Source organism: Curtobacterium sp. MCLR17_043, assembly GCF_003224215.1.
GTDB lineage: Bacteria > Actinomycetota > Actinomycetes > Actinomycetales > Microbacteriaceae > Curtobacterium > Curtobacterium flaccumfaciens.
Genome location: NZ_QKLH01000003.1, coordinates 109,806 through 221,493, shown reverse-complemented (window position 1 = coordinate 221,493; position 111,688 = coordinate 109,806). Strand labels below are relative to the sequence as shown.

Genomic DNA, 111,688 nt, shown 5'->3' with positions numbered 1-111,688 from the left:
AGCGCGTCCGCGACGCGCTGCACGCACCCGAGGCGCGGGAGCGCGGGCTCTTCGACCCCGCCACCGTCGAGCGGATGCTGCAGGACCCGAACAGCACCAGGACCGCGATCGGCGCGAACGCGCTCTGGCAGCTCGGCCTGATCGAGATGTGGCTGCAGCAGCAGGGGGTGCGGTGATCGTGGGTTCCGTCCGGCCTGGAGGCGCGCAGGGCGTCGCGTCGTCGGCCATCGTCGAGCCGTCGGTCACCACCAGGGCCGCGGCCGACCTGGGTGCGCGGCTCACCGCCGCCTGGGGATCGTGGGGACCGACCATGACCCGGAACGCCCGGCGCGTGGCGTTCGTGAGCGACCGGCACGACACCCCCGAGGTCTTCGTGCAGGACGTCGTCGTCGGCGACGAGCTGCCTGAGCCGGTGCGGATCGCACTGTCCGACGACCCGGTGATCCGGGTGTCGTGGTCGTCCGACGGGGAGTGGCTCGCCGTCGCCATCGCGACCGACGGCGGCGTGAAGCAGCAGGTCTGGGTGGTGCGGCCGGACGGCTCCGACGCCGCGCAGATCGCCGGCTCGCGGTACCAGCACGCCGAACTCGGACCGTGGAGCCGCAGCGGCCACCGGGTCGTCATCACCCTGCCCTCGACCGAGCCCGAGCAGCCCGCCCGTGCGTACCTGGTCGACCCGGTCACCGGGGACCGCGACGACCTGGCCGTGGGGGAACTCATCCACATCCTCGACCTGTCGGTGGAGGAACGGCTCGTCGTGCTGAGCGACGGCCAGCGCGGCCAGGAGTTCGTGGTCGTCGTCGACCGGCTGACCGACGAGAGCCACGCCCTGTTCGCCGACGACCCCGACGGGTCCGCCGAGATCGCGTTCCTGCGGCCCTCGCCCGCGAGCGAGACCAGTCCGCTCGTCGCCTACGTCGCCACCGAGGCCGGACTGCCCCGCCGCGGACTCGTCGCGCAGCCGGTCGGCCCGCACGGCTGGCGCGGCACACCCCGGCGGATCGTCGAGCGCGACGACGCCGAGCTCGAGTACCTGGACGCCGACGACGCCGGCCGCACGCTGCTGCTCGTCTGGAACGTCGACGGCCGGAGCGAACTCGACCTCATCAACACGCACGACGCCTCGCGTACCCCGGTGCCGGACCTGCCCGGGTACGTCGTCACCGACCCCGTGCTCAGCCGTGACGGCCGGAGCGTGCTGCTCGCCGTCGAGGGGCCGACCCGTCCGCGCGAACTGTGGCGGCTCGACACGAACGCGCTGACCTGGAGCCGGGTCACCGACGTCCCGGTGCTGCCGGACGTGCAGTTGGTCGAGCCGACGCTCGAGCGGTTCGCCGCCCGCGACGGACTGGAGCTGACCGGGTGGCTGTACCGGGCCGTGGAGCCGACCACGTCGGCAGCGGGCGCCGACCCTGGTGCTGGTGCCGTGCCTCCCGGCCGCGCAGCGCTCGTCCACCTGCACGGCGGACCGGAGTCGCAGGAGCGACCCACGTTCTCGCCGCAGCACCAGGCGCTCGCCGCCGCCGGGGTGACCGTGTTCGCGCCGAACATCCGCGGGTCCTCCGGGTACGGCCACGAGTTCGTGCACGCCGACGACCTGGCGCTGCGGTGGAACGCGCTCGCCGACGTCGTCGACTGCGCGCGGTTCCTGGTGACCAACGGGTACGCCGAACGGTCCCGCGTCGCCGTCGAGGGGCGCTCCTACGGCGGGTACGCGACATTGGCGTCGTTGGCGTTCACGCCCGAGGTGTTCGCGGCCGGGGTCGCGGTGTGCGGGATGAGCGACTTCGCGACCTTCTACCGGGACACCGAACCGTGGATCGCGGCCGCTGCCGCCACGAAGTACGGGCACCCCGTCGAGGACGAGGCCCTGCTCGCGGCACTGTCACCGATGCGCGCGATCGACGACGTCACGGCGCCGCTGCTCGTCGTGCACGGGGAGCTCGACACGAACGTGCCGATCGGTGAGGCGCACCAGGTGGTCGCGGCGCTGCGGGAGCGGGCGCACGACGTGGAGTACCTGGAGCTCGAGGGCGAGGGGCACGAGTACCGGCGGGCGTCGTCGCAGGCGCTGCTCGTGCGGCGGATGGTCGAGTTCGTGGCGGCGCGGCTGGGGTAGGTGGGGGCGGGTCTGGTTTTCCGTGGTGCGAGGTTGCACGCCCGGTGCGAGGTTGTTTCCTCGCACCGGGTGGTCAACTTCGCACCGTGCCGTCACCGGGTGCAACGATGCGCCGACGGCGCTCGCCGCGGGCGGAGAATGGTGGGATGACGACGACTGCGCCGACCTCGACCGCGCTTCCCCGACCGGGAGAGGTCCTCGTGGCCTCGGCAGCGGACGTCGAGCAGGTCGTCCACCGTGCCACGAACCACTACGCCTCCGGTGTCGTCGCGGACACCGCCGGGTGGGCGGACGGCGATCGACGGCAGATCGAGGACCTCGGGTTCCGCGGCGGAGACTCCCGCGGCGAAGCGCTCCGGACCCTCGACCTGACCATCGCCGACGACGGCACCCCGACGCGCATGCTCGACGCGCCCGCGATGGCCGCGCTGAACAGCCAACACGCGCGGTTCGCCGAGCGGCGCGGCGACGTCGTCCGCTACCAGACCGACGTGTCGGTGTGGACGGGGATCCCCGCACAGCCGACCGCGCAGGACTGGGCGGACGTCCGGGCGCTGCTCGGGTCGGGCGGGATGCTCGGCGTCGGTGCGGCTGCCGTCCTGCCCGAGGGGTGGGAGCTCGTCGAGGGTGCCGGCGGCGTGCAGCTGACCGGCGAGGCGATCGAGGGTGCGCCGGACGACGAAGCCGTTGTGCTGACGCCCGACGACGTGCCGGAGATGACCGCCCTGGTGGAGCGGACGAAGCCGGGGCCGTTCCTGCCGCGCACGATCGAGCTCGGCACGTACCTGGGCATCCGGCGGGACGGACGGCTCGTGGCGATGGCGGGGGAGCGCCTGCACCCGCCGGGGTGGACCGAGATCAGCGCGGTGTGCACGGACGAGGCGTACCGGGGGCAGGGGTTCGGTCGGCGGCTCGTGCTCGCCGTCGCGCACGGGATCCGCGAGCGGGGCGAGACCCCGCTGATGCACGCGGCCGCCGGGAACACCGGGGCGATCGGGCTGTACCAGCACCTCGGCTTCCGGTTGCGGGACCGTGGGGCGCCGCGGTTCGTGCGGGTGCCGTGAGCTGCGTCCTGGTCTGACGGGTCAGAACGCGGCGAGGGCGCGGCGGAGCATGTCGTGGCCCTGGGCCTCGAAGCCCTCGTCGCCGACCGCGTAGGCCCAGGTCGCGGTGCCCACTGCTTCGCGGAGTTGCAGCCAGCGCCACGCGTCCGCAGTGCGCGGGTCGTCCCCGTACCCGTCGAAGAACGCCGCTTCGAGGGCGGGATCGTGCTGCCAGTGCAGCACCGCGAGGCGGGTGAGGTCGAAGGACGCCGGGCGCCAGCCGAAGCGGCCGAAGTCGATGACGCGCAGCCTGCGGTGGTGGTCGTTGCGGTCGTCGCGGGCGTCGTCGTCCACGATCCAGTTGCGCGGGTGGAAGTCGCCGTGGGTCGGGACGAGGGACTGCGTCGTGTGGTCGGTCGGGAGTGCGCGCAGTGCTGCTCGCGCGCGGGCGACCACGTCGTCGGGGATCCGGTGCGGGGCGTCGAGCGCGGCCAGTGCCTTCGCCTGCTCGTGCTGCAGGAACGTCGGGTCGTGGCGGGTGTCCTGGTCGTGCAGCCGTCGGAGCAGTGCTCCGGCCTGTCGGTGGACATAGGGATCGTGCTCGTCCGGGGTCCCGAGGGCGAGGTGCCCGGGGACGCGTTCCAGCACGAGGACGCGGTGCTCCTCGTTCGCGGCGACGAGGGCACCGGCGTCCCCGCTGGCTCGGAGTGCAGCGGTGGCGGTGCGGTGAGCGTCGAGCTCGCGGGGGAAGTGCGTGTTGGTCGGGCCGGAGGCCTTCACGGTGAAGCCGTCGTCGCCAGCGCGGACGTGCAGGACCCTCGTGTCGAGGAGCCCCCACGACTCATCGGCCACGACGACGGCATCGGGGAGCGTCTGCTGCACGAACGCGATCTGGTCGTCGTCGAGTCCGGTGTCCCCCCAGTGCATGGCGGCACGTTACCGTCCTGCTCCGACCACTGGAACCCCTCGACAACGTCGCGGTCGCCGATCCGCTGCCACCGCATGTCGACGTTCCGCGTGCCGGTTCGTCCTACGCTGGCGGTGTGGACGAGTGGTGGGATCTTGTTGACGCGGCCGGGGCGCCGATGGGTGGGACGTTCCGGCGCGGTGACGCGGGTTGGCCGGGCGGGGCGTTCCATCTGGTGGTAACGGTGTGCGTCTACCGAGCCGACGGAACCGTCCTGCTCACGCAGCGGGCTCCGACGAAGGAGTTCGCCTTCGGGTGGGAGTTCCCCGGTGGGAGCGCGTTCGCAGGCGAGACTGGTCCTGCAGCTGCCTGCCGAGAGCTGCTCGAGGAGACCAACGTCACAGTCGAGCCCGAGGCTCTGCGCCGCGTCGGCCGCTTCACCGAGGAGACGGCGCTCGTGGACCTCTTCGTCGTGCAGGAGCCGAGTGGTTCAGCGGTGCGAGCGGATCCTGCCGAGGTGATGGATTGGCGCTGGGTCTCCCTGTCGGAGGTCACCGCGCTTCGCCAGAGTGGGGTGATGGCAGAACCATGGGGGCCGCGGCTGGATGCGCTGTGGCCAGCGGCGATGGCATCGATCCTCGCTGCCCGCATGGCACTCTGATGACATCCGAGAGACGGACCAGAACAGGAGCCCGATGGCGTCCCGCATCCAACGCGCACCGCTCGGCGACCGCGGCGCGCTGTGGAACCTCGTCCTCATCTGGGTCGTCATCGTCGTCGGGCTGCTCGCCGCGATCGGCTGCGTCGGCTACATCCTGGACGAGAGCCTCATCTCGTACAGCACCTGCGGCGCCCGCACCGTTTCCTGCGGGGATGCCGGCTGGTACAGCAGCATGGGGCTCACCTTCTTCGGCGGCTTCGCGGCAGTCGTCACCGGTGGTGCGTTCGGCATCCGCCGCCACCACCGCGCCAGCGGCGTCTGGTACCCGCTCGCCGGCCTCGGCGGCGCGCTCCTGCTGACCGCGGTCGCCGTCGTCATCCTCAAGGCGGCGACGAACACGTAGATCGCCGCACCTTGCCGTCGCGGCAGTCGGGATCGAACGGCCGCAGTCCCCGTTTCAGTGAGCCATCGGCACTGCTATCCGATGGTGACCTGCCTGCTGTACGACGGCATGCCCTTGCCTGCTGCGTTCACCGGGGTGACTGAGACCATGTTGCTCCCGGCGGACAACCCTGTGAGCGTCAGAGGGCTCGACGTTCCAGTCACACTGTCTCGGTAATCGGAGAGGATGTAGCTCGTGATGGGCAGGCCCCCATCACTTGCTGGAGCGTCGAACGACACGGTGACGGAACCGGGCCCGGTCGTCGTCCCGGTGATGGTGGGACGCCCTGGAGCCATCACGGTCATCGGCGCGGTCCCGAAGGACGTCGTTCCCGCCTTGCTGACGTTTCCCGTTGCGTCTACGGCGAACACCGCGATGGTGTACCGCTGGCCGGTCGGGAGCCGCGGCACCGCCGCGGAAGCGCCGGTGACCACCAGCGGCACACCGCTCTGGACGGTCGCGCCAGCACCGTCGCCCTGCACGAGACGAGCGACGACCGACGTTGCGTCCTTCGATGTGGACGACGTCCACTTCACCTTCGTCGGTGTTGCTGAACCGACCCGGATCCCGGTCGGGGCTGCCGGTGCCGTGACGTCGGACCGTGCTTGCCACTGCAGCGTGCCGTGCTGTGCGATCTTGTCGACGCAGTACTGCGTGAACGACATGTCGACCGTGTCCGGCAACCCGCTGACGGGGTCGAGCTTGAACTGCTTCACCGTCATCGTGCCGTTGGTGTCGCATCCGTACCCATCGACGGTTGTGACGATCGAGTACTTCCCACTGATCGTCGTCTTCGTCGTACCGAGGGGAAACACCTTGCCGTACGGGCCTTCGAGGCGGACACTGACAATGCCGCCGCTGCCGTCGAGATCATCCGCCTTGAACCACCAAGCGAGTGCGCTGTACGAGATCGACATCGCCGTTGAGCCGGAGGTTGCCTTCGTCGTCTTGCCCTTGTTGACCATGTCCTTCCCGGAGGAGGTGATCATCGTCTTCCCGAGGAACGCCGAACCGGTCAACGCCACCGTCTGCGTTGCTCCGCCGACCGGCACGTTCACCACAGCGGTGGCGGGACCAGCGGTCCTCGGTCGGAAGTTGATGTTGAACGTGCAGGTCGCGTCGGCTGCGAGGGTGGCTTCGCAGGTGCTGTTGCTGACCGAGAACGACCTCGCGTTCACCCCCGTGACAGCCGGCTTTCCCATAGTGACCGGTGCTGCGCCGGTGTTGTGCACAGTCTCGACCTGGGTTGTCTTCGGCAACCCGATGAACGTCTTCGTGAACACGACGTTCCGTGCGCCCAGGATCACAGAGCCGGCAGCGTCCTCGCCGAACCGGAATTCGCCGACGCCCGGGACGACCGCGTCGAACCTGGTGATCTGACCGTTCGTCGGGTCGGACGCGAGGTCGAGGATCGAGAACTCGCCGTAGATGTACGTTCCGTCGATCTCGAGCGTCGGCTGCTTCTCGCTGTGCGGGTGGTTGCCGTCGAGCCAGTAAACCCCCGTCGTCAGTGGCTTCCCTTCTGGAGGGCTCAGCGTGAACGAACCGCGACCCGTGCCGGTCGTGCGAGCGTTGATCCCTCGAGTGGTGTCGGCGTCGGTCAGGACGACGCTGTCCCCGTCAGCGAACTCGGGTTCGCCCTTCGTCTGGTACCACGGGGACAAGATCTGCAAGACGCCCCCGCTCGCCGTGGCAGCGTTCGCCTCCGACGTGCCGACGGTGGTGAAGAGTCCTGCGGTGAGAAGTGCAACAGCACCGATGGCTGCTGAGCGGGCGATGCGCCGCATTGCGTAGTCCGTTCTGTCCCGGAGCACGCTCCCGGGTAGAGCGGCAAATGAACATTACTCCGCACTCAGGCAGGTACGCGCCGTGAGGTGATGGCATACCGCCTCCTACCGCCAGCTTCCCGCCGCGCTGCTCGACCTGCACTTGTGCGCGCTGCTTCGACGTTCAACCGGGCGGTTCGGCATCGAGTTGAGCGCGGGGCTGAGTCGGCGCCGCCGGACCTTTTGCCACAGTTCGACGCTGGCACGTCCTCGTCCGGAACGGTCGTCCCTCGCGGACAGGGCACCTCGCGCCCCTGCTCCACACAGCCGAGCGTCCGGTAGCCGAGATCCGCATTCGACACGTCATCGGAAGCCGACGAAGGTATCCACCTTGCTGGTGCTGCGCATCCACGACCGATAGACAGTGAGCCACGTCCAACGAAGGAGTTGTCGATGCTGGTTCAGGTCTGTGGTCTTCCCGGTGCAGGGAAGTCGACGCTGTCTGCTGCGATCGCGGAGCTGACACCTTCGCTGACCCTTCGCGTTGATGCGATCGAGGGCGCGATGTGGAAGTACCAGATTCCGCCCGAGCAGTCCGGGATCGCCGCCTACTCGGTCATGCATGCCATCGCGGTGCCGAATCTGCGGCGAGGACAGGTGGTCATCGCCGACGCGGTGAGTGGTGTGGAACCCGCTCGCGCTGGATGGGCGTCGACAGCGGAAGCCGCTGGGGTTCCGCTGCGCGTGATCGAGGTCGTGTGTGCGGACGTCAACGAGCACCGTCGCCGGGTGGAGCAGCGTGCGAATGACCTGCCTGGGTTCACCTTGCCGACGTGGGACGAGGTGCAGCGCGTCGCCGACGAGTACGAGCCCCGCGCGGACGATCGACTCGTCATCGACAGCACCCGCCCGCTGGAAGACACGGTGCGCCAGGCCCTTGACTACCTCGAACTCAACGCGCGGTAACGGATCGGCTACCGGACCCCGTTCGCTCCGCTGACGGCGAGCAAGTTCTCGAGGTCGTCGTGGAGCCGCGCGGAACTACCCGATCCGCGTCGGGGCACGGACGGAAGCTCCGTGCCCCGACCGACCGCGTCAGCCGACTCGGGTCCAGGTCCCGCAACCACTGGACGAGAAGGCGACCACGTCGTTGGTGATCGTCACGACGGCGCTGCCTCGGCGGTCGAGGTAGTCGTTCGCGATGATCGCGTCCAGACTGCCTGATGCGGAGGACAGGGTCGCCCAGTAGCACCCGCTCGGAGCAGTCGTCTTCCAGGTGCCCTTCGACACCTGCTGGCCCACCTTGTAGACGCCGTCTCCGGCGATCTTCGAGAGCTTCGGGCCGGCGGTGGTCGCGGCGTACCAGGTGCCGCAATCGTCCAGCTCGACGTACTTGTCCGTGCTCGAGACCCGGATCATGCGCTGACCCGAACCGATGTCGTTCGCGCGGATGTCGTCCAGCGTGCCCCGTGCGCTGCTGAGTCGTGCCCAGTAGCAGAACTGGTCCTGTCGGGTCGTCGAGTAGTACGTGCCCGGCTTGATCGTCGAGCCGACCTTGAAGATGCCGTTACCCGAGAACGATGCGGTGGCTCTCGCGATCTTCGCGGTGGCGACGCTTCGGACTGAACCATTGGCGTAGCCGGCCTTCGACACGGTGACCCGGGACGCGATGGTAGCCCCCACGTCGTAGTACCCGAGACGGTAGGTCCGCGACGTCATGCCTGCGACGACCTTGCCGTTGCGGAGCCACTCGTACCGTGCTGTCAGGCCGGAAGTGTTCCAGGAGCCCTTCGTCGTCGTCAGTACGCCACCGTTCCTCGTCGTTCCGCTGACCGACGGGCGAGCTGTGAACTTCGGAGCGTCGCCGCGGACGACGACACCGATCAACTGCGTCCGCGTCGCGGTCGTGTACCCGGTGCGGGAACCGGTGATGGAGACCGAGAGCTTGTGGCCGTGGTCCGAGGCCGTCGCCGTGTACCGCGAACCGGTGGCGTTGCGGATCGAGTCGCCGTCCCGCAGCCAGCGGTACTTCTTGGTCGTCGGGGCCGGCGACCAGCTCGGGAAGGTCGCGGTGAGGGTCTTGCCGACCTTGGCCGTTCCAGAGACCGTTGCGGGCTTCGTCGTGAACTTCCTCGGCTGGGGAACCGGTGTCGGTGTCGGGACCGTCGTCGGGGTGGGGCTCGGAGTGAGGGTCGGTTCCGGCGTCACCTCGTCCAGCGGCGTGGTCGGCTCTGCCTGGACGGAGCGACGGGGTCTACGGGTGACATCGGGACTGGCCTTGGAGTAGACGGGACTTGCGCATCCGGGCTGTCTTCAGTTTCCGTTGGAACTGGCGGTTTCGGCGTCGGAGCCTCTAGTTCCTTCTCGACACCGCGGTGCGACCTTTCGGCCACCGGATCCCTCCAGCTCACATAAGAGGATGCAAACTGAATCGGGAATGAACGACATGAATCTTCTCGCGATTAACCCTCCTGGTCCCGACGGGGGTATCCCCTTCGGGGTTTGGATAGCCGTCGTGGCGGTCATCATCGTGATTGGTACCGTGACGGCGATAAAGCGCAGGCGAAAATGAAAACCGCGGAGGGTTGATCTGCACCTGATGATTTTGCTTGTTCTGACGCTGGGCATCGGGGCGGCCTTCGTGCCACCTGCCATCGGAGTATCCGCCTCCAGCGCCAGTAGGCGGCAAGGGCGTTCCTCGAACAATCCGCGGGTCCCGTGGCCTGAATGATCGTTCGAGGTGCCGGTCGCGACATCGTGGATTCTCTAGGATCGACCCATGTCCACGACCATGCCCGGCTTCGGGACGGAGCGCATCACGCAGCTCGGCCTGCGCGACCGCGTCTACGACCGGGTGCTCGAGGTCCTGATGGGCCACGACGTCGAACCGGGCATGCGACTGTCGATCGACGGACTGGCCCGCTCCCTCGGAGTCTCGCCGACCCCGGTGCGCGAAGCCCTCGTGCAACTCGAACGCACCGGCCTCGTCACCCGTGAAGCGAACAAGGGCTACCGGGTCTCGCCGCCCCTGGCCGGCGACCAGCTCGAGGCCCTGTTCGACGCCCGGCTCATCGTCGAGAGCGGCGCCGTCGAGCTCGCAGCCCGCGGCGACGTCGACGGCCTGCGCGAGCGACTGGCGGCAGCGCTCGACGAGCAGGCTGCGGTGGCCGCCGAGGTCGCGTCCGTCGGGGCAGCGCAGGCGCCGGAGGAGCTGATGGCCCGCTTCTTCCGCAGCGACTGGCAGTTCCACCAGCTGATCTTCGACGCGACACGGAACCCGTTCCTCGAGGAGATGTCCGAGATCATCACGACACGCGTGCACCGCATGCGGCAGATCGTCGAGGGTGGCGGGGACGACACGGATCGTGCGGTCCAGGAACACCGGGCCATCCTGGAGGCGCTGGCTGCGGACCCGACGTCGGCCGTCGCCGCGATGCGGCTCCACATCGACGCCGTCCGGTTGCGTTCGCGCGCGGACGCGTCCCACACCAGCTGAGGCAGAGGGGTTGCGTTCCGGCGTCGTGCGAGTATCTTTCCTATAGGAAAGAGGTTCGTCGCTGAACCACCACGACATGCAAGGGAGCATTCCGTGACCACTCCACAGGACTGGGTCGACCAGGATTGGGACCCCACCACCTGGACGTCGGAGACCTGGCCGATCGCCGCGTGCCTGCACGGGTTCGCGCAGGTCACCCGCGACGGGACGGCCTTCCACGACGCCCCCGCCGAGGTGTGGGACGAGGTGTTCGGGCAGATCGAGGCCGTCGGCTTCTCACTCGCCGAACTCGCCGACAGCCACATCCGCCCCGCTGACCTCGAAGCCTCGCGCCGCGACGAGCTGTTCGCCGTCGCGAAGTCGCACGGCATCGGGATTCCCTCGGTGCACCTGCAGCGCAAGAGCGTCATCCAGCCCGGGCACGAGGAGGAGAACCTCGCCTACGCCCACCGCACCATCGACGCGGCGGCCGAGTGGGGCATGCAGGTCTTCTCGACCGGGCTGCACCAGCCGTTCACCGACGCTCAGAAGCGGGCGCTGTGGTTCTGGACGGCGCCGGGCCCGAAGGACCCGGACGACCCGGAGGTCTGGGCCGCTGCGGTCAAGCGACTGCGGGAGCTCGGCGAGCACGCTGCGAGCGTCGGGCTGCCGATGGCGCTCGAGCTGTACGAGGACACGTACCTCGGCACCGCCGACAGCGCAGTCCGCCTGGTCGAGGAGATCGGGCTCGACAACGTCGGCCTGAACGCGGACGTCGCGAACCTCATCCGCCTGCACCGTCCGGTCGAGGACTGGCGGGAGCTGTTCGCGAAGACCATGCCGTACACGAACTACCTGCACGTGAAGAACTACACGCGTGACGAGGCCGGCGACGGCAGTTGGGCGACGAGCGCGCCGAGCACGATGGAGACAGGCCTCATCAACTACCGCCAGGTCCTGCGCGACGCCGTCGCCGACGGGTTCCGCGGGATCGTCATGACCGAGCAGTACGGCGGGGACAGCCTCGGCGTCTGCGCCACCAACCAGCAGTACATCCGATCCGTCCTCGCGACGACGAAGCTCGACGCGACGGCGACCCCGACTGCAGCAACCAGCACCGAAGGAGCAATCCGATGAGCACCCTCGACATCGCCGTCGTCGGGTCCGGCTACATGGGCGGCGGGATCGCCCAGGTCCTCGCCCTCGCCGGCCACACCGTCCGGATCGCCGACGTCTCGGCCGAGATCGCCCAGCAGAACCTGGAGCGACTGCTCACCGAGACCGCACAGTTCGTCGCCGACGGGCTGTTCCCCGAGGACGCCGTCGAACGGGTCCGCGCACACCTGAGCGCGGCCGAGTCGATCGAGGCCGCCGTTGCCGACGCCGACTTCATCGAAGAGGCCGTGCCCGAGAAGCTCGAGATCAAGCACGCGACGCTGCGCCGCATCAGCGAGGCCGCCCGCCCCGACGCCGTGATCGGCTCGAACACCTCGACGATCCTGATCGAGTCGCTGGCCGAGGCGGTCGTGGGCCCGGAGCGGTTCCTCGGCGTGCACTTCTCGAACCCGGCACCGTTCATCCCCGGCGTCGAGCTCATCCCGCACCCGACCACGAACGAGCACGCGGTCGAGGTCGGCGAGACCGTCGTCGCCGCGACCGGCAAGCAGTCGGCGCGGGTGAAGGACTCCACGGGGTTCGTCCTGAACCGCCTGCAGTACGCGCTGTTCGAGGAGGCCACGAAGATCGCCGACGAGGGCATCGCGAGCCCCGACGACATCGACACCATCGTGCGCACCACGTTCGGGTTCCGCCTGCCGTTCTTCGGCCCGTTCGCGATCGCCGACATGGCCGGGCTCGACGTCTACGCGTTCTGCTTCGAGTCGCTGCAGACCCGCTGGCCCGAGCGCTTCGCCACCCCGCCGTCGCTGCAGCAGCACGTCGACGCCGGTGAACTCGGCACGAAGTCCGGCGCCGGGTACCTCGAGGTGCCGGCCGACCGCACGCCCGAGCTCGTGGCATACCGGAACAAGGCGTACGTCGCGATGCAGAAGCTCCTCGACGAGCTCGGCCCGGCACCGATCCACTGAGCCCGGAACACGAACCATGAGCACGCAGAACCAGTCAGCCGGCCAGCACCAGGACCGCACCGTCGTCCTCACCGGGGCCGCCTCGCCGCGGGGCATCGGCCGCGCCACCGCCCACCACCTGGCCGAGGCCGGGTGGGACGTCGGGATCATCGACCTCGACCAGACGGCGAGCGAGCAGGTCGCCGCCGAGATCCGCGAACAGCACGGCGTGCGGGCCGTCGGCGTCGGTGCGAACGTCGCCGACGAGTCCGCCGTCCGTGCGGCCTTCGACACGATCGAGGCCGAACTCCGGCCGATCACCGCACTGGTGAACCTGGCCGGGGTCTCGTCCGCGCACGCCTACCTCGACCTGCCCGAGGGGGAATGGCACCGGGTGCTGTCGATCAACCTCGACGGTGTGCACTTCGCCAGCCTGCGGGCGGCGGAGTCGATGGTGCGGTCCGGCCACGGGCGCATCGTGAACCTGTCGTCGGTCTCCGCCCAGCGTGGCGGCGGCACCTTCAGCAAGACCCCGTACACGGTGGCGAAGGCCGGCGTGATCGGCCTGACCCGTGGCCTGGCGCGCGAGCTCGGCCCGCGCGGCGTCACCGTCAACGCGATCGCCCCCGGTCCGATCGACACCGACATCATGGGAGGCACCCTGTCCGAGGAGCGGAAGGCCGAAATGGCCGCCGACGGCGTACTGCCGCGCATCGGCACCCCGCGGGACATCGCCGCCGCGATCGCCTACTTGATCAGCGAGGACGCCGGGTTCGTCACGGGCCAGACGCTCAACGTCGACGGCGGCCTGTACATGCACTAGGGCCAGCCGCCCACGGAACGCGCGCCGACCGGGCGACGCGATCCGTGCCTCCCGTCCGGACGACCGAACCGACCGCCGGACGCCAGAACGACCGCACCGTGCTCGCAAAGGAGCGAACCCGTGTCACTACCCCCTGCCCCCGCGCTCGGGTCGACGAACGACCCCGGCCTGAAGTCCGCCATCGGCAAGGCGACGAAACACCTCATGCCGATGCTCGTCATCCTGTACTTCGTCGCGTTCCTCGACCGCACGAACGTCGGCTTCGCCGAAGAGGCCCTGCGCGTCGACCGCGGCATCTCCGACGCCGCCTTCGCCCTGGGCGCCGGCATCTTCTTCATCGGCTACGCGATCTTCGAGATCCCGTCGAACCTGCTGCTCAAGCGGTTCGGTGCGCGCTTCTGGCTCGCCCGGATCGCCGTCACGTGGGGCATCGTCGCCGCACTGTTCGCCTTCACGACGAACGACACGATGTTCATCATCCTGCGCTTCATCCTGGGTGTGACCGAGGCCGGGCTGTTCCCGGGCGTGATCATGTACCTGTCCGAGTGGTTCCCGAACAAGGTGCGCGTGCGCATGTTCGCGATCTTCTACCTGGCGCAGCCGTTCTCGCAGATGATCGGCGCCCCGCTGTCCGGCGGCCTCATCAGCGTCGGTGACCAGGTCACCCCGTTCCACGGCTGGCAGGTCATGTTCGCCGGCGAGGGGATCCTCGCGGTGCTGGCGGGCATCGCGGCCCTGGTGTTCCTGACGAACAGTCCGCAGCAGGCGAAGTGGCTCGAACCGGGCGAGAAGGCGTCGCTCACCGCGGCCATGGAGCGCGAGGACACCGCCCGCAGCGAGGACGGCCCGAAGGGCATCTGGCGCGCCATGGCGAGCGGGCGCGTCTGGTACTTCACGATCATCTACTTCTGCCTGCAGGTCGCCGTCTACGGCACGACGTTCTACCTGCCGCAGCAGGTGTCCTCGCTGCTCGGGCAGGACGTCGGCTGGCAGGTCGGGCTCGTGACCGCGATCCCGTGGCTCGTCGGGCTCGTCGCCTGCTACCTGATCGGGTCGCGTGCGGACTCCGTCGGACGCCGTCGTCGCTGGGGCACGTTCTTCTACGTCACGACCGGCCTGTCGATCCTCGGCTCGGCATGGGCGGGTGCGAACGGGCAGCCCGTGCTCGGCATCCTGTTCATCACCCTGGCCGTCGCGAGCTTCCTGGCCGTCGGCCCGATCACCTGGGCGTACCCGACGGCGTTCCTGACCGGTGCCGCAGCCGCAGCGGGCATCGGCCTGATCAACTCGCTCGGCAACCTCGGCGGGTTCGTCGCCCCGATCATGCGCACCGCGATCAACGAGGTGGTGCCCACCGACAGCGGTGCGTTCGGCATCGTCTCGCTCGGCGTCCTGGCGTTCGTCGCCGCGGTGATGATCTTCTGCACCAAGTTCTTCCGCGGGGCCAAGGCCGACGAACTGCTCGACACCTCGCACGTCCGCACCACCGACCCGAAGGGCAGCAAGCGATGACCAGACTGTTCAACGACCCGGCGGACTTCGCCGACGAGGCGACCGACGGCTTCGTCGCCGCGAACGCGCGGTGGGTGCGCGGGGTGCACGGCGGGGTCGCCCGCTCCACCACGAGTCCCGACGGCACGGTCGCGGTCGTGATCGGCGGGGGCTCGGGCCACTACCCCGCGTTCGGCGGACTGGTCGGACACGGACTGGCCGCGGGTGCCGCGATGGGCAACCTGTTCGCCAGCCCCAGCGCCCAGCAGGTCACCGGGGTCGCGAAGGCCGCGGAGCACGGTGGCGGGGTGCTGCTCAGCTACGGCAACTACGCCGGTGACGTCCTGAACTTCGACGCCGCGGCGCGCACGCTCGAGGCCGACGGCATCCCGGTCCGGACGGTCCGCGTCACCGACGACGTGACGAGCGCCCCGGCCGACGAGCGCGCGAAGCGCCGCGGCATCGCGGGTGACCTCTGCGTCTTCAAGGTCGCCGGCGCCGCCGCCGAGCGCGGGGACGACCTCGACACGGTCACCGCCGTCGCCGAACGGGCGAACGACCGGACGCGCAGCTTCGGCGTCGCGTTCTCCGGGTGCTCGCTGCCGGGCGCCGAGGAACCCCTGTTCACGGTGCCCGAGGGCCGGATGGCGGTCGGCATGGGCATCCACGGCGAGCGTGGCATCGACGAGACGGACGTGCCGTCGGCCGACGGTCTGGCCGAGCTGCTGGTGTCCCGGCTGCTCGACGAACTGCCCGACGGCGTGACGCTCGAGGGCCAGCGGGTGGTCCCGATCCTGAACGGCCTGGGCTCGGTCAAGTACGAGGAGCTCTTCGTCGTCTACCGCTCGGTGCAGCGGCGCCTGGCGGACGCCGGGGTCGTCATCGTGGAGCCCGAGGTCGGCGAACTCGTCACGAGCTTCGACATGGCCGGGGTCTCCCTGACGCTGTTCTGGCTCGACGACGAGCTCGAGGAACTCTGGGCAGCACCCGCGGACACGCCCGCCTACCGCAAGGGCGGTGCGGTCGCCGAACAGCGGGTCGACCCGTCCACCGTGGCGGCGGACGCCGAGGGCGTCGGCATCGGCCCGGCGACCGACGAGTCCCGTGCGGTCGCCGAGCAGGTCGCCGCCGGGTTCGCCGCGGTCCGCGCCGTCCTCGACGAGCACGCCGACGAACTCGGACGCATCGACGCCGTGGCCGGTGACGGCGACCACGGCATCGGGATGCAGCGCGGATCGCACGCCGCCGACGTCGCAGCCGCCGACGCGGTCAGCCGCGGTGCCGGTGCCGGCACCGTCCTGCTGATCGCCGCGGATGCGTGGTCCGACAAGGCCGGCGGCACGTCCGGTGCGATCTGGGGTGCCGCCCTGGAGGCACTGGGTCGCGTGGTCGGGGACGACTCGCGTCCGTCGGGTGCCACCGTCGCGCAGGGGGTCCGCGCGGCCACCGAGGCCGTGCTCGCGTTCGGCGCCACCGTCGGCGACAAGACGATGGTGGACGCCCTGGTGCCGTTCGACGAGGTGCTCCGCACCCGGCTCGACGCCGGTGCGGCGCTCGCCGAGGCCTGGGGCGACGCCGTCCGTGCCGCCCGCGGAGCCGCGGACGCCACGGAGTCCCTCGTGCCGAAGATGGGCCGGGCGCGCACGCACGCCGACCAGGCCGTCGGCACCGCGGACCCCGGCGCGCTGTCCTTCGCCCTCGTCGTGGAGACGGTCGCCCCGTGATCACCGTCGGGGTGTCGCTGAAGACGTACTTCTCGCACGCCCGGACGCTGTCGTGGGCGGCCGAGGTCGCCGACATCGCCCGGCGACACCCCGCGGTCCGCTCGGGTGCGGCGTCGCTCTTCGTGGCGCCGACGTTCCCGGCGCTCGTCCCGGTGCGTGACCTGCTCGCCGGCACCGGTGTGCAGCTCGCTGCGCAGGACCTGTCGTGGGCCGACGCGGGCGCGTTCACCGGCGAGGTCTCCGGCGGCGAACTGCGGGAGATCGGCGTCGACCTGGTCGAGATCGGGCACGCCGAACGGCGCTCCCTGTTCCACGAGGACGACGCGACGATCGCGGGGAAGGTGCACGCGGCCTTCCGCAACCACCTGCGTCCGCTGGTCTGCGTCGGGGAGCCGGACCGGGCCTCCGATCCGACCGAGGCCATGGCGGCGGTGACCGCGCAGCTCGACCGGGCCGTCTCGGCCGCCGTCGCGGACGGTCTCGCCGGACCCCTGACCGTCGCCTACGAACCGATGTGGGCGATCGGCGCACCGGCACCCGCACCGGACGACCACATCGTGGCGGTGCTCGCCGGGATCGAGCAGCACCTCGACACTCGGCCCGAGCTGCACGGCAGCACCGTCCTCTACGGCGGCAGTGCCGGACCCGGCCTGCTCACCCGGGGGCAGGGCCGGATCGGCGGGCTGTTCCTCGGACGGTTCGCCCACGAGCCCGCAGCGGTCGAGGCGATCCTCGACGAGGTCGCGGCGCTCAGCTGAGCTGGTCGCGCACCGGCCGTGGGGCGCGACCGAGCAGTTCGCCGAGCAGCGGATCGGTGCCGGCGAACAGGCCCCGCTCGGCGGCCTGGTACATGCCGAGCAGGAACCCGACCATGTGCGGGTCCTGCCCCGCGGCCAGCGCACGGGCACGCCACTCGTCCTCGCCCAGGGCCTCGAACCCGATCGTCCGACCGGACACCTCGGACGCCTGCCGAGCCAGGTCGGCGAAGGTCGGCGCGTCCGGAGCGGTGAGCGTCACCGGCCCGTCGAACGGCTGATCGGCGAGCAGGATCGCGGCGGCTGCCTCGGCGGCGTCCTCGCGGGCGGTCCACGACACCGGGCCGTCGACGGGGACGGACACCGTGCCGGTCTCCTGCCACGGGCCCGTCATCCAGGTGGCGCTGTGCGCGTAGAAGCCGTTCCGCAGGCTCGTCCACGGCAGCCCGGAGTCGCGCAGCAGGTCCTCGGTGGCGGCGTGGTGCGCTGCGGGCACGAAGGGCGAACCGTGCGCGGCGCCCTGGTGGCTCGTGTACAGGACCCGGCCGACGCCGGCGTCCACGGCTGCGTCGACCGCGGCACGGTGCAGCGCGACGGCGTCGGCGGCCGGGTCGCTCGACGAGACGAGCAGGAGCTGATCGGCGCCCGCGAAGGCTGCCGGCAGGGTCTCCGGTTCGGCGTAGTCGCCGCGGCGGACCTCGACGCCGCGGTCGGCGAACCGCTGTGCTCGGGCCGGCTCACGGGTCACCACCGCCAGGTCGGACGGCGCGAGGTGCTCGAGCAGGTGGTCGGCGGTCGCGCCGTTGAGGGCTCCGGTGGCCCCGGTGATGACGATCATGACTTCTCCGTATCGGTGGAAACAGCGCATCGGTATCGCTGGTAACACAGTGATAGCACAGATCCGTTATCGTTGTTCCGTGATCGAGCAGGGAAGCCAGCGCGACGAGACGCGTGCGCGCATCGTCGAGGTCGCCGGCACCATGCTGCGCGAACGCGGTGCCGCGGCGGTGACCACGCGGGCGGTCGCGGACGGCGCAGGCGTCCAGGCACCGACCATCTACCGGTTGTTCGGCGACAAGGACGGTCTGCTCGAAGCGGTCGCCGAGCACGCGATGGCGACGTTCTCGGCGATGAAGGCCGATGCCGTCCGGGCTGCTCGTGACGAGGCGACCGACCCCGTCGAGGACCTGCGCACCGGGTGGTCGATGACGATCGGCTTCGGGCTGGCGAACCCCGACCTGTTCGTGCTGTTGAGCGACCCGGAGCGCGGCCGTCGGTCGGCAGCCGCCCGCGCCGGTACCGCGCTGCTCGCAGAACGCATCCGGCGGGTGGCCGAGGCCGGACGACTGGCCGTGCCGGAACACCGCGCGGTCGAGCTCGTGCACGCGGCCGGCACCGGTGCGGTGCTCGCGATCCTGGCCGCTCCGGCGGACGAGCGGGACCCGTCACTCGCCGATGACGTCCTCGACGCGGTGCTCGGGCGGATCCTCGTACCGAGCGGGCCGACCAGGGACGACGGCGGCGCGGCCCCGGGTGGTCGCGGTCGGGGGACTGACGCCGTGACGAGCGCCGCGATCACGCTCCGTGCCGCAGCGCCCCGGCTCGATCGACTGTCGGCAGCCGAGCGGACGATGCTCGCGGAGTGGCTCGACCGGATCGCCGCGGACTAGCCCTCGCGGGTGCCCGCCAGCCCGTGGTCGTGGGCGTAGACGACGAGCTGCACCCGGTCGCGCAGCGACAACTTGCCGAGGATGCTCGAGATCTGGGTCTTCACCGTCGACTCGGTGACGTACTCCTTCGTGGCGATCTCGGCGTTCGACAGGCCGCGGGACGCCCACCCGAACACGACGCGCTCCCGCTCGGTCAGGGTGGCGAACTCCGGCGGCTGGGGTGCGGGGGCCCGAGCGACGTCGGTGCCGAACAGCTGCGCGAGGTCGTTCGGGGCGATGACCGAGCTGCCCTCGTGCACGGCCCGCACCGCGGCGAACAGGAACGGCGGCGTGGTGTCCTTGAGCAGGAACCCGCTGGCGCCGAGCCGGATCGCGGTCGCCGCCGCAGGGTCGAGCCCGAAGGTGGTGAGCACGACGACGCGGGGCAGCGGGCCCGGGACGACGCCGGAGTAGAGCTGGCGGACGGTCTCCACGCCGTCCACGCCGGCCATCCGCATGTCGAGCAGCACCACGTCGGGGCGCACCTCGGGGATGAGCGCGAGCGCTTCGGCGCCGTCGGAGGCCTCACCGACCACGCGCATGTCGTCCTGGGCGTCGAGCACCACCCGGAGCCCGGCGCGGAACAGCGCCTGGTCGTCGGTGAGCAGGATCCTGATCGGTTCGGTCATCGGACGGGTCCCCCTTGGACGTCGAACGGGATGCGGGCGCGTGCCGTGAACACGTCGTCCAGCACGGCGGCGTCGAACGACCCACCGAGGGCGCCGAGGCGCGAGTCCATGCCGTCGATCCCGCGGCCCGAGCCAGCGGTGGTGCCGTCTCCGGCGGCGTTCTCGACCTCGAGCACCAGGTCGGCGTTCCGCCAGGTCTCCCGCACGACGACCGGGTTGCCGGGGGCACCGTGGCGCAGGGCGTTCGTGAGCATCTCCTGCAACACGCGACGGGCGGCCGTGCCGGTGTCCGGGCGCAGGGCCAGCGGGACCCCGCGCACCGTGCGGTCGACGTCGACCCCGGCGTCGCGGATGCCCTGCACGATCTCCTCGAGCGAGCCCGGGCCGGTCGCCTCGGCGGAGCCGTCGATGTGCCCGAGGACCTGCCGGACCTCGACCAGGGAGCTCCGGGCGGTGCTCGCGATGGTGGCGCTGACCGCCCGGATGCGCGCCTCGTCGTCGAGGAACGGCACCGAGTCGGCCTGCGCGATGATGACCGCGAGCGAGTGGCCGACGACGTCGTGCACGTCACGGGCGATGTCCGCGCGGATGCGTTCGGACTCGGCGACGTCGATGGCGCGGGTGGCGGTGGCTTCGGCCTCGGTGGCGACGGCCTCGGCACGCGATGCCGCGGCCTCGGCGTCGGCACGGCGCTCCGACTCGCGGTCGCGGGAGCGGAAGGCCCGGACGGCGACGCCGCCCGCCCAGACGCCGAGCAGCGCGGTCACCGGGGCGGCCATCGCCAGGAAGGCCTGGTCGCGCGGGCCGTTGATGAGCACGAGGAACCGGAAGCCGGTCGACGCCAGGTAGACCGTCGCACCCGCTCCGGCGACGACCGCGAGCACGCCCGAGACGACGACCTCGGTGCGGGTGCCCACGACGGCGGCGGTGCCGATCACGACGAAGAGCGCGAGGTCCACCAGTGACGGACGCTCGCCGCCGCCGACCTGGATCACCCCGAGGACGACGACCATCGCCATCGCGGCGGACGGGGAGATGCGACGGAGGGCGATCGCCACCGAGGCCGACAGGACCGCGGCGAGGCTCGCGTGCTCGAGCTCGAGGTCGATGGGCAGCAGGAAGACGAACGCCGACAGGACCGCCCAGGCCACGTCGATGACGATCGACCGGGTGGCGAGCGGCCGGAGGAACCTGCCCCGTTCGGTCACGAGAGCGATCCTCCCATGCCGTACCGGCGTCACGCGGGCGGGGCCATGGCCATCAGTGCGATGACGGTGGCGACCACGATCGCCGCGCAGAGCAGCAGGGTGGCGATCGTGTGCTTGGTCGAGGTCTGCATGCTCCCAGCCTGCGCAACCGGACGGCCGAGGGCATCGGGCGGCCGACCGAAGGGCCTCGTCCTGCCGGGTGAAGCCGACGGTGGACCCGGAACCGTGGAACGGCGCATCCGGGACACCCTCTGCGTGATCCGGCCACCTTGGACGGCCGCTCAGTGCCCCCGGCGAACCATCGGCCGTGCAATCGCTCGATCGAGACGAAGGAGCACGATTTGTACTTCCACAAGCAGGAACTCCAGTTCAAGGCAACGCCCGACAAGCCCGACGCGATCTACGCCCGCAAGCTGCAGGAGGTGCTCGGTGGCCAGTACGGAGAGATCTCCGTCGCGCTGCAGTACCAGTTCCAGGCGTGGAACATGCACATCCCCGGCAAGTACCGCGACATGGTGTTCGGCATCGGCGCCGAGGAGATGGGCCACGTCGAGATGCTCGCGACGATGATCGCGCAGCTGCTCGAGAAGTCCCCGCTCGGCATCACCGAGGACGCGCTGCAGGACGACCCCACGGTCGCCGCGATCGTCGGCGGCACCGACGTCCAGCACGCGATCGTCGCCGGTGCGGGTGCCCGCCCGGTGGACAGCAACGGCAACCCCTGGCAGGGCTCGTACATCACCGCCAGCGGCAACCTGCTCGCCGACTTCACGGCGAACGAGAACGCCGAGATGCAGGGTCGTGTGCAGGCCGCCCGGCTGTACCACATGACCGACGACCACGGCGTGCGGGACCTGCTGTCCTTCCTCATCGCCCGCGACACCATGCACCAGAACATGTGGGCGACCGCTGCCGCCGAGCTGCGCGAGAAGGGCGTCGAGGGCTTCCCCGTGCCGAGCAACTTCCCGCAGTCGAAGGAGAACCAGGAGGTCAACTACCAGTACCTCAACTTCTCCGACGGTGCCGAGGCGAAGAACGGCCCGTGGGCGAGCGGCCCCTCGTTCGACGGCAAGGGCGAGTACTCGTACCACGACGGCCCGACCACCTCGGTCCCGATGCCCCCGCCCACGCACCCCGACGTCCGGCTCTACGGCACCACCGAGCTGCCGAACGTCGTCGAGAAGACGGCCGGCCTGGTGCAGGACAAACTGAACAAGGAGTAGTCCCGACGGTCGCCCACGCGACCGACGGATGACAGGAGGCCCGGCGCGCGACGTGCACCGGGCCTCCTGTCCGTCAGGTGGTCACCGCACCGACGGGGCGGACCCGCCCACGGTCATCAGTGCCCCCGTCTCGGGTTCTTCGTCGCGCGGTGCCTCGAAGATGCCGGAGTAGGCGCGCACCGCGCTCCACCCCGCGATCAGCAGGGCCGTGCCGAGGACCGCCGCGACCCAGGGCGCCAGGAGCGACTGCTCGAACAGCCGGGGCGCGGCGACCCAGGTCAGGAACGTGCCGGTCAGGCTGCCGGTCGCCCCGAGGAGCACGGCGGTGCGCCGGTCCAGGCTCGTCAGCGCGAGCGCCGCGGTGACGACGAGGACCGCGACCACCGCGTTCAGCAGGACGGACGTCATCGCTCAGCTCCTCACTCTGCGGCGGCGCCGGAACCGGCGGCGCCGGAGCCGACCGCGAGCTGCTCGGACGCGCCACCGACGGTGACGGCGATCTTGCGCGGCTTCGCGGACTCCTTGACGGGGATCGTGACGCTCAGCACACCGTTGTCGTACCCGGCGGTGATGCGCTCGGCGTCCAGGCCGTCGCCGAGCGTCAGCTGCCGGACGAACGTGCCGGGCTGGCGCTCACGGGTGAGCCACTGCGAGCCCTCGGGTGCGCCCAGGGTGCGCTCGGCGCGGATGGTCAGGACGGAACCGTCCACGTCGATGTCGACGGAGCCCGGGTCGATGCCGGGCAGGTCGACGTCGAGGACGTAGTGGTCCCCGGTGCGGTACAGGTCCATCGGCATCGAGCGCGGGCCGGCGGCGGTGCCGAGGAGTGAACCCGCGAGTCGGTCGAGCTCGCGGAACGGGTCGAAGTTCATCGTCATCGGAATCAACTCCTTCGTGGTTCTCGTTGAGTCCCCTCGACTCAACTGCCACCGTTTTAGCACTCGACCCTGGTGAGTGCCAAAAGATCGCTCGGAAGACGCCGAGAACCGTCGACCGCCGATCAGCCGCCGAGGAACGGGTCGATGACCGCCCACGTGGCCGCGGGGGCCTCGAGGTGGGGGAGGTGTCCCGCCGCCGGGACCTCGGCGAACACCGCATCGGGGACGGCGGCCGCCACCGCGCGACCGTACGCCGGCGTCACGACCCCGTCGCTCGCGCCGAACACCACGAGCGTCGGCACCCGCACGGCCCCGTGTCGATCGAGCAACGTCGGGTCGCTCATCGACCGCCCGGCGACGACCGCCATGGTCTGCCCGTTCGACCGCTGCACCGCCCGTTGTTCCTCGGTGACGGACGCCGGGTCCTGGTACCCCCGCGCGGGATCGTGCCAGGCGACCTCGGCCAGCCCGCGGGCATCGAGGGCGAAGAAGTCGGCGATCGGTTCGCCCTCGACCACCGCACCCACGCCGTCGATGTCGACGACGCTGCCGACGACCCCGGCGAACCGGTCGTCGGCAGCAGCCTGCACGGCCATCTCGAGGGCGATCCAGCCGCCGATGGAGGAGCCGACCACCACGACGTCCCGCTCCCCGGCGGCGAGGAGCTGTTCGAGGTACGCGGTCGCCAGGGCCGGGACGGAGTCGATCCCGTCCGGGCGCGGGGTGCCGTCCCACCCGGGGTGCGTGGGGGCGACGACGTGGAAGGCGGGTGCGAGGTGCGCGACGATCGGCGCGACGGTCCGGGGGCCGCCGCCGCCGTGCAGGACGAGCGCGGTGCGGGTTCGGGAGTCGGTCATGGTTGCTCCGTATCAACATGTTTATGTACGAGTGTTGATACCGTACCACCATGCCGACCGACCTCGAAGCCCTGGGCCACGCCGTCAAGCGGGCGCAGTACCGCAACCACCGCACGATGGACGCCGCACTGCGCGACCTCGGCGTGACCCTCGTGCAGTGGGACGCCCTGCGCGCGATCGACCGGATGCCCCGCGCATCGGGGCACGACCTCGCCGGCGCGACGTTCCAGAGCGACCAGGCCTTCGGCACCCTCGCGAACCGGATGCTCGACCGCGGGCTCATCACCCGGACCGCCGGGCGGGGGCGGCGGATCGAGCACGCGATCACCGAGGACGGCCGGCGGGTGCTCGACGAGGGGCACCGCATCGCCGAGGGGGTGCTCGACTCCCTGTTCGCACCGCTCGACGAGCCGCGACGGGCGGCGCTCCTGCAGCTCCTCACGACCCTGACGGATGCCGCCGAACCCTTCGGCGCGCAAAACGTACACAGCGCGAATGGTTCGTTGAACTGACCGTTCACTTCGTGAAAGAGTTCAGCCGTCCGCAGGGGACACACGGCAAGCAAGAAGGGCGGGACACGACATGCACAGCACGTACTCCGGGATGCCTCGGACGGCACGGATCGGTGGCAGCCACACCCGCGTCGGTCTCACCGACCCGGCGATCATCGACGCGTACGTCGAGCGTCGCATCCAGGACCCCTCGCTGCTCGCCGGTCGTTCCGAGCCGTCCTACGCGGACTTCTTCAGCACGCCTGCCGTTTAGCAAGGAGCGCATGACCCCATGCCGTTGACCGTCGTCCGTCGAGAGCACGTCCACCTCTACGCCCGCGAACCCGAGTCCGGGGTCGCGAAGACCGCCGTCGACGCGCTGCTCCGCCTGCAGCACGCCGAGGATCAGCAGATCGAGTCCGCCCGCATCGAGAGCGGCCTGTCGAAGAACGAGTTCCTCGCCGTCCGGTACATGCTCCAGGCACACCGGGACGGCCGCGCGATGGGCCCGAAGGACCTCGCCGTGATGCTCGCCGTCTCGAACGCTTCGGTCACCAAGATCGTCGACGGGCTCGTGCAGAAGGGGCTGCTGTCGCGCACGGCGCACCCCACCGACCGTCGTGCGCAGGTGCTCGCCCCGACCGACCAGGCCGCCGAGAAGATCGACGCCTCGTACGCGCGCTTCCACGCGGCCGTCGTCGAGGTGCTCGAGCAACTGCCGGACGCGGACAACGCCGTCCTCGCCGACTCGCTCACGAAGATCGTCGACGCGCTCGCCGCGGGCACGCCCGCGCCGGTCGACGAGTACACGGTCGACGACCAGGACTGACGCGAGCGCGCCCGGCTGACGCGACCCGGCGGGTGCGACGCGACCCCGATACGGACTGGAGGCCCGTGGTGCGCCCGCCACGGGCCTCCAGTCCGGACGGTGGCGAGAAAACCTTCCAGCGGTAAGTTGGGTGCATGACGCACCCTGCGGACGACGCCGACGCGGCCCAGCCGCGCCGCGGCGGGTACCGCAAGGGCGCCGAGCGGCGCACGCAGATCCTCGACGAGATGATCCGCATGGTCGCGGAGCAGGGGGTCGACGCATCGTCGCTCCGCTCGGTGGCCGAGACCCTCGGGATCACGCACGCGGCACTGCGCCACTACTTCCCGAGCCGTGACGAACTGCTGCTCGCCGTCTACCGGGAGCACGAGGTCCGCGAGCAGGGCGCGCCCGACCGGATGAAGTCGGCGATCGGCGACATGCGCGAGAGCGCATCGCGCAACCGGGCCGTGCCGGGGCTGGTGCAGCTGTACACGACCCTCGCGGCCGACGCCGTGCAGGAGGGCCACCCGGCCACACGCGACTTCATGCGCGAACGCTTCGCCCGCCTGCGTGCCGAACTCGCCGAACTGATCGAGGCGGACCAGGCGAGTGGCCGGATCCGCGCCGACCTGGACCCGGTCGACCTGGCGAGCCTGAGCATCGCGGCATCCGACGGGCTGCAGGTCCAGTGGCTGCTGGACCCCGACGCGGTCGACGGCGAGCGGGTGCTGCGGCTGCTCGAGCAGCTCGTCCCGCCGGTGCGCTGAGCGGCCAGGGGTACGCCCAGACCGCCGGTGGCACAGCGACCGGCCGGTAGAAGGGCAGCATGACCACTTCCACGCGCACCCCGCTCGGCGTCACGCTCGTCGACGGGGGCGCCAACGTCGCCCTGTTCTCGAGCACCGCCGAGCGGGTCGAGTTCTGCACCTTCGACGACGACGGCACCGAGCACCGCACCGAGCTCCGCAACCGCACCGGCTACACCTTCCACGACGTCGTCCCCGGCGTGACCGTCGGCACCCGCTACGGCTTCCGCGTGCACGGTGCGTGGGACCCGGCGAACGGCCTGCGCCACAACGGCGCGAAGCTCCTGCTCGACCCCTACGCCACCGCCGTCGACGGCACCTACGAGTGGGGCCAGGCCCTGTTCGGCCACGACATGGACGACCCCGAGCGCCTCGACGACACCGACTCGGCCAGCGCGATGCCCAAGTCCGTCGTCGCCGACCGGTCCTTCGACTGGGACGGCGACACCCTGCTGCGGACCCCGCTCGCCGACACCGTCGTGTACGAGGTGCACGTCAAGGGCTTCACGAAGCAGCACCCGGACGTCCCCGAGGAGATCCGCGGCACCTACGCCGGCATGGCCCACCCGGCAGCGATCAAGCACCTGACCGACCTCGGGGTCACCGCGGTCGAGCTGCTGCCGACGCACCAGTTCGTGCAGGACTCGACGCTCCTCGACAAGGGCCTCCGCAACTACTGGGGCTACAACAGCATCGGCTTCTTCGCGCCGCACGACGAGTACTCGTCCTCCGGCACCGCCGGGCAGCAGGTCGCCGAGTTCAAGGCGATGGTGAAGGCCCTGCACGCCGCGGGGCTCGAGGTCATCATGGACGTCGTCTACAACCACACCGCCGAGGGCAACCACATGGGCCCGACGCTGTCGTTCAAGGGGATCGACAACCAGTCGTACTACCGGCTGGTCGAGGGTGACGAGGCGAACTACTTCGACACCACCGGCACCGGCAACAGCCTGAACGTCGGGCACCCGGCGGCCCTCGGACTCATCATGGACTCGCTCCGCTACTGGGTCGAGGAGATGCACGTCGACGGCTTCCGGTTCGACCTGGCCACGACGCTCACCCGCCAGGACGGCGAGGCCGAGAAGCACTCCGCGTTCCTCGACATCATCCACCAGGACCCGGTGCTGCGCGAGGTTAAGATGATTGCCGAGCCGTGGGACACCGCCGGCTACCAGGTCGGCGGGTTCCCGGCCGACTGGTCCGAGTGGAACGGCAAGTACCGCGATGACCTGCGCGCGTTCTGGCGCGGCGACGAGGGCGCCCTCGGCGACGCCGTCCAGCGGGTCCTCGGCAGCCCCGACGTCTACGAGGGCTCGCGGCGCTCCCCGCTGTGCTCGATCGACTTCGTGACCGCCCACGACGGTTTCACCCTGGCCGACCTGACGATGTACGCCGACAAGCACAACGAGGCGAACGGCGAGGACAACAACGACGGCGAGAGCGACAACACCTCGTTCAACGGCGGCATCGAGGGCCCGACCGACGACGGCGCGGTGAACGACTACCGCGACCGGCAGCGCCGCAACTTCCTCGGCACCCTGCTGCTCTCCGCCGGCGTGCCGATGATCCTGGGTGGCGACGAGCTCGCCCGGTCACAGGGCGGCAACAACAACGCGTACTGCCAGGACGACGAGATCTCGTGGTTCGACTGGGCCGCCGCCGACCAGGACCTGCTCGCCTTCACCACGGCGGCCATCGCGTTCCGTCGGCAGCACCAGGCCCTGCGTCCGGAGTGGTTCCGCACCGCGCCGGGTGACTCGGAGTCGACGGTGACCGTGCTCCGTGCCGACGCCGCCGGGTTCGAGGACGGCGACTGGGCGGACGGCGGCAACCGGGCCGTGACGCTCGTGCTGCACCAGGGCGACGACACCGTGGCCGTGCTGCTGAACGCGTCGGACACGACGGTGGAGTTCACGCTGCCGGAGCGTCCGGGTGGGGGCAGCTGGTCGCTCGGGCTGTCGAGCGACCCCGACCAGGCCGTCGTGGGCGACGCGGCGACGCTGCTCGTGCGCGACGCGTCCTTCACCGCGCTGGTCTGAGGGGTCGCGCGGGCGGGTCGCTCGCGCGGTTTCGCTTGGTGAGCAGAAATGGTCGGGCTCCCGTTCGGGACCCGACCATTCCTGCTCACGAAGTGGTGCCGTCAGAACTTCTGGTCGGTCTCCTTCGGGTGCCGGGTCTTGCCCGTCGCCTGGTCGTGCGTGGCCGCGTCCGGGGCGTCCATCGCCGGACCCACCCCGACCGGGACGCCGGCCTCGGGGTGGTTCAGGTCGAACGCCGGCGACTCCGACCGGATCCGCGGTACCGACGTGAAGTTGTGCCGGGGCGGCGGGCAGCTGGTCGCCCACTCGAGTGACCGGCCGTAGCCCCACGGGTCGTTGACGAGCACCTTCTGGCCCTTCCGCATCGTCTGCACGATGTTCAGGAAGAACGGGATCATCGACGCCGCCGTCAGGACAGCACCGACCGTCGAGACCTGGTGCAGCCAGGTGATGTCGTCCTCCGGCAGGTAGCTCGCGTACCGGCGGGGCATGGCGATCACACCGAGCCAGTGCTGGATCAGGAACGTCATGTGGAACCCGATGAAGAGCATCCAGAACTGCACCTTGCCGAGTCGCTCGTCGAGCATCTTGCCGGTGAACTTCGGCCACCAGAAGAAGAACCCCGAGAACATCGCGAAGACGACGGTCCCGAAGACCACGTAGTGGAAGTGCGCCACGACGAAGTAGGTGTCGTGGACGTGGAAGTCGAGCGGCGGCGACGCCAGGATCACGCCGGTCAGCCCGCCGAACGTGAAGGTCACGAGGAACCCGATCGCCCACAGGATCGGCGTCTCGAAGGTCACCGACCCCCGCCACATCGTGCCGACCCAGTTGAAGATCTTCACGCCTGTCGGCACGGCGATCAGCATCGTCATGAGTGAGAACCACGGCAGCAGGACCCCACCCGTCGCGAACATGTGGTGCGCCCACACCGACACGGACAGCGCCGCGATCGAGATCGTCGCGTACACGAGCGTCTTGTAGCCGAAGATCGGCTTCCGGCTGAAGGCCGGGAACACCTCGGACACGATGCCGAAGAACGGCAGGGCGATCACGTAGACCTCGGGGTGGCCGAAGAACCAGAACAGGTGCTGCCACAGCAGGGGTCCGCCGTTGGCCGGGTTGAAGATCTGCGCGTCGAAGACCCGGTCGAGCAGCAGGCCGAACAGCGCCACTGCCAACACCGGGAACGCCATGAGCACGAGGATCGACGTGATCAGCACGTTCCACGTGAAGATCGGCATCCGGAACATCGTCATCCCCGGGGCACGCATCGTGATGACGGTCGTGATGAAGTTCACGGCGCCGAGGATCGTGCTGAAGCCGGTCATGCTCAGGCCGGCGACCCAGAGGTGCCCGCCGATGCCCGGTTCGAAGGTCGTGTCCGACAGGGGCGCGTAGGCCGTCCACCCGAACGCGGCCGCTCCGCCCGGTGTCAGGAACCCGCCCATCGTCACCAGGCTGCCCATCGCGTAGAGCCAGTACGAGAACGCGTTGAGCCGGGGGAACGCGACGTCGGGGGCACCGATCTGCAGCGGCATGATCGCGTTGGCGAACCCGGAGAACAGCGGGGTCGCGAACAACAGCAGCATGACGGTGCCGTGCATCGTGAGCAGCTGGTTGTACTCCTCGCGGGTCTCGAGCACGTCGAGTCCCGGGGTGAAGAGCTCCGTCCGCATCACCACCGCCATGACCCCGGCCAGGCAGAAGTACCCGAACGACGTCACCAGGTACAGGTTGCCGATCGTCTTGTGGTCGGTGGTGGTGTGCCAGTGCACGAACCGCGCGCCGAGCTTCACCGGACGTCCGGGGCCGACGTCCGCCGGGTGTTCGCCGAGGACGGGCGGGTTCTCGAGGTCGGTCACGGGGTGCTCCCATCGGATCGTTCGGAAAGCGCGAGGCTGATGTGACCGTGATGTGCGGTCGCGTTGATTCTGTCCATCGGGTGCGCATTGCGTCCGAAGGAACGGGCGGAATGCAGCGAGATGTGGATACGGGTCGTGTTGCCCCGCGAGGTCCGGGCACGAAGCCTGCCGGGGGTCCTCCGTCGTGCCTGGGTGGTCGGCTTCTCCACCCGCGTCCTGCCCGTCCGACCGGCCGGCTGCGACGACCCGGAGTGGACCCCGGTCGAGTTCCTGCTCGACGTCGAATCGTCGAGCACCGGCTGGGCCGAGGCGTTCGAGATCGAGTTCACGAGTGCGATGACGCCCCGGTGTCGACGAGCGATCCGGGGGAACGGTTGCCACCTGGAACCCATCAGCCGACCGCACCGCTGAGGCCCGAGCTCGCCGGGTGACCCCCGATGACCGAACCGGTGTCCGCACCGGGCCACAGGCCGGCTGCGACGCGGCCGGTCCGTGCGTGCACGCTCGTCATCGCGGCGGCGAGTGCGACCTGCCCGAGGTCACCGGTCGTCGCGTAGGCCGCACGTTGCCTGGACGCGCCGGTGCCACGCGCGAACAGGTCGGCCAGGCCGCGTTCGACGAGCTGGTCGTCGCCGTTCGCGACGAGCGCCGGCAGCACGTGGGCGAGCAGGAGCGTGACGACCTCGCGTGCGGGTGCGGCGCGGCCCGTCAACGGGTCGACCAGTTCACCGTCCAGGCCCTCGAGCGCAGCGCGCCAGTTCGCGAGCCGGACGGTGCAGGCGGGGGTGTCGCGCTCGAGCGACCCCGAACGCCACTCCTCGACTGCGGTGTCGACCATCGCCCGGACGAGTCCGGCGATCGTCACGGTCACCCCGGGGTCGAGGGGGACGTCGGCGACGCGGACCTCGACGGTCGGGTGTGCGCGGGACAGGCGCGCGTCGAGGTAGAGCATCCCCTCGTCGAGCAGGGCGCCGGTGCGGAGCATGCCCTCGGTGACGGCGCGGTAGCGCTCCTCGGAGCCGAACCGCTCCATCGGCCCGGCCGACGGCCACTGGCTCCAGGCGATCGACCGGAAACTCGCATGACCGGTGTCCACTCCGGCATGGAAGGGGGAGTTGGCACTCAGGGCGATGAGCACCGGTGTCCACGTGCGGATCCGGTCGAGCACCGCGACACCCTCGGCGGGGGAGTCGATCGCGACGTGGACGTGCAGGCCGCAGGTCAGGCCCTGCCGGGGGATGCACCCGTAGCGCTGCATCATCCGGTGGTACCGGGCGCCGTCGCTCACGTGCGGGGTCACCGGAGTCGGCGACGTCGCGAGCGGGGCGGCGTGCGCACCGAAGCCGTTCGCGACCTGTTCGACGAGTGCCCGGTTGTCGAGCACCTGCGCGCCGAGCGCGGCGAGCGAGGTGTGCGGGCGGGTGGTGACCTCGATCATCTCGCGCTGCATCTCGCCCACGACGCCGCCGGGGTCCGGCACCCGCGTCGCCCTCGCACCGGCCAGCACACCGTCGGCGACCGGCACGGGCACGCCCGTCGACCGGTCGATGAGGAGCAGCTCCTCCTCCACACCCATGGTTCTCATCACCCGAGTGAAGAAGCCACCGACTTCGGGCCGTTCCAGATGGCCGACGAGCGCGGATCCGTTGGCCGAACCGCGCGGTCCGGTCCACGGAGCGCAGGGTCGAGCGATCACACACCCTGGTGAGCAGCAATGGTCGGGTCCCCGTTCGGGACCCGACCATTGCTGCTCACGAAGTGGTGCGTGTGGCGCTCCTGGGCGCTCCTAGGCGTTCGCGCCGGCGGTCAGCACGGCTGCCGCGGGGTCGAAGTCCTCGGGGAGCGGCGGGATCGCGTCCACGGCCGACGTGATGTCGACGGCGGAACCCGACTCGGCCGCGTCACGGATGCCGAGCAGCACGTCGAGCACGTGCAGCGCGACGGCGCCGGAGGCACGCTCGGGGCGGTCCTCCGCGATGGCGCGGGCGAGCTCGACGACACCGGTGCCACGACCCCAGGTGGAGCCGACGGCCTCGAGCGTCTCGGGCTCGTCCTGCCCGTAGCGCCAGAGCTGCGACGAGCCCTCGAACGTGTTCGGGTCCGGCAGCGAGATCGTGCCGAGCGTGCCGTTGATCTCGACGAAGCCCATGCGGGGCAGGGCGTGCTGGAACGAGAACGTCGACTGGGCGGACTGCCCGCCGGCGAACTCGATCAGGGCCGCGTGGTGCGTCGGCACCTCGACCGGGAACGTCTCGCCGGCGCGGGGGCCGGACGCGATCGTGCGACGGTCGAGCGACTTCGACGAGACGGCCTGCACGCGCGAGGCGGTGCCGAACGCGTGCACCAGGGTCGTCACGTAGTACGGGCCCATGTCGAACAGGGGGCCGGCACCGGTGGCGAACAGGAAGTCCGGGTTCGGGTGCCACGCCTCGGGTCCGGGCACGTGGAACAGCGTCGTCGCGGAGAGCGGCTCGCCGATGTCACCGCGGGCGATGGCCCGGAGCGCCGTCTGGATGCCCGCGCCGAGCACGGTGTCCGGAGCGGTCGCGACGCGCAGGCCCTTGGCCTTCGCCGACTCGAGCACCGCGGCGGCCGACGCGTGGTCGGTCGCGATCGGCTTCTCGCTCCAGACGTGCTTGCCGGCGTCGATGATCTGCTGGTCGACCTCGGCGTGTGCGGCCGGGATCGTCAGGTTGATCACGATCGAGATGTCGTCGCGGGCGAGGAGTTCCTCGACCGATCCCGACGAGGCGACGCCGTACGCAGCCGCCTGCGCAGCGGCACGCTCGAGCAGCACGTCGGCGACGAAGCGGACCTCGACGTCGGCGAACTTGGTCAGGTTCTCGAGGTACTGGGTGGAGATGTTGCCGGCACCGATGATGCCGATCCCGACACGGCTCACTTGTCGTTGTCCTTGAGCCAGGTGAGGGACTCGGTGATGCCCTCGAAGACGTCGCCCTTGTACGCGTCGAACTCGACCACGCGGATCGCCTGCGGTGCGGCGGCGAGGATCGCGGCCACGTCGACGTCGCCCTGACCGGCCGGCGTCTGGTTCTCGAAGGCGCGCTGCAGCGCCTCGGGCACGATGAGGGCGCTCTCGGACGAGGGCAGCGCGGTGCGGATGTCACCGTCGACCTTGCCGTCCTTGACGTGGATCGCGACGACACGGTCGCCCAGGCCCTTGAGCACGGCGGGGGCGTCGGCGCCACCGACGGTCGCCCAGAAGGTGTCGACCTCGAGGACGGTCTCCGGCGACAGCTGCGACACGAAGAGGTCGTAGACGGTGCGGCCGTCGACCTTGTTCGTGAACTCCCACTGGTGGTTGTGGTAGCCGAACTGCAGGCCACGGCCGGCCGCCTCGGCGGTCAGCTCGTTGACGCGCTCGGCGATCTTCGCGACGTCGTCGGCGGTCTGCCAGCGGTCGGTCGGGATGAACGGGTCGATGACGGTGCGGATGCCGAGGCGCTCGGCGGCGTCCCAGATCGGCGCGGTGTCCTCGGCGTCGATCACGGCGACGTGGCCGGACGGAGCCTTGAGGCCGGTGGCCGCGAACGCACGCTCGAGGTCGGTGGCGCGCTCGACGAACGCGTAGGGCTCGACGTTCTCGTACCCGATCTCGGCGACACGGGCGATGGCCTTGTCGAGGTCTTCGGCGATGGCGTCGCGCAGCGAGTACAGCTGCACAGAAGTGGTGGGCATTGCAGAGGCTCCTTCGATCCTGTCTGGGTGTCGCGGCCCGTCGAGGAGCGATGCTCCGCGGCGAGATCGATGACGACGCTACCCCAAAAACCACCCGGTGTGTAGTTTTTGCTGCCTCGTGTGACGCGGCCGGTGTTGCAGACAACACGTGTCGATGTATGCTCGCGTCGGAAAAACCTTGTCAGGCAAGGTTTTCATCGACTCAAGGAGGCGTCATGAGCACACCCGAACCCGGCAGCCCGGCACTGCTCAACCCGGAAGAGGGCATCACCCAGCCCGTCAGCACGGTCAAGGTGGGCATCGGCTACCAGATCGCCCTGTTCCTCGGGCAGTTCGGCCTCTTCGTCGCGCTCATGGCGCCCGTCTACGTGAGCATGCAGCTCAAGGCGCAGGCCCTGGTCGGCGACGACGCCGCGAACGTCATCGGCTCGGTGCTGCCGATCGGCGCGTTCGGTGCGCTCATCATGAACCCCCTCGCGGGTGCCCTGTCCGACCGCACCCGCACGCGCTGGGGCCGTCGTCGCCCCTGGCTGCTCAGCGGTGTCGTGGTCTTCGCGATCGCCCTCGCCTGGATCGCCTACTCGCCCGACGTCCTCAACCTGACGCTGGCCTGGCTGCTCGCCCAGCTCGCCGCGAACGCCACACTCGCCACCCTGCTCGCGAGCTTCGCCGACAACGTGCCGCAGCTGCAGCGCGGCCGGTCCTCGAGCATCATCGCGCTCGCGCAGAACATCGCCGTGCTCGCCGGCACCTACCTGTCGGTCTTCTTCGTCGCGAACCTGCCCGTGCTGTTCATCGCGCCCGGCATCCTGGCGATCATCCTGGTCGCCGTGTACGCCGTCGTGGCCCGTGACGACCTGCCGACCTACAAGGTCAAGAAGTTCACGTTCCTGAACCTCATCGCGTCGTTCTGGACGAACCCGGTCAAGAACCCGGACTTCGCGTTCGCGTGGTGGTCGCGCTTCCTCATCATCTTCGCGACCTTCATGTTCACGACCTACCGCCTGCTCTACATGGAGCAGCACCTCGGCATCGAGAGCGCGAAGGAGGCGACGGCCGCCGTCGCCTTCGGTGTGCTGCTCTACACGATCGCGCTGCTGGTCAGTGCGGCGCTGTCCGGCTGGGCCTCGGACAAGCTCGGTCGCCGCAAGGTGTTCGTCGGTGGCTCCACGGCGATGTTCGCGGTCGGACTCATCGTGCTGGCGCACGCCGACACGGTCAACGGCTTCTACGTCGCCGAGGTCATCATGGGCTTCGCGTACGGCATCTACTCCGCGATCGACACCGCACTCGTCGTCGACGTCCTGCCGAACGCGGACCGTCCCGGCAAGGACCTCGGCGTCATCAACATCGCCAACGCCCTGCCGCAGTCGCTCGCCCCGGCCGTCGCCCTGTTCTTCCTGAAGATCGGGTCCGGGGACGCCGCTGACAACTACACGCTCATGTGCTGGGCCGCCGGCGCGATCGCCATCATCGGCGCACTCGTCGTGATCCCCATCAAGCGGGTGCGGTAGCGCCCGTCGCGCAACGCGACAAAAGGACGGACGGGAGGGCCGTGGCGACGCCGCCACGGGCCTCCCGTCCGTCGCGCCACCGATCCCACCGCGCCGGGCCGGCGTCAGGGGGCGCCGGGGGAGGGCAGCTCCTGCCGGAGCGCCTCGGCGAGGCGGGAGGCGAACCGGCGGACCGCCGTCGCCTCGTCGACGCTCAGCGCGTCGATGGTCTCGATGAGTGGCGCGTGGATGTGCCCGTAGGCACGCGCGAGGTCCTGCTCGGCGGACCCGGCCGCCGTGACGAGGATGCCGCGCCGGTCCGCGGCGTTCGGCCGCCGCTCGGCCCGGCCGTCACGCACCAGGCGGTCGATGAGCTTCGTGATCCCCGCGGTGGAGAGCCGCAACGCCCGGGCGAGCTGTGTGGGGTTGACCGTCCGTCCATCGCGGCGCGCGAGCACCAGGTGTCGCAGGGCGAGGGCATCGATGGGGAGCATCCCCAGGGTGCGGAGCGCCTGCTCGTCGGCCTCGTGGACGCTGTCGCTCAGGGCCTGCAGACTCGCGATCGCGGCGGCACCCTCGGCGGTGCGCGGCTGCCGGTCGAACAGATCGGATCCGCGCTGCTGGTCGTCTTCGCTCATGGTCGCCCCTGCGTCCTGTCGTTTGGTGGACAAACCCCATGTTCCCCGACCTCCCTGGGAACCCAAACTGGGGAAGTAATCAGCCAGGCGAGACAACTGTTGCGGTCATGACGCCATCGATGTCCGGTGGCGGAGATCAGAAGGAGTGACCATGTCGAACACGGCAGGAAATCCCGCACGGCACGACTCGGTCGTCCGTGCCACCTGGAACGAGACCAAGTCCGCACTCAAGACCACCGAGTTCTACGCCTGGCTGGTCGTGTCCATCGCGATCCTCGTCGCGTCGGCCGTCGTGGACAACGCGGACGAGGGCCACACCGGCTTCGGCGCCGACCAGGCCTGGCTGTACGTCGCGATCGTGACGGCCGCCTACGTCGTCAGCCGCGGCATCGCGAAGTCCGGCGTGCGCAAGCCCGACTGGAACGACGACGACCGACGCGACGTCAACGGCCGTTCGAACTGACGCCGAGCACCACGTGCACCCGGCTCCCCGAGCCGGAGCGAGGCCGTCCCGATCACATCGGGACGGCCTCCGTCACGTCCGCTCGTGTCGTCGCCGCACCGATACCGTGAACCCCATGCTCGACGCCACGCCTGCCCCGTTCGACACCCCCGCCGGCCGCATCGTCGGGACGGTCGACGGCGACGTGGTCCGGGTGCTCGGGATCCCGTACGCGCGGGCCGAACGGTTCGCCCCGCCGCAGCCGATGCCACCGTTCGATGGCGAGCTGCACGCGTCGACCCCGTCGCCGGTCGCACCGCAGCCGCACGAGGAGTTCGTCGACCTGCTGCTCAACCCGATCCAGGGCATCGAGGTCGACGAGCACTGCCAGCGGCTCTCGATCACGCTGCCCGCCGACGTGCGGCCGGGCGAACAGCTGCCCGTGATGGTCTGGATCCACGGTGGCTCGTACGTCATCGGCGGCGGCGACCTGCCGATCTACGACGCCCGCGACCTGGTGACCGAGCAGCGCGTGATCGTGGTGTCGGTCACGTTCCGGCTCGGCGTGCTCGGGTTCCTCGGTGACGGCGAGACGATCCCGGCCAACCTCGGGCTCCTCGACCTGGTCGAGTCGCTCCGCTGGGTGCGCGCGAACATCGCTTCGTTCGGCGGCGACCCCGACCTGGTCACCGTCTTCGGGCAGTCGGCCGGCGGGGACGCGGCCGCGCACCTGATGATCAGCGCCGGCGCCGGCGGGCTCTTCCGCCGCGCGATCATCCAGAGCGCTCCGCTCGGGCTGTCCCGCGGTCGGGCACGGATGAACCGCGCGATGGTCCGGGCGGTCGGCACCGTGCACGCCGACACCCCGCTCGAGGACCTGCTCGACCGTCAGGCGCTCGGCACCCGGGCCGCCGCGCCGTACGGACTCGCCGCCGGCATGCCGTTCGGCACCCAGTACGGGTTCGCACCGCTGCCCGACGAGCGCGACCTCGATGCCGCGTGGAGCCGGGTCGCGCCCGACGTCGACGTCCTGATCGGGTCCGGTTCGGACGAGGCGGGCATGTACGTGCCGCTCGTGCCCGGCCTGCGTCGGGTCACCCGGTCGCGGGTGCTGCGGTCGGCCCTGCGGTGGTGGGTCGTCCGTCCGCTGTCCGACGTCATCTACGGGCGCGACGCCCGACGGTTCACCGAACGGCACCGACGCGCCGGCGGCCGGGCGACCTCCTACCGACTGCACCGCGGTGTCACGAGCGCCCCGACCGGAGCCGTGCACATGAGCGACCTGCCGCTGCTGCTCGGTGGCCGCGAGGCCTGGGCCGGCACCCGGTTCGTCCCCGAACGCGACTGGCCCGAGGTCGAGCGCCGCGGCCGGGCCTTCCGGGCGATCTGGGCCGACTTCGCCCGCACCGGCGAGGTCCGGGCCCCCGATGACGAGACGCTGACGTTCGACCGCGGCTGACCGGGAGCCGGCGACGGTGGCCGCGCCCCCTGAACTGGCGGTCGCGGGCCGCTGACCGGCCCCGCACAATCGTCAGCATGCCCACGACCGATGTCGACCTCCGCGCACGCATCGTCGCCGGGGCGATCAGTGCCTACCGAGCCGGGGACTTCCACCGTGTCGGGCCCGACGAGGTCGCCGAGCACGCCGGGGTCACGGCCGACGAGTTCCACCGGGCGTACCCGATGTGGGAACTCCTGGTGGTCGCGGTCATGGACAAGTGGAACAACGGCAGCCGACGCGAGCTCTGGCCGATCGCGGAGCGGGACGGCACGGTCGCCTACCTGCGTGCCCGGCTCGCGGCGGGCTTGGAAGATCCGGCTCTCGTGCGCCTCCGGGTCGCCGTGCTCAGCGCCGCCTCGAACCCCCACCACCCCGCCGCCGGGTGGTTCCGCACCCAGTACACGCGCGCGTTCGAGGACGTCACCCTCGCCCTGGTCCGTGACGTCGTCGCCGGCCGGGAACCCCGCGGCGCATCGCCCCGGCACGCCGCCGAGCAGCTCATGGCGCTGTACGAGGGGCTCCAGCTGCAGTCCGTGATCCGAGACGACGGGGAACCGCTCAGCGCCTTCGACCGGGCGGTCGCCCGGATGCGCGTGGGCTGGGCAGCGGCACGCGTGAACGCCTGATCCGGGTCGGGCGCGCACGTCGGGTCCGGTCCGCACCATGCGGGTCCGGGGCTTTCAGCGGCGAGCGGTCACGACTCGCCGCGCGTGCAGCGTCGCGTGGTCACGTTCCGTCGTTTGGCGGTGCCGCAAGCAACGGTTCGTGACCGCTCGGCGGGCAGCCATCGGGGTGTCCTGACCGCGCGCGCCGGCCGTCCGGCGTGGACGCGGGGTGGTCACGACTCCCCGCACGGGCTGCGTCGCGTGGTCACGTTCCGTCGTTTGCGGGCGGCGGGGCCGACGGTCTGTGACCGCTCGGCGTGCGGGCCGCGGGGGGTCGTGACCGGTGGCGGGCTGGTGGAGCGTCCGCACCACCCCGGTCCACGGCCTGGAGGCCCGGCGCGGCTGGCAGACGTCGGTGCACCCACCTGGCATGGTCGGCCCATGGAGTACACGGACTACGACACCCGGCTCGCCGCCTACGGCGTGATCACGGACGGTGACCGCGTGCTCCTGGCGAAGCTGCGTCACCCCGACGCGGGCACGTGGACGTTACCGGGCGGCGGGGTCGAGTTCGACGAGACCGTCGAGCAGGCCGTCGTGCGCGAGATCCGCGAGGAGACCGGGTACGAGGCCCAGGCCGGTGCCCTGCTCGGGGTCAGACACCACATCGTCCCCGCCGAACGTCGCATCCACGCCAACGGTCGCCCGATGAAGGCCGTGCAGGTCGTGTTCCGGGCGACCATCACCGGGGGAGCCCTGCGGCACGAGCTCGACGGCTCGACCGACGAGTCGCGGTGGATCCCCGTCGCCGAGCTCCCGCACCACCGCCACGGCCTGCTCGTGCCGATCGCCCTCGGCTGGGCGGGCGCCCTGTCCCGCTGACCGCGTCACCCAGCGGTCAGCTTCCGGAATACAACATGTTCACTCCTCGATGACGCTGAGGACGTTTCCCGACGGGTCGGTGAACCAGGCGATGAGCGGGCCGCCCTTCCGGTTCACACCCCGGTCGTCGGTCATCCCCTCGTACTGCAGGAACACGACGCCCTTGGTGGTGAGCTCGTCGACCGCGGCGTCGATGTCCGGCACCGGGAAGTTCAGCACCGTGAAGGCCGCGGGTTCGTGACCCGGGCCCTTCGGGTAGACGAGCACCTGGTGTCCACTGCCGAGCTGCAGGAAGAGCATGCCGTGGTCCTCGGTGACCTCGACCCCCAGGACGTCCTCGTAGAACGCCTTCGCCTCGGGCACGTCGCGCACCGAGAACCCGCTGAACGCCTTCGTCGCATCGACCATGCGGCAAGTGAACCACCGCGGCCCGACGTCGGTGCGCTCTGCGAGGATGAAGCCGTGAGCGACTCCGGCACGACCGTCGACCAGGCCGTCGAGCGCGCCGTCGAACTGGCCCGTTCGAGCGAGCGCACAGTGCTCGGGATCGCCGGAGCACCGGGCGCCGGCAAGTCCACGCTCGCCCGTCGCATCGTCACCGCCGTCGACGACCGCCTGGGTGCCGGCACGGCGGTGCAGGTCCCGATGGACGGCTTCCACCTGTCGAACGCGGCGCTCGACGCCCTCGGCCGGCACGACCGCAAGGGCGCGGCGGACACCTTCGACGCCGACGGGTACGTCGCGCTCGTCCGCCGACTCGTCGCCGCCGACGAGGACGTGGTGTGGGCGCCGGACTTCGACCGTCGCGTCGACGAACCCGTGGCCGGCAGCATCGCGGTGCCTCGCGCAGCCCGACTCGTGGTGTCCGAGGGCAACTACCTGCTCGACGACACCGCACCGTGGTCGGCGCTGCCGGCGCTCTTCACCGAGACCTGGTTCTGCGCCGTCGCCGACGACGTGCGGCTCGACCGCCTGGTCGGCCGGCACATGCGGCACGGCCGCGACCACGACGCCGCCCGCGCATGGGCGGTGGAGGTGGACGGCGTGAACGCCGCGAGGGTCGCGCCCACGGTGATCCGGGCCTCCAGGACGGTGTGGACGTGACCACCGACCGACGCGACCGTCGACGACCACCAGGCCTCCCCGACAACGACGTGACCCCGACGACGACCACGCGACACCGACACGAGGAGCGACCATGACCATCGCCATCACCGGAGCGACCGGCAACATCGGGGGCGCCGTGAGCGCGGCGCTCGCCGCGGACGCCGTGCCGTTCCGGATGCTCGTGCGCGACGCCTCGCGTGCGCCGGAGCTGCCCGGCACCGAGGTCGCCGTCGCGACCTTCGCCGACGCCGACGCGAGCCGAGTGGCGGTCGAGGGTGTCGAGGTGCTGCTCATGGTCTCGGCGGCCGAGGCCCAGGACCGCCTCGACCAGCACCGGGCGTTCGTCGCCGCGGCGGCCGACGCGGGCGTGCGGCACGTGGTCTACACGTCGTTCCTCGGCGCGGCTCCCGACGCGACCTTCACGCTCGGACGCGACCACTGGGCGACGGAGCAGGCGATCCGCGAGAGCGGGATGGCCTTCACGTTCCTGCGCGACAGCTTCTACCTGGACTTCGTCGAGGACCTGGTCGGTGAGGACGGCGTGATCCGCGGCCCCGCCGGCGACGGCGCCATGGCCGCGGTGGCCCGTGCCGACGTCGCCCGCGTCGCGACGGCGGTGCTGCACGACCCGGACGCGCACCGCGACCAGACGTACGAGCTGACCGGCCCCGAGGCGATCACCCTCGCCCAGGCGGCGGCGATCGTGTCCGAGGTCCGCGGCCGCACGGTCAGCTACCACCCGGAGACCCTCGACGAGGCGTACGCATCACGTGCGCAGTGGAACCCGGAGCCGTGGCAGGCTGACGCCTGGGTGAGCACCTACACGGCCATCGCCGAGGGGGCGCTCGCGCACGTGTCCGGCGACGTCGAACGCATCACCGGGCGTCCGCCGATGTCCCTGCGCGAGGTGCTCGCCGCGAGCTGACCCGTGGTGGCGGTGCGCACCGGGTCCGACGGACGGCCCGGGCAGCCCGCAGTGCCACACGGTCCAGGCGATGCCGTCCGCCCGGCGCGGCTGCATCGGCAGGCGTGCGTGCCGGGTGCCGCTGGTGAGTGCTCGGCAGCCCCCGGCCAGTGCGGCGCGCAGGACCGGGTCGGTGCGGGGCGCGTGGGCCTCGACGACGAGGACGCGCAGGCCGTCGGCGATCCTCCGGCGGATCTGGTTCGTCGTGAAGACGGGCACGGTGCCCGAGAACCCGCCGTCCGTCAGCACGGGGAGTCCGGTCGCGTCGATGACGGGTGCGGAGATGTGCCACGTGTCCGTCATGAAGAGCGGTTCGTCGTGCCGGTACCCCTCCAGGCGTCGCGCGGTCGCGACGAGCCGGCTGAGGGCACGCGGGTAGGGCGTCGACCCGCCCCACGGGTCCGGGCGCGACACGTGGAAGACGTCCGGACTGCCGACCGGGATCGGCCAGCGTGCGGGCCACGGCCCGACCGACGCGTCGACGCCGCTGCCGTCGCGGGTCGCGTCGAGGGCCTGCAGTGAGAACGCGGCGGGGCCGGCGACGAGCGCGAGCCCGGCTGCCAGCGCGATGACCGTCCTGGAGGCCCGGTGCCGGTCCGGCCCGCGCGTCGCCTCCCAGCGGGGTCGCCACCACACCGCCACCAGCGTCGCGACGACGGCGACCGTCGAGACGGTGATCGCGGGCACGGCGAGCACGCTCGGCATCGCGGTGCCCCGCGCGAGGAACACCACCCAGCCGAGCTGCGCCGCGGCGAGGACGACCGGGAGCGCCCGGAGCCCTCGAGACTGCGCCCGGACGAGCCCGACCGCACCGCGCCACCCGAGGGCTGCGAGCAGGGCCAGCTGCACGCCGATCGCGGCGACGTAGGCGGTGTGCGGCACGGCGGCCACCGAGAGCACGGCCGCCGCGGTGCCGAACCAGACCACCAGGACGGCCAGGGTGGCGGCGCCGGCACGGGTGTCGAACGCGTTCCCGAACGGGGAGCCGAGGGTGCCGGGTCGCTCCGCACGGCGGCGGACGAGCACCACGGCCGCGACCACCACGCCGAACACCGCCGCCGGCAGGAGCCAGGCCACCTGTGACGCCAGGTGCGGTCCGAGCAGCTTGCCGAACCCGGCCGGACCACCGCGCCAGGTGTGCGGACCGAACGGCACCGTGAACGACCGGACGGACCCGGGCACCGCGCCGGGCAGGAACCGGTCGATGCCGTTGTACCCGAACACCATCGCGAGCGGACTGTCGTCGGTGGAGCCGTCCGCCCACGGCCGCGAACCCGACGGGGTGAGTGCCAGCGCGGTGACCCACGACACCGACGCCAGGACTGCGACGATCCCGAGTACCCCGGCGCGGACCACCCGGGTGCCGAAGCGGAAGGGACGGCCGTCGTGCCGGGCCGAGGCCAGCAGCGTGCCGAGCAGCAGCGCCGGCAGGACGAACCAGGCCTGCACCATCTTCGCCTGGAACCCGACACCGACGGCCAGGCCCGCGGTGACGAGCGGCCACCAGCGCCCGGTCAGTGCCGCGTGCTGCCAGCACAGCAGGGCGACGGCCAGCGCGGCGGTGACCATGCCGTCCTCCATCGGGTGCGCGAACATCGACACGAAGACCGGCGTCGACCCCGCTGCTGCGGCAGCGACGAGGCCCGTCCCGACGCCGGCCCAGCGGAGTCCGACCAGGGAGCAGGCCCACAGGGTGACGAGCCCCTCGACGACCTGCGGGAACGCGAGCGCGGCGGTGGAGTGCCCGAACAGCCGGATGCTCAGCGCCTGCGGGACGGCGAAGCCGCTGAGCTTGTCGAGCGTCACCGTCGCGGAGGGGTCGAATGCGCCCGAGAACAGCGCTGGCCACGACTCGGACATCGACCGCGCCGACGCCTGGTAGAAGCTGAAGTCCCCGCCACGGCCCAGGTTCCAGGCGAGCAGCACGGTCGTGCCGGCCGCGATCACGAGCAGGGTGAGCCGTGCTGCGAGCGGCTGGTCCCGCCACCGGGCGGGTCGTCGGATGTCCACTCTCCGGACCTTGGCCGTCCGGGATGACGACCGGCCGGGACCGTGCCGCCAGCTGGCCGCGAAGCCGGTCCGCGCGCTGAGGGGTCGTGCGGGTGCGGCCCCCGTCGGTCAGCGCCTCGGGGGTCGAGCCGGAGCGGGGTCTCAGCCGGCGTTCGGGTTCGGGGTCAGGACACCCGTCGCGCGGCGAACGTCCCGACGACGCCGAGGGTGAGCACCGCGACGAGCACGACGAGCAGCGGGGCCGTCCAGTTCCCCGTCGCACCGTGCAGCGCGCCGGCGACGAGCGGCCCGGCCGACCCGAGCAGGTACCCGCCGCCCTGCACGAACGCGGACATCCGGCGGGCGTCGGCGTCGCTCGAGACGATCCGCACGATGACGATGAAGATCACGGTGATGCCACCACCCTGGGCTGCACCGCCGAGCACCGACCACAGCAACCAGAGCTGCGGGGCGAACAGCAGCCCGAGGGGCATCGCCAGCCACAGGGTGCCGACCAGGGCGATGATCGCCGCCGGACGCCACCGGGTCGCGAGCAGCGGGACACCGAGCGCCCCGACGACGGCCAGGATCTGGAACACCGACGAGCTCGCGCCCGACGACGCCTTCGAGAAGCCGATCTCGTCGTGCAGCAGCGTCGGGATCCACGCGGTGAGGGCGTAGTACGAGAACGCCTGACCGCCGAACGCGAGCGTCAGGCCCCAGGTGATGAGCCGTCGTGCCGGTCGGATGGGCTCGGCGGCGGCGACCCGTGCGGCCTCGGCGGCGCGGGCGGTCCGGATCGCCCCGGTGTCGAGCACCTGGTCGATCGGGCCGGTGACGGGCAGTGGTTCGTCCCGCTCGGAGGGCAGCGGGCGTCGCCAGGCGGCACGAGCACCGACCGTGTAGGTCCAGGCCGCGGCGGCGATGAGTGCGAAGACCGCCCAGATCGCGATGGCGACCGGCCACCCCCACAGGGCGGCCAGGGGAGCGGTGCCGAGCGACGTGATCATCGACCCGACGTTGAGCGCCGACGTGTACACGCCGGTGACCAGGCCGACGCGTTCCGGCGAGGTGTCCCGCCGGATGACCACCGGGATCACCACGTTGCCGATCGTGATGCCGATGCCGATGACCGCGGTGCCGATCAGCAGCGCCGCCGACGAGGGCATCGAGCGCACGACGGTGCCGGCGAGCACGATGACGAGCGACAGGGACACTGCGCGCTCGGGGTCGGCCTTCGCGATGACCCAGCTGGCGAACGGCGTCGCGAGGGCGAAGCACAGCACCGGGATCGTCGTCAGCAGCCCGGCGATCGTCGCGGTCAGGCCGAGGTCGGCACGGACGTCGCCGATGACCGGGGCGGTCGCGACGATCGGGCCGCGGAAGTTCAGTGCGATCAGGACGATGGCCGCCGGCAGCAGCCAGGCGGCACCGCGGAGCCCGCGCCGGACGACGTCGCCGCTCATGCGGACGGCGTCGCGGACGGCAGCAGGATCGGCAGCAGGTCGAGCGGGGTGGCGGCGCGGGCGATGGTGCCCTCGGCCTCGTCGGGGGAGCCGTAGCCCCACTCGGCGAAGACGACCGGGACGCCGTGCACGGTCGCGCCCTCGACGTCGTGCTTCCGGTCGCCGATCAGCACCGGGCGGCTGGTGTCGAAGCCGTGGGCCTCGAGGCGTCGCAGTGCCTCTTCGACGACGTCGGCCTTGCTCGACCGCACCTCGTCGTCGCTCGCGCCCGTGATGATGTCGATGTCCCCGGTGAGCCCGTAGTGCTCGAGGATGTAGGTCGCCGGCGTCTCCGGCTTGCTCGTCGCCGTCGAGATCGGCAGCCCCGCCTGGTGCAGGGTGCGCAGGACGACGTCGATGTCCGGGAACATCGCGGAGTCGAGCGCCCCGTGCGAGAAGTAGTGCTCGCGGTAGACGGCGAGGGTGCGGTCGGCGAGCTCCTCGTCCATGCCCATCGCGATCCGGAACGTGTCCATGATCGGCGGGCCCACGAACGACATCAGGGTGTCGTGGTCCGGCACCGGGACGCCGACGGTGCGGAAGGTGTGCGTCAGGCTCTCGAGGATGCCCGGCGCGGAGTCGCTGATGGTGCCGTCGAGGTCGAACAGGATGGCGGAGAACGGGCTGGTCATGTCCTGTCCACCCTAGCCGGGCCGTGGCGGCGACCATCCGGGATCCGTCGGCGGCGGGGCGGGGCGAGCCGCGCCTCCAGGCCCGACGGCCGGACGGCTGGACGGCCCGACGCGGCTCAGAACAGGCGGGTGTGGCCGCCCTCGATGCCGCGCATCGCGTCGTAGTCGAGCACGAGGACGCGGATGCCGCGGTCCTCGGCGAGGGTGCGTGCCTGCGGTGCCACCGTCTGCGCCGCCAGCACGCCCTGCACCGGGCGCAGGTGCGGGTCGCGGTTCATGAGCTCGAGGTACCGGGTGAGCTGCTCGACCGCGTCGATGTTGGCGTTGCGCTTCATCTCGACCGCGACGCTCGCCCCTGCGTCGTCACGCGCCAGGATGTCGACCGGCCCGATCGCCGTCATGTACTCGCGACGGACCAGGGTGTGGCCGTCCCCGAGCAGCTCGATCTGCTCGGCCAGGAGCTGCTGCAGGTGCGCCTCGACCCCGTCCTTCACCAGGCCCGGGTCGACGCCCAGGTCGTGGGTCTCGTCGGACACGACCTCGTACAGGGAGACGATGAGCTTGTCCTGCGTCTTCTTCTGCGTCACCGTCCACACCTGCGTGATGCCGGCGACCGACTGCTCCTCGTCCGGCTCGGTGATCTCGATCGAGCAGGGCGGGCTCATCCAGTTCAGCGGCTTGTAGCTGCCGCCGTCGGAGTGCACGAGCAGGGAGCCGTCCGCCTTCAGCATGAGCAGGCGGGTCGCGAGCGGCAGGTGGGCTGAGAGCCGGCCCGCGTAGTCGACGGAGCACCGGGCGATGACGAGACGCACCCCGGAAGCCTAACCGGCGTGGTGTCGCCGACCGGACGAGGCGCGCGGCCTGTGCAGCGCGCACGGATTCACATGGTCGTAACGACGTTCTGCACATGTACCGCAATCCGATGCCGTCCTACCGTGGCTGACACCCCGATCGGCCCACGCCGACACCCCTCCCCGAGGAGCCACGATGGCCAGCGAGACCGCAGTGTCAGCACCACGAACCCCCCGTTCCGAGTCGGTCGCCGTCGACGACTACTCGCTCAGCCGAGTCCCGATGTCCGCGCGCTACGGCTGGTTCCAGGTCGCCGTGCAGCGCTTCGGGCAGATCTCGGCCCTGTCCCAGTTCCTGCTCGGTGCGACGCTCGGCTTCGGCATGAGCTTCTGGGACGCCTTCTGGGCGATCACCCTGGGCGCTGTGATCCTGGAGATCGTCTCGGTCCTCGTCGGCGTGATCGGCGTCAAGGAGGGCCTGAACACCTCCGTCATCGCCCGCTGGACCGGGTTCGGCAAGGCCGGCTCGGCGCTGGTCGGGCTGGCGATCGGGCTGAGCCTGATCGGCTGGTTCGGCATCCAGTCGGGTGTCTCGGCTGCCGGCCTCGTCTCGATCCTGCCGATCCTGCCCGCCTGGGCGTGGTCGCTCGTGTTCGGGCTGCTCGTCACCGCGATCGTCCTGCGCGGGTTCCACTCGATGCAGTGGCTGGCGAACGTGACCGTGCCGCTCTTCCTGGTGCTCGTCGGCTGGGCGGTCATCGTCGAGCTGAGCCGGCACTCGATCGCCGAGCTCGCCGCGCGTGCCCCGGCCGGTCCGGAGCTGAGCTTCGTGGCCGGCACCACCCTGGTGGCCGGCGGGTTCATCGTCGGTGCGGTGATCACGCCGGACATGACCCGCTTCAACCGCTCGGTCGGCGACGTCGTGAAGCAGACGCTGCTCGGTGTGACGCTCGGGGAGTACGTCATCGGCCTGGCCGGTGTCCTGCTCGCACACGCCGTCGGCTCCGCGGACATCACCCGCGTGATCACGTCGAGCGTCGGCTGGGTCGGCATCCTCGTGATCCTGCTCGGCACGTTCAAGATCAACGACTGGAACATCTACAGCTCGAGCCTCGGCGTCACGAACTTCATCGACGCGGTGTTCGGCAAGCAGGTGAACCGCGGGCTCGTGACGCTCGTGATGGGCGTCGTCGGCTCGGTGCTCGCCGCCGTCGGGTTCCTCGGGGCCCTGACACCGTTCCTGTCCGTGCTCGGGGTCGTCTTCCCGCCGATCGCCGGGATCATGGTGGCGGAGTACTTCGTCGTGAAGCGCTGGCGCCGCGAGCTGAGCGACGCCGAGAACATCCCGGCGACCTCGCCCACCTGGGTGCCGGCCACCCTGGTCATCTGGGCGATCGCCTCGCTCATCGGGTACTTCGTCGCCGTCGGCATCCCGTCGATCAACTCCGTGGTCATCGCCTTCGTGCTCTACGTGGTCGCCGGCAAGGTCGGGCTGATCCGCGGCGTCGGTGTCAGTCGGACCGAGGCCGCGCCGGCTGCATCGTCCGCCCCGGTCGCCGCAGCGCCCGCCGCACCGGCCACCCCGGCCGCCTGACCCGGGCGCTCCCCGAACGGCCGGTCGCGTCGCCGCACCCCTGATCCGCGCGACGGCGCGGCCGGTCCCCACGAACAAGCACCACCCCACGACCCAGCACCACCCCGCGAACACCCCGCACCCGCACCACCGCACCCGCACCCGCACCACCGAAGGGAACCCCCATGCGCATCGGCATCGACGTCGGCGGCACCAACACGGACGCCGTCCTGATGGACGGCAGCACCGTCCGTGCGGCGGTCAAGCGGTCCACCACCCCCGACGTCACCTCGGGCATCGTCGCCGCGCTCGACGGTCTGCGCGAACAGCACGCCTTCGGCCCCACGGACATCGACGGCGTGATGATCGGCACCACCCACTTCATCAACGCCCTGGTGGAGGCACGCGGCCTCGCCCCGACGGCCGCGGTCCGCCTGGGCCTGCCGGCGACGGCGTCGCTGCCGCCGTTCACGGACTGGCCCGCGCACCTGGTGTCGGCCGTGCACGCGCAGCCGTTCCTGGCCCACGGCGGCCACGAGTTCGACGGCCGCGTCATCTCGGAGCTCGACCCCGAGGAACTGAAGCGGCACGCCGGTGCCATCGCGGCCGCGGGCATCCGCTCCGTCGCGATCTCGTCGGTGTTCTCCCCGATCAACGACGGGTTCGAGCAGCGTGCGCAGGAGATCATGGCCGCCGAGCTCGGGCCGGACGTGGCGTTCTCGCTGTCGTCCGAGATCGGTCGCATCGGCCTGCTCGAGCGCGAGAACGCGACGATCATCAACGCGGCGCTCCGTGAGCTCGCCGACCGCATCGTCGACGGGCTGTCCGGGTCGGTCACGGGCAGCGGCATCGACGCACCGCTGTTCCTGAGCCAGAACGACGGCACCCTGATGGACGTCGAGTACGCCCGCCGCTACCCGGTCGCGACGTTCGCCTCCGGCCCGACGAACTCGATGCGCGGCGCAGCGGTGCTGTCCGGCTTCGACACCTGCGCGGTCGTCGACGTCGGCGGGACGACGAGCGACGTCGGCGTCCTGACCGCGGGCTTCCCGCGTGAGGCCACCGGCGAGGTCGCCGTCGCCGGCATCCGCACGAACTTCCGGATGCCCGACGTCCTGTCCGTCGGCATCGGCGGCGGCTCCCGCATCCGCGAGGACGGCAGCGTCGTCGGGCCGGACTCCGTCGGGTACCGCCTGACCGAGGAGGGCCTGGTCTTCGGCGGCACAACCCTGACCGCCACCGACGTGGCCGTCCGCGGTGGCCGCGGTGCGATCGGGGACCCGTCGCTCGTCGCCGGGGTGCCCGCCGAGGTCGCCGCCCGCGCGCTCGACGTCATCGCGGAGCGCGTCGCCGACATCGTCGAGCGGATGCGCACCTCGTCCGACCCGCTGCCCGTCGTGGCGGTCGGCGGCGGCTCGGTGCTGCTGCCGGACACCCTGCCCGGACTCGGCACCGTGCACCGCCCGGAGCACTACTCGGTCGCCAACGCCATCGGTGCGGCGATCGCTCAGGTCAGCGGCGAGGTCGACAAGGTCTACGCGATCAGCGACGGCCGCCGGTCCGCCGTGGTCGACGAGGCCCGTCAGGAGGCCGTCGACCGTGCCATCGCGGCCGGCGCCGACCCAGGCTCGGTGGACATCGTCGACTTCGACGAGGTCCCGATCCCGTACTTGCCGGGCAACGCGACGCGCATCCGCGCGAAGGCCGTGGGCGACCTGGCACTCGGGGCGCTGGTCCGATGAGCGCCACGCAAGCCGCGCCCCGCGCCGCAGCCGCGCAAGCCGCAGCCACGCAAGCCGCCCCCACAGCACCCCTCCTCACCGCCATCGGCGCCGACTGCTCCGCCCTCGCCCGCGGCGCCGCGATCCTCGGCACCGGCGGCGGCGGTGACCCCTACATCGGCCGCCTGCTCGCCGAGGCCGCCGTCCGCGCCCACGGCCCGGTCGAGATCGTCCAGGTCGAGGACCTGCCCGACGACGCCGTGGTGCTCTCGGTCGCGATGATCGGCGCTCCCACGGTGATGGTCGAGAAGCTGCCGTCCGCCGGCCAGTTCGCCGAGGCCATCCGCAGCCTGTCGGCGTTCCTCGGGGTCACCCCCACCCACCTGGCCTGCATCGAGGTCGGCGGCGTGAACTCGACGACCCCGATCGTCGCCGCGGCCGAGCTCGGCCTGCCCCTGGTCGACGGTGACGGCATGGGCCGCGCGTTCCCCGAGGTGCAGATGGTGCTGCCGACCCTGTCCGGGGTCAGCGCGACACCGATGGCCCTGGCCGACGAGAAGGGCAACACCGTCGTCTTCGACACGCTGGACAACCGGTGGGCGGAGCGGCTCGCCCGCACGGCGACGGTCGAGATGGGCTGCTCCGCGATCACGGCGCAGTACGCCATGTCCGGCGCGCAGGTGAAGGAGTCGTTCGTCCGGGGCAGTCTGTCGCTGAGCGTCCGGCTCGGCGAGACGCTGGTCCGCGCACGCCGCGAGAACGCGGACCCCGTCACGGCGGTCACCGAGGTGCTCGGCGGCACGGTCGTGTTCGAGGGCAAGGTCGCCGACATCGAGCGCAAGACCGTCACCGGGTTCGCCCGTGGCACGGCCCGCATCGCCGGTTCCGGCAGCGACACCGGCCTGGAGGCGGTGCTCCGGTTCCAGAACGAGCACCTGCTGGTCGAGGTGGCCGGCCAGGTCCGCACCACGGCTCCCGACCTCATCATCACCCTGGACGCCGAGACCGGCGAGCCGATCACCACCGAGGCCCTGCGCTTCGGCGCCCGCATCCGGATCGTCACGGCACCGGCCGACGAGCGCTGGCACTCCCCGGACGGCCTGCGCCTGGCCGGCCCGCGGTACTTCGGCTACGACACCCCCGCGGTCCGCCACGACGGCACCACGAGCGCGGGCGAGACGAACACGGGAGCGAACCGATGAGCTGGATCCTCGACGTCGACGACCTGCCCGACCTGGCCCGCGGCGCCGCCCTGCTCGGCACCGGCGGAGGAGGCGACCCCACCATCGGGATGCTCCTGGTCCGTGCCGCGATCGAACAGCACGGCCCCGTCACGATCCTCGACCCGTCCGAGGTGCCCGACGACGCCCTCGTCATCCCCACCGCGCAGATGGGCGCACCGACCGTGGTGCTCGAACGCATCCCGGCCGGACCGGAACCCCTCGGCGCCCTCCGTCGGCTCGAAGCCCACCTGGGCCGGACGGCGACCGCGACGATGCCCATCGAGTGCGGCGGCATCAACTCGATGATCCCGCTGATCGTCGGTGCCACCGGCGGCCTGCCCGTCGTCGACGCGGACGGCATGGGGCGCGCGTTCCCCGAGCTGCAGATGGAGACGTTCTCGGTCTACGGGGTCCCCGGCAGTCCGCTCGCGATCAGCGACGAGAACGGCCACGGCGTCATCATCGAGACCGGCACGGACAACAAGAAGATGGAGTGGCTCGCCCGCGGGGTCACGATCCGGCTCGGCGGCGTCGCCTACATCGCCGAGTACGCGATGTCCGGCCGCCAGGTGAAGGAGACCGCCGTCCCGCGCACGCTCTCCCTGGCACTCGCCGTCGGTCGGGCCATCCGAGTTGCCCGCGAAGCCCACCGCGACCCCATCGACGCGCTCGCCGAGGCCCTCGGCACGACGATCTACACGCACCTGCGCGAGCTGTTCGACGGCAAGGTCGTCGACGTCGAGCGCCGCACGGTCGACGGGTTCGCCCGCGGTCGTGCCACCGTTCAGGGCACCGACGGGTCCGAGCTCGAGCTCCGGTTCCAGAACGAGAACCTCGTTGCCCGGCGTGACGGGCAGCTCGTCGCCGTCGTGCCCGACCTGATCTGCGTCCTCGACGCCGAGACCGCCGAGCCGATCACCACCGAGCGTCTGCGGTTCGGGCAGCGCGTCCGGGTCATCGGCATCTCGACCCCGGACCTGATGCGGACCCCGGAGGCGCTCGCCGTGTTCGGGCCGTCGTGCTTCGGGCTCGATGAACCGTTCGTCCCGGTCGAGGACCTGCACGAGCACGTCCGCCCGGCCGCCCCGGCGGTCGGCTGACGAACGGCCGCGCGCCGACCCCTGTGCCCGGCCCGTGCGCCCGGCCCCGGGCTCCGGCCCCGAGACGCGACCACGGCAGCAGAATGGACCCATGGACCAGGGTGAGCGGCGAGGCGGCGGTGTGGCGGGCCTCCAGGCCGACGACGCGACCGTCTTCGGACGCGGCACCGCCCTGCTCGGCTGCGGCGGTGGCGGCCGCGTCGACCACATGGTCAGCGCACTCCGCTTCGCGCTCGGCGACCGCAGCGTGCCGGTCGTCGACCTCGACGACCCCGCGCTCGGCTCGGTGGTGGCCGTCGGGTTGATCGGGTCGACCACCGTGCTCGAGGAGAAGATGCCGAGCGGCGAGGAGCTGCCAGCCGCGCTCGCGGCGGTCGAACGCTGGACGGGCACCCGTGCCGACGCCGTCGTCGCCGCGCAGATCGGCGGCGTGACCGGACCGGCCGCGGCCCTCACCGCGCACGCCGCCGGACTGCCGCTCGTCGACGCGGACCTGGTCGGCCGCGCGGTCCCGCGCATCGACCAACTGTCGGTCTTCGTCGGCCCGACCACGACGGTCACGGCCGCCGCGGCCACCACGAGCGGGCTGCGGATCGTCGTCGACGCCCGGCACCCCCACGACGTCGAGACGGTCTGGCGCGAGGCCGTCTCGCACAGCGGCGGCTGGGCGGCCTTCGCGATCGGCCCGGTCCCGGTGGCCCTGCTGCGCGAGCGGGCCGTCGTCGGCAGCGTGCAGCGCGCCCTCCGGATCGGACGCGCAGCGGGCGGCGCACGCGACGCGGCGGAACTCGCCGCGCTCATCGGCGGCCGGGTCGTCGCGCAGGGCCGGGTCATCGACGTCCAGCGCGAGGGGGATGCGCTCGCGTTCGTCCGCAGCAGCCTGGCCATCCGCGACGCCGGCACCGGCGCGGTCGCCCGGGTCGAGGCGGGCAGCGAGTACGTGCACTGCCTGGTCGACGGCCTGCCGGTCGCCAGCACGCCGAGCGTCATCACCGTCGTCGACGCGCGGTCACTCGCGCCGGTGGCGACCGACCGCACGCGGGTCGGCAACGAGCTCGCGGTGCTCGTGCTGCCGTCGGCGCCGTGGTGGTGGGCGGACCCCGACCGCACCGCGCGCATGGGGCCGCGAGCGTTCGGCATCGACGCGGACGTCGTCCCCGAGGCCGTGGGCCAGGTGCTCGCGTGAACGCCGTCGGCGACCTGCTCCCGCTCCTGCCGCCCGGCACCCGCCTGCTCGTCGGCCCCGGCAGCACCGCGGTCCGGAGCGTCCGCGGGGTGGTGGGGACCCCAGACCAGGTCGGCCGGTCCCTGTCGCAGGGTGACGACGTCGTCGTGCTGCTCACCCCCGTCGACCGCGCGGACGCGCGCTTCGACGTGCTGCTGCGCCGGGCGTCCGCGGCCGGCACCACCCTGCTCGTCGTCCACGGGGCACTGGAGCTCGGCCCCGGCACCACGACGCTCGCCGACCGGCTCGGCGTCGCCGTGCTCGCCACCCCGGACCCGTGGGCGACCTCGGTCCGCCTGCACGAACTCATCGGCACCGGGATGGGGCCGGCGGCCCGGGCAGCCCTCGACGCCTCCCGCGTCGCGCTCGACGCCGGCCCCGAACTCGACGACCTGTTCGCCCGGCTCGACCGCTCGCTCGGCCACCCGGTGCGGTTCCTCGACGCCTCGGGCCTGGCACTCCGCGGAGCCGCCGTCGACGACGCGGCCCGCGCCGTGCTCGTCCGCCGCGCCGGCACCAGCGACGTGCTGACCGCTGAGGGCGTCGACGAGACGCTCGTGGCGATCCCGGTCGGCACCGGCATCGGACCGCGCGCCTGGTTGGCCGTCGGCCTGCCCGTCCCGATCGCCGCCGAACAGCAGGTGGTCGCGAGTGCCCTGCAGGTCGCCGCCGTCGCCGTCGGGCACCGGCTGCTGCTCACCCGGCTCGACGACGAGCGCGACGCCCGCTACCGGATGGCGATGCTCGACGAACTCCGCGCGGCCGACGGGGCGCCCGCCCCGCAGCTCGTGCAGCGGACCATCGCCGCCGGGTGGCGGCTGGACGCCTGGCACGTCGGTGCGCGCGTGGTCGCGCGGCAGGGCGTCGACCTGGTCGCGCTCCGCCAGCAGGTCGACGCCGCGGTGCGCGCCGAGGGACTCGACGCGGTCGTCGTCGAACAGGCGGACGGCTGGGTGCTGTGGCTGTCGGAACCCGACGAACCCGGCCGGGAGGCAGTGGCCGACATCGCGGGTCGGCTGCGGCGCGCGCAGAACACACTCCGCACCACCGTGGAGACCAACGTGGGCGTCGGCAGTCTGCAGGCGGGCCCTGCCGGGCTGGTCCGGACGCTCGGCGAGGCGGGCGACGCCGCCCGTCTGGCGGCGAGCCGTCCGGAGTCCGGGCACTTCGTGCACGTCGACCGGCTCGGGCTCGCGCAGCTGCTGCTCGCGTGGACGCAGACGGACACGTTCCTGCCGGCCTCACGGCAGTTGCTCGCACCGCTCGAACGCGGTGGCGGGGCGCTCCTGACGACGCTCGCCGCCTACCTGGACGCGGAGTCGTCGATCGCCGAGACCGCAGCGGTGCTCGGCGTGCACCGGAACACCGTGTCCGACCGCATCGCGCGGGTGGAGCGGTTGCTCGGGGTGGACCTGTCCGACCCGGAGACCCGGCTCGCCCTGCACCTGGCGACGCGGGCGCGGGCCGGGGACGGCGGCTGATTCAGTTCCTGTTGCTGGACTTCTCGGTCTCGCGCTTCGTGGTCCCGCTCGTCTTGTCGGTCCCGCGGGCGGGCCGGGCGGCGGCGCCGGTCTCGCGTGCCGCACCCGAGGCCAGGCCGGCCGCGATGATGAACACGAAGACGATCAGCAGCGCGCCGAGCAGGCCGATCTCCTCGCCGAGGAACCCGATCAGCGGCGGCCCGGCCAGGAACGCCACGTAGCCGATCGTGGCAACGGCGCTGACCTTGGCGGCCGCGGTGCGGGGGTCGTCGGCCGCGGCGGACATGCCCATCGGGAAGCCGAGGCTCGCACCGAGGCCCCAGAGCACGACGCCGACGATCGCGAGCGGCACGTTGTCGATGAAGATGAGCATGCCGAGGCCGACCACCGCGACGGCGGCGCTGATGCGCAGGATCGGCACGCGGCCGAACTTGTCGATGAGCGGGCTACCGGCGACGCGGCCGGCGGTCATCGCGGCGAGGAACACCGTCAGCACGGCAGCACCGCCGGCGTTGTCGAGCCCGTGACCGTCGATCATCGCGAGGGGCAGCCAGTCGTTCGCGGACCCCTCGGCCAGCGCCATGCCGAGCACGATCACGCCGATGAGCAGCGTGGAGGGCTGTGCCCAGACCTGCCAGCGGGTGAGCGGGGTCGCGACCGGGCTGGTGTCGGTCGACACCGGCTGCTCGAAGCGGTGCTCGTCCTGGAACTTCGTGACGGCGATGAGCATGGCGGCGCTCGTGATGACGACGAGCACGATGAAGTGCCACGACACCGGGATCTCGAACCGCTCGGCCAGCGCACCGAGGCCTGCACCGGCGAGCGTGCCGAGGCTGAACGCGGCGTGGAACAGCGGCATGATCGTGCGTCCGCCGGCCTTCTCGGCGGCGGCGCCGGAGACGTTCATCGACACGTCGCACAGGCCGTTGCCGAAGCCGAACGCGATGAGCGCGATCCAGATGGCGGCGAAGCCCCATCCGAGCGTGACCGCGACCCCCGCGAAGATCATCCCGACCGCCAGGCACGCCGCAGCCACCTGCACGCCCCGACGGGCACCGAGCTTCGCGACGATGTGCCCGGCGAAGGTCAGACCGCCGATCGAGCCGACGGCCATGCCGAGCACGAGCAGACCCATCTCGAACGTGCTCGCGCCGAGGGAGTCGCGGACGCTCGGGATCCGGCCCAACCACGTCGCGATGTCGAGCCCGGACAGGGTGAACACCACGAACACCGCGATGATCCAGGCCTTGGTGGTCGGGACGGTGCGGGTGGACGGCGTCGTCATGGTGGTTCCCATCGTGCTGCGGCGCGCTCGGTGCTGCGCGTTCTGGTGCGTGTCGGTGCTGGTCTTGCGGCTGTCGAATCGATTCGACTGCTCGTTCCGGCTACGCTAACGGGCGATGGACGAACCGGCAACAGGACCCGGCGCGTCGCCTCACCGCGGCGGCGTCACCCGTTCGTCGCGCCCGACGCTGGCAGCGGTCGCCCGTGCTGCCGGGGTCGCGCCGTCGACGGCCTCGCTCGCCTTCAGCGGTCTCGGCCCGGTGTCCGAGGACGCCAAGGCCCGCGTGCTCGCCGCTGCCGCCGACCTCGGTTACGGCGGCCCCGATCCCCGTGCCCGTTCGCTGCGCCGTGGTCGTTCCGGCGTCATCGGTGTCGTGATGGACGAGCGCCTGAGCGATGCCTTCCGTGACCCGGTCAACGTCCTGACGCTCGACGGCATCGCCGAGGTCGCCGGTGCCGCGGGTGCTTCGCTGTTGCTGGTCCGGAGTCCGCTCGACGACGAGCAGGGTGCCGGTCCGCTGGTCGACGCCCCGATGGACGCCGTCGTGCTCGTCGGGTGCAACGTCCGGATCGACCCTGCCGTCGCGGTGCTGCGCCGTCGGCAGATCCCCGTCGTCGCGATCGAGGCGGACGAGATCGAGGGTGCTGTCCCCGTCCAGCTCGACAACCGCGATGCCTCACGCCGTGCTGCCGAGTACCTGCAGGGGCTCGGCCACCAGGACGTGACCGTCGTGACCCTGCCCCTCGACGCCGCACGCCGACGCGGGCCGATCGACGACGACCGCTTCGGCTCCGGTATCGCATTCACGACGCTCGAGCGACTGCGCGGTGTGCGGGAGGTCTACCCCTCTGCGGTCGCCATCGAGACGGCCGGCAGTTCGGTCGAAGAGGGCCGTCTGGCCGGGACAGCCTTGTTCGCGCCGGACGGCCCCCGCCCCACCGCCGTCGTCGCCCAGAGTGACCTGATCGCCGTCGGGGTGATCTCGGCCGCGCTCGATGCCGGACTCCGTGTCCCCGAGGACGTCAGCGTCGTCGGTTTCGACGGCATCACGGTGGACGACAGCTTGCTCCACCGCACCCCGATCCGGCACCTGACCACCCTGGTGCAGCCGTTCGTGCAGAAGGGCCAAGCCGCAGCCCGTGCCGCCCTTGCCATGCTCGAGGGTGCGGAGCCGCAACCGGCGTCCTTCACATCGGAGTTGCGGGTGGGGGACACGACGGGGCCGCCGCCCCATTCGGGTACCTACTAGCGACGGCATCCCGCCCGCCTGCCCGAGGCATCGGGTCTAGACCCCTCGATCGGTAGGGAGCTCGGCGCATCACGTCGGGTCTGCAGTGGGTGATCGACGCGTACACGCTGCTGTTCGCTTCACTGATGTGCAGGGTGCCGGAGGGGGCGACCATGGCTGGAGGTGTTGCCGGAAGGCCCGGCCGTCACAGCGTCAACGCTTCGAGGTGCCGACCCGTTAGAATAACAAACTGGACGGTGATATACATAGAGTCCTTGTTGTCTATGAGCGGAGTTCTCCATGTCACGATTGCCCACCATCATCATCACCTCCACACTTGCCGGTGCGTTGCTCGCGGGCGTGTTCACCGGTCCAGCGCAGGCCGCTCCGGCCTCGCCGAACTGGACGATTGACGGGATCACGATCACCGGGATCCCAGCTCTGTCCGCGAAGTCAGCGGCAACGAGGTCCGACGTGTTGGACTACGTCGCGACTCACCAGACTGCGGTCACGTCGGACGCCGAGTCGGGTGAGCTCACCGCAGTCGCACCCGTTCGCGCGGCGACCGGCCGCATCAGCGAACGCAACACGTGCAAGAGCGGGGATGCCTACTGGGCGGCGGCGGCGACCCCGTACACGAACAACTGCTTCTACGGTTCTGCCGGCAAGTGGACCTTCTCATCGAAGGGTACGAAGTCGTACCGCTTCCGGACCGGGAACTACTCTGCACGAGGCGCGTGGTTGATCGACGGAACGACGAAGTGGGGTGTCCGCCAGGCACCCGGGTCGGTGAACACCCTCACTGGTACCGCTTGGGTGAAGGGCGCTCAAATCTACTGAGCGCCGGTCGTTTCGCGGACGGCCCCGTTCCCCCTGCCGGGGCCGACATCGCGTCGAACGAGGGGTGCGGTAGCGCTTCCGGACGACTCTTGAAGCCCCTCAGCGCCGCCGGACCCCGAGCCCCACCACCGCGACCAGGTTCACCGCACTGCCGACCAAGAACCCTGTGGTCCCACCTGCGACACCGGCGATGGGCCCAAGCACCGCCATGAGCCCAGCGCCGACGACGAACCCGGCGACCGAGGCAAGGGCGACCTGGCGTGAGCGTCCAGCGGCGAGCAACAGCGCCGCCGGCACGAGCCCGACGGTGAACACCCACACCGCGACCATCAGGTACCGCAGGTCGGCGACGGCAGCGGCGCCCTCGGCGGGGTACACGATCGGCAAGAACCACCCGGCGAGCAGAACGACCACGCCGAACACGACGGCGGATGCTGCAGCGAACCCGACGACGAGCAGCAGCGCGCCGCGAGAGCGCAGCGATCCACCATCGGTCCGGTGCGCGAACGCCGGCACGAGCACCTGCCCCAACGCCTGCCCGAGCATCGACGCCGGCGTCGCCAGGGTGAACGCGGCGGCGTAGACACCGGCGTCGTGCGCCGACGACGTCACCTGCGCCGAGATCATCGTCAACTGCAGCAACCCGTTCGAGGTCACCACCGCCAGCACGTTCCACGCCGCGAACCCGAGCACCCCGGCAGCCGGTTCGCGCGAAGCAGGCGCGAAGCCGTTGCCCCGCGGCCAGCACGCGATCGCGAACACCGTGTACCCGATGGCCAGGGGGAGCAGCACGAAGGGCTCGAGCCGAGCGACGCACGCCACCACGAGCAACCCGAGCGCCAGGACGCTCGTCACCGAGTCCCACAGCGCCACCCGGGGTGCCCGGTCGTAGCCGAGCTGCGCGCCTCGGGCGTAGCAGTAGAGGCCGTAGCCGACGACGACCGCGGCACCGCCGAGCACCATCCCGGGGCCGTTGCCCCAGGCCAGCGCGATCGGTACGGTGACCGCCGCGAGCACCACGCTCGACATCAGCATGGACACCCCGAGCAGCCGGTTCACCGCGGCGTCCGACCGCCGACCCCGCAGTGCGATGGCCAGGAACCGTGACGCGGTGTTGCCCGCGGCGTTCGGCCAGAGCAGGGCGACGAAGACCGAGAGTGACAGCAGCGCCGTGGTCTGCCCGAGGGTCTCGGTGCCGAACACCCGCCCGACGACGACGGTCACGAGCAGCTTCGCGACGCCCTGCACCCCGATGCCGACCGTGGCGAGCACGGCCGACGAAGCCACCGACGAGGACGGCGCCGCAGGAGAATCAGGCCCGGCAGACGAAGCAGGCCCAGCAGCAGAAGGTTCGCTCACCGCGCCAACGCCTGTTCCACCCAGCCGCGCCGGTGCGCCCGCACCCCGAGCGTCACCGCCCGGACCCCGATGTACCCGAGGGCGAACGCCGCCCACAACCCCGCGAGCGTCCCGCCTGCCCACCAGAGCAGCGGCAGGTAGACGACGAGGTTCACACCTCCGGCGATGGCCAGGTACCGCGCATCCCCGGCGCCGATCAGCACCCCGTCGAGCACGAAGACGTACCCGGCGACGGGCATCCCGACGGCGATGAGCACCAGCACGACGGGCAGGGCGTCCCGCACCGCCTGCGAGTCCGAGAACACGGGCCCGAGCAGCCCGCTCACCGCCAGGGTCAGCACCCCGAGCAGCACACCACCGGCGATCCCGAGCAGCACGAGCCGCCTGGTCACCAGTCGCACCCGCTCCGGATCGCGTCCGCCGAGTCCGTGTCCGACGAGCGCCTGCCCGGCGATCGCCAGGGCGTCGAGTGCGAACGCCAGCGTCGAGAACACCGTCAGCCCGACCTGCGTCGTCGCCAGCCCGGTGGTCCCGAGCCCGGCGGCGGCCCCGACGGTCGCGAGCATCGCGATCCGCAGCGACGCGGTCCGCAGGAACAGCCATGCTCCCGACCGCAGGGCCCGGGCGACGCCCGAGGCGCCGGGTCGCAGCGGTGCCCCCGACGACCGGGCGGCCCGCACCGCGATGCGCACGTAGACGACGGCCATCGCCCACTGCACGATGACGGTGCCGGCGGCGGATCCCTCGACGCCCCAGCCGGCGCCGTAGATCAGGACGGCGTTCAGCAGCCCGTTCGCGACGAACCCGATGGTCGCGACGACGAGCGGGGTCTTCGTGTCCTGCAGCCCACGCAGCAGCCCGGTCGAGGCGGTCACGACCAGGATACCGGGCAGCCCGATCAGCGAGATGGTCAGGTACGCGGTCGCGGCGGCCGACACCTCGGCCGAGGCGCCGAACAGGTCGACGAGCGGCCCGGCGAGCGGCCACCCGACCAGCACCAGCACCACCCCCAGCACGAGCGCGAGCCACATCCCGTCGATGCCCGCGTGCACGGCTCCGCGACGGTCGCCACCACCGAGCGCCCGTGCCACGGCCGGGGTCGTCGAGTACGCCAGGAACACCAGCAGCCCGGTCACCGTCGACAGCACGGCACTCGCGAGCCCGACGGCCGCCAGCGGCGTCGCCCCCAGGTGCCCGACGAGCGCGGTGTCGGTCAGCAGGAACAGCGGCTCGACCACGAGCGCTCCGAGCGCCGGCACCGCCAGCCGCACGATGTCGCGGTCGACCGCGCGCCGCTCAGCGGTCACAGCGGGTCGCGTCGGTCGGTGCACCGACCCATTCTGTCGGCGATGCCGACCCGTCGTGGTCACCAGGCGGGGTGGGCGCGACGCCACGACGGACTGGAGGCCCGTGGCGGCGCCGCCACGGGCCTCCAGTCCGGTGGTCCCACGTCGTCAGGCCGGACGCGCGTTCCGGCCGACCACTCGCGTCAGTCGGCGCGCGGTTCCGCGGGGACGGCGCCGGTGGCGGCGTGTGCGGGGTCGGCGGCCTCGGTCGAGGGCTCGTCGGTGCCGCGGGCCCGGCCGATGACGTCCATCACGTGGTAGACGACGATCGCTGCGATGGTGCCGACGATGATGCCGCCGAAGCTCGCCTGGCCGAAGGTGAACGTGAAGTTGGCGATGCCGATGATCAGGGCGATGCCGGCGGTCAGCTGGTTCTTCGGCTTCGAGAAGTCGACGCGGTTCTCGACCCAGATCCGGATGCCGATGACGCCGATCAGGCCGTAGAGCGCGGTGGTGGCGCCGCCGAGCACGCCGGCCGGCACCGAGGAGATGACCACGCCGATCTTCGGCGACAGGCCGAGCAGGACGGCCGCGATGGCGGCGACCCAGTAGGCGGCGGTCGAGAAGACGCGGGTGGCGGCCATCACGCCGATGTTCTCGCCGTAGGTGGTGGTGGCGGAGCCGCCGCCGACGCCCGCGAGCACGGTCGAGATGCCGTCGGCGAAGAGCGCGCGACCGGTGAGCGGCGTGAGGTCACGGCCGGTCAGCTGCCCGACGCCCTTGACGTGGCCGACGTTCTCGGCGACCAGTGCCAGGACGACCGGCACGAACGCCAGGTAGATCGCCAGCTGGGACGGGTCGAAGGCGGGAGCGGTGAAGTCCGGCAGGCCGATCCACTTCGCCTCACCGACCTTCGAGAAGTCGACCTGCCCGCCGATGAGCGCCGCGACGTACCCGACGAGCACACCGATGACGATCGACAGCCGGCCGATCAGGCCCTTGAACAGGACGGTGACCAGGATGATCGTCGCGAGGGTGATGAGTGCGATGACCGGGGACGCGGTGAAGTTGTCGCGGGCGGCCGGTGCCAGGTTGAAGCCGATCAGGGCGACGATCGCGCCGGAGACCACCGGGGGCATCAGTCGGTCGATCCACCCGGCGCCGGCCAGGTGCACGACGAGTCCGACGATCGCGAGCAGCGCGCCGACGACGATGATGCCGGACAGCGCGAGCGGGATGCCGCCGATCTTGGTCGCCGCACCGATCGGGGCGATGAACGCGAAGGACGACCCGAGGTAGCTCGGCAGGCGGTTGCCCGTGATGAGCAGGAACAGGATCGTGCCGATGCCGCTGAACAGCAGCGTCGTCGACGGCGGGAACCCGGTGATCAGGGGCACCAGGAACGTGGCGCCGAACATCGCGACGACGTGCTGCACCCCGAGGCCGATCGTCCGGGGCCAGGTGAGCCGTTCGTCCGGTGTCACGATCGTCGTCGCGGAGACGGTCTTGCCGTCCCCGTGCAGCTTCCACGGAAGTCCCATGCGATGACCGTACCGGCAGCGATGCGCCGGTGACGACCCGGATCGACCTGCCCCATGGGGTCGGTGGCTATCGTGGACCGCATGACCGACGTCGCACGTGCCTCCGGCATCCACACTGACGAACTCGACCCCGCGGTGCGCCCCCAGGACGACCTGTACCGCCACGTGAACGGGACCTGGATCGAGGCGACGCCGATCCCCGACGACAAGGCCCGGTACGGCTCCTTCACGGTGCTGGCCGAAGCCGCCGAGATCGCCGTGCGCGACATCATCGAGCGCTCGCAGCAGGCCGCCCCCGGCACCGAGGAGCGGAAGGTCGGTGACCTCTTCACCTCGTTCACCGACGAAGCGCGGCTCGAGGAGCTCGGCACCGCACCGATCGAGCACCTGCTCGCCGAGATCACCGAGATCCAGTCCACGCGAGAGGTCATCGCCGCCGTCGGCCGCTTCGAGCGCCTCGGTCTGCCGAGCTTCCTGCAGCTCTTCGTCGACAACGACCCGGGCGACCCCGAGTCCTACGTCGTGTTCCTGGAGCAGTCCGGCCTCGGGCTGCCCGACGAGTCGTACTACCGCGAAGAGCGCTTCGCCGACATCCGCGAGAAGTACCGCGAGTTCGTCGCCGCGATGTTCCCGCTCGCCGGCCTCGACGACGGCGGCGCCCGCACCGAGCACGTCATCGCGCTCGAGACGGCGCTCGCCGCCCAGCACTGGGACAACGTCACCACGCGGGACAGCCAGAAGACCTACAACAAGCTGCCCTGGGCCGAGGTCGCCGCGCTCGCGAAGGGTGTCGACCTGCAGACCTGGTGGCAGGCCATCGACGCCCCGGCCGGTGCGTTCGAGACCGTCGTGGTGCGCGAGCCCTCGTTCATCACCGGCCTGGCCGACCTGCTGACCGACCAGCCGCTCGAGGTCTGGAAGGACTGGCTGCGCTGGCAGGTCATCCGTGGGTCCGCCGCGTACCTGACGAGTGCGTTCTCGGCCACGAACTTCTCGTTCTACGGCACCGCACTCACCGGTGCGCCCAAGCAGCGCGAGCGCTGGAAGCGTGGCGTCTCGCTGGTCGAGGGTGCGATGGGCGAGGCCGTCGGCCGCATCTACGTGCAGGAGCACTTCGACGAGACCTCGAAGGCCAAGATGGACGACCTCGTCGCCAACCTGGTCGAGGCGTACCGGCAGAGCATCACGGCGCTCGACTGGATGACCGACGAGACCCGTGCCCGTGCGCTCGACAAGCTCGACAAGTTCACGCCGAAGATCGGCTACCCGGTGAAGTGGCGCGACTACTCGGCGCTGCCTGTCCTGTCCGACGACCTGGTCGCGAACGTCCGCGCCGTCGCCTCGTTCCAGGTCGACCGCGAGCTCGGCAAGATCGGCAAGCCGATCGACCGCGACGAGTGGTTCATGACCCCGCAGACGATCAACGCGTACTACAACCCCGGCTTCAACGAGATCGTGTTCCCGGCCGCCATCCTGCAGTTCCCGTTCTTCGACGCGGACCGCGACGCCGCCGCGAACTACGGCGCGATCGGTGCCGTCATCGGGCACGAGATCGGCCACGGCTTCGACGACCAGGGGTCGCAGTACGACGGCGACGGCAAGCTCGAGAACTGGTGGACCGAGGCCGACCGCGCGGCGTTCGAGGAGCGCACGAAGGCGCTCATCGCCCAGTACGACGCCCTGGTGCCGACCGAGGTGCCCGACAGCCACGTGAACGGTGCCCTGACGATCGGCGAGAACATCGGTGACCTCGGTGGCCTGTCGATCGCGTGGAAGGCGTACCTGCTGTCGCTCGACGGCCAGGAGCCCCCGGTCGTCGACGGCCTCACCGGTGCCGAGCGCTTCTTCCTGAGCTGGGCCCAGGCCTGGCGCATGGCGATCCGCCCGGAAGAGGCGGCTCGACTGCTGAGCATCGACCCGCACTCGCCCAACGAGTTCCGCTGCAACCAGGTCGTGCGGAACATCGACGTCTGGTACGACACCTTCGGCGTGACCGAGCAGGACGCGATGTACCTCGACCCCGCCGAGCGCGTCGCGATCTGGTGATGACGGAGCCGGACGCGGCCCGGTCGTCGCGCCGCCGGCGACCGGACGACCGCCCAGCAGGTGGCGGCCGAGGTCGTGGGCGGCACAGCGGCCGGGCCGACGACCGCTTCACCGCCACCACCGAGGCGCTCGGTGCCCTCGCGCTCGAGGGCGCCGGGGTCAGCGCCTCGGTGATCGACACCTCCAGCGGCAAGGCCCTGCTCGCGATCGACGACACCCTGGTGCAGCCGGTCGCGAGCCTGGGCCGCGTCCTGCTGCTCATCGAGGTCGCCGCCCAGCTCGAGGACGGCCGCCTGCACGGTGACCGCCTGCAGCGCATGGCCCGCGACACCGCGACCGGTGCAGGCCTGTGGCAGTTCCTGCAGGAGCCGACCATGCAGGTGCCCGACCTGGCGACCCTGGTCGGCGCCACCGCCGACGCCTGGGCCATGAACGCACTGCTGTCGACCGTCGGTATCGACGCCGTCCGGGAGCGGGCGGAGTCCCTGGGCATCGAGCGCACGGCGCTGATCGACCGCGTGCGGGACCGCCGCGGCCCGGACGACGCCCCCGACGCGTCCGTCGCACCGACCGGGGAGCTGTCGTGGGTGATGCGCGGGCTGGCGCTCGGCGAGGTCGTCGACGAGGCGGTGTCGAACCGCGTGCTCGGCTGGTTGTCCCTGGCGAGTGACCTGAACCTGGTCGCCGGGTCCTTCGGGCTCGACCCCCTGGCACACCGAGCGCTCGACCACGGGTTGCAGGTCGTCGCGGTCACCGGGTCGAGCACGGGCGTGCGGGCCGAGGCGGGGATCCTGCGGGGGCCCGGGTCGTCGGTCAGCTACGCCGTGACCGTCACGTTCGACGACGCTTCGTTGCAGCGGCGGTTGGCCGTGGTCGAGGCGCTGCGGACCATGGGGACCGAGGTGCTCGAGGCGGTGCACGCGCCGGCTCGTCGCTGAGGGCGCTCGCCGATAGCCGCTCGGCGCCCGCCGGGCGCCGCCCGCGCCGAGTCTCGGTCCGGCGGACGGATCGCGGGCGTCACGACGGCGAAACTGTCCGCGGAGCCGAGACTCGGGGACCCGCGGGCGCTAAGGGCGGGTGCCGGAACGCGGTGTCGCCGGGTCAGGGCCGGGGACGCAGACCGACTCGGCGCTCAGGCTCAGCCCGTCGACGGTGCCGCGGATGCTCGCCGTGGCGGGGTCCGCCCCCGTCGACGATGACCAGTAGTCCCGCCCCATCGCCCGGCCGCTGACCTCGAGGCCCTCTGACGTCCACAGCGCGGTCACGGCGTCGAACGCCCCCTGCGCGTCGTCGACGATCTGGAACACGGGCACGATGCTGAACGCCGTCGCGCGGGTGCCGGTCGCATCGGGTGACCAGGTCGATCCGGGCGGCGCGCACTGTTCGGTGCCCGTGGTCACGGTCGCCCGGACCCCGGCAGCGTCGGCGGAGCGCTCGAGGAACGCCCGGAGCGTCGCTGCGTGGTCGCTGACGTCGGCGGGCACCCACGGGGTCGGCGACGGTCCCGACGTCGGGGTGCCCGGGGCAGTGGCGTCCTGCGGCTTCTCGGCGTCGAGGGGGAGTCCCATCCAGCCACTCGTCCCGTCGAGGCCGACGGAGAACGCGGTGCGCGGAGCGCGGTGTGCATCGGCGGCTTCGTCCTTCGTCCGGACGAGGACGTCGGCGACGGCGCCGAGTCGTTCGCCGTCGATCGACAGGTACGGGCGTTCGGCCTCGGCGGCCGTGTCGGTGGCAGCCTGCGCCGCGTCGGCCGAGGCTTGCGCAGCGTCGGCGTAGGTCGTGCCCGGTGAGTAGTACAGGCCCTCGACGTCGTTGTCACCGTCGCGGTCGAACCCGTCGATCGTGCGCAGGAGTGCTCGCCCGGGGTGCGTCGCCGTGATGCCCAGGGACACGTCACCACGGATCAGGGAGGCCGGGTGGTCACCGACGATCGGACGGGCCTGCGCGACGGCGTCGGTGAAGCTGACGGCCGGCACGAGCCAGATCGTGGAACGTGACGGGGTCGCCCACAGCCGGTGCACGAAGGGCTCCGCGCGCAGCCGTCCGGCCAGGTCGACGACGTCGGCGTCCATCGGGTCGACTGCGACCGGCGCCGACGCCCGGCCGCGGGGCACGTCCACGGTCACCGACAGCGTCGTGCCGGTGACACCCCGCGCTGCCGTGTTCCGGATCCGTTCGGCGACCGCGAGGTCCGTCGTGTCGGCCTGCACCTCGAGCGAAGCGATCCAGTTCTGCGGGTCGTCCTTCGCGTCGACCTGACGGATCTCGCCGTCGGCCGTGTCGACGCCGGGCAGTCGTTCGATCCGGGCGATGAGCTTCGCGAGCGCCGATTCCGATCCAGCCGGCGGTGGTGACGACGTGCACGCGGCGAGGGCGAGCACGACGCCGAGCGCGGTTGCGAGGGCTGCCGCTGAACGTGTCCGTGCGCGAGCCCCCATGCGCCCGAGTCTAGGAAGGGCATCACGCCGCACGGAATCGGTCGCGAGACCCATCCGTGCTCAGCGCAGGAGCACGAAGGAGCGCAGCGGCTGTGGGTCGACGTCGTGGGCCTCCACGAAGCCACGTGACTCGTAGAACGCTCGCTGCCCCGGCTCGTCGTCGGTGAGCAGGACCGTCTGGCGAACGCCGGCGTACCGCTGCAAAACGGCGTCGAGCAGTGCACCACCGATGCCGGACCGGTGCGCGGACGGCAAAACCAGGACGTCCTGCACGTACACGATCGTCACCCCGTCGGAGACCGTGCGGACCAGGCCGAGCAGGTGCCCGTCGCCGTCGCGGGACGTCAGAACGGTGTGGGAGCCGGCGATCGCCGCGGTGAGGGCCGCGGGGTCCTGCGTGTACGCGGTCCACCCGACGGCGTCGTACAGCGCCACCAGTTCGTCGGTGCCCGGTCGTTCGTCGCTGATCGTGGTGGTCACGGTGCTCATCGTGCCCGACTCCTACGAGGTCGCCTGCCCCTCCGGTACGAACGCCTGCACGGACAGCAGTGAGGCATCGGCCGACGCACACGCTTGGAAGTCGGTGTCCTTCACGAACAGGGACTGCTTCGACCCGGGCGGGTACACCCGGAAGCCGTCGGGGGTCTGCGGCGAGCAGTCGCCCACCGAGTAGTTCTCGGCACGGACGATCTTGAGCGGCGCCACGGCGGTCTTCCCGGGCGCCAGCGTCAAGGTGGGGTGCGGCGAGCTCTTCTCCGCGACGGCCGCCGCTCCGATCTGCTTGCCGTTCCCGCCCCCGACGAACGAGACGCCGGGCCACCCCTGCACGGTGCAGGTCGTCGACCCGGTGTTCTCGAGCACCAGGTGCACGATGACGCTGCCGGCGGCACCACCGCTGCCGGCCTCGATGCGTCCGGCGAGCGACGACACCGCGCACCGGTCGACGGACGCCCCGCCGGTGGCACCGGATCCGGCGGACGAGCCGGACCCGGAGGACGGTGCCGCCGAGGCGGACTCCTCGGACGACTGCGGCGTGGACGCCGACGCGGACGGCGACGGCGCGGGCGCGGTGACGGTCTCGGTGGCGGCGGGCTGCCCGTCCGAGGCGCACCCCGCCAGTGTCCCGACGGCGGCGAGCCCGGTCACGACGAGCAGGAACTTCGATCGGCTGCTGCGTTGCATGGTGCACAGGCAACCACCGAACGCCGCATCCGGTTCGGTCGGCGTCCAGGGACCACGGGCACACTCCGAGGCAAGCAACCCGAGCAGCGGAGGTCGGACATGACGGGCAAGCACGAACAGGCACGAGGCGACGAGGGTCGCGCGGACGGGGTCGAACCCCGCGCCGGAGCCTTCACGGACAGCGAGATCCCGGGCGAGGAGCACGTCGAGTCGACGGAGCCCGTCGGCGAGTTCGTCTCGAGCGACATCCCCGGCGAGACGCGACCGACCGGAACCGGACCCGACGGCGAGTACGTCGACTCGGACATCCCCGGCGAGGCCGAGCCGGCCCAGAACGGCGAGGTCGGGGAGTACACCGACACCGACAAGGCCTGACGAACCCGAGTGGAACGCATCCCATGATCAAGGATAGGCAGTCATCCTTGATCATGGGATGATCCATGTATGGCTTCGTACGAGACGATCCGCCGCACGGGCGACCCGGCGGCCGCGACACGCGCCTTCCGGATGCCGATGGTCTTCGAGGCCTACGTGCCGGATCCGCTGCAGGGCCGAACGGTCGATCTCGGACCGACCGAACAAGCGGCCGTGCTCGAGGCCACCGCTGCGGTGACGGAAGCCGAGACGAGATCCACGCTGCTCGGCAGCGGAGACGCACTGGGCCGGATGCTCCTCCGAGCCGAAGCGGTCGGGTCGTCGATGATCGAGGGCCTCGAGGTCTCCCCGCGGAAGCTGCTCGAAGAAGAGGCGCGCGGACGGAGCCCGCTCGGGCAGTGGAGCACCGCAACCGAGGTCCTCGGCAACATCGACGCCATGACCTTCCTCACCGAGTCGGTCGGTCCGGGTTCCCCGGTGACCCTCGACCTGCTCCTCGAGGCGCACCGGCGGCTGATGGAAGCTTCGACGACACCCGAGGTCGGGGGCACGGTCCGAGCGGTGCAGAACTGGATCGGCGGACCGACGCCTGCCGCAGCGGCGTTCGTTCCGCCCGTGCCGGAGCGGGTGCCAGGGCTCCTCGACGACCTGCTGGAGTTCGTGAACTCGAGCACGCTGCCGACGATCGCCATCGCCGCCGTCGCACACGCGCAGTTCGAGACGATCCACCCGTTCGCCGACGGCAACGGTCGCATCGGACGCGCACTGATCCACGCTGTCCTGCGGTCACGGGGGCTGACCATCGAGTCGTCTCCACCGGTGTCCCTGGTCCTGGCGACCCGTGCTGTCGACTACGAAGCGGGGCTCCAGCGGTTCCGGTCCACCGATCCGCCGGCATCGGAGCCAGCGCAGCGGGCCGTCGGGCAGTTCGTCCGGCTCTTCGCCGAGGCGATGGCCGAGGTCGTGGACCGGATGACGCAGTTCGAGCACGAGCTCGTCCGGATCAAGGAGTCCTGGCGATCTGCGCTCGCCGGAGTCCGCTCTGACTCCGCTGCATGGTCGGCGCTCGAACTCGCGCCCCGCATGCCCGTGCTCACCGCGCAGACGTTCGCGGCCGCGACGGGCCGGAGCGAGCAGGCCGCGAACACGGCCTTGGGGGTCCTCGTCGAGCGTGGAGTCCTGACACAACGATCGGCGGGACGGCGGAACCGTGTCTTCGAGGCAGACGCCGTGATCGGCGCGCTGGCACTGCTGGAACGCCGTCTCGCCTCTCCGGCTGGTGACACCGGCGTCGTGCCGCCGACCAGACACGTGCCGGCAGCTCCGCCCAGGGCCTGACGGTCAGTCGATGAGCTCCGCCGCCACCAGGCGGCGGAGCGTCTCCACGCCCGCAGGCGGGCAGCGATCCGCGTCGACGGAGGTGACCCACTCGACCTCGTCCACCTCGGCCGAGGCGACGGGCGTGGCGGAGTCCAGCGGGCCTCCCGGCCGGACCAGGAACAGCGTCATCGCGACCATGGTCCCCGGAGCCTGCCCGTGGGCGGGCTCGAGCACGACGCCGAACGGGTCGACGTCGTCGGCGGTGAGCCGCAGGCCGGTCTCCTCGTACGCCTCGCGCACCGCGGCTTCGACGTCGGTCTCGTGCGGCTCCGCCTTGCCGCCGGGCAGGTAGAGCACGTCGCGCGCCCGGGCGCGCACCATCAGGACACGTCGGTCACGCACCAGCAGCAGCGCACTCACGCGCAGCGTGGGTGGTTGCGAGCCTGTCTGGAGGCTCAGCTCGCGTCCGCCTGGTCGTCGCGATCCGAGGCGGTCGGGTCCAGTGCCGTGCGGTCGGCCAGCGGGACGACGGGCGACGGCAGCTCCGGCTCGGCCTCCGGCCGGACGCCGTACAGGGAGTCGATCGCCCCGACGAACTCCTCGCCGCGACCGGCGCGACCGAGCTCGCGGGCGCGGACCGAGGGACGGTGCAGCAGGACGCCGACCAGGTGCCGGAGCGCCCGCTCGGTGTGCTCGACGGACTCGCCGTCGGCGTCCGCGCGGCGCTTGGCCCGCTCGATCTCGTCGTCGAGGATGTCGAACACGTGCTTGCGGAACGCCACGAGCGCCGGGGTCGTCGACTGCTCCATTGCCTGCGCGCGGAACCGGGACACCGCGTCGTCGACCATCGCGCGGGCCTCGGACTCGGCGTTCAGCTCGGAGATCGGGGCGTGGATGCTGATCGTCTCGAGGTCGAGCAGTTCGACGCCGTCGACACCGGCGGCCGCGGGGTCGACGTTGCGGGGGAGCCCGAGGTCGATGACGATGCGCCGGACCCCGTCGTCGAGGTCAGCCGGTGCGACGACCGGGACCTCGCTCGAGGTGCAGGTGATCAGGACGTCGCTCTCGCCGATGGCCTGGCGCAGGTCGCGGGCGGCGACGAGGTCGTGCTTGGCGGCGAACCAGGGCGCCCGGCCCGAGGGCGAGAACACCTGGATGTTCGTGGCACCGCGGTCACGCAGTGCGGCGATGGTGGTGGCCGCGTAGCTGCCGGTGCCGACGAGCAGCACGCGGGTGCGGGCCCAGTCGGTGACCCGCGACGAGGCGAGTTCGAGGCCCAGGCGCACGAGCGACCGGCCGGCGGCACCGATGCGGGTGCGGGTCTTGACGCCGCGCGAGGTGTGCGCGGCCTCTTGGAACAGGCGCTCGAGGTCCGAGGTGGTGGTGCCGTTCGACCGGGCGTCCTCGAGCGAGCGCCGGACCTGGCCGGAGATCTCGGTCTCGCCGACGACGACGGACTCGAGTCCGCTCGACACGGCGAACAGGTGCTGCACGACGTCCTTGCCGTCCAGCACGTTGACGGAGTCCAGGACCTCGGTGGCGTCCAGGTCGCTCGCGGCGGCCACGGCCTGCACGGTGGCGGAGACGGCGGAGTCGCTCTCGTCGCCCGCGATGTCGAGGTACGCCTCGAAGCGGTTGCAGGTCGCGAGGACCACTGCACCGTCCAGGACGCCGGCATCCGTGACGAGTCGGCTGGCTGCCGCGGGTGCACCGATGCTCAGTCGCTCCAGGAGATCGAAGCTGGCGTTGCGATGCGACGCCGTGAGACAGATGAGCACGTAGTCAATGGTAACGCGCTCGATGGGAGAATCATCCGGTGACCGAAGCGACGACCACATCCCTCCCCGACTCCCACCCCCTGGCATCAGGGCGGACGAGTGGTTCCCGCCTGGTACGGGCCCTGCGGGGTGACCGTCCGGAGACGCTCCCGGTGTGGTTCATGCGGCAGGCCGGACGGTCCCTTCCGGAGTACCGGGAGCTTCGGATCGGCACAGCCATGCTCGACGCGTGCCTCGACCCGGAGATGGCGTCGGAGATCACCCTGCAGCCGGTCCGCCGGCACGGGGTCGACGCGGGCATCTTCTTCAGCGACATCGTCGTGCCGATCAAGCTCGCCGGTGTGGACGTCGAGATCGTCCCCGGTCGTGGCCCGGTGCTCTCGTCGCCGATCCGGACCCCCGCCGACGTCGACGCCCTGGAGCAGCTCGACCCCGCGGCCCTCGCCCCGATCGAGCAGGCCGTCCGACGCACGGTCGAGCAGCTCGGCGACACCCCGCTGATCGGCTTCGCGGGGGCGCCGTTCACCCTCGCCGCCTACCTGGTCGAGGGTGGCCCGTCCAAGGACCACATCCGCGCCCGCACGCTCATGCACGCCGACCCCGAGACCTGGTCGCGGCTGCTCGCATGGGCCGCCGAGGTGTCCGGGATGTTCCTCCGGGCACAGGTGCTCGCCGGGGCCTCGGCCGCGCAGCTCTTCGACTCGTGGGTCGGGTCGCTCTCCCGCGCCGACTACGTCCGGTCCGTCGCACCGCACTCCGCGCAGGCGATGTCGCACGTCGCCGAGCTCGGCGTGCCGCGCATCCACTTCGGCGTGGGCAGCGGCGAGGTCCTGGCCGACATGACGACCTTCGGCACGGACACCGTCGGCATCGACGCGGTCGGGGTCGACTGGCGCCTGCCGCTCGACCAGGCGGTCCAGCGCGTCGGCACCGGGGTCGGCGTGCAGGGCAACATCGACCCGGCGATGCTCTCGGCGCCGTGGGACGTCCTCGAAGCGCACGTCCGCGACGTCGTCCGTCGGGGTGGCGCCGCACGGGCCCACGTCGTGAACCTCGGCCACGGGGTCCCGCCCGAGACCGACCCGGACGTCCTGACCCGCGTGGTCGAGCTGGTCCACTCGCTCGGCGACGGCCGCTCGGACAACGGTGCAGCGCAGGACGGAGCCGGCGCGTGACCGACGTCGTCGTGGTCGGCGGCGGGATCGCCGGGCTCGTCACAGCCCGTGACCTCGCCAAGGGCGGCGCCCACGTGGTGCTCGTCGAGTCCTCGGGTGCGCTCGGCGGCATGATCCGTCGGCACACCGTCGGCGGGATCGACCTGGACATGGCGGCGGACTCCTTCGCCACCCGCACGGACGCCGTCGGCCGCCTGGCGATCGAGCTCGGGCTCGGCAACGACGTCGTCGCCCCCGACCCCCGCGGCGCCTGGCTGATGACCCGCGACGGTCGGACCTCCCCGATCCCGGCGACCGGGCTCCTCGGTATCCCGAGCACCCCGATGGCCGCGGACGTGCTGGCCGTGGTCGGGCAGAAGGGCGGCCTGCGCGCCCAGATGGACTCGCTGCTGCCGGCACCGGTGGGCGCCAAGGCCTCGTCGCTCGGCGAACTCGTCCGCCGGCGCATGGGGGAGCGGGTGCTCGACGACCTCGTGGTGCCGATCGCCGGTGGCGTGCACTCCACGCACCCCGACCAGCTCGATCCCGACCGGGTGGCTCCGGGCCTGCGTGCCGCACTGCTGCGCGAGGGCTCACTCGCCCGAGCGGTCCTGTCGCTGCGGGCACGCGCGGCCGCCGGCACCCCGGTGCAGGGGATCCGCGGAGGGACGGTGCGCCTGGTGGACGAGCTCGTCGCCGACATGGAGACCTACGGGGTGGACGTCCGGCTGCACACCCGGGCGACCCGCATCGAGGCGCACGCGGTCGAGATCGTCAGCGCCGACGGCACGACCGAACGGCTGCCGGCCCAGCACACCCTGTCCTCCGTCGCCGACCCGGAGCGCACCGCCGCCCCCGACCGGACCGGTATCCAGCTGGTCACGCTCGTCGTCGACCAGCCGGAGCTCGACGCCGCCCCGCGTGGCACCGGGATGCTCGTGCACCCCGACGCCCAGGCGGTGTCGGCGAAGGCCCTCACGCACGCGACGGTGAAGTGGCCGTGGCTGGCCGACGTGGCGGGCGGACGCCACGTCCTGCGACTCAGCTACGCGACCACCGGGACGGACCCTGCGGGCGTGGCCACGAGCCTCCCGGTCGAGCCGACCGACCCCGTCGGCAGCCGCGCGCTGCAGGACGCGTCCACGCTGCTCGGTGTGCCGATCACGGCCGACCGCGTCAGCGGCGCCGCACGCGTCGGCTGGTACGGACCGGACCTCACCGCGGCCGGGTTGGCCGAGGGCGTCGTCGGGATCGGCGAGGCCTCGACCGGACGCGGCCTGGCGGGGATCATCGCCGCCGCTCGGAAGGCAGCCGACCAGATCCTCGGTTCCTGAGCGGACCGCGCAGCCCCTGAGGGCTACTGTTGGTGAGACCGCCGGACGTATTCCGTTCGGTGCATGACCACCGCACAACCAATGCACGGAGGAATCGCACATGCGCGGAAAGCTCCTGTTCGTCGCCGGCGCCGCACTCGGGTACGTCCTGGGATCGCGAGCCGGACGGGCGCGGTACGAGCAGATCAAGACCGTCAGCGGCAAGGTCTGGAACAGCAACGGCGTCCAGAAGGGCGTGCACGTCGCCGAGGACTTCATCGCCGACAAGACCCCGGACGTCGCCGAGTTCATCGGTGAGACGACCAAGAAGGCCGTCCGCAAGGTCGGCCAGAAGAAGGACACCACCACCTCATGACCGACACCCGCGATCGCAAGTCGCGTTCGCTGTTCGGCCTGGTCGGCGACGTCCCGAAGCTCGTCAAGGGCCTGGTCAAGGGCGAGATCGACCTGCTCAAGGCCGAGATGCTCGCGAAGGCGAAGATCTTCGGTCTCGCAGCCGGCCTGCTGGTCGGTGCGCTCGTCGTCGTGCTCTACGCGATCGGCGTCCTGCTGACCGCAGCCGTGATGGGCCTCGCGACCGTGATGCCGGCGTGGCTGGCCGCACTGGTGGTGGCCGTGGTGATGCTGATCATCGCCGCGATCCTCGGCCTGATCGGCTGGAAGCGCCTGAAGAAGGGCCTGCCGATCACGCCGAAGCGCACGATCGCCAGCGTCAAGGACGACATCAACGCGGTCAAGGGCCTCGGCAAGAAGCCGACCCCGCCGACGCAGTACGGCAGCCGCACGCCGGACGTCGACGGCCGCTCCTGAGCGCCGACAGCCCCGACAGCCGCACCACCGACGGAGGAACCGTGACCGACCCGCACGACGATCTCGCTGCTCGCGTCGCCGCGACCCGCGCCCAGCTGTTCGACACCCTCGACGCGATCGAGGACAAGCTCAACGTCCCGAAGCAGATCGGGATCGCGGCGTCGAAGTTCAAGCGCGGCCTCGACGAGAAGCCGGTGCCCTACCTGGCCGGTCTCGCAGCCGGCGTAGCGGTGGTCGGGGGTATCGTCGTGATGGTGCTCCGACGGCGGTAGACCGCCCGAGCGCGGTCCACCGGATGCGGGGCGGCCAACACCCTGGCAACCGATAGGACAATGGATCCATGAGCTCCGACGCGCCCACGAACACCGGGCCCGTGCCCGCGCACGACCACCCCCACACGGAACCCGCCGAGACCGGTCAGCCGGACTCCGGGATCGACCCGAACCTGCTGACGGCCTACGCCCTCTGGGCAGTGTTCCGCCGGCCCCTCGGCCCGGTGCACCGCGTCGGCGACGACGCCGTGGCCGAACTCGACACCGTGATCGCCAGCGCCGCCGAGCGCGGGGTCACGATCCGTGGCTTCTACGACGTCTCGGCCTTCCGTGCCGACGCCGACGTCATGGTCTGGCTGCACGGCGACGACGCACAGGCGATCCAGGCCGTGCTGCGCGAGATCCGTCGCACCGGCCTGTTCCAGGACGCCGAGCCGGTCTGGCACGTCATGGCCATGCACCGCGAGGCCGAGTTCAACAAGCGGCACACCCCCGCGTTCCTGCGCGGCAAGGACCCCGAGGCGTGGATCACGGTGTACCCGTTCGTCCGCTCCTACGAGTGGTACCTGCTGCCGGAAGAGGAGCGCTCCAAGATGCTCCGCGACCACGGCGTCGCCGGCGCGAAGTACCGCCGCGTGCTCACGAACACCATCGCGACCTTCGCCCTGAGCGACTACGAGTGGATCCTGCCGCTCGAGAGCCCGGACCTCGTCGACCTGGTCGACCTGATGCGCGATCTCCGCTACACCGAAGCGCGCATGCACGTGCGCGAAGAGGTCCCCTTCTTCACGGGTCGTCGCGTGACGACCGCCGAACTCCCGGAGGTGCTGTCATGACCGACACCAGCATGATCACGAACGGCCAGGTCCTCGCCGCCACCCCCGCGGCGGCGTCCGGTCCCGAGCACGTCGAGACCCCGACCGCGTACGACGCGATCCTGCTCGCCGGCTTCGGTGGCCCCGAGGGACAGGACGACGTCATCCCCTTCCTGCGCAACGTCACCCGCGGCCGCGGGATCCCGGACGAGCGTCTCGAAGAAGTGGCGCACCACTACCGCCACTTCGGCGGCGTGAGCCCGATCAACGCGCAGAACCGTGCGCTCAAGGCCGCGCTCGAGGCCGAGCTGGCGTCGCGCGGCATCGACATGCCGGTCCTCTGGGGCAACCGCAACTGGGAGCCCTACCTGGAGCAGGCGTTCACCGAGGCGGCGGACAAGGGCTACACGAAGCTCGTCGCCATCGCCACGAGCGCGTACTCGTCGTTCTCGAGCTGCCGGCAGTACCGCGAGGACTACGCCCGCGTGCTCAACGAGACCGGTCTGATCGACACCATCCAGATCGACAAGGTCCGCCAGTTCTTCGACCACCCGGGCTTCGTCCGCCCGTTCATCGACGGCGTCCGCGACGGCATGGCCCGCGCGATCGCCGAGAACGAGGGCCTCGACGTCGCGACCGAGCTGCAGGTGCTCTTCTCGACGCACTCCATCCCCTCGACCGACGCCGCCCGCTCGGGCCCCGACTACCGCGGGTTCGACGAGCACGGCGCGTACGAGGCGCAGCACCTGGCCGTCGGCGAGGTCGTCCTCGACCAGGCCTGGGCCGAGCTCCTCGAGCAGCCCGAGCACGCCCACCTGCAGGGCACGTCGAAGCCCGCCTGGAAGCTCGTCTACCAGTCGCGCTCCGGCCCCCCGACGCAGCCGTGGCTCGAGCCCGACATCAACGACTACATGAACGAGGACCTCAAGGGCGGCCCGACCCGTGCCGTGCTGATCGTCCCGCTCGGCTTCGTCAGCGACCACATGGAGGTCATGTGGGACCTCGACGAGGAAGCCACCGAGACCGCCGGTGAGCTCGGCTTCTGGTCGCTCCGCACGCAGACCCCCGGCATCGACCCGGCCTACGTGTCCGGTCTCGTCGACCTGGTGCTCGAGCGGGTCAACGGCACGCCGAAGGCCGAGCGTCCGCACATGACCGACATCGGCCCCTGGTACGACGTGTGCCGTCCGGGGTGCTGCGAGAACGTGCGAGCGGGGTTCAAGCCCGCCGCCGCGGGCGTCGCTCCGTGACCGACACGACCGTGAACGACCCCAGCGCCACAGGGCCCGACGGCCCGACCCCGATCCGGCTCGGCACCCGTGCCAGCCGGCTCGCGGTCGCGCAGTCGCAGGACGTCGCCGACCGCCTGGCGAAGGCGGCCGGACGCCCCGTCGAACTCGTCACCGTCACGAGCGAGGGCGACACGAACCGTGCCTCCCTGGCGTCGCTCGGCGGCACCGGTGTCTTCGCCAGCGCCCTGCGTGAAGCCCTGGTCGCGGGCGAGGTCGACGTGCTCGTGCACTCGCTCAAGGACCTGCCGACCGCGCCGTACCCGGGTCTGACGATCGGTGCCGTGCCGAAGCGTGCGGATGCCCGTGACGTCCTCGTCGCCCGGAACGGCGCCACCGTCGACACCCTGCCCGAGGGCGCGAAGGTCGGCACCGGTTCGCCCCGCCGTGCCGCGCAGCTCCGTGCGCAGCGCCCCGACCTCGACGTGGTCGACATCCGCGGCAACATCGACACCCGCCTCGGCCGGGTGGACGACGATCTCGACGCCGTGGTGCTCGCCGCCGCGGGCCTCGGCCGTATTGACCGCCTGTCGGCCGCCACGGAACTGCTCGACCTCGGTTTCTGGCCGAGTGCTCCCGGACAGGGTGCGCTCGCGGTGGAGATCCGCTCGGACGAGACCGACCGCGGGCTGCTCGCCGCACTCCGCAAGATCGAGCACGCCCCCACGCGCCTGACGGTGACGGCCGAGCGCGAGGTCCTCGCCAAGCTCGAGGCCGGCTGCTCCGCCCCGATCGGTGCGACGGCCGTCGTGGACGCCGAGCTGCTGCTCGTGTCCGCGACCGTCTACCGCCCCGACGGCACCGAGTACCGCACCGCGTCGCACGCGGCCGTGCTCGACGGTTCGGCGCAGGAGCGTCTCGACGAAGCGCTCGCGGTCGGTGGCCGTGTGGCGACCGAGCTGCTCGAGAACGGCGCTGCCGACCTTGCCGACCTGGCGACCACCGTCGCCGAGGACACCACGGACGGGCCGTACACCGCGGGCCCCGGCCTCGCGACGCCGGCCGAGTAGGCGGTCACCACGGAACCCTCCACCACCGCGACGGACGAGGCGCGACCCCCGGTCGTCCTCGTCCCGCGTGGCGGTGCGTGGGGGAACCGGGTCGCCGCCGAGGCCAGGGCCCGAGGGCTCGCGCCCGTCGTCGTCCCCCTCATCACGGACGCTCCGCCGTCCGACCCCGCCGCGCTCGACGCTGCGGTCTGCCGCCTGGTCGCCTCCGGGGCGGCCGGGAGGAACGGATCACCCGGTCCTGTCGGTGACCGAACGCCTGTGGCTGGTTACGCGTGGGTGGTGGTGACCAGTGCGACGGCCGTGACGGTCCTGTCGGAACGCGTGGCGGGCCTCCCGGCCGGGGTGCGCGTCGCCGCGGTCGGCGAGCCGACCGCCCGTGCCGCGCGCGCTGCGGGCTGGGTCGTCGACCTGGTGCCGGACGAGACGTCCGCGGCCGGCCTGGTGCAGGAGTTGCCGGACACCGACGGCACCGTGCTGTTCCCCCGCTCCGAGATCGCGGCACCCACGCTCGTCGACGGCCTCCGTGCCCGCGGCATCGACGTGGACGACGTGGTCGCGTACCGTACCGTGGGGACCGGCGACGAGCCGATCACCCTCGAGACGGCGCCCGCTGCGGTGCTCGTGACGAGTGGCAGCGTCGCCCGCGAGATCGCCCGCCGGATGACCCCGCTCGACCCCCGCACCATCGTGGCCTGCATCGGCCCCGGGACCGCGACCGACGCCCGTGCGGCCGGACTCCCCGTGCACGCGGTCGGACGCACACGGTCCGCAGAAGCCCTGCTCGACGCCGTCGTCGAGGCACTGAACCCAACCACCCCCCACCAGGAAGGTCACCCGTGACTGGACGCTTCCCCCAGGTCCGCCCCCGTCGGCTCCGCGCCACCCCCGCGATGCGACGACTCGTGGCCGAGACCCGGCTCCACCCCGCCGAGCTCGTGCTGCCGATGTTCATCCGCGAAGGCGCGACCAACGCCGTGGACATCTCGAGCATGCCGGGCGTGCAGCAGCACTCCCTCGACTCGTTCCGCCGCGCGCTGGTCGGCGCCGCGTCGGTCGGTGTGGGTGGCGTGAACCTGTTCGGCGTCCCGACCACGAAGGACGCCGAGGGCTCCGGCGCGACCGACCCGGACGGCATCCTCAACGTGGCGATCCGGGTCGCTCGGCAGGAGGTGGGGGATGCGCTCGTGGTGCAGTCCGACCTGTGCCTCGACGAGTTCACCGACCACGGACACTGCGGTGTGCTGGCCGCCGACGGCTCCGTCGACAACGACGCCACGCTGCTGCGCTACCGCGACATGGCGGTCGCCCAGGCCGAAGCCGGTGCCGAGCTCGTCTGCATGAGCGGCATGATGGACGGCCAGATCGCCGCCGCACGTGACGCCCTCGACGGCGCGGGACACAGCGGCACCGCGCTGCTCGCCTACGCCGCCAAGTACGCCTCGGCGTTCTACGGTCCCTTCCGTGAGGCCGTGTCGTCGTCGCTCGTCGGTGACCGCCGGACGTACCAGATCGACGCCGCGAACGGTCGACAGGGGCTCCGCGAGGTCGCGCTCGACGTCGACGAGGGCGCCGACATCGTGATGGTGAAGCCCGCGATGAGCTACCTCGACGTGCTCGCCGAGACCGCTGCGACCTCGCCTGTGCCGGTCTGGGCGTACCAGATCTCGGGCGAGTACGCGATGATCACCGCAGCAGCGCAGAACGGGTGGATCGACCGCGACGCCGCCGCGATGGAGTCGCTCGTCGGCATCAAGCGCGCCGGTGCCGACGCGATCCTGACCTACTTCGCCGTCGACATCGCGCGGAAGCTCAACGAGGAAGCGGGCCTCCGCACCTCGGGCAGCACCGCGGACGTCGCCGGCATCGCCTCGACCGGGAAGGCCCCCGAATGACCACGAACGACCAGCTCTTCGGCCGTGCCAAGAACGCGATCCCGGGTGGCGTGAACTCCCCGGTCCGCGCCTACGGGTCGGTCGGCGGCACCCCGCGGTTCCTGGTGTCCGCGAAGGGCGCCTACGTCACCGACGCCGAGGGTCGCGAGTACGTCGACCTCGTCGCGTCGTGGGGCCCCGCGATCCTCGGGCACGCCCACCCCGGCACGGTCGAGGCCGTGCAGCAGGCCGCCGCGCGCGGACTGTCGTTCGGGGCGTCGACCCCGGGGGAGACCGAGCTCGCCGAACTCGTGAAGCAGCGGGTGTCGGTGGACGGCGACGGTCCCATCGAGAAGCTCCGCATGGTGTCGACCGGCACCGAGGCCACGATGACCGCGATCCGACTGGCCCGCGGCTACACCGGTCGCGACCTGCTCGTGAAGTTCGCCGGGCACTACCACGGGCACTCGGACTCCCTGCTGGCCGAGGCCGGCTCGGGCGTCGCGACCCTGGCCATGCCGGGCAGCGCGGGCATCACTGCCGAGACCGCCGCGCAGACCCTCGTGCTGCCGTACAACGACCTCGACGCCGTCCGCCGGGCCTTCGACGAGCACTCCGAGCGCATCGCCGCCGTCATCGTCGAGTCCGCCGCCGCGAACATGGGCGTCCTGGCACCGGAGCGCGGCTTCAACCGTGCACTGGCGCAGATCACCCGCTCGCACGGGGCGCTGCTCATCGTCGACGAGGTCCTGACCGGGTTCCGCGTCGGTGCTGCCGGCTGGTGGGGACTCGAGGCGTCCAAGGTCGTGCCGGACGGCGCCGGGTGGAAGCCCGACCTCATCACGTTCGGCAAGGTCATCGGCGGTGGCATGCCCCTCGCCGCACTCGGCGGTCGGCGCGAGGTCATGGACTTCCTCGCCCCGCTCGGGCCGGTGTACCAGGCGGGCACCCTGTCGGGGAACCCGTTGGCCGTCGCCGCCGGCATCGCCACGCTGCGGGCCGCGACGCCGTCCGTGTACGAGTCGCTCAACCGCACCGCTGCGGTCATCTCCGCGGCCACGTCGGAGGCCCTGTCGGCCGAGGGCGTCGCCCACACCGTGCAGCGCGCCGGCAACCTGTTCTCGTTCGCGTTCACCGAGCAGGCACCGCGGAACTACGACGACGTGCGGGCGCAGGACGTGTTCCGCTACGCGCCGTTCTTCCACGCGATGCTCGACGCCGGGGTGACCCTGCCGCCGAGCGTCTTCGAGGCGTGGTTCGTCACGGCCGCACACGACGACCGCGCCGTCGGACGGATCCTCGACGCCCTGCCCGCGGCCGCGAGGGCTGCTGCCGCCGCGACCGCGTGACGGGCGTCAGGGTTCAGGAGCAGTCGGCCTTCGTGAAGGTCGTGTCGACGGTCTTCGACGAGCCCTCGAACGCGTAGGTGTACCGCATGTCGACGTCCTCGTCGAGGAGCTTCTTCGTCTCGCTGTTCGAGCAGAGGTTCGGGCCGACGGCGTCGCGGATGGCCCCTTCGGTGATCGAGGCCGGGTCGACGTTCGCCGACACCGTGTAGTCGTAGTGGATCGCGGCGCCCTCGGCCTCGATCCCGGTCCACGTCGTGACGGAGTCGACCTGCTTGGGCAGGTCGCTCTGCTCGCGGATCTGCTCGACGGCCTTCGAGACCTTCTCCTCCGTGGAGTCGCTGAAGGCCGCGTTGAGGCCCTGGCGGACGAGGAAGGCCACCACCACGGCCACGACGACGCCGAGCACCGAGATCAGGACGCGCTTGCCGCGGGAGGACGACGACTTGGGCGGGGGTGCGTACGGAGCGGCTCCGGCGGGGGCGGCCTGGGCGTACGGCTGGCCAGCGGGCTGCTGCTGGGCGTACGGCTGACCGGCAGGCTGCTGCGGGTACTGCTGGTTCGCGCTGGGCTGCTGCTGGGGCTGGCCGGCGGGCTGCTGCGGGTACTGCTGGCCGGCGTCGGGCTGCCCGCCGTTCGGCTGCGGTTCGGACCCCGGGTAGGGCGGCGGCGTGTTCGTCATGGTTCCCCCTGGTGACGGTCCGCGGCGTGACACCGTGGTGCGGTGCCGGGTCCCTCCCCGACACGGGCCGCGGACACTGAACAGCCATTCAAGCACGCGTCAGGCGGATCGGCGCGCGGCCCAGCGCCCCTCTGCTCGCAGGATCGCGAGCGGGAAGTCGAACGCGTGCGACACCGCCGACGACGTGATGACCTCGTCCGAGGTGCCCTGGGCCACGACGGCGCCGTCGCGGAGCAGCATGGCGTGCGACGTCGAGGCCGGCAGGTCCTCCAGGTGGTGGGTCACCATGACACTGCCCAGCTCGGGGTGCCGGTGCCGCAGCGCGTCGACGGTCTCGAGCAGGTGCTCCCGTGCGGCGACGTCGAGACCGGTCGCCGGCTCGTCGAGCAGCAGCAACTGGGGTTCGGACATCAGGGCACGGGCGATGAGGGCGCGTCCCCGCTCACCCTGCGACAGCACCGGCCAGCGTGCGTCCCGTCGTGCCGTGAGTCCGACGTCGGCGATGTGCTGCTCGGCCAGGGCGACCTGCTCGCCCGAGGGCTCCCACCGCATCATGAGGTCCGTCGTGCCGGTCAGCCCGGTGAGCACGGTCTCGAGCACCGTGAGCGGTGACAACATCCGGTGCCGGGGGTCGACGTGGCCGATGTGCTCCCGGAGTTCGCGGACGTCGATGCGCCCGAGCCGGCGGCCGAGGACCTCGACGGTGCCCGCGGTGGGGTGTCCGGTCGCGCCGAGGACGGCCAGCAGTGTGGACTTGCCCGCACCGTTCGGTCCGAGCAAGGCCCAGTGCTCCCCGCGCCGGACGGTCAGGTCGACGTCGTGCAGCAGGTCGCGGCCGGAGCGCGTGACGCGGACCCCGGTGGCGTGGATCAGGACGTCGTCGTGCGCGTCGGTCATGACCCCATCGTGCCCCACCGCGCCGTGACGTCGTCCACGTGCGCCCGTGCGACGTCGACGAACCGGCGGGCTGCGGCCCGTGCGGTGCTGACGTCTGCGCTGCCCGCGGCCGTGTCCAGCGCGAGCCAGAGCGCCTCGGCGTCCCACTGCCGGAACGTGGGGGCCTCGGGCAGCGCGTAGGCGAGCCGGGCCATCACCAGGCGCAGGGCTTCACGGGTCCAGCGGTTGCCGGACTGCTCGGACAGGAACCGGGTGACGGCGAACGCGCTCTCGGTGTACCGGTGGTCGCGCACCTGGCCGTCCTCGCGGGCCCGTGCCACGAGCTGGCGGAGCTCCTCGAGCGCGGGCCCACGGAGCCCGGGCAGGACGTGGACGGCGCCGTGGGTGAAGACCCCGGTGAGCAGCTCCATCGTGTCGCGCCATGTCGTCAACGACGGCTCGACGACGCGGTGGCGTCCCCGGTCGTCCTCGAGGAGACCGAGGTCGTGCAGCCAGCGCAGCGCGCCGAGGACCTGCTCGGGCGGAGCCCCGGTCCGTGCCACCAGGTCGTCGATCGTGTGGGTGGACCCGAGCGCCAGCGCGCCGGATCGGACGTCGCGGAGCAGGGCGCGGTCGACCGGACCTGCGCGGTGTTCGGTGGTGTCGTCCGCCGGGCGGCTCGTCCGCGGGACCCCGACGTTCCGCCGGTGGACCTCGAACAGCTCGTCGATGACCTCTGCCGCCGCCGCCGCGTCGGCCGGATCGCGGGTGTCCACCGCGCGGGCGGTCGTGACGAACCAGGCGTGCACGTCGTGGACCGACCAGAGTTGGGTCGGGACGCGTGCCCACCGCATCCGCTCGAACGCGCGCAGGCCGAGGCTCCGCACCAAGGGGTTCGGGGAGTGCTCGAACCAGAACTGGCAGGCGGCGGCGAACGCCGTCGGGTACTCCGGCAACCGGAGCGCCGCGGTGGTGCGGGCTCGCGCGACCCGGCGATCGAGCTCGGCACGCAGCTCGGGGGTGAGCGCCGGGATGGTGGCACGGAGGGCCGGACCGATGAGCGTGACCCAGAAGTCCAGTGCGTCGGACAGGTCGGCGTCGGAGAGCTCCTCGTACTGCCACGTGCCGTCCGGCTGGTGGACCAGGATGCCGAGGTCCTCGAGCCGGGCCGCCGCCGCACGGACGTCACCGCGAGGGGTGCCCCACTCCCAGCTCAGTGCGTCGAGGTCGACGGACACCGGTCCGCGGGGGCCGGTCCGGACGTGCGCGAGCAGGGACGCGTAGGCGTCGTCGTGCACGGCCGCCCAGGGATCGGCGTCACCCCACTCGCCGGCGACCACGGGTCAGCCGCGGTCGGCGCGGACCGCCTCGATGTGCTGTTCGAAGTTGCGGGTGAGGGCTCGTCCGGCCTCGGCGGCGCCTTCACCGTCGCGCTCGGTGAGCGCTTCGCGCAGGATCGAGAAGAAGGCCTCGGACCCGTACTGCTCGAACGGGGGCGTGGGGTTGAGCGTGAAGCGGACCCGCTCCATGGCACCCACGGCCGCGTTCTGCACCAGGGGGTTGCCGGAGTGCTCGACGGCGAACTCGATGATCTCGGTGAGCGCGCCGCTGAACCCGTAGTCGCGCACCTTGCGCATGCGGTCGGCCTTGTCGAGCAGCACGGTGAGGGCATCGACGTCCTCGTCGCCGTACTCGGGGACGCCCCAGCGCAGGCTGAGCTCGAAGAACCCGGCGGTCGCGCGGGTCGCGACGACCCAGTCCTCGAAGGTCGGGGTGGCGACGCGGGTGTACCGGTTCGCCTCCATCTCGACCAGGCCGATGTCGACGAGCTTCGCGATCGCCTCGCGGATCGGGGTGCGACTCACACCCAGCCACTGGACCAGCTCGTCGTCGTTCAGGCGCTCGCCGTGCTGCAGCGTGCCGTCGCGCAGGGCCGCGAGCATCTTCTCGTAGACGACGTCGCGCAGGAGCTTCCGGGGAGAGCTCTCCACGGTGGACTTGGGGACCGGCATGTCATCTCCTCGAGGACGAAATCGACACTCGAAATCCTAGCGTGCCAATATGCAAGCGTTTGCTAAATCAACTGCTCGGAAAACGCGCCGGATCAGCCCGCCACGGCGACGACCGTTCGTCCGTGCACCCGTCCCGCGACGACCTCGGCTCCCACCGCGATGGCCTGCTCGGGCGTGACCGTGCGGGTGACGTCGGCCAGGAGCGCCGCGTCGAGATCGGTCGCGAGCCGGTCCCACGCCCGACGTCGGAGTTCGAGCGGGGCGTCGACGGAGTTGATCCCGAGCAGCGACACCGACCGCAGGATGAACGGCAGCACGGTCGTCGGCAGCGCTGAGTCCTGCGCGAGCCCGCACGCCGTCACCGCACCGCCCCACCGGGTCGATGCCAGGACGTTCGCCAGCGTGGCCCCGCCGACGCTGTCCACCGCTCCGGCCCAGGTGGCGCGCTGCATCGGCTTGCCCGGCTCGGACAGGGTGCCGCGGTCGACCACCTCGGTCGCCCCGAGCCGGCGGAGGGAGTCCGTGTTTGCCGCGCGACCGGTTGACGCCGTGACCCGGTACCCGCGGGCCGCCAGCAGTGCGATCGCCACGGTGCCGACCCCGCCGGATGCCCCGGTCACCAGCACCGGCCCGTCGTCCGGTGCGACGAAGCGCTCGAGCGCCAGCACACTGAGCATCGCCGTGAACCCCGCGGTGCCGATGGCCGCCGCGAACGAGTCGTCGATCGCCTCGGGCAGCACGACGAGCGACCCGGACGGCACCACGGCCTGCGTTGCCCAGCCCCCGTGCCGGGTCTCACCCAGGCCAGCACCGTTCAACACCACCCGGTCACCGATCGCGACCTCGTGCACGCCCGGCCCGAGCCCCGACACCGTGCCGACCACGTCGATCCCCGGCACCAGTGGGTCGAGCCGGGCGACGCCGGGGTTCCGCGCGAGGGCGAGGCCGTCCTTGTAGTTGACGCTCGAGTACGTGACGTCGACGAGGGCCTCGCCCTCCGCCGGATCCGGCAGGTCGACGTCGGTGACGGTGGGCGGGGCTGTACTGGACACGAGGACGGCGCGGGTCATGCGCCGGACGCTACCCCGGGCCTCCCGGCCTTCGGTCCGTTCTTTCCCAGAACGTGCGCGATGCCTGGTGGATTCGGGCGTACCGGGCCAGAACAACCGACCAGGTACGCCCGATTCGACCAGGTACGCCCGATCTGACCCGGCGCAGAGTCGGCGGGCGCCTCGGCATACCCCTTCTTTCCCAGAACGTGCGCGATGCCTGGCGGATTCGGGCGTACCGGGCCAGAACAACCGACCAGGTACGCCCGATTCGACCAAGTACGCCCGATCTGACCCGGCGCAGAGTCGGCGGGCGCCTCGGCATGCCCGTTCTTTCCCAGAACGCGCGCGATGCCTGGCGGATTCGGGCGTACCGGGTCCGAAGAACCGACCAGGTACGCCCGATTCGACCCGGTACGCCCGAAACAGCCAGCCGCTCCAGCCCCCCCGCCGCCCCAGCCCGCGCAGCCCAGCCCCAGCCCACTCAGCCGAACATGATGGCAGCCTCGTCGAACCGCGCCTGCGGCACCGTCTTGAGCTCGCCGAGCGCCTCCTCGAACGAGACGTGCTCGATCTCGGTGCCCCGGAGCGCCACCATCCGGCCCCAGCGCTCCTCGACGACCGAGTCGATCGCCGCCAACCCGAGTCGGGTCGACAGCACCCGGTCGTACGCGGTCGGCGTGCCACCGCGCTGGATGTGCCCCAGGGTCGTGGCCCGCGTCTCGATGCCCGTCATCTCCTCGATGAGCGGCGCGAGGCGCTCGCCGATGCCACCGAGCCGCGGGCGCCCGAAGGCGTCGAGCCCGCGCTCGGTGTGCGCCGTGTCCTCGTGGTCGGGGACGAAGCCCTCGGCCACCACCACGAGCGGTGCGCGACCGCGGTCGTAGGCGGCCCGCACCCACTTCGCGATCTGTTCCATGCTCGTCTTCTGCTCCGGGATGAGGATCGCGTGCGCGCCCGCGGCCATGCCGGAGTGCAGCGCGATCCAGCCCACGTGCCGGCCCATCACCTCGGCGACCATGCAGCGCGAGTGCGACTCGCCCGTGGTGCGCAGGCGGTCCATCGCTTCGGTCGCGATGGCGACGGCGGTGTCGAAGCCGAACGTGTAGTCGGTCGCGCCCAGGTCGTTGTCGACCGTCTTCGGCACGCCCACGATCTGCAGGCCGGCGTCGGTCAGGCGCTTCGCGGCGGCCAGGGTGCCCTCGCCGCCGATCGCGACGATCGCGTCGATCCCGTGCCGCTGCAGGGTCGCGGAGATGTTCTCGAACCCGCCGTTGGGGCCTTCGAACGGGTTCGTGCGGCTGGTGCCGAGGATCGTGCCGCCCTGCTTCGCGATGCCCTGGATGTCCTTGCGGCCGAGCGGGACGATGTCGCCGTCGACCACCCCGCGCCACCCGTCGCGGAAGCCGACGAAGTCGTGTCCGTAGATGGCGATGCCCTTCAGGACGATCGCGCGGATGACCGCGTTCAGGCCGGGGCAGTCGCCTCCGGAGGTGAGGATGCCGATGCGCATGGGAACTCCGTCGTCGGGTGGTGGGGATCAGTGCCCATCATGACTGACGGTGGTTCCGCATTACCATCCCCGTGTGTCCCTGCTCGCTTCCGCCGCCGCCGTCGACGCCGCTGGTGCGTCCGGTGACGCGTCTCGCGTCGACACGGTGTACCGGCCTGGAGGCGCGGTGGACGTCGCGTCGACCCTGCGGCCCCTGCAGCGCGGCTCCGGCGACCCGGCCTTCCAGGTGGTCGGCGGCGTCGTGTGGCTCGCGCTGCGCACGCCCGTCGGTCCCGCGTCCGTGGCGATCCGGCGGGCCGCCGACACCATCGCGGTGTCGGCGTGGGGGAGCGGCGCGTCGTGGGCGGTCGAGCACGCCCCCGATCTGCTCGGACGCGGCGACGACTGGTCGTCGTTCGACGTCTCCGGCAGCGAGTTCCTCGCCGCGGCACGACACCGGCAGCCGGGGCTCCGGCTGCTCCGCACGAACACCGTGGTCGCGATGCTCGTGCCGGCGATCATGGAGCAGAAGGTGACCTCGCGCCAGGCGTGGGGCGCGTGGCGGTACCTGCTCCGTCGGCACGGCACCCCGGCGCCCGGTCCGGCACCCGCGGGCATGATGGTGCCGCCGGACGCTCGGACGTGGGCGCGGATCCCGAGCTGGGAGTGGCACCGGGCGGGCATCGAACCGGGGCGCTCGGCCACCGTCATGCGCGTCGTGAAGCTCGCGCCGGCACTCGAACGGACCCTGGCGCACGGGCGCGGTGGCGAGGTCGTCTCCACGAAGCTGCAGTCGATCCCCGGGGTCGGGCGGTGGACCGCCGCCGAGACCGCGCAGCGCTCCCACGGCGACCCGGACTCGCCGAGCGTGGGGGACTTCCACGTGCCGGCGCTCGTCGGGTGGGCACTCACGGGCGCCCCCGTGGACGACGACGGGATGCTCGAGCTGCTCGAACCCTGGCGCGGGCACCGGGAGCGGGTCGTGCGGTTGATCGGCGGCTCCGGGTTCCGGAAGCCGGCGTTCGGTCCGCGGCTGACGATCCAGGACCACCGCGGCCACTGAGCGCGGTCGACGCTTCCTCAACGTCCGTTCGTGCTGGTCCGCCTACCGTGACCGCCGGTCCGGGGCGCGCCCGGCACGGAGAGGACGCGATGACGACCACCACCGACGAGGACGAGCACGACAAGGTGCCCGGCGTCCCCCCGGAGATCCCCGAGGACACCGGGTCGGCCGAGACGGCTCGCGTCACGAAGCGGCACGTCACCCGGGTCGCGTTCGTCGCGGCACTCGGCGGACTGCTCTACGGCTACGACACCGGTGTCATCTCCGGCACGCTCATCGAGATCGGCAAGGAGTTCTCGATCGGTTCCGCCGTCAAGGAGTTCATCACGGCGTCGATCCTGGTCGGCGCGATCCTCGGCGCACTCGTCACCGGTCCGATCTCGGCGAAGATCGGTCGCCGGCGGACCATCCTGCTCATCGCGGGGGTCTTCGGCCTGGGTGTGCTCTTCGCCGCGTTGTCGCCGAGTCCGGTGTTCCTGATCCTCAGTCGGCTGTTCCTCGGTCTGGCGGTGGGTGGTTCGACCCAGACGATCCCCACCTACATCGCCGAGATCGCCCCGGGCCCGCGCCGCGGCAGCCTGGTCACGGTGTTCAACTGCGCGATCGGCGTCGGCATCCTGTCCGCCGCCATCGTCGGGGTGGCCCTGAACGGCGTCGTGTCCTGGCGCTTCATGATCGGGGTCGCCGCCGCCCCCGCCATCGTGCTGCTGCTCGGGATGCTCCGCCTGCCCGAGAGCCCGCGCTGGTTCGTGTCGCAGGACCGCATCGGTCCGGCTCGACGGGTGCTGCGCTGGCTGCGCCCGGACCACGACGCCGCCGAGGACGAGCTCGACGACATCCGCAAGCTCGACGATGCCGAACCGAGCGCCGGTTCCGGGCAGTGGGCCCAGCTGCGCAAGCCGTGGGTCCGGCCGGCCCTGATCGCGGGGCTCATCGTCGCCGCGTTCACGCAGCTGACCGGCCTCGAGATGATGATCTACTACACGCCGACGATCCTCACCGATGCCGGGTTCCCGCACGTCTACTCCCTGTGGGCGAACGTCGGCGTGGGCGTCGTCTACCTCGTGATGACGTTCGTCGGGTCGCGGTTGGTGGACCGGATCGGGCGTCGACGGCTGACCCTCGTGATGCTGCCGGGTGCCGCCGTGAGCATCGGCCTGTTCGGTGTGCTCTTCTACGTGCAGGACGGCAAGCCCTCACCGGTGCTCACGCTCGTGCTGATCCTGGCGTTCATGTTCTTCCAGGCCGGCGGCATCCAGGTCGTCGGGTGGCTCGTCGGTTCCGAGATGTACCCGCTGCGGATCCGGGCCGCCGCGACGAGCCTGCACGCGATGGTGCTCTGGGGCGCCAACCTGCTGGTGACCTCGACCGCGCTGACCCTGACCGGATGGATCAGCCTGGGCGGCACGATGCTCGTCTACGCGGCGCTCAACGTGCTCGGGTGGGTCCTGGTGTTCCTGCGGGTGCCGGAGACGAAGGGCAAGTCCCTGGAACAGATCGAGCAGTCCCTGCGGGACGAGACGTTCCTGCCGCACCGGGGCGGACGCGAGCGTCGCGCGGTGGACCGGACCGCCTGACGGACGGGAGGCCCGTGGCTGCGTCCGTCACGGGCCTCCCGGCCGTCAGATTGCGGCTCCCGTGCGTGTCACGGGTGGCGGGTGCCCGCACCCGCCAGCACGGCGCGGTAGCCCTCGCGGAACGTCGGGTACTGGGGTGTCCATCCCGTCGACCGCAGGAGCGCGTTCGACAGGCGCTTGTCGCCGCCGGCCTGCCGCGCGTCACCGTCGCCCGTCGACGGCTCGGCGACGTGGAGTTCCTCGGCCAGGAACCGCAGCACGTCGTCCAGCCGGCTCGGCTCGTCGTCCGTCCCCAGGTAGAGCGGCGCCGGATCGGGCAGGGCCGCCAGGTGCACGAGTGCGACGGCGGCGTCGTCGCGGTGGATGCGGTTCGTGTGCGGTGAGGTCCCCGGCGCCAGCCGTGCGGCACCGGACCGGACCTGGTCGATGAGCCGCTCGCGGCCCGGACCGTAGACGCCCGACAGCCGGACCAGCACGGCGCCGGGAGCGCGCTCGCGCAGCAGGACCTCGGCCTCGACCAGGACCTCGGCGGTCGGGGTCGCACCGCGCGCCGGGGTCTCCTCGGTGACCTCGCTGCCGTCCGAGACGTCGTACACGGCGGTCGAGGACACGACGAGCACCCGTGGGTCGGCGTCCGAGGCGTCGATGCCGTCGAGCACGTTGCGCAGGCCGTCGACGTAGGTGGCGCGGTACTCGTCGACGTCGCGGCTGCCCGCGGCGAAGGCCACGACGACGACGCTCGTGTCGGCGGGGATCTCGGGGACCTCGTGTCGCAGGTCGACGCTCCGGCCGGTGATCGGCGCGGGGACCAGCTCGGCGCGGCGGCGGAGTCCGATCACGTGGTGGCCCTGGTCGGCGAAGCGCAGGCCGGCTTCGGTCCCGAGGTCGCCGCATCCGGCGATGACGACTGTCGTGGAGTTCTGCACGGCTCGACCTTGGCACGGTCTCATGGTGGAAGGCGGGGAGTTTGATGATAATGGTTCTCAACTGGGCGATCACCGTCCGGTCTTCTCGACAGGAGTTCCATGTCCCCTCGATCCCTGCGCCTCCTCCCCGCGCTCGTCCTGGCCGGGCTCGTGCCGCTCGTCGGTACCGCGATCGCCGTCCCTGCGTCGGCTGCACCCGCCGTGACCCGGACCGCCCACCACAGCTGGCTCGTCACGGCTGACCCGACGGCGAAGCGCGTGTACGTCAACGACGCCGTGACCGGTCGGCGGACCGCCACCCTGAGCGGGATCGAGTTCGGCACCCACGCGGGCTCCGTGCAGCTCGGACACGGGCAGATCGCGTTCATGGACGAGTCGAAGCCGCAGCTCGACGTCCTCGCCATCGGCCCCCGCGGCACGGCTCGGATCGTGCAGCACTACGCGATCCCCAACGCCGACGAGCGCTGGGAGCGCGCCGGCTGGCTGTCCACCGACACTGCGCGGCGTCACCTGGCGGTCGGTTCCGACTTCGACGGCTCAGAGCGCCAGCGGGTCACGGTGATCGACCTGCGGCGGAAGACCGAGCGCACCGCTCGGATCGACACCTCGGCCGTGCAGCTCGCCACGACGGGCAAGCGCGGCACCGAAGAGCTCGAGACGTTCCTGGTCGGCAGCCCCCTGCGCCTGGTGGTCACCGCGGGCGGACGACTCGACGCCTACTCCGTGTCCGCGATCATGCAGGGTGCGACCCACCCGCGCCCCGTCGCGACCACGCCCCTCGGTGCCTACCCGCACGGCCCGATCGTCAACGCCACCGGGACGGTGATCGGCTCCGACCTGGCCGCCGGCGTGCAGACCGTCCGGGTGACACGGACCGGCTTCACGGGCTCCCGGTCCGTCGCGTACCCGAAGCCGAGCGTGCAGAGCTACCGGCCCCGCATGGCACCGGACGGGACGACCGTGGTCGGCACCCAGGCCGGCAGCACGGCCGCGGGGACCCGGTGGAACGCCGTCCCCGCGTACCTGACCACCTCGTTGACGTCGTCCAGCAGGATCAGCAGCGTCGAGCTCGGCACCGGGTCCTTCACCCGGGTCGCCGTCACCGCCCGGTTCGCCGCCGTCGCGCTGACGTCGGGCACCGGGGACTCGCTCGTCCTGGTGCGGAAGCAGGCCGACGGCGTCTACTCCGGCCCGACGACCTCGGTCGCGCTCACGCCGCTCCGGAAGGGCCCCGTCGCCGGACAGCCGGCCGCCGGGGCGTCGGTGCGGTTCACCGCGGCGACCGAGGACGGCCGCAGCGTGTTCGTGACACGGGGCGACGAGGGGAAGATCACCCAGATCGACACCACCGGTGCGAAGCCCTCCGTACTCCGCACCATCACGCTGCCCACGGCGCTCGCCGGGGGTGGGTACCTGACGACGGTCGACTCGACGGTGGCCCCGTACGACCTCAGCGGTCGCTGACCGTTCGGTCGATCGACAACCAGCCGCCGACCGCCCCACGGGGTGGTCGGCGGCTAGGGTCCTGGTGTGATCGTCTGGTTGAACGGAACCCACGGGGCGGGGAAGACGACGACGAGCCGACTGCTCCAGCCGCTGCTGCCCGGTTCGCGGATTCTGGACGCCGAGAAGGTCGGCGAGGTGCTGATGGACGTCACGCCGGGGCTGCCGGAGAGCGACAACTTCCAGCACTGGGACCCGTGGCGGCCGCTCGTGGTCGAGACCGCTCGCCGGGTGCACGACTACGTGGGCGGGCCGCTCATCATGCCGATGACGGTCCTGGTCGAGGCGTACTGGCGTGAGATCGCCGCGGGGCTCGCCTCTCACGGCATCCCGGTCCGGCACTTCGTGCTGCACGTCGACGAGTCGACGCTCCGCGACCGGATCCAGAACGACCCGATCGTGGGGCCGTCCACGTTCCGGTTCGCGTACGTCGACGCCTACGCCGAGGCGGCTCGCGGCTGGCTGCACGCCGAGGCCGAGGTCATCGACGCGACCGAGGTCCCGGCCACCGAGGTCGCACGGGCCGTCGCGGACGCGGTGACGTCAGAGCGCTGACAGCACGAGTGCGCGGAGACCAGGGGCCTCCGGCTGCGCGTGGTCGACCAGCACCGCCCGCATCCCGGCTGCCCGGGCACCGGCCACGTCGCGCTCGGGGTCGTCACCGACGAACAGACAGTCCGCCGGGTCGACGCCGAGCTGCCCAGCGAGGGCGTGGAACGCGCGGACGTCCGGCTTCTGGAACCCGATGCGTTCCGAGACGCAGACGCCGTCGAACGCGTCGGCCAGGCCGGTCCGAGCGAGCTTGTCGAGCTGCTGGCTCTCCGTGCCGTTCGTCAAGAGACCGAGGCGGTGTCCGCTTGCGCGCAGCTCGTGCAGCAGCGGCAGGCTCTCGGGGAAGAGCCGCCAGGCCTCGCGGTACGCGAGCAGGTAGTCGTCGAACACCGCGTCCAGGCCGGCCTCGTCGCCGGGCGCCTCGATGCCCAGGTGCGGCAGGACCGTGCGGAGCCGTGCGCGTCGCTGTTCCTGGAAGCTGATCGCCCCGGACCGCCAGCGCTCGAACTGCTCGTCCTCCGCCGTGAACCAGGCGCCGATCGCTTCCTCGGTGGGCTCGACGCCGAGGCCCTGCAGGAACCGGGTCACGCCCACCCGAGCGGACCCGTGGTGGTCGAACAGCGTCCCGTCCAGGTCGAAGCAGATCGCTCGCGGAGTCGCCACGCGCCCAGGCTACGGCGCGTCCGAACGTCGCGACGGCCGCCGAGCGGCACGGCTCTGTCCGCCGTACGCAGCCCCGGGGTTCGCCACCGCCCGGATCATGCCGGAGACTGGTGCGGGTCGCTCACGAAGCTGCCCGCCCCACCACCAGCAAGGAAGGCTCCGCATGCCCGAGCTCCCCGTCGTGTTCGAAGTCGGCTCGATGATCGCCCTGGTCGCGATCCTGCTCGCCGACCTGCTCATCGTCGCGCGTCGCCCGCACGTGCCGACGCTGCGCGAATCCGGCATCTGGGTGGGCATCTACGTCGGGCTGGCGCTGGTCTTCGCGGTGCTCATGCTGGTCTTCGCCGGTGGCGACTCCGCGGGGCAGTTCCTGGCGGGCTGGCTGACCGAGTACAGCCTGAGCATCGACAACCTGTTCGTGTTCGTCATCATCATGGCGCGCTTCTCGGTGCCGAAGAAGATCCAGCAGGAGGTGCTGCTGCTCGGCATCATCATCGCGCTCGTGCTCCGCGGGATCTTCATCCTGGTCGGCGCGCAGCTCATCGAGAACTTCTCGTGGATCTTCTACATCTTCGGCGCCTGGCTGATCTGGACGGCGATCCAGCAGCTCCGCGGCGAGGACGAGGACGACCAGAAGGACACCTTCATCGTCCGGTTGCTGCGCCGCCGGGTCCGTCTCACCGACACGTACGACGGCATGAAGTTCCGCACCCACCACGACGGTGTCCGGCACTTCACGCCGCTGCTCATCGTGCTCATCGCGATCGGCACCACCGACCTGCTGTTCGCGCTCGACTCGATCCCGGCGATCTTCGGCATCACCGAGAGCCCCTTCATCGTGTTCACCGCGAACGTCTTCGCGCTGATGGGCCTGCGCCAGCTCTACTTCCTGCTGGGCGGCCTGCTCGAGCGTCTGGTCTACCTGAAGTACGGCATCGCCGTGATCCTGGCCTTCATCGGCGTGAAGCTCGTCCTGCACGCGCTGCACGACAACGAGCTGCCGTTCCTGAACGGCGGCCACCACATCGAGTGGGCGCCGGAGATCAACACGTGGGTGTCCCTGCTGGTGATCGTCGCCGCGATGGCCGTGTCGACGCTGGCGAGCCTCGTCCGGATGCGCGGGGAGACCCCCGCCGACGCCGTGACCGCGGACGACACAGCGGCGGACGACGACCGATCCGACCAGGACCGCGCCGACCAGGACCGCGCCCGCACCTCCGACTGAAACCCGTTTGAACGATCCGCCCGGCTGCCTCGTCGTTGAGGGTATGGCACTCCGCAAACGAACCAAGGTCATCATCGGGATCTCCGCCGGCGTCGTCGTCGTGGCGGCAGCAGCCGTCATCGCCGGCCCGGTCATCTACGCGAACACCGTCAACGGCCAGGCCGCCGCAGCACCCTCGCTGTCGGCGTCCTCGTCCGGCACCCTCGACGCGAAGGACGCCGACGGCACCTGGACCAGCAAGAGCAGCTCGTACGCCGGGTACCGGGTGCACGAGGTCCTGCAGGGGAATGATGTGAACGTGGTCGGTCGCACGAAGGACGTCAAGGGCACCGCCGTCGTCGACGGCGGCTCCCTCACCAAGGCGTCCGTCACCGTGCAGGTCGGCAAGATCAGCACCCCGGAAGCCGCCCGCGACGAGTACTTCCGCTCCACCGCGCTGCAGACCGACAAGTACCCCACTGCCACGTTCGAGCTGACGAAGCCCGTCGACGTCACGAAGGCGCTCGACGGCTCCACGCAGGACGTCACCCTGACCGGCACGATGGACCTGCACGGCGTCGAGAAGCCGGTCACGGCCGACGCGCAGGTCGCGGTCGGCAAGGGCGGGACCGTCCAGGTCGCCGGCACCGTGCCGATCACCTTCGCCGACTACGGCGTGAAGGCCCCCTCGCTCGGCTTCGTCACCGTGGACGGGAAGGGCTCCGTCGAGTTCTCCCTCGACCTCGGGAAGTGACCGTGACGAGTCGTTCCGCGGACGAGCTGCTCGCGACGCTGTACCGCGAGCACGGTGACGCGCTCACGCGCTACGTCCGGCACCTCACGCGGGACGGCTCGACGGTCGAGGACGTCGTGCAGGAGACGATGGTCCGCGCCTGGCAGCGTCCGGCCGTGCTCGAGCGGGCACCCGACAGCGCGCGGGCGTGGCTCTTCACGGTCGCGCGCAACCTGGTGGTCGACGACGCACGGTCGGCCCGCAACCGCCGTGAGCACGGCACCGAGCACCAGGTCGAACGGATCGAGTCGGACAGCACGGACGCCGTGCTGGACCGGATCGTGGTCGCCGACGCACTCGCGTCGCTGAGTCCGGACCACCGTCGCGTGGTGGTGGACGCGTACTGGCTCGGGCACACGGTGCCGGAGATCGCACGACGACACGACATCCCGGAGGGCACCGCCAAGTCGCGGTTGCACTACGGGCTGCGAGCCCTGCGGCTCGCACTGCAGGAACGAGGAGTGACCCGATGAGCGACGACAAGTACGCGGAGTGGGATGCGGCGTACGTCCTGGGGTCGCTCCCGGCCGGTGAGCGGCTGGAGTACGAGCGGCACCTCGAGACGTGCGACCGCTGTGCGGCCGCCGTCGCGGAGCTGGTCGGTCTGCCGGGGCTGCTCGGCAAGCTGCCGGCCGACCAGGCGATCGAGATCGCAGAGCCGGACGGGAGGCCCGACACCCGTTCCGAGAGCGACCTCGCCTCCGTCGCGCACCGCGTCCGACACCGTCGCCGCCGTCGCCGGGTCTGGGTCGCCGCAACCGCGGGGCTCGCGGTGGTCGCCGCCGTCCTGGGCGGGCTCGCGGTCGGCGCCGCGGGGGAGCGCACCACGGTGCAGGCCGGTGCCGCTCCGACCGCAGCCGCCACCGCCGACCGCTACGACATGACCGGCGTGCAGGGACTCGACGTCCAGCTCGCCATCAGCGGCGAGCAGTGGGGCACCCGCTTCGACTGGGGGTGCTCGTACGGCGGCAAGGAGTGGTCGCCGGACGGGTCGATCCTCTACGACCTGGTGGTCGTCCGGACCGACGGCACGACGCAGACCGTGGGCTCGTGGACGGCTGCCGGCGTGGATGCCCGAGGGCTGTCGGCGTCCACGGACATCCCGCGGGACGAGATCAAGAGCGTGCAGGTCCGGCTGCGCGGTGAGCGCGGCGCGCTCGCCGTCGTCACGCTCTAGCCGACGTCGGCCTCGTCCGAGGCGTCGTCGGGGCCGATGGCGTCCTGGACGCGCGCACTGACGGACCGCAGCGTCTCGGCGTCGGTCCCCACGGGCCTCCAGAACAGGTCCTCGAGCGCACCGGTGTGCGCGCGGATGCCGGCGAGCACCGCGCGACGGCCCTCCGCGGTCATCACCACCCAGCTGCCACGGGCGTCGCTCGGGCAGTCCGCCCGCTCGACCAGGCCGCGGGAGACCATCCGCGTGACCTGGTGGCTGACCCGCGACTTCTCCCACCCGATCCCCGCGGCGATGTCCCGGACGCGCAGACGGTGGTCGGGGTCGCGGTGCAGGCCGATCAGGATCTCGAACTCGGGGACGGAGATGCCGGCGCCCGCCTGGACGGCCCGGTCGAGCGCCCGGTCGAGTCGTCGCCAGGCGTCGTGGTACGCGTCCCAGGTGGCCCAGTCGTGGCCACCGTTGCCCTCCGTCGACATGCCGACCAGCGTATCCACCGGGCGGACGATCGGACCGCGCCGCGAGCCCTTTCATCCGCTCGGATGACTCCTGGCCGACGTACGGCGTGCTCCGAGGTCGCGTCGGACGTGCGGCATACGATCGGGGGATGCCGAGCGCTCGCCTCCAGGACACCACCGATGACGCCGTCGCGCTCGTGCGCCGGTGGCTGGCGGCGTCCGCCGGGGTGAAGCCCGACCCGGGAGCGGTCCGTCTGGCCGAGGTCCTGCGCGACGAGCAGGGCCTCGACTTCACGCGGGGGTTCGTGGACAAGGTCATCCGCCCCGAAGACCCCCGGGTGGCGGCACGGAACCTCGAGCAGCTGAGCCGCGACGTCCCCGACTTCCTCGCCTGGTACCTGCGCGGGGCGGTGACGCTCGGCGGCGGGTTCGCCACCATGGCGCCGTGGGCCGTGATCCCGACCGCGCGCCGGATCCTGCGCCGGATGACCGGGCACCTGGTCATCGACGCGAGCACGAGCAAGCTCGGCCCGGCCCTCGCCAAGGTCCGCGGTCCGGGGACGCGACTGAACGTGAACCTGCTCGGCGAAGCCGTCCTCGGCAGCGCCGAGAGCGACCGACGCCTGCAGGGCACCATGGACCTGCTCGCCCGCGAGGACGTCGACCACGTGTCGATCAAGGTGAGCGCCGTCGTGCCGCAGACCTCGCCGTGGGCCTTCGACCAGACCGTCGAGCGCGTCGTCGACCGGCTCGTCCCGCTCTACCGCCTGGCCGCGGCACCGACGGCCTCCGGGCGCCCCGCCAAGTTCATCAACCTCGACATCGAGGAGTACCGCGACCTCGACGTCACCCTCGCCGTGTTCCGGGCGCTGCTCGACCGTGACGAGTTCGCCGACCTGCCGGCCGGCATCGTGCTGCAGGCCTACCTGCCCGACGTCGCCGGAGCGCTCGACGCGCTGACCGCGTGGGCGCAGGAACGCCGGGCGCGCGGCGGCGCCCCGATCACGGTGCGGCTCGTCAAGGGCGCGAACCTCGCCATGGAGCACGTCGACGCGATCCTGCACGGGTGGCCCCTCGCCACCTGGGGCAGCAAGCGCGAGACCGACACCGCGTACCTGCGGCTGCTCGACGCCGCACTGACGCCCGAGCGCACCGACGCTGTGCGGATCGGGGTCGCCGGGCACAACCTGTTCGACCTCGCCACCGCGTGGGTGCTCGCCCAGCGCCGCGGGGTCACCGACGCCGTCGACGTCGAGATGCTGCTCGGCATGGCGTCCACCCACGCCCAGGCCGTCCGGGCCGACGTCGGCCAGATCCTGCTCTACACGCCCGTCGTGCAGCCGGACGAGTTCGACTCGGCCATCGCGTACCTGGCCCGTCGCCTGCAGGAGAGCGCGAGCCCCGAGAACTTCATCGCCGCCGCGTCCGACATCGACCACGACGCCAGCGTCTTCGAGCGGGAGCACAGCCGGTTCCTGGCGTCAGTCGCCGCACTCGACGAGCCCGTCCCCGCCACCCACCGCACGCAGGACCGCCACCGCGCGCTCGGCGAACCGGTCCTGCGCGACGCGTTCCGCAACGCCCCCGACACCGACCCGTCCATCGCCGCGAACCGGGCCTGGGCACTCGACGTCCTGCGCCGGGTGCCGCGCTCGCAGCTCGGCGCGCAGACGATCCGCGGTGCGAAGGTCGCCGACCGCTCCAAGCTCGAGCGGATCATGGCGCGCACCGCCCAGGCCGGCGTGAACTGGGGGCGGCAGGACCCGTCCGACCGTGCCGAGCTCCTCGACCTCATCGGGCACGAACTCGAGACCCGCCGCGCCGACCTGATCGAGGTGATGGCCGCCGAGACCGGCACGACCTTCGCCGAGGCCGACGCCGAGGTGACCGAGGCCGTCGACGCCGCGCACTACTACGCCGAGAGCGCCCGCCGCCTCGGGGACATCGAGGGCGCGCGGTACGTGCCGCCGCGGCTGACCGTCGTCGTGCCGCCGTGGAGCTCCCCCGTCGCCATCCCCGCCGGTGGTGTGCTGGCGGCGCTCGCCGCGGGCAGCGGTGTCGTGCTCAAGCCCGCGCCCGAGGCCAAGCGATCCGGCGCCGTGCTCGCCGACGTGCTCTGGGACGCCGGGGTGCCGCACTCGCTGCTGCAGCTCGTCGACCTGGCCGAGGACGAACTCGGCCGCGACCTCATCGGCCACCCCACGGTCGACCGCATCATCCTGACCGGTTCCTCCGACACCGCCCGCTCGTTCCGCTGGTGGCGTGCGGGGCTGCCGCTCACCGCCGGGACGAGCGGCAAGAACGCCATCGTCGTCACGCCGAGCGCCGACCTCGACCTGGCCGTGCAGGACATCGTGCAGTCCGCCTTCGGGCACGCCGGACAGCAGTGCTCGGCGGCGTCCCTCGTGATCCTGGTCGGGTCCGTGGGTGAGAGCGAGCGCTTCCAGCGGCAGCTCGTCGACGCCACCCGCACACTCCGGGTCGCGTGGCCGGACGACCCCACGGCGCAGGTCGGCCCGCTCATCGCCGAACCGCAAGGCACGCTTCGCCAGGGGCTGACCGAACTCGGGCCGGGGGAGTCCTGGCTCGTGCAGCCCGAGGCGGTCGACGACTCCGGCCGGCTCTGGTCGCCGGGCATCCGCGACGGCGTCCGCCCCGGCAGCGACTTCCACCAGACCGAGTACTCCGGCCCGGTGCTCGGCATCATGCGCGCCGAGACCCTCGAGCAGGCGATCGCCATCCAGAACGGCACCGACTTCGGGCTGACGGCGGGCATCCACTCACTCGACATCGACGAGGTGTCCGAGTGGCTGGCCCGCGTCCGCGCCGGCAACCTCTCCGTCAACCGCGGCATCACCGGTGCCGTCGTGGGGCGCCAGCCGTTCGGCGGCTGGAAGGGCTCCTCGGTCGGCACCGGCACCAAGGCCGGCGGGCCCATGTACGTCGCGACGCTCGGTCGCTGGCTGCCCACGCCCCGGACCGTGCACAAGAGCATCCAGCTGCACGGCCTGCCCCCGCGCGTCACCGCGGTGATCGAGGCCGCACGCAGCGGGCTGTCCTTCGAGGAGTTCGACCGCGTCCGCGCCGGGGCCCTGAGCGACGTGCACGCACGAGAGACCCTCTTCCGGTCGCGGGACCTGTCCGGGCTCGTGGTGCAGCGGAACGTGCTGCGCCACCGACCCCAGTCGGTCATCGTGCGCCAGGCCGAGGACGCCTCGACCGTGGACCTCGTCCGGACGCTCGTCGCCGCGACCTCGGCACGTGCGCACGTCCTGCTCAGCACGGCTCGGCCGCTGCCCGGCCCGCTCACGCAGCTGCTCGCGGGGAACCGGTCGCCGCTCGACGTCGTCGACCACCTGGTGGAGTCCGACCAGGAGTTCCACGCCCGCGCGTCGTCGGGGGCCGTGTTCCAGGCGGACTGGTCCACCGACCAGGACGACCAGCCGGTCGACGCGCTCGAGGCCGTGTTGTCGCAGGGGCAGGACCGCCCGGCCCACACGGCGTTCGGTGGTCCCGGCGCCCGGATCCGGTTGCTCGGCGGTGACCCCCTGGCCCTCGAAGAAGCCCTGGGTGCGAGCATCGACGTCGCGATCCACGACGACCCCGTGGTCGAGGCCGGCGTGATCGAGATGCTGCCGTACCTGCGCGAGCAGTCGGTGTCGATCACCGCGCACCGGTTCGGCGACGTCGACAGCGACTTCTCCGAGTTGCGCGTGTAGGCGCGTCGCGCTTCGCGCGCGTTGCGCTTCGTGCGTTTCGTTTCGTGAGCAGAAGAGGTCGGGTCCCCACACGGGACCCGACCTCTTCTGCTCACGAAGTGACTCGAGGATCAGTCCTCGGCGTCACCCGCGTCTTCGTCCTCGACGCCGGTCTCGTCCATGCGGTCCCGCAGGCGGTCCGCCATCGCGCCAGCGCCCTCACCGGCGTGGTCGTGGTCGACCTGCTCGATCAGACCCTGCAGCTTCTCGTGGTTCGTGGCATCGGTGGCACCGTCCATGACGGGCTCGGTCTGCTCGTTGTCGCTCATGCTCCGGACGCTACGCCGCGGTTGCTGCGGAACGGTAGTGGAGCTCGACCGCCCCGCCGTCGAACTGCGTGGTGCCGACGAGTTCGTACACCGGCGTCGGTGCGGCGACCGGCAGCAGGGGTGCCCCGGCGCCGAGCGCGACCGGCATCACGGTGACCCGCAGCTCGTCGAGGATGCCCGCCTGCTGGTACTGCGCCGCGAGCAGTCCGCCGCCGACGACCCAGACGTCGCGGCCGTCGGCCACGCGCTCGAGGTCGGCCTGGTGGTCGCCGACCTCGCCCGAGACGAAGCGCACGTCGGCGCCGTCGGGCACCGGCAGGTCTCGGGTGGTGAACACCCACGTCGCCAGGTCCGGGTACGCCCACGTGTCGTCGTGCTCGAGCAGCCACTCGTACGTCGTCGACCCCATCGCGATCGCCCCGACGCCCGCGAAGAACCGGTCGTGGTGCTCCTGGAACGGCTCGAACCCGAACTGCAGCAGCCAGTCGAGGTCGTCGTCGGGCGCAGCGACGAAGCCGTCCAGCGAGGACGCGACGGAGTAGATCGTGCTCATGCCGGGGACGCTACCGAGCACCCCCGACAGCACTCAGCGCCGTCCTCCGCGACCGACGACCGCTGCCTCTGCGATCGCCAGGACGGCGGCGATCCAGAGCTGGTCGAACGCGAACCGGCGTCGACGGGGATCGGCGACGGCCAGCGGCACCATCGTCGCACCGTGCAGGGCGTCCACGACGGCACTCAGGGTGTGCGCGTTGCCGGAACCCGCCCGCGCGACGAGGACGGCCTGTGCGAGCTGCCGGACCCCGAGCACACCGTGCAGGACGGCCTGGTCCGATCCTCGGACCGAACGGCTCAGGTGCCACAGGCCGAGCCCGGCGCGGGCCAGCTCGACGATGGCTGCCCCACTCACGGTCGACGACGGGCGGCTCATCGTCGGCGTCCCGCGACGAGTGCAGCGGCCCCGGCGGCACCGAGCACGGCACCGATGATGCCGTTGCCGACCCGGCGGTGCTCCACCCACCAGGTCTGCGGCGACCAGGCGTGGGCGGACTCGTCGAAGACCCCGTGCGCACCGTGGTCGCCCGGCACCGGCTCGTACAGGTTGTCCCGCATCTCGAGGCCGTTCTTGTCCGGCGCCTGCTGCCCGTCGACCAGGGTCTTGGCGGCGTACCAGTCGGCGAAGCGTCCGCTGATCCGGTTGCCGAGGATCGTGTAGACCGTGGACTCGCCCACCCAGGTGCGGCTGCGCGGCCGCTCGGCCACGGCGGCGATGGCCCGGGCACCGACCTCGGGCTGGTAGATCGGGGCGACCGGCTGCGGGTGGTGCGGCAGCTTCGACTTCACCCACTGGAACTGGATCGTGTTGAGCGCCGGCATGTCCACGCGGGACACCTTGACCTTGCTGCCCTGTTCGCGCAGCTCGGAGACGACGGACTCGGTGAACCCGACGATCGCGTGCTTCGCACCGCAGTACGCGGCCTGCAGGGGGATCCCGCGGAACCCGAGCGCCGAGCCGACCTGGATCACGTGCCCACGGCCGCGGGGGACCATCCGCGACAGTGCCGACCGGGTGCCGTTCACGAAGCCGAGGTAGGTCACGTGCAGCGCCCGCTCGAAGTCCTCCGGGGCGGTGTCGAGGAACTTCCCGAACACCCCGACCATCACGCCGTTCACCCACAGGTCGATCGGTCCGAGCTCCTGCTCGACCCGGTCGGCCGCGGCCTCGACGGCGTCGCGGTCGGAGACGTCGGCGACGAGGGCCAGCCCGCGGCGCCCGGCGGCCTCGACCTCGGCGACGGCGGCGTCGACGCCTTCCTGCCCGCGGGCCAGGACGGCCACGTCCCACCCCCGTGCGGCGAGCTCCCGGACGGTCGCCCGTCCCAGTCCTGCGGATCCACCGGTCACCACTGCCACTCGAGTCATGGCTCCCTTGTACCTGCGGTCGGCCGTGCACCACTCAGCCGCTGTCCCCCGAAGTCGCCGTACCGAACCGCGCACGCTCTGATCGGACATCATGGCCAGGTGGAGACCCGAGACCCCGACACCGCCGGCCCCGCCGAGGAGGCGCCGCCCGGTTGGGTGATCAACACACCGACCCGGCCGCTCGAGGTCTGGCTGTACCCGGTCCTCGCGCTGCTCCTCGCCGCCGCACACGTCGCCTTCGGGATCGCCTTCGGTGGTGCGTTGGCGCTCGTCGTCGGGGTGTCCGCCGCAGTGGTGACGACCGTCGGCGCAGTTGCCCTGTTCGTGACGGGTCGGCGCGCGTACGTCGAGCAGAGCCGCGGAGCCTCGTGGCGGTCCCACGTCACCCGCGTGGTCGTCGCGGTCGTGAGCGTCGGTATCGTGTCGGTCACCACCTTGACCGTCGGGTTCCCCTTCGGCGCCCTGTTCGGTGCGCTCGCTGGCGTCCCGACGGCGTTCCGCTTCGCGCGCTCCGTGCCGCGGATCGATCGCCTCGTCGTCGCGTGGACAGCACTCGCGGTCGCCGTGTGCTGCGTCGTCCTGGCGATCCTCGGCCTGACGCTCGCTGATCTCCCCGACTACCGGAGCACCTTCTGGACGTTCGGCGCTGCCTTCGCGGTGATCAGCGCCCTGATGGCCGTCCATCAGTTCGTCGTCGCGCGTCGGTCACCCCACGACTGACGTCGTCCGCCCTCAGCGCCCCCGACCGAACCGCGTCGTGACCCCCGGCGAGTAGAGCACCGAGTCCGGCTCGAGCTCCGTCAGCCCGAAGGGCAGCCCGGCAGCCCCGACCAGGTCGTCCCGCAGCGACACCACCGAGGCCAGGTGCAACGGCCACGACTCGTGCTCGTTCGGCCAGAACCGCGTCCGTCCGGCCCGGTGCACGTGCATGCCCCACCGAGCCGTCAGGAACGTCTCGAGGGGCCCCGGCTCGTCGAGCGCCTCGCCCACACGCACGTCGAGCATCGACCGCAGGTGGGTGCCGTGCCGCCGCATCGCGTACCCCACGCGGCCGTCACCGCTGCGCGACTCCGCGACCGCCCACCGGTACGGCAGTCCGGTCGCGACGCGTGCGCCGATGGTCGGCAGGAGCTTGCCGGCGTCGAGCGACAGGAACACGACCCCGCGCTGCCCCTGTTCGTCGACCGTGTAGACGCGGACGTTCAGCTCGACGAAGTCGCCGATGCTCCCGGTCGAGAACGGCGGGAACCGCGTGTCCTCGAACCGGAACGCGATGAGGCCCACCCAGGTGGTCACCCCGTCGTCGGTGCCGTCGAGCGCCATCGTGTCGGGCCGGGTGCCGGCCGGCAGCAGCGGGGCAACCGCCGACACGTCGACGCGCCAGTGCACGAAGACGACGTCGAGCCAGTCCTGCGAGATCCAGGGGCGGCCCGGCAGGCCGGGGGCGACGGGTTGGAGGCCCGGAGCGGTCTGGGTGGGTCGGGTGTCGGTCACGATGTGGTCGCCTCCGGTTCGATGTGGGCTGCGACGGGTGCGTCGTCCCACCCGCGCTGCGGGGTGTCGCAGGTGCCGCGGAACACGTACTGCGAGGGGCGCTTGCGCTCGCTCGACGTCCAGTCGATGGCCGGCCGTCGTCGTTCCGGTGGCAGGTACCCGATCCGGTAGACGGCCATCAGCTCGAGCGACTCGGGCACGCGGAGCAGGCCCTCGATCTCCTCCCACGCGCCGGGGGTCTCCATCGGGAAGGACACGAACTGGATCCCCAGGCCGAGCTCGGTCGTCGCGAGCCAGATGTTCTCCATCGCCGCGCCCATGCTGAACACCGAGTAGAAGCCGGACAGCTCCTCCTTCCGGTACTCGTGGCGGTCGAGCAGCACGCCGAGCAGCAGCGGCGACCCGGCGACGAGCTTCCGGTTCTCCTCACCCAGGGTCTGCGGCACCCGGAGCGTGTTCATGAGCAGCTGCCCGCGCTTCGTGAACACCTGCTTCGTGAACGGCCGCAGCGGCCCGGGGAGCTTGTCGAACAGCATGCCGTCGCGCCGCTCGTCCATCTCGGCCTTCGAGAACCGGAAGTACGGCTTGTACCGCTCGAAGAACGTGCCCTCGGCCATGGTGCGGGTCATCGAGCTGCCGCTGATCTCGGCGACGCGGTCGATCGTCTGGCGTTCCTCGATCAGCACGAAGCGCCACGGCTGGCTGTTGAGCTGCGACGGCGCCCGGCCGGCGAGCTCCATGAGCAGTCGCTGGTGCTCGTCCGACACCGGATCGGGCAGGAACGGCCCGTTCGTCGTGCGTCGTCGTCGGATGGCCTCGAACAGCTCCACTGCTCACCTCTCTGATCGCCTGCGTGCGAGCACGGCCCCCAGGTAGGACGGTGCGGCGGCGACCGCGACCCTCCAGTGTGCTCCGGAGCGCGGATTCGAGCGTGGAGCGACCGCCAGGGGCACGAGTGCCGGCAGCAGGAACAGTGCGGTCCGGTCGCGTGTCCACACGGGGGTGGTCGCGGCGACACCGGTCAGGGTCGCGGTCACGACGAACAGCCCGTGGTGCACGACGCGGAGCTTCTTCGTGCGGATCAGCCGCACGGCGACCGCGGTGCCCCACAGGCAGTTCGCGACGTAGGCGAGGCCCGCAGCGGTGACCAGCTGCCGGGCCGGACGCGATCCCGTGGGTGCCGAGTCGCGCCTCCAGACCGTCTTCCGTCCCATGCGTGGGACGTTACGCGGTCTCTCGACTGACGAGCTTGGAGAGCACGATCGCTGAGCGGGTGTGGTCGACCTGGGGTGCGAGGCGGACCTTATCGAGCGCCTCTTCGAGCGCGGACAGGTCCTTCGAACGCATGTGCACGACGGCGTCGGCGCTGCCGGTGACCGTGCCGGCGTCGATGACCTCGGGGACGGTGTCGAGCAGGGCACGCAGCTCGTCGGGCGACACGGTGCCGCGGCAGTAGAGCTCGACCCAGGCCTCGGTGCCGCGGTCCTCGACGGCGGGGTCGACCTTGATCGTGAAGCCCTGGATGACGCCGTCACCGACCAGCCGGTCGACACGGCGCTTGACGGCCGAGGCCGAGAGTCCGACCACCGACCCGATGTCGCCGTAGCCGGCGCGGGCGTTGTCCCGGAGCTGATCCAGGATGCGGTGGTCGAGCGTATCCATTTGTCCCCATCGTACGCGGACTTGTTGCGAGGCTGGTGGGTCTCGCGCACGAAACGTGCGTCACCCGAACGGGTGTCAAGCTGCCAGAGCCCCGGTACTGCACTTGCCGGACGGTCTGTGGAAGGATCGACTCGGCGTCGACCTGGTCCGCTGCGGTGAGTGAGCCTGCATCTCACCGGAGCTCTTCTCCTCGTTCCGTTTCGGTTCCTGGCAGGCTCGGGCCCCGGTCCCTTCCAGGAGGACTGATGTCGAACACCGCACCCGCCCCCGAGTCCGTCGCCACCCCGGCCCGTGTCGCCACCAAGCGCACGATCCTGATGTGCAAGCCGGACTTCTACACCGTGAGCTACCGGATCAACCCGTGGATGCACCCGGAGGAGCCGACCGACACGTCGAAGGCCGTCGAGCAGTGGGAGTCGCTCGTCGCCGTCTACGAGCAGCTCGGCTTCGACATCTCGTACATCGACCCGATCGAGGGCCTACCGGACATGGTCTACGCGGCCAACGGCGGGTTCGTCCTCGACGGCATCGCGTACGGCGCGAAGTTCCAGTACCCGGAGCGCCAGCCCGAGGGCCCCGCGTACATGGACTGGTTCCGCCAGGCCGGTCTGACCGTCGCCGAGCCGGAGCAGACCAACGAGGGCGAGGGTGACTTCCTGCTCATCGGGGACACGATCTTCGCCGGCACCGGCTTCCGGTCGGACAGCACCTCGCACGACGAGCTCGCGAAGATCTACGGCCGAGAGGTCGTCACGCTCAAGCTCATCAACCCGAGCTTCTACCACCTCGACACCGCCATCGCCGTGCTCGACCCCGAGCCCGCCGTCGACGGGACGAGCAACATCGCGTACCTGGAGAGCGCCTTCGACGAGCCGTCGCTGGCGATCCTGCGCGAGCGCTTCCCGGACGCGATCATCGCCACCGAGGAGGACGCCGCGATCCTCGGCCTGAACTCCTACTCCGACGGGTACAACGTCGTGATCGCCGCCCGGGCTGTTCGGTTCGCCGAGCAGCTGCGCGAGAAGGGCTACAACCCGATCGGCGTCGACCTGTCCGAGCTGCTGCTCGGCGGTGGCGGCGTGAAGTGCTGCACGCTCGACCTGCACCCGGTCGGCACCGGCACCTCGGTCGCGCGTTCGCTCGGGGTCAGCTGATGTCGGCGGCAGCGTCGCTCGGGGTCAACACCGCGGCGGCGCTCGCCGTCGAGGACCGCGCCCTCGCGCACAACTACAGCCCGCTGCCCGTCGTCATCGCGTCGGGTGCCGGAGCGACCGTCACCGACGTCGACGGCAAGCAGTACCTGGACGGCCTCGCCGCGTACTCGGCGGTGAACTTCGGCCACGGCAACCCGCGGCTGCTCGACGCCGCACGGGCGCAGCTCGACCGCGTGACGCTGACCAGCCGCGCGTTCGTCAACGACCAGCTCGGGCCGTTCGCCGCAGCACTGGCTGCGTTGACGGAGACCGAGATGGTCCTGCCGATGAACACCGGTGCCGAGGCCGTCGAGTCCGCGATCAAGGTGTCCCGCGCCTGGGGCTACCGGGTCAAGGGCGTGCCGGCCGAGCGGGCGACGATCATCGTCGCGTCCGGGAACTTCCACGGGCGCACCACGACGATCATCTCGTTCTCGGACGACCCATCGGCCCACGATGACTTCGGGCCGTTCACGCCCGGCTTCCGCACGGTGCCGTACGGCGACGCTGCGGCTCTGCGCGAGGCGATGGACGAGACCGTCGTCGCCGTGCTGCTCGAGCCGATCCAGGGCGAGGGTGGAGTGGTCATCCCGCCGGAGTCCTACCTTCCTGACGTCCGGGCGGTCTGCGACGAGTTCGGTGCGCTGTTCATCGCCGACGAGATCCAGTCCGGCCTCGGTCGCACCGGGCACACGCTCGCGGTGCAGCGCGTCGGGGTGCGCCCCGACCTGATCACGCTCGGCAAGGCCCTCGGTGGCGGCATCGTGCCGGTGTCCGCGGTGGTGGGCTCGCGCGATGTCCTGGGCGTCCTGCGCCCCGGCGAACACGGATCGACCTTCGGCGGCAACCCGCTCGCCGCAGCCGTCGGTGCCGAGGTCGTGGCGATGCTCGGTGAGGGCACGTTCCAGCAGCGGGCCCTCGACGGCGAACCGCTGTTGCGCGGGCTGCTCGACGACCTGCTCGGCAAGGGTGTCGTCTCGCACCGGGTCGCCGGACTCTGGGCCGGGATCGACATCGACCCCGCGCTCGGCAGGGGCAAGGCGATCTCGAAGGACCTCGCCGACCGCGGGCTCCTGGTGAAGGACACCCACGGGTCGACGATCCGCTTCGCGCCGCCCCTGGTCGTCACCGACGACGAGGTGCGCTTCGCGATCGGGACCCTGGCCGACGTGCTCGCCGCGCGCGCCTGACGCGGGCGTTTCGTGAGCAGAAATGGTCGGGTCGCCACACGGCACCCGACCATTTCTGCTCACCAAGTGCGGCTCACACCGCCCAGCGCGCCGCCAGCTCGTCCATCAGGGCATCGAGCCGCTCGTCGACGACCTGCTCCTCGGGGTGCGCCTCGTACCAGGCGATGACCTCGCGCACACCCTGCCGGTAGGTCGTGCGCGGCCGGTACCACGGCACGAGCGACCGGACCTTGCTGTTGTCGAACACCGAGCTGTTCGCCTTGTCGCCGAGCAGCGCCGCGCCCCACTCAGGGTCGACGGCGTTGATCGCGTCCGCCGGCACGTGCACGATCCGCAGGCCCTCGACCCCGGCCGCCGCCGCGATCTCGTGCGCGATGGCGTTCCACGTCGGGGCCTCATCGCTCGTGATCGTGAAGGGCTCACCGATCGCCTCGGCCCGGTCGAGCAGCCCCGTGAACCCGACCGCGAAGTCGCGACTGTGCGTCAGGGTCCACAGCGAGGTGCCGTCGCCGGTGATGATGACCGGCTTGCCGGCACGCATCCGAGCGACCGCGGTCCAGCCGCCGGTCAGCGGCAGCTTCGTCTCGTCGTAGGTGTGCGACGGCCGCACGATCGTCACCGGGAAGTCCTGCTCCCGGTACGCCTCCATCAGCAGCTCCTCGCACGCGATCTTGTCGCGCGAGTACTGCCAGTACGGGTTCTTCAGCGGCGTCGACTCGGTGATCGGCAGGTGCGTCGCCGGCGTCTGGTACGCCGAGGCCGAGCTGATGAACACGTACTGCCGCGTCCGCCCCGCGAAGAAGTCGACGTCGGCCTGCACCTGGTCCGGCGTGAAGGCGATCCAGTTCACGACCACGTCGAAGCGCTGGTCGCCGAGTGCGTCCGCCAGTGCGCTGCGGTCCGACACGTCGGCCTGGAGGCGCGTCACACCCTCCGGGATCGGCCTGCCCCCGGTGGTCCCCCGGTTGAGCACGGTCACGTCGAACCCCTGCTCGACGGCTTCCCGGACGCAGGCGGCGCTGATGACGCCGCTCCCGCCGATGAACAACACGCTCGCTCCGGTCATGGATGCTCCCTCGCTCTCCGCGGCGCAGCCCTGCGCCGAACCCCTCCGATCCTGCCCCTCAGATGCTGGGTCGGGCACCGAGCACCGTGCCGAGCATCGTCACGTCCTGTGCCCAAGCCGCGGCGCCGGGGTGGATCCATCCGAGCAGTTCGATCGCGTAATCGTGGTCCCGCCGAAGATCACGCCCATGGGTCGGCTCGTGGTGCGCGGCGCGGTTCCGCACGAAGTGCAGCTGCTGCATACGTGTCCGAACCTCGCGCTGGCGAGTCAGCGCATCCGCCGGGCCGTGTGGGAACGCGCGGTGGAGTGCCGGTGTCCACAGGGCCGTCAGGTAACGAGACTCGAACAGGTACCGCCAGAACCCGAAGCTCAGTTCGGCGACGACTCGCCCGTGCACTTCTGCTCGTTTCCCCCCTCGCGTGGCACGTCGTCGCGCGACGACCAGATCGTTCTTGCCCTGTGCGTCGAGGGGAACGACGTCGAGCCAGGATGAGCCGGGGTGACGAGCAGTTGCCCAAGCGCGGAGCTGCACGTCTGCGGCGTTGCGCACCACGATCTCGACCGCCCCGGTCAGCTCCATCACGGCAGCTGCAGCTCGCATGTTCCATTCGTAGAGCCCGACAGCGCGTGCGTCGTCGGGCACAGCGTGGAAGTAGGAACGAAGGCGTTCCCGGGTCAGTAGGTCCACGACGTCCGCCGGCTCCACGCGACCTCCAGTTGACATCGAACGCTCGCCCCGTAAACTCATATATCGAAGACCCCGGAACGATCACTGGCTTAGGCCACATCGCCGGGGTTTCGTCTTTGCCGACCGTTTCTGAAACATCAGCGTACAGCGCCGCGCCGCCTTGCCGAGTGCGCGCCGACGACGTCGGACTACCGTCACGGTTCGGGTCGCACCGACGCGCCCCACGACAGGAGTGACACGCACATGGAGTACCGCTACCTCGGCAACTCGGGCCTCAAGGTCTCCGAGATCACCTACGGCAACTGGCTCACCCACGCATCCCAGGTCGAGAACGACGCGGCGATCGCCTGCGTCAAGGCAGCCCTCGAGGTCGGCATCTCGACGTTCGACACCGCCGACGTCTACGCCAACACCGGCGCGGAGACGGTCCTCGGCGAAGCGCTCAAGGGGGAGCGGCGCCAGTCCCTCGAGATCGCCACGAAGGTGTTCGGGCCGACCGGTCCGAAGGGCCACAACGACACCGGACTGTCCCGCAAGCACATCCTCGAGTCGATCGACGGCTCGCTGCAGCGGCTGCAGACGGACTACGTCGACCTGTACCAGGCGCACCGCTACGACCACGAGACCCCGCTCGAAGAGACGATGCAGGCCTTCGCGGACATCGTGCGTCAGGGCAAGGTCCTGTACGTCGGCGTCAGCGAGTGGACCGCGGACCAGCTGCGTGCGGGGGCGGCGCTCGCGAAGGACCTCGGCTTCCAGCTCATCTCGAACCAGCCGCAGTACTCGGCACTGTGGCGGGTCATCGAGGACGAGGTCGTCCCCACCTCGAAGGAACTCGGCATCTCGCAGATCGTCTGGTCACCGATCGCCCAGGGTGTGCTCACCGGCAAGTACAAGCCGGGTCAGCCGCTGCCCGAGGGCTCCCGCGCGACCGACGACAAGGGCGGCGCGGACATGATCAAGCGGTTCATGCGCGACGAGGTGCTGTCCTCGGTGCAGGAGCTGCAGCCGGTCGCCGACGAGCTGAACCTGTCGATGGCGCAGCTCGCGGTCGCCTGGGTCCTGCAGAACGAGAACGTCGCCTCGGCGATCATCGGTGCCTCGCGTCCGGAGCAGGTGCACGACAACGCGGGCGCTGCCGGCGTCACGATCCCGGCAGAGCTCATGTCACGGATCGACGATGCCCTGGGCGCGGTGGTCGAGCGCGACCCGGCGAAGACGAACGACAGCAGCCCGAAGACCCGCGAGGCGTAGGCAGTCCGCAAAACACCGGTGTTCGCCCGTTGAACACGCGCATGCCGCGGCTCGATGCGCGAACACCGGTGTTTTGCGAGCAGGTCACACCGGCCAGACAACGGAAAAGGCCCCCTGCCGAAGCAGGGGGCCTTCACCGGTGGCTGGACACGGCATCGATCCGTGGACCTTTCGATTTTCAGTCGAACGCTCTACCAACTGAGCTATCCAGCCGTGGCGACCCTGACGG

General features: G+C 71.4%; 111 protein-coding genes, 2 tRNA genes and 2 pseudogenes (2 of these 115 only partly in view). 65 read left to right on the top strand and 50 right to left on the bottom strand.

Going from position 1 to position 111,688, the window contains the following annotated elements:
* From DEJ03_RS04415 to DEJ03_RS04405, 3 genes are all read left to right on the top strand, one after another.
* Positions 1-176, top strand: partial view of an N-acetylglutaminylglutamine amidotransferase gene (locus DEJ03_RS04415; RefSeq protein ID WP_110863657.1) — the 3' end only. It extends 1,618 nt beyond the left edge of the window; the window shows 176 of its 1,794 coding nt (coding positions 1,619-1,794); its start codon lies off the left edge, out of view; it ends in the stop codon at positions 174-176.
* A complete protein-coding gene (locus DEJ03_RS04410) occupies positions 173-2,119 on the top strand; it encodes a prolyl oligopeptidase family serine peptidase (protein ID WP_110863656.1) in 1,947 nt (648 codons plus the stop codon). Before DEJ03_RS04415 ends, DEJ03_RS04410 begins: the two co-directional genes overlap by 4 nt.
* 146 nt (positions 2,120-2,265) lie before the next feature.
* On the top strand, positions 2,266-3,183 hold the full coding sequence (locus tag DEJ03_RS04405) for a GNAT family N-acetyltransferase (protein ID WP_220034106.1): 918 nt from the start codon (positions 2,266-2,268) through the stop codon (positions 3,181-3,183).
* Between the two features lie 21 nt (positions 3,184-3,204).
* Here the strand turns inward: DEJ03_RS04405 and DEJ03_RS04400 are convergent, their stop codons facing one another.
* The gene (locus DEJ03_RS04400) at positions 3,205-4,089 is read right to left on the bottom strand and encodes a phosphotransferase (RefSeq protein ID WP_110863655.1); all 885 of its coding nucleotides are present in this window, start codon (positions 4,087-4,089) and stop codon (positions 3,205-3,207) included.
* Between the two features lie 116 nt (positions 4,090-4,205).
* Here DEJ03_RS04400 and DEJ03_RS04395 point away from each other — a divergent pair, with 116 nt between their 5' ends.
* Positions 4,206-4,730, top strand: coding sequence for an NUDIX domain-containing protein (locus DEJ03_RS04395; protein ID WP_110863654.1), 525 nt, complete (start codon positions 4,206-4,208; stop codon positions 4,728-4,730).
* Positions 4,731-4,764: 34 nt separating this feature from the next.
* Complete coding sequence (locus tag DEJ03_RS04390; protein WP_110863653.1) at positions 4,765-5,133, top strand: hypothetical protein; 369 nt, start codon at positions 4,765-4,767, stop codon at positions 5,131-5,133.
* Between the two features lie 74 nt (positions 5,134-5,207).
* Here DEJ03_RS04390 and DEJ03_RS04385 read toward each other — a convergent pair whose 3' ends face one another.
* Both DEJ03_RS04385 and DEJ03_RS18365 read right to left on the bottom strand, forming a co-directional pair.
* Entirely contained in the window at positions 5,208-6,161 is a 954-nt protein-coding gene (locus tag DEJ03_RS04385; protein ID WP_258370497.1) for a fibronectin type III domain-containing protein, read from the bottom strand.
* 120 nt (positions 6,162-6,281) lie between these two features.
* A pseudogene (locus tag DEJ03_RS18365) lies at positions 6,282-6,959 on the bottom strand (hypothetical protein); the annotation flags it as partial.
* Positions 6,960-7,391: 432 nt separating this feature from the next.
* Between DEJ03_RS18365 and DEJ03_RS04380 the strand changes: the two are divergent.
* Positions 7,392-7,904 (top strand): ATP-binding protein, encoded by a 513-nt coding sequence (locus DEJ03_RS04380; RefSeq protein WP_110863651.1) that lies wholly within the window; start codon positions 7,392-7,394, stop codon positions 7,902-7,904.
* Between the two features lie 129 nt (positions 7,905-8,033).
* On the opposite strand, the gene DEJ03_RS04375 is transcribed toward DEJ03_RS04380, so the two are convergent.
* Entirely contained in the window at positions 8,034-8,657 is a 624-nt protein-coding gene (locus tag DEJ03_RS04375; protein ID WP_146237651.1) for a hypothetical protein, read from the bottom strand.
* Here DEJ03_RS04375 and DEJ03_RS04370 point away from each other — a divergent pair.
* From DEJ03_RS04370 to DEJ03_RS04335, 8 genes are all read left to right on the top strand, one after another.
* Positions 8,656-9,225 carry a hypothetical protein gene (locus DEJ03_RS04370; protein ID WP_146237650.1) on the top strand — a complete coding sequence of 190 codons (570 nt, stop codon included), beginning with the start codon at positions 8,656-8,658 and terminating at the stop codon, positions 9,223-9,225. The genes DEJ03_RS04375 and DEJ03_RS04370 overlap by 2 nt on opposite strands.
* A gap of 492 nt (positions 9,226-9,717) precedes the next feature.
* On the top strand, positions 9,718-10,434 hold the full coding sequence (locus DEJ03_RS04365) for a GntR family transcriptional regulator (protein WP_110863648.1): 717 nt from the start codon (positions 9,718-9,720) through the stop codon (positions 10,432-10,434).
* Between the two features lie 93 nt (positions 10,435-10,527).
* Complete coding sequence (locus DEJ03_RS04360) at positions 10,528-11,550, top strand: sugar phosphate isomerase/epimerase (protein ID WP_110863647.1); 1,023 nt, start codon at positions 10,528-10,530, stop codon at positions 11,548-11,550.
* Positions 11,547-12,500 carry a 3-hydroxyacyl-CoA dehydrogenase family protein gene (locus DEJ03_RS04355; RefSeq protein ID WP_110863646.1) on the top strand — a complete coding sequence of 318 codons (954 nt, stop codon included), beginning with the start codon at positions 11,547-11,549 and terminating at the stop codon, positions 12,498-12,500. Before DEJ03_RS04360 ends, DEJ03_RS04355 begins: the two co-directional genes overlap by 4 nt.
* A gap of 16 nt (positions 12,501-12,516) precedes the next feature.
* Positions 12,517-13,302: an SDR family NAD(P)-dependent oxidoreductase gene (locus DEJ03_RS04350; RefSeq protein ID WP_110863645.1), complete on the top strand. Its 786-nt coding sequence runs from the start codon at positions 12,517-12,519 to the stop codon at positions 13,300-13,302.
* Between the two features lie 120 nt (positions 13,303-13,422).
* The gene (locus tag DEJ03_RS04345; RefSeq protein ID WP_110863644.1) at positions 13,423-14,814 is read left to right on the top strand and encodes an MFS transporter; all 1,392 of its coding nucleotides are present in this window, start codon (positions 13,423-13,425) and stop codon (positions 14,812-14,814) included.
* Positions 14,811-16,517: a dihydroxyacetone kinase family protein gene (locus DEJ03_RS04340; RefSeq protein WP_110863643.1), complete on the top strand. Its 1,707-nt coding sequence runs from the start codon at positions 14,811-14,813 to the stop codon at positions 16,515-16,517. The genes DEJ03_RS04345 and DEJ03_RS04340 overlap by 4 nt, the downstream gene beginning before the upstream one ends.
* Positions 16,514-17,275, top strand: coding sequence for a triose-phosphate isomerase family protein (locus DEJ03_RS04335; RefSeq protein ID WP_110863642.1), 762 nt, complete (start codon positions 16,514-16,516; stop codon positions 17,273-17,275). Before DEJ03_RS04340 ends, DEJ03_RS04335 begins: the two co-directional genes overlap by 4 nt.
* Here DEJ03_RS04335 and DEJ03_RS04330 read toward each other — a convergent pair.
* Positions 17,268-18,110, bottom strand: a complete 843-nt coding sequence (locus DEJ03_RS04330; RefSeq protein ID WP_110863641.1) for an NAD(P)H-binding protein — start codon at positions 18,108-18,110, stop codon at positions 17,268-17,270. The genes DEJ03_RS04335 and DEJ03_RS04330 overlap by 8 nt on opposite strands.
* A 79-nt stretch (positions 18,111-18,189) precedes the next feature.
* On the opposite strand from DEJ03_RS04330, the gene DEJ03_RS04325 reads away from it, so the two are divergent.
* On the top strand, positions 18,190-18,942 hold the full coding sequence (locus tag DEJ03_RS04325; RefSeq protein WP_258370494.1) for a TetR/AcrR family transcriptional regulator: 753 nt from the start codon (positions 18,190-18,192) through the stop codon (positions 18,940-18,942).
* On the opposite strand, the gene DEJ03_RS04320 is transcribed toward DEJ03_RS04325, so the two are convergent.
* Together DEJ03_RS04320 and DEJ03_RS04315 are read right to left on the bottom strand one after the other, a co-directional pair.
* Positions 18,939-19,610 carry a response regulator transcription factor gene (locus DEJ03_RS04320; RefSeq protein ID WP_110863639.1) on the bottom strand — a complete coding sequence of 224 codons (672 nt, stop codon included), beginning with the start codon at positions 19,608-19,610 and terminating at the stop codon, positions 18,939-18,941. The genes DEJ03_RS04325 and DEJ03_RS04320 overlap by 4 nt on opposite strands.
* On the bottom strand, positions 19,607-20,818 hold the full coding sequence (locus tag DEJ03_RS04315) for a sensor histidine kinase (protein ID WP_258370493.1): 1,212 nt from the start codon (positions 20,816-20,818) through the stop codon (positions 19,607-19,609). Before DEJ03_RS04315 ends, DEJ03_RS04320 begins: the two co-directional genes overlap by 4 nt.
* A 341-nt stretch (positions 20,819-21,159) precedes the next feature.
* Between DEJ03_RS04315 and DEJ03_RS04310 the strand changes: the two genes are divergently transcribed.
* The gene (locus DEJ03_RS04310; protein ID WP_071404423.1) at positions 21,160-22,041 is read left to right on the top strand and encodes a manganese catalase family protein; all 882 of its coding nucleotides are present in this window, start codon (positions 21,160-21,162) and stop codon (positions 22,039-22,041) included.
* An 81-nt stretch (positions 22,042-22,122) separates the two neighbouring features.
* Here the strand turns inward: DEJ03_RS04310 and DEJ03_RS04305 are convergent, their stop codons facing one another.
* The 3 genes from DEJ03_RS04305 to DEJ03_RS04295 all read right to left on the bottom strand — a co-directional run bounded on the left by DEJ03_RS04305 (position 22,123) and on the right by DEJ03_RS04295 (position 23,776).
* Positions 22,123-22,449 carry a hypothetical protein gene (locus DEJ03_RS04305; RefSeq protein ID WP_071248763.1) on the bottom strand — a complete coding sequence of 109 codons (327 nt, stop codon included), beginning with the start codon at positions 22,447-22,449 and terminating at the stop codon, positions 22,123-22,125.
* Between the two features lie 11 nt (positions 22,450-22,460).
* Positions 22,461-22,919, bottom strand: coding sequence for an Hsp20/alpha crystallin family protein (locus DEJ03_RS04300; RefSeq protein WP_071404425.1), 459 nt, complete (start codon positions 22,917-22,919; stop codon positions 22,461-22,463).
* A gap of 122 nt (positions 22,920-23,041) precedes the next feature.
* The gene (locus DEJ03_RS04295; RefSeq protein ID WP_110863638.1) at positions 23,042-23,776 is read right to left on the bottom strand and encodes an alpha/beta fold hydrolase; all 735 of its coding nucleotides are present in this window, start codon (positions 23,774-23,776) and stop codon (positions 23,042-23,044) included.
* 50 nt (positions 23,777-23,826) lie between these two features.
* Between DEJ03_RS04295 and DEJ03_RS04290 the strand changes: the two genes are divergently transcribed.
* The 5 genes from DEJ03_RS04290 (at position 23,827) to glgX (ending at position 27,923) form a co-directional block, all read left to right on the top strand.
* Positions 23,827-24,288 carry a MarR family winged helix-turn-helix transcriptional regulator gene (locus DEJ03_RS04290; RefSeq protein WP_110863637.1) on the top strand — a complete coding sequence of 154 codons (462 nt, stop codon included), beginning with the start codon at positions 23,827-23,829 and terminating at the stop codon, positions 24,286-24,288.
* A 70-nt stretch (positions 24,289-24,358) separates the two neighbouring features.
* Positions 24,359-24,541, top strand: coding sequence for a hypothetical protein (locus DEJ03_RS04285; RefSeq protein WP_071248776.1), 183 nt, complete (start codon positions 24,359-24,361; stop codon positions 24,539-24,541).
* 18 nt (positions 24,542-24,559) lie between these two features.
* Complete coding sequence (locus DEJ03_RS04280) at positions 24,560-25,096, top strand: MarR family winged helix-turn-helix transcriptional regulator (RefSeq protein ID WP_110863636.1); 537 nt, start codon at positions 24,560-24,562, stop codon at positions 25,094-25,096.
* Between the two features lie 134 nt (positions 25,097-25,230).
* Positions 25,231-25,845 carry a TetR/AcrR family transcriptional regulator gene (locus DEJ03_RS04275; RefSeq protein WP_110863635.1) on the top strand — a complete coding sequence of 205 codons (615 nt, stop codon included), beginning with the start codon at positions 25,231-25,233 and terminating at the stop codon, positions 25,843-25,845.
* 59 nt (positions 25,846-25,904) lie between these two features.
* Positions 25,905-27,923, top strand: a complete 2,019-nt coding sequence (gene glgX / locus DEJ03_RS04270; protein WP_110863634.1) for a glycogen debranching protein GlgX — start codon at positions 25,905-25,907, stop codon at positions 27,921-27,923.
* A 101-nt stretch (positions 27,924-28,024) separates the two neighbouring features.
* Here glgX and ctaD read toward each other — a convergent pair whose 3' ends face one another.
* Complete coding sequence (ctaD, locus tag DEJ03_RS04265) at positions 28,025-29,722, bottom strand: cytochrome c oxidase subunit I (protein ID WP_258370531.1); 1,698 nt, start codon at positions 29,720-29,722, stop codon at positions 28,025-28,027.
* A gap of 201 nt (positions 29,723-29,923) precedes the next feature.
* Here ctaD and DEJ03_RS04260 point away from each other — a divergent pair, with 201 nt between their 5' ends.
* Positions 29,924-30,199, top strand: a complete 276-nt coding sequence (locus DEJ03_RS04260) for a hypothetical protein (RefSeq protein WP_146237649.1) — start codon at positions 29,924-29,926, stop codon at positions 30,197-30,199.
* On the opposite strand, the gene DEJ03_RS04255 is transcribed toward DEJ03_RS04260, so the two are convergent.
* The 3 genes from DEJ03_RS04255 to DEJ03_RS04245 form a co-directional block, all read right to left on the bottom strand.
* Complete coding sequence (locus DEJ03_RS04255) at positions 30,180-31,373, bottom strand: glutamate--cysteine ligase (protein WP_220034105.1); 1,194 nt, start codon at positions 31,371-31,373, stop codon at positions 30,180-30,182. The two genes, DEJ03_RS04260 and DEJ03_RS04255, sit on opposite strands and share 20 nt — an antisense overlap.
* A 201-nt stretch (positions 31,374-31,574) precedes the next feature.
* Positions 31,575-32,690: a Gfo/Idh/MocA family protein gene (locus DEJ03_RS04250; protein WP_110863630.1), complete on the bottom strand. Its 1,116-nt coding sequence runs from the start codon at positions 32,688-32,690 to the stop codon at positions 31,575-31,577.
* The gene (locus DEJ03_RS04245; RefSeq protein WP_181243003.1) at positions 32,687-33,487 is read right to left on the bottom strand and encodes a sugar phosphate isomerase/epimerase; all 801 of its coding nucleotides are present in this window, start codon (positions 33,485-33,487) and stop codon (positions 32,687-32,689) included. Before DEJ03_RS04245 ends, DEJ03_RS04250 begins: the two co-directional genes overlap by 4 nt.
* A gap of 215 nt (positions 33,488-33,702) precedes the next feature.
* Here DEJ03_RS04245 and DEJ03_RS04240 point away from each other — a divergent pair, with 215 nt between their 5' ends.
* Positions 33,703-35,001 carry an MFS transporter gene (locus DEJ03_RS04240; RefSeq protein ID WP_110863628.1) on the top strand — a complete coding sequence of 433 codons (1,299 nt, stop codon included), beginning with the start codon at positions 33,703-33,705 and terminating at the stop codon, positions 34,999-35,001.
* Between the two features lie 104 nt (positions 35,002-35,105).
* On the opposite strand, the gene DEJ03_RS04235 is transcribed toward DEJ03_RS04240, so the two are convergent.
* Positions 35,106-35,618, bottom strand: a complete 513-nt coding sequence (locus DEJ03_RS04235; RefSeq protein ID WP_110863627.1) for a MarR family winged helix-turn-helix transcriptional regulator — start codon at positions 35,616-35,618, stop codon at positions 35,106-35,108.
* 151 nt (positions 35,619-35,769) lie between these two features.
* Between DEJ03_RS04235 and DEJ03_RS04230 the strand changes: the two genes are divergently transcribed.
* From DEJ03_RS04230 to DEJ03_RS04215, 4 genes are all read left to right on the top strand, one after another.
* Entirely contained in the window at positions 35,770-36,081 is a 312-nt protein-coding gene (locus DEJ03_RS04230) for a hypothetical protein (RefSeq protein ID WP_110863626.1), read from the top strand.
* Between the two features lie 115 nt (positions 36,082-36,196).
* Positions 36,197-37,519 (top strand): carboxylesterase family protein, encoded by a 1,323-nt coding sequence (locus tag DEJ03_RS04225; RefSeq protein ID WP_110863625.1) that lies wholly within the window; start codon positions 36,197-36,199, stop codon positions 37,517-37,519.
* A gap of 77 nt (positions 37,520-37,596) precedes the next feature.
* A complete protein-coding gene (locus DEJ03_RS04220; protein WP_110863624.1) occupies positions 37,597-38,187 on the top strand; it encodes a TetR/AcrR family transcriptional regulator in 591 nt (196 codons plus the stop codon).
* A gap of 420 nt (positions 38,188-38,607) precedes the next feature.
* A complete protein-coding gene (locus tag DEJ03_RS04215; protein ID WP_027466986.1) occupies positions 38,608-39,048 on the top strand; it encodes an NUDIX hydrolase in 441 nt (146 codons plus the stop codon).
* A gap of 39 nt (positions 39,049-39,087) precedes the next feature.
* Here the strand turns inward: DEJ03_RS04215 and DEJ03_RS04210 are convergent, their stop codons facing one another.
* Positions 39,088-39,456 carry a VOC family protein gene (locus tag DEJ03_RS04210; protein WP_110863623.1) on the bottom strand — a complete coding sequence of 123 codons (369 nt, stop codon included), beginning with the start codon at positions 39,454-39,456 and terminating at the stop codon, positions 39,088-39,090.
* 54 nt (positions 39,457-39,510) lie between these two features.
* On the opposite strand from DEJ03_RS04210, the gene DEJ03_RS04205 reads away from it, so the two are divergent.
* Together DEJ03_RS04205 and DEJ03_RS04200 are read left to right on the top strand one after the other, a co-directional pair.
* A complete protein-coding gene (locus DEJ03_RS04205) occupies positions 39,511-40,152 on the top strand; it encodes a nucleoside/nucleotide kinase family protein (protein ID WP_110863622.1) in 642 nt (213 codons plus the stop codon).
* A 94-nt stretch (positions 40,153-40,246) separates the two neighbouring features.
* Entirely contained in the window at positions 40,247-41,080 is an 834-nt protein-coding gene (locus tag DEJ03_RS04200) for an SDR family oxidoreductase (RefSeq protein ID WP_110863621.1), read from the top strand.
* 1,353 nt (positions 41,081-42,433) lie between these two features.
* Here DEJ03_RS04200 and DEJ03_RS18200 read toward each other — a convergent pair.
* The 4 genes and pseudogenes from DEJ03_RS18200 to nucS all read right to left on the bottom strand — a co-directional run.
* Positions 42,434-42,979, bottom strand: a pseudogene (locus DEJ03_RS18200) (ArnT family glycosyltransferase); the annotation flags it as partial.
* Between the two features lie 314 nt (positions 42,980-43,293).
* Positions 43,294-44,574: a CynX/NimT family MFS transporter gene (locus DEJ03_RS04190; RefSeq protein ID WP_110863619.1), complete on the bottom strand. Its 1,281-nt coding sequence runs from the start codon at positions 44,572-44,574 to the stop codon at positions 43,294-43,296.
* Positions 44,571-45,245, bottom strand: a complete 675-nt coding sequence (locus tag DEJ03_RS04185; RefSeq protein WP_110863618.1) for an HAD hydrolase-like protein — start codon at positions 45,243-45,245, stop codon at positions 44,571-44,573. The genes DEJ03_RS04190 and DEJ03_RS04185 overlap by 4 nt, the downstream gene beginning before the upstream one ends.
* Positions 45,246-45,361: 116 nt before the next feature.
* A complete protein-coding gene (gene nucS, locus DEJ03_RS04180; protein ID WP_017887754.1) occupies positions 45,362-46,057 on the bottom strand; it encodes an endonuclease NucS in 696 nt (231 codons plus the stop codon).
* Positions 46,058-46,232: 175 nt separating this feature from the next.
* Here nucS and DEJ03_RS04175 point away from each other — a divergent pair, with 175 nt between their 5' ends.
* The 6 genes from DEJ03_RS04175 to DEJ03_RS04150 all read left to right on the top strand — a co-directional run bounded on the left by DEJ03_RS04175 (position 46,233) and on the right by DEJ03_RS04150 (position 54,359).
* Entirely contained in the window at positions 46,233-47,630 is a 1,398-nt protein-coding gene (locus DEJ03_RS04175) for a cytosine permease (RefSeq protein ID WP_110863617.1), read from the top strand.
* Between the two features lie 164 nt (positions 47,631-47,794).
* Positions 47,795-49,351, top strand: coding sequence for a hydantoinase/oxoprolinase N-terminal domain-containing protein (locus DEJ03_RS04170; protein ID WP_110863616.1), 1,557 nt, complete (start codon positions 47,795-47,797; stop codon positions 49,349-49,351).
* Positions 49,348-50,532 carry a DUF917 domain-containing protein gene (locus tag DEJ03_RS04165; protein ID WP_258370485.1) on the top strand — a complete coding sequence of 395 codons (1,185 nt, stop codon included), beginning with the start codon at positions 49,348-49,350 and terminating at the stop codon, positions 50,530-50,532. Before DEJ03_RS04170 ends, DEJ03_RS04165 begins: the two co-directional genes overlap by 4 nt.
* Positions 50,529-51,653, top strand: a complete 1,125-nt coding sequence (locus DEJ03_RS04160) for a DUF917 domain-containing protein (protein WP_110863615.1) — start codon at positions 50,529-50,531, stop codon at positions 51,651-51,653. Before DEJ03_RS04165 ends, DEJ03_RS04160 begins: the two co-directional genes overlap by 4 nt.
* Positions 51,654-51,744: 91 nt before the next feature.
* Positions 51,745-52,839 (top strand): DUF917 domain-containing protein, encoded by a 1,095-nt coding sequence (locus tag DEJ03_RS04155; RefSeq protein ID WP_111055261.1) that lies wholly within the window; start codon positions 51,745-51,747, stop codon positions 52,837-52,839.
* Complete coding sequence (locus tag DEJ03_RS04150; RefSeq protein WP_110863613.1) at positions 52,836-54,359, top strand: helix-turn-helix domain-containing protein; 1,524 nt, start codon at positions 52,836-52,838, stop codon at positions 54,357-54,359. The genes DEJ03_RS04155 and DEJ03_RS04150 overlap by 4 nt, the downstream gene beginning before the upstream one ends.
* Before the next feature lies 1 nt (position 54,360).
* Here DEJ03_RS04150 and DEJ03_RS04145 read toward each other — a convergent pair whose 3' ends face one another.
* Positions 54,361-55,644, bottom strand: coding sequence for an MFS transporter (locus tag DEJ03_RS04145; protein WP_110863612.1), 1,284 nt, complete (start codon positions 55,642-55,644; stop codon positions 54,361-54,363).
* Between the two features lie 115 nt (positions 55,645-55,759).
* On the opposite strand from DEJ03_RS04145, the gene DEJ03_RS04140 reads away from it, so the two are divergent.
* Positions 55,760-56,893: a substrate-binding domain-containing protein gene (locus DEJ03_RS04140; protein WP_110863611.1), complete on the top strand. Its 1,134-nt coding sequence runs from the start codon at positions 55,760-55,762 to the stop codon at positions 56,891-56,893.
* A gap of 288 nt (positions 56,894-57,181) precedes the next feature.
* Positions 57,182-57,712, top strand: coding sequence for a hypothetical protein (locus DEJ03_RS04135; RefSeq protein WP_146237648.1), 531 nt, complete (start codon positions 57,182-57,184; stop codon positions 57,710-57,712).
* Positions 57,713-57,811: 99 nt separating this feature from the next.
* Here the strand turns inward: DEJ03_RS04135 and DEJ03_RS04130 are convergent, their stop codons facing one another.
* From DEJ03_RS04130 to DEJ03_RS04120, 3 genes are all read right to left on the bottom strand, one after another.
* Entirely contained in the window at positions 57,812-58,984 is a 1,173-nt protein-coding gene (locus DEJ03_RS04130) for a lipopolysaccharide biosynthesis protein (RefSeq protein ID WP_181422602.1), read from the bottom strand.
* Positions 58,985-59,067: 83 nt separating this feature from the next.
* On the bottom strand, positions 59,068-60,378 hold the full coding sequence (locus DEJ03_RS04125; RefSeq protein ID WP_110863608.1) for an MATE family efflux transporter: 1,311 nt from the start codon (positions 60,376-60,378) through the stop codon (positions 59,068-59,070).
* 182 nt (positions 60,379-60,560) lie between these two features.
* Positions 60,561-61,898, bottom strand: coding sequence for a uracil-xanthine permease family protein (locus tag DEJ03_RS04120; RefSeq protein WP_110863607.1), 1,338 nt, complete (start codon positions 61,896-61,898; stop codon positions 60,561-60,563).
* Positions 61,899-61,979: 81 nt separating this feature from the next.
* Here DEJ03_RS04120 and DEJ03_RS04115 point away from each other — a divergent pair, with 81 nt between their 5' ends.
* Both DEJ03_RS04115 and DEJ03_RS04110 read left to right on the top strand, forming a co-directional pair.
* Positions 61,980-63,944 carry a M13 family metallopeptidase gene (locus DEJ03_RS04115; protein WP_110863709.1) on the top strand — a complete coding sequence of 655 codons (1,965 nt, stop codon included), beginning with the start codon at positions 61,980-61,982 and terminating at the stop codon, positions 63,942-63,944.
* Positions 63,944-64,882, top strand: coding sequence for a serine hydrolase (locus DEJ03_RS04110; protein WP_071404465.1), 939 nt, complete (start codon positions 63,944-63,946; stop codon positions 64,880-64,882). The genes DEJ03_RS04115 and DEJ03_RS04110 overlap by 1 nt, the downstream gene beginning before the upstream one ends.
* Positions 64,883-65,011: 129 nt before the next feature.
* Here the strand turns inward: DEJ03_RS04110 and DEJ03_RS04105 are convergent, their stop codons facing one another.
* From DEJ03_RS04105 to DEJ03_RS04095, 3 genes are read right to left on the bottom strand one after another with little or no spacing between them, the layout of a single operon-like run.
* A complete protein-coding gene (locus DEJ03_RS04105; protein ID WP_146237647.1) occupies positions 65,012-66,382 on the bottom strand; it encodes a hypothetical protein in 1,371 nt (456 codons plus the stop codon).
* 60 nt (positions 66,383-66,442) lie between these two features.
* Positions 66,443-66,871: a GNAT family N-acetyltransferase gene (locus DEJ03_RS04100; RefSeq protein ID WP_181422601.1), complete on the bottom strand. Its 429-nt coding sequence runs from the start codon at positions 66,869-66,871 to the stop codon at positions 66,443-66,445.
* 12 nt (positions 66,872-66,883) lie between these two features.
* Complete coding sequence (locus DEJ03_RS04095) at positions 66,884-67,564, bottom strand: DUF4232 domain-containing protein (RefSeq protein WP_110863605.1); 681 nt, start codon at positions 67,562-67,564, stop codon at positions 66,884-66,886.
* A 99-nt stretch (positions 67,565-67,663) separates the two neighbouring features.
* Between DEJ03_RS04095 and DEJ03_RS04090 the strand changes: the two genes are divergently transcribed.
* On the top strand, positions 67,664-67,939 hold the full coding sequence (locus DEJ03_RS04090; RefSeq protein WP_071404469.1) for a hypothetical protein: 276 nt from the start codon (positions 67,664-67,666) through the stop codon (positions 67,937-67,939).
* Positions 67,940-68,008: 69 nt separating this feature from the next.
* Positions 68,009-69,277: a Fic family protein gene (locus tag DEJ03_RS04085; RefSeq protein ID WP_220034103.1), complete on the top strand. Its 1,269-nt coding sequence runs from the start codon at positions 68,009-68,011 to the stop codon at positions 69,275-69,277.
* A 3-nt stretch (positions 69,278-69,280) separates the two neighbouring features.
* Here DEJ03_RS04085 and DEJ03_RS04080 read toward each other — a convergent pair whose 3' ends face one another.
* Positions 69,281-69,679 (bottom strand): NUDIX domain-containing protein, encoded by a 399-nt coding sequence (locus DEJ03_RS04080; RefSeq protein WP_110863604.1) that lies wholly within the window; start codon positions 69,677-69,679, stop codon positions 69,281-69,283.
* Between the two features lie 35 nt (positions 69,680-69,714).
* Positions 69,715-71,037, bottom strand: a complete 1,323-nt coding sequence (locus DEJ03_RS04075; RefSeq protein WP_110863603.1) for a glutamyl-tRNA reductase — start codon at positions 71,035-71,037, stop codon at positions 69,715-69,717.
* A 38-nt stretch (positions 71,038-71,075) separates the two neighbouring features.
* Between DEJ03_RS04075 and hemE the strand changes: the two genes are divergently transcribed.
* The 11 genes from hemE to hemL all read left to right on the top strand — a co-directional run bounded on the left by hemE (position 71,076) and on the right by hemL (position 80,941).
* Positions 71,076-72,212, top strand: a complete 1,137-nt coding sequence (gene hemE / locus DEJ03_RS04070; protein WP_110863602.1) for a uroporphyrinogen decarboxylase — start codon at positions 71,076-71,078, stop codon at positions 72,210-72,212.
* Positions 72,209-73,525 (top strand): NAD(P)/FAD-dependent oxidoreductase, encoded by a 1,317-nt coding sequence (locus DEJ03_RS04065; RefSeq protein WP_258370483.1) that lies wholly within the window; start codon positions 72,209-72,211, stop codon positions 73,523-73,525. The genes hemE and DEJ03_RS04065 overlap by 4 nt, the downstream gene beginning before the upstream one ends.
* A 100-nt stretch (positions 73,526-73,625) precedes the next feature.
* Positions 73,626-73,880: a hypothetical protein gene (locus tag DEJ03_RS04060; RefSeq protein ID WP_017887727.1), complete on the top strand. Its 255-nt coding sequence runs from the start codon at positions 73,626-73,628 to the stop codon at positions 73,878-73,880.
* Complete coding sequence (locus tag DEJ03_RS04055) at positions 73,877-74,335, top strand: phage holin family protein (protein WP_110863601.1); 459 nt, start codon at positions 73,877-73,879, stop codon at positions 74,333-74,335. The genes DEJ03_RS04060 and DEJ03_RS04055 overlap by 4 nt, the downstream gene beginning before the upstream one ends.
* 41 nt (positions 74,336-74,376) lie before the next feature.
* Positions 74,377-74,607 (top strand): DUF3618 domain-containing protein, encoded by a 231-nt coding sequence (locus DEJ03_RS04050; RefSeq protein WP_027467026.1) that lies wholly within the window; start codon positions 74,377-74,379, stop codon positions 74,605-74,607.
* A 68-nt stretch (positions 74,608-74,675) separates the two neighbouring features.
* Positions 74,676-75,443 (top strand): hydrogen peroxide-dependent heme synthase, encoded by a 768-nt coding sequence (gene hemQ / locus DEJ03_RS04045; RefSeq protein WP_181422600.1) that lies wholly within the window; start codon positions 74,676-74,678, stop codon positions 75,441-75,443.
* A complete protein-coding gene (locus DEJ03_RS04040) occupies positions 75,440-76,672 on the top strand; it encodes a ferrochelatase (RefSeq protein WP_110863600.1) in 1,233 nt (410 codons plus the stop codon). Before hemQ ends, DEJ03_RS04040 begins: the two co-directional genes overlap by 4 nt.
* On the top strand, positions 76,669-77,721 hold the full coding sequence (hemC, locus tag DEJ03_RS04035; RefSeq protein WP_232536557.1) for a hydroxymethylbilane synthase: 1,053 nt from the start codon (positions 76,669-76,671) through the stop codon (positions 77,719-77,721). The genes DEJ03_RS04040 and hemC overlap by 4 nt, the downstream gene beginning before the upstream one ends.
* A gap of 258 nt (positions 77,722-77,979) precedes the next feature.
* Positions 77,980-78,561, top strand: a complete 582-nt coding sequence (locus tag DEJ03_RS04030) for a uroporphyrinogen-III synthase (RefSeq protein WP_258370482.1) — start codon at positions 77,980-77,982, stop codon at positions 78,559-78,561.
* A complete protein-coding gene (hemB, locus tag DEJ03_RS04025) occupies positions 78,558-79,613 on the top strand; it encodes a porphobilinogen synthase (RefSeq protein WP_258370480.1) in 1,056 nt (351 codons plus the stop codon). The genes DEJ03_RS04030 and hemB overlap by 4 nt, the downstream gene beginning before the upstream one ends.
* Positions 79,610-80,941, top strand: coding sequence for a glutamate-1-semialdehyde 2,1-aminomutase (hemL, locus tag DEJ03_RS04020; RefSeq protein ID WP_110863597.1), 1,332 nt, complete (start codon positions 79,610-79,612; stop codon positions 80,939-80,941). Before hemB ends, hemL begins: the two co-directional genes overlap by 4 nt.
* 13 nt (positions 80,942-80,954) lie before the next feature.
* On the opposite strand, the gene DEJ03_RS04015 is transcribed toward hemL, so the two are convergent.
* The 6 genes from DEJ03_RS04015 to DEJ03_RS03990 form a co-directional block, all read right to left on the bottom strand.
* The gene (locus DEJ03_RS04015; protein ID WP_110863596.1) at positions 80,955-81,620 is read right to left on the bottom strand and encodes a hypothetical protein; all 666 of its coding nucleotides are present in this window, start codon (positions 81,618-81,620) and stop codon (positions 80,955-80,957) included.
* Between the two features lie 99 nt (positions 81,621-81,719).
* The gene (locus DEJ03_RS04010; RefSeq protein WP_110863595.1) at positions 81,720-82,517 is read right to left on the bottom strand and encodes an ABC transporter ATP-binding protein; all 798 of its coding nucleotides are present in this window, start codon (positions 82,515-82,517) and stop codon (positions 81,720-81,722) included.
* Entirely contained in the window at positions 82,514-83,836 is a 1,323-nt protein-coding gene (locus DEJ03_RS04005; protein WP_110863594.1) for a hypothetical protein, read from the bottom strand. The genes DEJ03_RS04010 and DEJ03_RS04005 overlap by 4 nt, the downstream gene beginning before the upstream one ends.
* A gap of 3 nt (positions 83,837-83,839) precedes the next feature.
* Positions 83,840-84,508: a GntR family transcriptional regulator gene (locus tag DEJ03_RS04000; protein ID WP_110863593.1), complete on the bottom strand. Its 669-nt coding sequence runs from the start codon at positions 84,506-84,508 to the stop codon at positions 83,840-83,842.
* A gap of 92 nt (positions 84,509-84,600) precedes the next feature.
* Positions 84,601-85,578 (bottom strand): MDR family oxidoreductase, encoded by a 978-nt coding sequence (locus DEJ03_RS03995; protein WP_110863592.1) that lies wholly within the window; start codon positions 85,576-85,578, stop codon positions 84,601-84,603.
* Between the two features lie 463 nt (positions 85,579-86,041).
* Positions 86,042-87,070 (bottom strand): 6-phosphofructokinase, encoded by a 1,029-nt coding sequence (locus DEJ03_RS03990; protein ID WP_071404484.1) that lies wholly within the window; start codon positions 87,068-87,070, stop codon positions 86,042-86,044.
* Between the two features lie 73 nt (positions 87,071-87,143).
* Between DEJ03_RS03990 and DEJ03_RS03985 the strand changes: the two genes are divergently transcribed.
* Together DEJ03_RS03985 and DEJ03_RS03980 are read left to right on the top strand one after the other, a co-directional pair.
* Positions 87,144-88,112, top strand: a complete 969-nt coding sequence (locus DEJ03_RS03985) for a DNA-3-methyladenine glycosylase (protein WP_181422599.1) — start codon at positions 87,144-87,146, stop codon at positions 88,110-88,112.
* A gap of 89 nt (positions 88,113-88,201) precedes the next feature.
* Positions 88,202-89,689: a sugar porter family MFS transporter gene (locus tag DEJ03_RS03980; protein WP_110863703.1), complete on the top strand. Its 1,488-nt coding sequence runs from the start codon at positions 88,202-88,204 to the stop codon at positions 89,687-89,689.
* A gap of 68 nt (positions 89,690-89,757) precedes the next feature.
* On the opposite strand, the gene DEJ03_RS03975 is transcribed toward DEJ03_RS03980, so the two are convergent.
* A complete protein-coding gene (locus DEJ03_RS03975) occupies positions 89,758-90,615 on the bottom strand; it encodes an NAD-dependent epimerase/dehydratase family protein (protein WP_110863591.1) in 858 nt (285 codons plus the stop codon).
* Between the two features lie 99 nt (positions 90,616-90,714).
* Between DEJ03_RS03975 and DEJ03_RS03970 the strand changes: the two genes are divergently transcribed.
* Positions 90,715-92,079, top strand: a complete 1,365-nt coding sequence (locus DEJ03_RS03970) for a hypothetical protein (RefSeq protein ID WP_110863590.1) — start codon at positions 90,715-90,717, stop codon at positions 92,077-92,079.
* A 66-nt stretch (positions 92,080-92,145) separates the two neighbouring features.
* Positions 92,146-92,673 carry an AAA family ATPase gene (locus tag DEJ03_RS03965; protein ID WP_110863589.1) on the top strand — a complete coding sequence of 176 codons (528 nt, stop codon included), beginning with the start codon at positions 92,146-92,148 and terminating at the stop codon, positions 92,671-92,673.
* Here DEJ03_RS03965 and DEJ03_RS03960 read toward each other — a convergent pair.
* Positions 92,662-93,333, bottom strand: a complete 672-nt coding sequence (locus DEJ03_RS03960; RefSeq protein WP_110863588.1) for an HAD family hydrolase — start codon at positions 93,331-93,333, stop codon at positions 92,662-92,664. The two genes, DEJ03_RS03965 and DEJ03_RS03960, sit on opposite strands and share 12 nt — an antisense overlap.
* A 163-nt stretch (positions 93,334-93,496) precedes the next feature.
* Here DEJ03_RS03960 and DEJ03_RS03955 point away from each other — a divergent pair, with 163 nt between their 5' ends.
* From DEJ03_RS03955 to DEJ03_RS03940, 4 genes are read left to right on the top strand one after another with little or no spacing between them, the layout of a single operon-like run.
* Positions 93,497-94,558 (top strand): TerC family protein, encoded by a 1,062-nt coding sequence (locus DEJ03_RS03955; protein WP_110863587.1) that lies wholly within the window; start codon positions 93,497-93,499, stop codon positions 94,556-94,558.
* Positions 94,559-94,601: 43 nt separating this feature from the next.
* Positions 94,602-95,291 (top strand): YceI family protein, encoded by a 690-nt coding sequence (locus tag DEJ03_RS03950; RefSeq protein WP_071404490.1) that lies wholly within the window; start codon positions 94,602-94,604, stop codon positions 95,289-95,291.
* A complete protein-coding gene (locus tag DEJ03_RS03945) occupies positions 95,288-95,803 on the top strand; it encodes a sigma-70 family RNA polymerase sigma factor (RefSeq protein ID WP_071404491.1) in 516 nt (171 codons plus the stop codon). Before DEJ03_RS03950 ends, DEJ03_RS03945 begins: the two co-directional genes overlap by 4 nt.
* Positions 95,800-96,507 carry a zf-HC2 domain-containing protein gene (locus DEJ03_RS03940; RefSeq protein ID WP_110863586.1) on the top strand — a complete coding sequence of 236 codons (708 nt, stop codon included), beginning with the start codon at positions 95,800-95,802 and terminating at the stop codon, positions 96,505-96,507. Before DEJ03_RS03945 ends, DEJ03_RS03940 begins: the two co-directional genes overlap by 4 nt.
* Here DEJ03_RS03940 and DEJ03_RS03935 read toward each other — a convergent pair.
* Positions 96,504-96,983 (bottom strand): MarR family winged helix-turn-helix transcriptional regulator, encoded by a 480-nt coding sequence (locus tag DEJ03_RS03935; protein WP_110863585.1) that lies wholly within the window; start codon positions 96,981-96,983, stop codon positions 96,504-96,506. The two genes, DEJ03_RS03940 and DEJ03_RS03935, sit on opposite strands and share 4 nt — an antisense overlap.
* Positions 96,984-97,111: 128 nt before the next feature.
* On the opposite strand from DEJ03_RS03935, the gene DEJ03_RS03930 reads away from it, so the two are divergent.
* A complete protein-coding gene (locus DEJ03_RS03930) occupies positions 97,112-100,681 on the top strand; it encodes a bifunctional proline dehydrogenase/L-glutamate gamma-semialdehyde dehydrogenase (protein ID WP_110863584.1) in 3,570 nt (1,189 codons plus the stop codon).
* Positions 100,682-100,791: 110 nt separating this feature from the next.
* On the opposite strand, the gene DEJ03_RS03925 is transcribed toward DEJ03_RS03930, so the two are convergent.
* Genes DEJ03_RS03925 through DEJ03_RS03910 form a run of 4 tightly spaced genes read right to left on the bottom strand, consistent with a single transcriptional unit; the run spans position 100,792 to position 102,912 of the window.
* A complete protein-coding gene (locus DEJ03_RS03925) occupies positions 100,792-100,989 on the bottom strand; it encodes a hypothetical protein (RefSeq protein WP_110863583.1) in 198 nt (65 codons plus the stop codon).
* 10 nt (positions 100,990-100,999) lie between these two features.
* A complete protein-coding gene (locus tag DEJ03_RS03920; protein ID WP_258370478.1) occupies positions 101,000-101,542 on the bottom strand; it encodes a dihydrofolate reductase family protein in 543 nt (180 codons plus the stop codon).
* Positions 101,543-101,575: 33 nt separating this feature from the next.
* Positions 101,576-101,920: a hypothetical protein gene (locus DEJ03_RS03915; RefSeq protein WP_110863581.1), complete on the bottom strand. Its 345-nt coding sequence runs from the start codon at positions 101,918-101,920 to the stop codon at positions 101,576-101,578.
* Positions 101,917-102,912, bottom strand: coding sequence for an SDR family oxidoreductase (locus DEJ03_RS03910; protein WP_110863580.1), 996 nt, complete (start codon positions 102,910-102,912; stop codon positions 101,917-101,919). The genes DEJ03_RS03915 and DEJ03_RS03910 overlap by 4 nt, the downstream gene beginning before the upstream one ends.
* A 99-nt stretch (positions 102,913-103,011) precedes the next feature.
* On the opposite strand from DEJ03_RS03910, the gene DEJ03_RS03905 reads away from it, so the two are divergent.
* Positions 103,012-103,632, top strand: a complete 621-nt coding sequence (locus DEJ03_RS03905; protein WP_110863579.1) for a hypothetical protein — start codon at positions 103,012-103,014, stop codon at positions 103,630-103,632.
* Between the two features lie 12 nt (positions 103,633-103,644).
* On the opposite strand, the gene DEJ03_RS03900 is transcribed toward DEJ03_RS03905, so the two are convergent.
* From DEJ03_RS03900 to DEJ03_RS03885, 4 genes are read right to left on the bottom strand one after another with little or no spacing between them, the layout of a single operon-like run.
* Positions 103,645-104,406: a YqjF family protein gene (locus DEJ03_RS03900; RefSeq protein WP_220034102.1), complete on the bottom strand. Its 762-nt coding sequence runs from the start codon at positions 104,404-104,406 to the stop codon at positions 103,645-103,647.
* Positions 104,403-105,236: a nitroreductase family protein gene (locus DEJ03_RS03895; protein ID WP_071404500.1), complete on the bottom strand. Its 834-nt coding sequence runs from the start codon at positions 105,234-105,236 to the stop codon at positions 104,403-104,405. Before DEJ03_RS03895 ends, DEJ03_RS03900 begins: the two co-directional genes overlap by 4 nt.
* Before the next feature lie 3 nt (positions 105,237-105,239).
* Positions 105,240-105,620: a hypothetical protein gene (locus DEJ03_RS03890; RefSeq protein ID WP_110863578.1), complete on the bottom strand. Its 381-nt coding sequence runs from the start codon at positions 105,618-105,620 to the stop codon at positions 105,240-105,242.
* Between the two features lie 10 nt (positions 105,621-105,630).
* Positions 105,631-106,068 (bottom strand): Lrp/AsnC family transcriptional regulator, encoded by a 438-nt coding sequence (locus tag DEJ03_RS03885; protein ID WP_017887694.1) that lies wholly within the window; start codon positions 106,066-106,068, stop codon positions 105,631-105,633.
* Positions 106,069-106,313: 245 nt separating this feature from the next.
* On the opposite strand from DEJ03_RS03885, the gene ddaH reads away from it, so the two are divergent.
* A complete protein-coding gene (ddaH, locus tag DEJ03_RS03880) occupies positions 106,314-107,222 on the top strand; it encodes a dimethylargininase (RefSeq protein WP_110863577.1) in 909 nt (302 codons plus the stop codon).
* The gene (rocD, locus tag DEJ03_RS03875; protein WP_110863576.1) at positions 107,222-108,451 is read left to right on the top strand and encodes an ornithine--oxo-acid transaminase; all 1,230 of its coding nucleotides are present in this window, start codon (positions 107,222-107,224) and stop codon (positions 108,449-108,451) included. The genes ddaH and rocD overlap by 1 nt, the downstream gene beginning before the upstream one ends.
* 73 nt (positions 108,452-108,524) lie before the next feature.
* Here the strand turns inward: rocD and DEJ03_RS03870 are convergent, their stop codons facing one another.
* A complete protein-coding gene (locus tag DEJ03_RS03870) occupies positions 108,525-109,517 on the bottom strand; it encodes an NAD-dependent epimerase/dehydratase family protein (protein ID WP_110863575.1) in 993 nt (330 codons plus the stop codon).
* Positions 109,518-109,575: 58 nt separating this feature from the next.
* On the bottom strand, positions 109,576-110,223 hold the full coding sequence (locus DEJ03_RS17680; protein ID WP_146237646.1) for a hypothetical protein: 648 nt from the start codon (positions 110,221-110,223) through the stop codon (positions 109,576-109,578).
* A 225-nt stretch (positions 110,224-110,448) separates the two neighbouring features.
* Here DEJ03_RS17680 and DEJ03_RS03860 point away from each other — a divergent pair, with 225 nt between their 5' ends.
* Complete coding sequence (locus DEJ03_RS03860) at positions 110,449-111,459, top strand: aldo/keto reductase family protein (protein WP_071404504.1); 1,011 nt, start codon at positions 110,449-110,451, stop codon at positions 111,457-111,459.
* Positions 111,460-111,599: 140 nt separating this feature from the next.
* Here DEJ03_RS03860 and DEJ03_RS03855 read toward each other — a convergent pair.
* Together DEJ03_RS03855 and DEJ03_RS03850 are read right to left on the bottom strand one after the other, a co-directional pair.
* Positions 111,600-111,672: transfer RNA gene (locus DEJ03_RS03855), tRNA-Phe, on the bottom strand.
* A 1-nt stretch (position 111,673) separates the two neighbouring features.
* A tRNA-Asp gene (locus DEJ03_RS03850) sits at positions 111,674-111,688 on the bottom strand (it continues 62 nt past the right edge of the window).

Excerpts from the sequence above, each read along its gene's own strand:
- DEJ03_RS04405 (WP_220034106.1), top strand. The coding sequence starts at position 2,266 with ATGACGACGACTGCGCCGACCTCGACCGCGCTTCCCCGACCGGGAGAG.
- DEJ03_RS04000 (WP_110863593.1), bottom strand. The coding sequence starts at position 84,508 with ATGCCGGTCCCCAAGTCCACCGTGGAGAGCTCTCCCCGGAAGCTCCTG.
- DEJ03_RS03870 (WP_110863575.1), bottom strand. The coding sequence starts at position 109,517 with ATGACCGGAGCGAGCGTGTTGTTCATCGGCGGGAGCGGCGTCATCAGC.
- DEJ03_RS04090 (WP_071404469.1), top strand. The coding sequence starts at position 67,664 with ATGACGGGCAAGCACGAACAGGCACGAGGCGACGAGGGTCGCGCGGAC.
- DEJ03_RS04040 (WP_110863600.1), top strand. The coding sequence starts at position 75,440 with ATGACCGACACCAGCATGATCACGAACGGCCAGGTCCTCGCCGCCACC.
- DEJ03_RS03925 (WP_110863583.1), bottom strand. The coding sequence starts at position 100,989 with ATGAGCGACAACGAGCAGACCGAGCCCGTCATGGACGGTGCCACCGAT.
- DEJ03_RS04055 (WP_110863601.1), top strand. The coding sequence starts at position 73,877 with ATGACCGACACCCGCGATCGCAAGTCGCGTTCGCTGTTCGGCCTGGTC.
- DEJ03_RS04140 (WP_110863611.1), top strand. The coding sequence starts at position 55,760 with ATGGACGAACCGGCAACAGGACCCGGCGCGTCGCCTCACCGCGGCGGC.
- DEJ03_RS03885 (WP_017887694.1), bottom strand. The coding sequence starts at position 106,068 with ATGGATACGCTCGACCACCGCATCCTGGATCAGCTCCGGGACAACGCC.
- DEJ03_RS03890 (WP_110863578.1), bottom strand. The coding sequence starts at position 105,620 with ATGGGACGGAAGACGGTCTGGAGGCGCGACTCGGCACCCACGGGATCG.
- DEJ03_RS04370 (WP_146237650.1), top strand. The coding sequence starts at position 8,656 with ATGCCTGCGACGACCTTGCCGTTGCGGAGCCACTCGTACCGTGCTGTC.
- DEJ03_RS04085 (WP_220034103.1), top strand. The coding sequence starts at position 68,009 with ATGGCTTCGTACGAGACGATCCGCCGCACGGGCGACCCGGCGGCCGCG.
- DEJ03_RS04300 (WP_071404425.1), bottom strand. The coding sequence starts at position 22,919 with ATGACGATGAACTTCGACCCGTTCCGCGAGCTCGACCGACTCGCGGGT.
- DEJ03_RS04365 (WP_110863648.1), top strand. The coding sequence starts at position 9,718 with ATGTCCACGACCATGCCCGGCTTCGGGACGGAGCGCATCACGCAGCTC.
- DEJ03_RS03990 (WP_071404484.1), bottom strand. The coding sequence starts at position 87,070 with ATGCGCATCGGCATCCTCACCTCCGGAGGCGACTGCCCCGGCCTGAAC.
- DEJ03_RS04320 (WP_110863639.1), bottom strand. The coding sequence starts at position 19,610 with ATGACCGAACCGATCAGGATCCTGCTCACCGACGACCAGGCGCTGTTC.
- DEJ03_RS04215 (WP_027466986.1), top strand. The coding sequence starts at position 38,608 with ATGGAGTACACGGACTACGACACCCGGCTCGCCGCCTACGGCGTGATC.
- DEJ03_RS03930 (WP_110863584.1), top strand. The coding sequence starts at position 97,112 with ATGCCGAGCGCTCGCCTCCAGGACACCACCGATGACGCCGTCGCGCTC.
- DEJ03_RS04240 (WP_110863628.1), top strand. The coding sequence starts at position 33,703 with ATGAGCACACCCGAACCCGGCAGCCCGGCACTGCTCAACCCGGAAGAG.
- DEJ03_RS04220 (WP_110863624.1), top strand. The coding sequence starts at position 37,597 with ATGCCCACGACCGATGTCGACCTCCGCGCACGCATCGTCGCCGGGGCG.
- DEJ03_RS04175 (WP_110863617.1), top strand. The coding sequence starts at position 46,233 with ATGGCCAGCGAGACCGCAGTGTCAGCACCACGAACCCCCCGTTCCGAG.
- DEJ03_RS04015 (WP_110863596.1), bottom strand. The coding sequence starts at position 81,620 with ATGACGAACACGCCGCCGCCCTACCCGGGGTCCGAACCGCAGCCGAAC.
- DEJ03_RS04170 (WP_110863616.1), top strand. The coding sequence starts at position 47,795 with ATGCGCATCGGCATCGACGTCGGCGGCACCAACACGGACGCCGTCCTG.
- DEJ03_RS03940 (WP_110863586.1), top strand. The coding sequence starts at position 95,800 with ATGAGCGACGACAAGTACGCGGAGTGGGATGCGGCGTACGTCCTGGGG.
- DEJ03_RS04295 (WP_110863638.1), bottom strand. The coding sequence starts at position 23,776 with ATGACCGACTCCCGAACCCGCACCGCGCTCGTCCTGCACGGCGGCGGC.
- DEJ03_RS03935 (WP_110863585.1), bottom strand. The coding sequence starts at position 96,983 with ATGTCGACGGAGGGCAACGGTGGCCACGACTGGGCCACCTGGGACGCG.
- DEJ03_RS04210 (WP_110863623.1), bottom strand. The coding sequence starts at position 39,456 with ATGGTCGATGCGACGAAGGCGTTCAGCGGGTTCTCGGTGCGCGACGTG.
- DEJ03_RS03955 (WP_110863587.1), top strand. The coding sequence starts at position 93,497 with ATGCCCGAGCTCCCCGTCGTGTTCGAAGTCGGCTCGATGATCGCCCTG.
- DEJ03_RS04145 (WP_110863612.1), bottom strand. The coding sequence starts at position 55,644 with ATGACGACGCCGTCCACCCGCACCGTCCCGACCACCAAGGCCTGGATC.
- DEJ03_RS04305 (WP_071248763.1), bottom strand. The coding sequence starts at position 22,449 with ATGACGTCCGTCCTGCTGAACGCGGTGGTCGCGGTCCTCGTCGTCACC.
- DEJ03_RS04120 (WP_110863607.1), bottom strand. The coding sequence starts at position 61,898 with ATGGGACTTCCGTGGAAGCTGCACGGGGACGGCAAGACCGTCTCCGCG.
- DEJ03_RS04380 (WP_110863651.1), top strand. The coding sequence starts at position 7,392 with ATGCTGGTTCAGGTCTGTGGTCTTCCCGGTGCAGGGAAGTCGACGCTG.
- hemQ (WP_181422600.1), top strand. The coding sequence starts at position 74,676 with ATGAGCTCCGACGCGCCCACGAACACCGGGCCCGTGCCCGCGCACGAC.
- DEJ03_RS03995 (WP_110863592.1), bottom strand. The coding sequence starts at position 85,578 with ATGACCCGCGCCGTCCTCGTGTCCAGTACAGCCCCGCCCACCGTCACC.
- DEJ03_RS04390 (WP_110863653.1), top strand. The coding sequence starts at position 4,765 with ATGGCGTCCCGCATCCAACGCGCACCGCTCGGCGACCGCGGCGCGCTG.
- DEJ03_RS04115 (WP_110863709.1), top strand. The coding sequence starts at position 61,980 with ATGACCGACGTCGCACGTGCCTCCGGCATCCACACTGACGAACTCGAC.
- hemL (WP_110863597.1), top strand. The coding sequence starts at position 79,610 with ATGACCACGAACGACCAGCTCTTCGGCCGTGCCAAGAACGCGATCCCG.
- DEJ03_RS03950 (WP_071404490.1), top strand. The coding sequence starts at position 94,602 with ATGGCACTCCGCAAACGAACCAAGGTCATCATCGGGATCTCCGCCGGC.
- DEJ03_RS04110 (WP_071404465.1), top strand. The coding sequence starts at position 63,944 with ATGACGGAGCCGGACGCGGCCCGGTCGTCGCGCCGCCGGCGACCGGAC.
- DEJ03_RS04290 (WP_110863637.1), top strand. The coding sequence starts at position 23,827 with ATGCCGACCGACCTCGAAGCCCTGGGCCACGCCGTCAAGCGGGCGCAG.
- DEJ03_RS04225 (WP_110863625.1), top strand. The coding sequence starts at position 36,197 with ATGCTCGACGCCACGCCTGCCCCGTTCGACACCCCCGCCGGCCGCATC.
- DEJ03_RS04280 (WP_110863636.1), top strand. The coding sequence starts at position 24,560 with ATGCCGTTGACCGTCGTCCGTCGAGAGCACGTCCACCTCTACGCCCGC.
- DEJ03_RS04285 (WP_071248776.1), top strand. The coding sequence starts at position 24,359 with ATGCACAGCACGTACTCCGGGATGCCTCGGACGGCACGGATCGGTGGC.
- DEJ03_RS04200 (WP_110863621.1), top strand. The coding sequence starts at position 40,247 with ATGACCATCGCCATCACCGGAGCGACCGGCAACATCGGGGGCGCCGTG.
- rocD (WP_110863576.1), top strand. The coding sequence starts at position 107,222 with ATGTCGGCGGCAGCGTCGCTCGGGGTCAACACCGCGGCGGCGCTCGCC.
- DEJ03_RS04350 (WP_110863645.1), top strand. The coding sequence starts at position 12,517 with ATGAGCACGCAGAACCAGTCAGCCGGCCAGCACCAGGACCGCACCGTC.
- DEJ03_RS04255 (WP_220034105.1), bottom strand. The coding sequence starts at position 31,373 with ATGAGAACCATGGGTGTGGAGGAGGAGCTGCTCCTCATCGACCGGTCG.
- DEJ03_RS04355 (WP_110863646.1), top strand. The coding sequence starts at position 11,547 with ATGAGCACCCTCGACATCGCCGTCGTCGGGTCCGGCTACATGGGCGGC.
- DEJ03_RS03910 (WP_110863580.1), bottom strand. The coding sequence starts at position 102,912 with ATGACTCGAGTGGCAGTGGTGACCGGTGGATCCGCAGGACTGGGACGG.
- DEJ03_RS03970 (WP_110863590.1), top strand. The coding sequence starts at position 90,715 with ATGTCCCCTCGATCCCTGCGCCTCCTCCCCGCGCTCGTCCTGGCCGGG.
- DEJ03_RS04245 (WP_181243003.1), bottom strand. The coding sequence starts at position 33,487 with ATGCCCACCACTTCTGTGCAGCTGTACTCGCTGCGCGACGCCATCGCC.
- DEJ03_RS03920 (WP_258370478.1), bottom strand. The coding sequence starts at position 101,542 with ATGAGCACGATCTACTCCGTCGCGTCCTCGCTGGACGGCTTCGTCGCT.
- DEJ03_RS04165 (WP_258370485.1), top strand. The coding sequence starts at position 49,348 with ATGAGCGCCACGCAAGCCGCGCCCCGCGCCGCAGCCGCGCAAGCCGCA.
- DEJ03_RS04100 (WP_181422601.1), bottom strand. The coding sequence starts at position 66,871 with ATGAGCACCGTGACCACCACGATCAGCGACGAACGACCGGGCACCGAC.
- DEJ03_RS04385 (WP_258370497.1), bottom strand. The coding sequence starts at position 6,161 with ATGATCACCTCCTCCGGGAAGGACATGGTCAACAAGGGCAAGACGACG.
- DEJ03_RS04155 (WP_111055261.1), top strand. The coding sequence starts at position 51,745 with ATGGACCAGGGTGAGCGGCGAGGCGGCGGTGTGGCGGGCCTCCAGGCC.
- DEJ03_RS04060 (WP_017887727.1), top strand. The coding sequence starts at position 73,626 with ATGCGCGGAAAGCTCCTGTTCGTCGCCGGCGCCGCACTCGGGTACGTC.
- DEJ03_RS04230 (WP_110863626.1), top strand. The coding sequence starts at position 35,770 with ATGTCGAACACGGCAGGAAATCCCGCACGGCACGACTCGGTCGTCCGT.
- DEJ03_RS03915 (WP_110863581.1), bottom strand. The coding sequence starts at position 101,920 with ATGAGCCGCCCGTCGTCGACCGTGAGTGGGGCAGCCATCGTCGAGCTG.
- DEJ03_RS04340 (WP_110863643.1), top strand. The coding sequence starts at position 14,811 with ATGACCAGACTGTTCAACGACCCGGCGGACTTCGCCGACGAGGCGACC.
- DEJ03_RS04095 (WP_110863605.1), bottom strand. The coding sequence starts at position 67,564 with ATGCAACGCAGCAGCCGATCGAAGTTCCTGCTCGTCGTGACCGGGCTC.
- DEJ03_RS04275 (WP_110863635.1), top strand. The coding sequence starts at position 25,231 with ATGACGCACCCTGCGGACGACGCCGACGCGGCCCAGCCGCGCCGCGGC.
- DEJ03_RS04105 (WP_146237647.1), bottom strand. The coding sequence starts at position 66,382 with ATGGGGGCTCGCGCACGGACACGTTCAGCGGCAGCCCTCGCAACCGCG.
- DEJ03_RS04235 (WP_110863627.1), bottom strand. The coding sequence starts at position 35,618 with ATGAGCGAAGACGACCAGCAGCGCGGATCCGATCTGTTCGACCGGCAG.
- DEJ03_RS04375 (WP_146237651.1), bottom strand. The coding sequence starts at position 8,657 with ATGACGTCGCGGACCTACCGTCTCGGGTACTACGACGTGGGGGCTACC.
- DEJ03_RS04010 (WP_110863595.1), bottom strand. The coding sequence starts at position 82,517 with ATGACCGACGCGCACGACGACGTCCTGATCCACGCCACCGGGGTCCGC.
- ddaH (WP_110863577.1), top strand. The coding sequence starts at position 106,314 with ATGTCGAACACCGCACCCGCCCCCGAGTCCGTCGCCACCCCGGCCCGT.
- DEJ03_RS04185 (WP_110863618.1), bottom strand. The coding sequence starts at position 45,245 with ATGACCAGCCCGTTCTCCGCCATCCTGTTCGACCTCGACGGCACCATC.
- DEJ03_RS04400 (WP_110863655.1), bottom strand. The coding sequence starts at position 4,089 with ATGCACTGGGGGGACACCGGACTCGACGACGACCAGATCGCGTTCGTG.
- DEJ03_RS04190 (WP_110863619.1), bottom strand. The coding sequence starts at position 44,574 with ATGAGCGGCGACGTCGTCCGGCGCGGGCTCCGCGGTGCCGCCTGGCTG.
- DEJ03_RS04330 (WP_110863641.1), bottom strand. The coding sequence starts at position 18,110 with ATGATCGTCATCACCGGGGCCACCGGAGCCCTCAACGGCGCGACCGCC.
- DEJ03_RS03860 (WP_071404504.1), top strand. The coding sequence starts at position 110,449 with ATGGAGTACCGCTACCTCGGCAACTCGGGCCTCAAGGTCTCCGAGATC.
- glgX (WP_110863634.1), top strand. The coding sequence starts at position 25,905 with ATGACCACTTCCACGCGCACCCCGCTCGGCGTCACGCTCGTCGACGGG.
- DEJ03_RS03980 (WP_110863703.1), top strand. The coding sequence starts at position 88,202 with ATGACGACCACCACCGACGAGGACGAGCACGACAAGGTGCCCGGCGTC.
- DEJ03_RS04160 (WP_110863615.1), top strand. The coding sequence starts at position 50,529 with ATGAGCTGGATCCTCGACGTCGACGACCTGCCCGACCTGGCCCGCGGC.